Here is a 112,025-nt window from a genome sequence, read left to right as displayed (position 1 = left end):
GACCATTTCTTGTCAGAACAGTTCATGTTTACCCGCGGTTTCCTGAACATTTGACGACAAGCCCAGGCGTTCCGGGCCATCGACGAAATGCCGCAGGGATGAACGGCGGCTTTCACCCGCGTCTGCGGAAGCGTCCGACTCGCCCCCAGAAACCGCTTGCCAGCTTCGATACGGATCGGCAGTGCTGGGGCATGGGAAACATCATCGCATGGGCCATCGGCATCGTCTCGGCGGTCATCGCCATCCCCTCGGTCCTGCCGATCGTGGGCTGGCTGCTGGCGCTGATCCTGCTGCCGCTGCCGCTCATCGGTATCGTCATCGGCACCTTTTCGCGCCGCAAGAGCGGGCGGAACTTCTGCATCCTGGTATTCGTGCTCTGCTTCCTTAGGCTGCTGATCACTTTCTGAGCGGCCCCGCGGTATGAGCGACGATCCACCCGCCGCCCCGGTAGAGGCGGCCCGCGCCGATGTGCCGCCGACCGAGCAGGGCAATGGCCTTATTCAAGGGCTTGGCGCCTATGTGATTTGGGGCTTCATGCCCGTGTTTTTCAAACAGTTGACCACGGTGCCCGCGGTGGAGGTGGTGGCGCACCGCGTCATCTGGTCGGTGCCGCTGCTGCTGGCGATCCTTGCCTTCCGCAAGCAGCTTGCCGTCTTCTGGGGCGTGCTGAAGACGCCCAAGACGCGCTGGCTGATGCTGCTGTCCAGCTCGCTGATCGCGGCCAACTGGCTGATCTACGTCTTTGCCGTCTTCTCCGATCACATTCTGGCGGCGAGCCTCGGCTATTATCTCACACCGTTGCTCAATGTCCTGCTCGGCTATTTCTTCCTGAAGGAGGGGATGACGAAGGCCACTGCGGTCTCGGTCGTTCTGGCCTTCATTGGCGTGGCCATTCTGGCTGCCGGCGCGCTGGAGACCCTGTGGGTCAGCCTGGCGCTGGCAGTCAGCTTCGGCAGCTACGGCCTGGTGCGCAAGCTCGCGCCGGTCGGATCGATGCCGGGCCTTGCGGCGGAAACGGTGATCCTGTCTCCGGTGGCGCTGGGCGCGGTGGTCTGGTTCTGGCTCTATGGCGGGGCGGGCGGTTTCGGGAGCTCGCTGCGGACCGATCTGTTCCTCATCGCGGGCGGCGCGGTCACCGCCTTTCCGTTGTTGCTGTTCGCGGGCGCGGCGCGGCGCATGCGGCTCACCACTTTGGGCTTCATCAGCTATATCGGGCCGACCATCCAGTTCGCGCTCGGCGTGTTCCTCTATGACGAGCCGCTCACCACACCGCGCCTTGCCTGCTTCGCGCTGATCTGGGCGGCGCTCGTCATCTTCTCGGTCGACAGCTTTCGCCGGGCGCGGCGCGGGTTAGCGATCTAGGGCTGGCGATCTGAGCCAGCCGGTTCAGTCCAGCCGCCACTCCAGCGTTTCGCCCGCCAGGAACGGCACCAGCTCGCCCTCCAGCTGATCCGGCACGCTCTGTGCCTCGCGGCGAAGCGTCACCGTGCCCTCGTTCAGCGGCAGTCCGTAGAAGCGGGGGCCGTTTTCGCTGGCGAACGCTTCCAGCTTGTCCAGCGCGCCATCCTCATCGAACACGCGCGCATAGCTTTCCAGTGCATAAGGCGCGTTGAAAATTCCTGCGCAGCCGCAGGCGCTTTCCTTCGCATGGCGGGCATGCGGCGCGCTGTCGGTGCCAAGGAAGAATTTCGCCGATCCGGAGGTGGCCGCCGCGCGCACCGCTGCCCGGTGCCGCTCGCGCTTGGCCACCGGCAGGCAATAAGCGTGCGGGTTTATGCCGCCCTTGAACAGGGCGTTGCGGTTGATGATGCAGTGATGCGGCGTGATCGTCGCCGCCACCCTATCGCCCGCGCTTTCCACGAACTGCACGGCGTCCGCGCTGGTGATATGTTCCAGCACGATCTTCAGCGCCGGAAAATCGCGCGTCAGCGGCGCCAATATCCGATCGATAAACACCGCCTCGCGGTCGAAGATATCGACATCGCCATCGGTTACCTCGCCATGGATGCACAGCACCATGCCGATGCGCTCCATCCGCTCCAGCACGGGGCGGATGTTCGCGATATCGGTGACGCCTGCCGCGCTGTTGGTGGTGGCGCCGGCCGGATACAGCTTGGCCGCGGTGAACACGCCTTTCGCGTGCCCGCGCTCGATCTCGTCCGGCGCGATCTCGTCGGTCAGATAGGCGGTCATCAACGGCTCGAAATCGGCACCCTCGGGCAGCGCCAGGCGGATGCGGTTGCGATAGCTCTCCGCCGCGGCCACGCTGGTGATGGGCGGTGAGAGGTTCGGCATCACGATCGCGCGGCCGAACTGGCGCGCGGTGTAAGGCACCACCGCCTGCAGCATGTCCCCGTCGCGCAGATGCAGGTGCCAGTCGTCCGGGCGGCGGATGGTGAGGAAATTTTTGCTATCAGCCATTCTGGTTCCGTAAGCCTTACGCCTATCGAAGGACGTTTCTCGCCGGAGAGCCGTGCTTCGACAAGCTCGGCACTCACGGGTTTGTTTCAAGGTCGAGCGTGCCTACCTAAGGCCCATGGCTTCCCCAAGACTTTTCGACCGCTTGCTCATCCGCGTTTCCGCCACCGACGGACAGGAGGATGTACGCGGCTTCCTGCAGGGGCTCGTCACCAACGACACGCGGCGGCTGGAGCCCGATGCCGCAGACGGCCCGATATGGGCAGCATTGCTCACCGCGCAGGGCAAGGTGCTGTTCGATTTCCTGCTCTGGGCGGACGGCGACGATGTGCTGATCGATTGTGAGGCAGCCCATGCAGACGGCCTGATCCGCCGCCTCTCGATCTACCGCCTCCGGCGCAAGATCGCGTTCGAACGGGACGAGGACCGGGGCGTATTCTGGAGCGCCGATGGCGGCGAAGGCAGCCCCGATCCGCGCCTTCCCGAACTCGGCCGCCGCTGGATCGCGCCGATCGCCGATGACGATGCGGACGTCTCCGCCGGTTTCCGCGCCCACCGGCTGGCGTGTGGCGTAACGGAGGGCGAGGCAGAGTTGGGCCAGGAAGCCACCTTATGGCTCGAATGCAACGCGATCGAACTGAACGGCGTCGCCTTCGACAAGGGCTGCTATGTCGGGCAGGAAAACACCGCGCGCATGAATTGGCGGCAGAAGGTCAACCGACGACTGGCCGTGGTGCCGCTGGATCAGGCGGACGAGAAGCGCCAGCGCATCGCCTATCCGGAACTCGGTTACTCGGTGGAGCATCGCCGCGTCGAGGATATGGAAGCGCTCGATCTGCCGGATTGGCAGCGCGCCGGCATCGAGGCGATGGACCCCAAGGTCGCCGACGGCGCACCGCTTTCCTGAGCGGCGCTTCAACCACGCGCTTGCAATCCCGCGCGCTCTCTGGCATTGGCGCGCCCTTCGGATCGCCGATCCGGGCGCGTAGCTCAGTGGTAGAGCACACCCTTCACACGGGTGGGGTCGCAAGTTCAATCCTTGCCGCGCCCACCATTTCGGCAATCGTGAGCGATCCGGGGGATTGCTCCAGCCGATAATCCTACCGAAATTACCGTAGCTTAAAGCTTAGCGCTGTCCATGATGGCGCGGGCGTCTTCGATCGAGCGATCGAAATAATGCAGACGCGGCGCATCGAAGGTGGCCATATAAAGCTGGCCGTCCACGATCGCGGCTCGTGCTTCTCCCTTGCGGGTGAGCCCGTCATCATCGGTATATTCATAGGTGCACCGCACGCCGTCTTTCCGCAGGAACGGGGCCGGCTCGGCCGAGAGCAACTGAAAGGTGCCAAGCGTCTTGTACGTCCGATAGGTCCCTTCGAGCAGCTCGGGCACTTCGATAAGGAGTGTGCTTTTCTTAAACTTGGGTAGGGGATCGCGCTTCTTGCTGCGCTCTTTCACCAGAGGCTGGCCCGGTTTGATGCCGCCGTAGAAGGTAAGGTCGTCCAGCTGCTCGCCATTCAGCGTCCAGCTTTCAGCAAATTTGCCCGGCGATCCGCTCAGCCTGTTCCAGTCGCGCGCGGGCGTCACCGTCATCGCCGAATTGGCTACGGTCACGCTCGCGCCCTTTTCGCGCAGCTTGTGCGCCGAAAGGGGCGCGGCGGCGAGCAGCAGCGCGGTGGCTGCGAGGGTCCATTTGGCGGGCAGGGAAGGGGTCATGATCCGGTGTCCTGGGGCAGCATGAGCGCGATCATCTTCGCGTCGGAGGCGTCGGGCTTCAGGTTGAGATACTCTTTCAGCGCCGTCATGCCTTCCTCGCGCCGCCCGGTTTTGAACAGGGCAAGGCCGAGGCCGCGATGCGCCTCCGCCAGGGAAGGATCGAGCGCGATGGCCCGGGCGTAGAAATCTGCGGCGTTTACGAAATCGCGCTGCGCGCCGCGCAGGCGATACAGTTCGCCGCGGGAAAACCAGAGCGGAGCGGACCAGCCGCCGCTTTCGGCCATGTTCTCGATCAGGAAATCGCTGGCACCGAAATCGTTCAGCTTGATCTGATCGTCCAGGAATTGCGGCATGAAGGGTGCCAGCGCTTCGCGGTAGCGCAACGCGCCGTCGTCCCGCGCGGCGCCGTCGGGCACCGCCAGCGCCGCGAGATTGTCGGCGCGCTCCGCTTCGGGCGGGTGCGAGGCGAAAAAGGCAATGGCCTTGAAATTCGGTTTTTTGAGGCCGCGCGACCGCGCCGAGGATTCAGCTTCGGTCATGACGGTCTTCCAAACCTCTGAGGCGGCCTGCGGTCTGAGCCGTCCCTGATTCAGATAGCTCACGCCCAGCCGGTCCGCCTCGCGCTCCTGATCGCGGCCGTGGCGAAAGATTTGGCCGTAGACCGCCATCTCCAGGCTCCGCTGGCTGCTCGCCGCGCCATAGCTGGGGGCCATGCTGACGAGCAGCGACGTCCAGGCGAGAAGATCCGTCCCGCTGCGTGCCCGGCGGAACCCTGCGAGCGAGTGGCGCCGTTCGAAATGGCCGAACTCATGCCCCAGCACCGCGCCCAGCTCCGCTTCGCTGCGCACCCGCAGGAACAGGCCGCTGAACACGCGCATGGTGCCGTTGGGCGACATGCTGGCGTTGAAGGTCGGCTCGCGCAAGATATAGACGCGCACGGCGTTGCACCGATCCGGGCCGACCGTGTCGCACAGCACGCCTTTGACATAGCTGTTGAGCGCCGCATCGCGAATAACGAGCGGGGAGGCGGCAAGGGCACGCTCGCTTTCGTCATCCTCCCGCCAGAAACCGATCTCATCCACCCCTTGCGGCTGGTAGACGCCCTCATAGGGCGGCGGCAGGGGGCTCTCCTCAGCGGATAGCGGCTGGGCGATGGCAAGCGCGCCCAGCACGCCACCAAGCCATGGGCGCATCACGCGGCCGGTTCCTCGGCAGCGATGCTGCTGCCCGGAAAATCCTCCAGCAGCTGGCGCACGCGCTTATCGGAGCCGTCTTCCTTTCGCACATCGCCGCCCATCGCGCCGTCGGCGTTCAGCCAGAGAAGATCGCCGGTCTTCAGATCGACCAGGCCGGCATAGCCCCGATGCTCGCCCGATTTCACGGCGACGCCGGGGCCGAGCAGCGCCAGCACCTGCAGCACCTTGCGCCCTGTGGAGCCATAGGCATCGCGGTTCCAGATGAAGAGGCCGTAATCGGCATCCTTCGCGCCGGGAAGGTCGGCCACGCCGCTGCCGAGCGACCAGTCGAACACGTCCTCTTTGTTGTCTTTCTTCTTCGTGGGCAGGCGGTTGCCGACGAAGAACTGATATTCGATCACCGCCTGAGACACCGCGGCAAACAGCGCCAAATGTTCCTGCAGGTTCTGCGCATCCTCGCCATAGGCTTCGGGCGCCGCGATCACCTGATTGCCGAGCTGCGCCTGGAGCCGCGCGAGCGATGCTTCGATGTTACGCCGCGCGGCTTCGGTCCATTCGCCATTGGGTTCGAACATTCCGGCGGTGGATTGGCCGCCAACGCTGACGGCGGGGCGGAAGACGAGGATCTTCTTGCCCTCGCCGGGCGCCAGTTCGAACCCTTGCCTGGTTGCCGAGCGCTCCTGCGCCATGGCGGGCACGCTGAGCGACAGCGCAAGACAGATCGCCAAGGCTATGCGACGTATGAACATCATCTTTTTCGATTTCCCCCCAATGCTGTCCCCCCAGACAGCAGAGCGCAAATATCTATCGCTTCGCCGCCCCTTGGCAATAGTAATATGCGAGCGGCAACTGTCTGGCGGGCAAAAGCTGTCAACAGGGGATGTTAACGTGGGGGCGCGCGGTTGTCGCATTACGGGGCAGGGCAAAAGCGGTCTCCGCCGCGCCCTTCTCTAAAGACATTTTTAATCATATGTGAAGCCGCGACGAGGGTCGGCAGCGTAGTCGCTCCAGTCAGAAGCGGGGCAGTGTCATGCACAGATTTGGTCACGGAATCGGCCTGGAAATTCAAGAACTGGAGAGCGTAGCTGCCGGCAAACCGGCGGTTACGACGGCTCGGCCCCAGGCGGAGCGCCGGCAGGATTGGCAACGCCGCGTGCGCTTCGAATGCGACATGCGCGGCGTTCCGCTGCCTCTGGAATATCGGCAGGCTTTCTATGCGCGCCGTGTGAAGCCGATGGTCGAGCGATTTGTGGCTGCTATGCTGCTGGTGCTTCTGGCTCCGGTCTTCCTGGCTGCGGCGATTGCGATCCGGCTGGACGGCAAGGGCCCCATCTTCTTCCGCCAGAACCGCACGGGCTATCTCGGCCGCCCGTTTCGGCTGGTGAAGTTTCGCACCATGGTGCCTGAAGCGGAGGCGCTGAAGGCATCGCTTCGCGCCCAAAATCATCATGCAGCCGACTCGCCCGATTTCAAACTTATCGAAGATCCGCGCATCACCCGCGTCGGCAAGTTTCTGCGCAAGACCAGCATCGATGAACTGCCGAACCTGATCAACGTACTGCGCGGGGAGATGGCGCTGGTCGGTCCGCGGCCGACCTCCTTCGATGTCGGTACCTACAAGATGCACCATCTGCCGCGCCTGGCCGCGCGCCCCGGCATCACCGGGCTGTGGCAGGTTTCGGGCCGTGCGAATGTGGATTTCGACGAGCGGACCGAGCTGGATGTGGACTATATCCGCTCCATGTCCTTCGCCAACGATACGCGTCTGATGTTCCGCACAGTCGGCGCGGTGCGGCGCGGAGACGGCGCGCACTGAAGCGCATATCGGCGGGGGAAACGCGCGGCTCTAACGCAGCGTCCGCGCGCTGAAATTGTCGAAAAGGGCTGCTGCAGGCACGTCGTTGCTCGTCGCCGTGATGCCGAGCTGGATGCGGTCGATCCCCGCATCGCGGCGCGGCAGCAGCGTGCGTCCGCTTGCCTCCAGCACCGGCCGCCCATCCAACAGCACCCGCGCGCCGCCGCGATCATCGGGTGCCAGGTCGACCACCGCTTCGATCCGGTGCCAGCGGCCCTGCTCCAATTGCGGTGCGGCGTCATCGGTCCAGGCATGTTCAATGCCGATCTTGGCGCGGTCGATCCGCAGTCGCCCGCGGCGCAGATAAAGGCGAATGCCGGGATTGCCACGCATGCCGCAGTCCGCGCATTCCAGATCGAGCAGATGAACCGAATTCAGCGGTCTGCCGCGCGGGATCATGACATCGAATGCGATCGCGAGTTTCTGGCCGTCGCCGATCCGCGGGAAGCGCGCCACCAGCGCCGCCTTCGGGACGCGGCCCGTGCGCGGCCCTGCCTCTGCCAGCAGCACGCCGCCGCGCGCGCGCGGATCGGGCACCACAGACAGGTGCCCCTCCACCTCCTGCCGGAAATACCATATCGCGCCGGGGCAATCGCCGGTGCACAGGCCTTCATCGAAATTATCGGAGAGAGCGAGCGGGCGCGGGCGTTCGGCGGCCTCAGCGGTCCAGCCGGACATATCAGGCTCGGGCGAGGAACAGCCGGCTATGGCGCAAGCGAGCAGAGGGAGGGCGGCTCTTAGGATCATGAGAGGCTCTTTTGCGGGGTCCATTGCGCATAACGCGTGCCCCAGCAGAACAGCGCCACGCCCGCGATCAGTCCGGTCAGATGCAGGCCGAGCAAATAGGGCACGCGCAAGATTTTCGGCAGGCGACGTTCGGCGAACCAGCCGATGAAGCCGAGCGCTGCGGCGGCTAGGATGGCGAGGCTGGCGAGCGTCCAGAACGCGCTGCCCGTGAGCGCGAGCGCGAAGGCGCACAAAGCCAGCGGCAGGACGAGCACGGGCGCGAAGCGGCGGGCGAATTTGTGGAAGAACAGGCCGAGCGCATAGCCGCCGGTGCGCGCGGGGTTCATCAGCCCGCGCCGCCGCCAGAGCGCGGTGAGGCCGCGCACGGTAATGCGAACGCGCCGCCGCATGGTTTTCCTGCCGCCCGCAATCGGCTGCTCGATCGCCACAGCATGACGTGCAAAGGCGATGCGCTTGCCCGCGGCAACGGCGGCGGTGCTAATGTGGAAATCGTCGGTGCCGTCGGGCGGGACATGCGGCATAAGCTCGCGGCGGATGGCGAGCAGGCCGCCATCGGCGGAAACGCAGCCGAACAACCGGTCCTCGGCTTCGCGCAGGCCGCTTTCATAGGCGCGGTAGAGCCGGTCGAACCGCCCGCCGCCGGCGCCTTTCGCGCTTTCGACCTCGCCCGCGACCGCACCGACGCGCGGATCGTCGAACGGCGCGATCAAGGCGTTAAGGCTGCCGGGTGCGAGCAGCGGATCGGCATCGCTCAGCACCAGGATGTCGCCCTCCACGCGCGCGCTGAGCGCGTTCAGCGCCGCCGCCTTTCCGCCGCGCGGCAGGCGCAGCACATGCACGCCGAACCCTTCGGCAATGGCGGCGGTAGCATCGCTCGATCCGTCGTCGGCCACCCAGATCGCCGCTTTGCGGGGCCAGCGCGCGGTTTCGGCGAGCACGCTTTCCAGCTTCGCGCCCAGATGTGCGGCCTCATTATAGGCGCAGATCAGGACTGCGATATCGGGTACATGGGCCGGGGCAGTGCCGGCATGGTGCCAAGGCCTTGCCGGAGCGAAGCGGGAAAGCGCCAGCACCGCGAGCGGATAGCCCGCAAAGGTGATCGCAATCAGCGCAATCAGCGTCCAGGCCAAACCCTCGATCACGCGAATGGTTTGCCGAAACGCCTGCGCCAGGCGAAGACCAGCTTGCGGCACAGGTTCATCGGCGCGATGAGCGCGTAATAATAATGATTGCCTTGGGCGAGGCGCACCGCGGCGCGGAAATGCAGCCGCTCGGCGGCCAGCCAGCGGAATCCCAGCGCGCGGTCTCCCATGTGCAGGCGGGAGATGACGTCCGCCGGCTCATCCGCGCGGTTGCGGCCCTTGCCCCCGGTGGTGGCCGCGAAACCAAGCTCGCGTGCGATGCGGCGGCCCTCGGCCCCGACCTTGTTTTCCGGCCAACAGAAGATGCGCGGCATCTTGCCTAGCCGCTGCGCGAACACCGTCTGGCATAGCGTCAGCTGTTCGCGCAGGCGCTCTTCCAGTTCGGATACGTCCTCGCGCCGTCCGTTCACCCAGCCGCGCACAGCCAGCGCGAGGCCCGATTCAGGGACAGGCGATCCGATCGGCACGGCGGGCGGGGCGTCGCTGCGATACCAGTCATGTTTGGGGCCGTTCGTGCCGTGCCATTGCAGCCAGGCATGTTTGCGCCAGTTCGCCTCGGTCAGCCGGTCGATGGCGCGCTCGCTCACCGGAATGCGGGCATGGTCCACACCGTGCGGCTCGATCTCCAGCCCGCGGACCTTTTGCATCGCCGCGATCTCGGCCCAGTTCATATAGCCGGAGACGTCGCGCGCATCAGGGGCGGTGCGGATGAGCGCGCCCGGCTCGACGAAATCGAGCGAAACGAAGAAGCTAGCAGGAATGCCGTGGCGCTCCAGGATCGGCGCGGCGTAGAGCCAATTGTCGAGATAGCCGTCGTCGAAATGCAGCACGATCTCGTCGCCGCGCGGTTGTTCTCCAGCGGCGCGCATGCGCACCAGCTCATCGGTCGTGATCGCCAGAAGCCCCGGCGCACCGATCATGCTGCAATGCGCGGCGAAGGTTTCGGGCGAAACGGCGGTTTCCTGCGACCAGGGGAGCCAGCCCGGATCTGGGCTGACCGAATGATAGGTGAGCACGGCAACGCCCGGCGGCCCGATCATCGCCTTATGCATCAGGATCAGCGCTGCGGCCACTCCGGCCAGCCACCACAGCGCAGCGCCGCCCGCGCTCGCCGCCCACAGACAGCCGAGCGCGGCCAGCAGCGCGAGGATTCCGGCACCGAAGCGCCGCTTTCGTTCCTGCTTGCGCGTCACCGTGCCCGCCTCAGCCGTGCTTTCAGTCCGCTCAGTCGCTGCCGCGCGGTGTGGCAGGCATAGAGCAACGTTCCGCGCGGACCGGGACGGTACAGGCGAACCCGCCAAAGATCTTCCCGCAAATCCCCGAAGCGCGCCTTGTTCTCGCTGATATGCGCGCTGTTGCCGAGCATATCGATCAGCCGGATATCCGGTTCCGCGCACGCCCAGCATATCGTCCGTAGCGCCAGCCAACTGCCCGGCTGCAATGCGGCATATTCCTCATCATATCCCACCTTGGCGCTGAGGAGACGGCCCTGAAGCAGGACATCATATTCGAAGGCGACAAGCTGCGCACCGTCATGAATCGTGATGATGCGCAACGCGCCCTCTCGCTCCGCGGCGCGCGCGAGTTCGGTGTAGAACACAAGATCGGCGCGGTTCTGGCTGATGGCCGTGCCGCCGCGGCCCTTCCAGCCCTTCGCCTCCAGTGCGAAAATCGCTTCGAGCAGCGCGTCGTCCGCACGGGCGTGGACGGTGAAGCTTGCGGCAATCGCACCGGGCATGCCGCGATCGAGCGCGCGGAGCCGCTTGCGGCGTTTGGTGGGGCGGCCCGCGAGCCATTCCTCATAGGGCCGCGACGTATCGGTCAGCGCGCGCGAGGCATGGCGTCGCTCCAGCCGGTGAAAATCCTTCACCTTCCGCAACAAGGCAAGCGCACGCGAATGCTCCGACAGATAATCGAGCGAAACCATCGCCGTTGCCGGATCGGCGAAGAGCGCCTGCGCCAGCGCATCGGCATCGCTGACGCCGGGTTCCACATCCAGATAGCTTGATTGCAGGTTCGTCTGTGTTTGCAGACGGGCCGCGCCCTTGGCGCCGTGGAGCGGTAGGCCGGCTACAGGAGCCCGCGCCTTCGCCTCATCGCAATAGGCCATGCGCCACGCATCCATCCACCAGTCCGGCGCACGCGACGCGGCCAGCTCGGGCGACTGTTGGAGCGTTGTGGACAAGGCATGCTTCTCCGAGGACGGAATTTAAATGATCCTAAGCACCTTTCCCTACCGAATTGTCAAAGTTTCGGTAGTAAAGCGCCTCAAACGGGGACAAGCGCCTGATTTTAAGGTGAACGCGCTTGGATGAGGGTGTCCCGCTGCCTTATCAAAAGCATGCCCTATATGTGCGTAGCAACCGAAGGAGTAACGGGTGACCGTTGCTGAAATCATCGATGAGTTTGATGGGGGGACGCGCCAGTCGTTCGCCGCCTTCGTGGATAGCTGCCCGTTCTGGTCCTATCAGCAGACGCCCGGCTGGCTGGCAGCGGTGCCCGCGCATCCGCGCCATCATTATCTGGCAGTAATCTGCCGCCGCGACGATGCCATCATCGGCAGCGCGGTTGTGCGCCGCTCCAAGCTGGCGGGCCCTTACTGGCTGGCAAGTTCCGCGCGCGGGCCGCTGGTACGCGATCCCGCCGATCTGGGTGAGGTGATTCGCGCGATCGGCGATGTCCTGCGCGATGCGGGGGCCGCCACGTGGCAGCTGGCACCGCGCGTGCGTGGCCGCGATCTTCCAGTGAAGGCGGAGGCGATGCGCGCCGCCGGAGCCACCCCGCTGCCCGCATCACAGCAATCGCTCCACGTCGCGACCGGTATCGTCTGGCTGGACAAGCCGGAGGACGACATTCTTGCAGGCTTCGGCCAGAGCGGACGGCGCAAGCTGAAGGCGGCCGCCAAGGCCGGGGTTCAGGTGCGTGCGGTGGAAAGCGAGGCCGATATCGCCGCTTTCCAGCGCGCGCTCGATATCTTTGATGCAAATCGCCCGGCTTATGAAATGTCGTCGACGCCGGATGCAAAGGCGCAGGCGGGGCTGATCGAGGAGCTTGGCGGGGCCATGCTGCTGGCCGAAAAGGACGGCGTGCTTCTGGGCGCGGCATCCTATGTCCATCAGGGCGGCGAGGCGATCTGGTTGACCCTGGCGAGCACCGATGCCGAACCGAAGATCCCCAGCAATTACCTCCTCCTGTGGGAAGCGATGCGGCGTGCGCGGGCATCGGGATGCGTGGGATATGATCTGGCCGGCGTGCCGATCGACGAGCCGTCCGATCCGGGCGAAAAGGGCCGGATGCAGTTCAAGAATGCGTTCCGCCCGCACCGGCGGGTAATGCTGCCGATGCACAGCATCGCGCTGAAGCCGGTGGCACACAGTCTGCTCTTTACATCGCGCCAGCTCGTCCGCTCGGTCCTGAAATGAGCGAGAACGGCGCCTTGCCCGAACGGAGCGGCCGGTTGCAGCATATGGCCGCCAATCTGCGCAAGCTGGGTCTGCGCGGTATGGCGGCAAAGGCAATTCGCGACCATGTTTTCCGGCAGGAGCTGTCGTTCATCCTGGCCCGCCGCACCGACGATCTGCCGCCTGCCGACGCAACGCCGGTGCCGGACGGCGTGAAGCTGGTCGAGCTGACGCGCGGTGATGCCGTTCCTCCCCTCAGCGGATGGCTGGCTCATCGATGTGCCGATTTCGCAGGCCTGCTGGAAGACGGACGAATTGGGATGTTCGCGCTGGCGGATGGACAGGCAATCGCCTGCATCTGGGCCTCTACCGAAGATTTTCATGATCCGAACAGCAGGCTGTTCGTCACGGTGCCCGAAGGCGAAGCCTATGCTTTCGGCATGATGGTAGACCATCAGCACCGTGACCGCAGCGTGGCTCGGCTGCTGGCGGCATTCGGTTTGCGCCAGATGAACGCGCGCGCTGTGACCCGTGTCTTCAACTATTGCGATATTGGCAATGAAACGAGCTACCGCGCACAGGCTGGCATCGGTTTCGAAGAGACCGGGGAGTTGATGGTGGAAACGCGGCTGTTCGGCCTCAATCTGCAATCGCGTCGGCGCTATCGCGGATCGCGCGTTCCGCCGGCGTGGAACCGGCCCCGCCTTCGCCGCGGATGAGCGAACCCGTTACAGCAGCGCCGCGCCCGTCATCCGGTCGCAGGGCGATGGCGCGTTCGACCATCGGCATCTTCCTGGTGCGCGGGTTCGACACCGCGCTCAGCTTCCTGGTCGCGATCCTGCTCGCGAACCGCTTCGGCGCGGGCGCGCAGCTCGATGCCTTTTTCATGGCGCGGCGGGCGACGGTAGGCATGACGGAGCTGGTGAAGCAGTTGGTGCAGCAGCTCGCAATGCCATCCATCGCACTTAGCATCGATCGCGGGCAGCGGCCGAGCTGGCGTACCCTGCCGCGCCCCGTGCTCTGGGTGATCGGCGCGATGCTGCTGGTGCCGCTGGTGGCGATCCTGTTTCCGGCCCCGATCATCGGCTTGTTCGCGCCGGGTTTCGCGGGCGAGCGGTTGGCGATCGGATCGACCATTCTCGCCATCCTGATCCCGCTGCTGCCCATCGCGGTTCTCTCCGCGTTGCTGCTCACTTATCTGGCGGCGCGCGGCGTATTCTTCTTCGGCGAATCGGCCCGCGCCTTTCAGCGGCTGTTGCTGATCCTTTTTCTCTTTTTCCTCGTGCCGCCCTTCGCCATTCTGGCGGTGGGCTGGACGATGCTGGGCGCCGGGCTGGTCTCTCTCTCGCTATTGGCGGGCGGCGCGCTGGTGATGCATCGGCGGCTGGCGAACCTCGAAACCCCTGATGAGCCTGCTGCACCCGTCAAAGCCTCGCCGCGCGGCCGTATCGGTTCGGCGCTGGCCATGTTCGCCTTCTTTCAGGTGACGGTGATGATCGATTTCGCCTTTGCCACGCAGCTGCCCACCGGCACCGTCGCGGCGATGGAATATGGCACGCGCCTCGTCTCCCTCCTCCCCGGTCTGGTCACCGCAAGCCTGACGACCGTGCTCTATCCCAAGATCGTGCGCATGATGGCAAGCGAGGATCGCGCGGCGGCGGCTGGCGCGCTCGGCAAGATGCTGCGCGGTACCTTGTTCCTGCAACTGCCCTTTTCGATCGCGCTGGCGATGGCTGCGCCCGCCGTCGTCGCGGTGCTGTTCGGCCATGGCGGGTTCGATGAGGCGGCGCAGGCGGAAACCGCGCTCGTGACCTCCGCCTATTCGATCGCGGCGATCTTTCTGATGCCGGGCAATATCGCGCTGAACGCGATCTTCAGCGATGCGCACCGATCGCCGCTCGTCCATATCCTGTTTCTCTGCACCTCTGGCCTGGCGCTGCGCTTCGTGGCGGTCTGGGCGGTGGTGCCGCAATATGGGCTGATCGGATTGAGCCTGGCGGTGATCGGCGCGACCATCTTCACAAGCATCCTGTGCCTTATCGTCTGCAAGCATCGCTTCCCCGATTTCCGGCTGCGCCGCTCGCTGGGTGAGAGCCTGGGCGCGCTGGCCTGCGCGGGCGTGGCGGCGCTGGCAGGCTGGGGCGCGGCGCAAATTTTCCCGACGCCGCAGGGCGTTTTCCTGTGGATCGCGGACGGTATCGTGATCGGCGGCGCGGTGATCCTGGCCTATGCGCTATCCGCGCTCGCAATCCGCCAGCAGGAGATGATGACGCTGGTGGTTGCCGCGCGGCCACTCTTGAAGCGGATCGGCTTCGCATGAGCGCGCAGCGGGTCGCTTTCCTGCTGCCGCACATGCGCCCCGGCGGGGCCGAGCGGGCAGTGCTGAACTGGTGCAAAGCGCTGGACCGAAGCCGTTTTGCGCCGATGCTGATGCTGAAGCGCGTCGAGGGAGCGTTTCTGGAGGAGGTGCCGGACGATGTGCCGGTGATCGATCTCGGCGGCGCACGCGCGGCGCGTCTGCCGAGTCGCATCCGCACGATGCTGCGCGGCCACGGCGTCGAGATTGCCTATAGCGCGACCAGCGCGATGAATTTGGCGCTCTGTGCAGCCGCGCGCGGCACGAGAACAAAGGTCGTCATCAGCGAGCATACAAGTCCGCGCGCTTATCTGGCGCAGGCGAAATGGCCTTTCCTGCGCCGCGCCGCGATGCGCCGCCTGCTGCCGCGCGCCGACGCCCTGTTCGTGCCGACCGAGGCGATCGGTGCGGAGCTATCCCATGTCGTACCGAAACTGCCGCCCACCACGGTGATCGCCAACCCCGTGGTCGATCGCATCGACTTTCGTCGTCCACGCGAACGCACGGCGGACGCGCCGCTGCGCCTCGTTTCGGCGGGCCGCCTGGTCCCTGCAAAGGCGTTCGATATCCTGATCGATGCCTGCGCGCTGCTGCGCGATCGCGGGCTCGCCTTTTCGCTCATCATTCATGGCGAAGGCCCAGAGGAAGCGCCGCTGCGCGCCCGGATCGCATCGCTCGGGCTTAGCCATCAGGTGCGCCTCGCCGGCCACGCCGCCGATCTTTCGCAGCGTCTCGCCGAAGCCGATCTGTTTGTGCTCGCGTCGCGCCGGGAGGGGTTCGGCAATGTGCTGGTGGAGGCGATGGCGGCAGGCACCCCGGTGCTCGCGGCGGCCAGCGACGGGCCGCGCGGACTGATCGAGGACGGGCGCACAGGGTGCCTCGTGCCGGTGGACGATGCCCCCGCGCTCGCCGCCGCCATCATCGCCATTGCCGCCGCGCCGGATGCAGTGGCAGCCCGCGCGGCCGCGGCGCAGGAAACGGCCGCGCGCTACGATATCGCCGCCTCCGCCAATGCACTTGCGGACGCTTTCGCGCGGTTATGATTAAACCAATGTTCAACATATCGTGGCAGGCGCAACGTGCCGGTCGTGGCTTTTTCATCGCTACGACCCGCTGAAAGGCGAATCGAATGCGCGCGATGACGAATGAAGTGAGGCAAATGCCCGTGCGGCGGCTGATGGCCGGCCTGCTGGCGACGAGCGCGCTCGCCTCCTGCGCGCCGCAGCTGCAATATGATGTGCCCGCCAGCATCGCGGTCGATCCCGGCACGCGCGATGTCGCGCGCCAGGCCAACGCCATGCTGGAGACCTATTATGCCAGCCGCGGCGATTTCTCGCCCAATGATGTGGTGCGGCTGACTTTCCCCTATTTCCCCGTTCTGAACACCGATCAGCGTGTGCAGCTATCGGGCTTTCTCACCCCGCCGCTGCTCGACCCGGTCCAGACGCGCGGCGTGTCCGTCGGCGAATTGCAGGCGCGCCTCGAAAAGCTCTACCAGCCCAAGCTGGAGAAGCCCGTCGTATCGGTCTCGGTGGTCGAATATGCCAATCCGCCGCCACTGCCGCAGATTTTTGTGATGGGCGAAGTCACCAACCCCGGCGCCTTCGCATACCGCGACGGCGTGACCATGCTGGAAGGGCTTGCGCGTTCGGGCGGGCCTAATCAGCGCGCCGATCTCAGTCAGGTCGTGGTGCTGACGCCCAATGGAGACCGCGTCGACGCGCGGCTCGTCAACCTGCAGGCGATCCTCGATGGTGCCCCCGGTTCGATCGGCTATCTCGCGCCCTACAGCATCGTCATCGTGCCTTCCAGCCGGCTGGCGCGCACCGCTGACAAGGCGGAGACGATCCGCAACATCATCGGCCTGAACGGCATCACCATCGCGCCCCGGTTCAGCTTCCTCCAATGAGCAGCACCGTCGCCCCGCCGGAAGAGAACATCTTCCTCTATTATGGCCGCGCCGCCGTGTCGCGCTGGCCGCTTCTGCTGGCCCTTATCCTGGTCTGCACCGTTGGCGCCTGGGCGTTCAGCGTGTTCGTGCTCGCCGATGATCCGGTGTATGAAGCAAGCACCAGCCTCAATGTCGTGCCGACATCGGAGGAGCTGGGCTATGCCAATCAGTTCGCGCGGGGGCAGACCACCGAGGGCGGGCTGATCCTCCTGCAGACCTATGCCGAATATGCGCGCGCCCGCGAAACGCGCATTCAGGTGGTGAACGAATATATCGCCATGCGCGCCAAGGCGGCGGGGATGAGCGAGAAGGCATGGCTCGCCAGTCAGCAGGGGCCGCCCGGATTCTCGCCCGGCCGCATCCTGTCGATCCTGAACTATGGCAGCGCGCCCGAACTGCCGCCGCGCGCAAAGATGGTGGCGGAGCTGGGCGAGGCGACGGTGATCGAATCGCTGGACGGTACCTATATGATGCAGCTGACGGTGGGCTGGGACGATCCGCGTTCCGCCGCCTGGTTCGCCAATGCGCTGGCCGATGCAGTGGTGGCCCGTGCGCAGAGCCTATCGCGCCAGTCCGGACAGCAACTGTCTGACGTCCTGCAGGCGGAGCTGGACCGGAAGATGCAGCAGCTGTCCGATCTCAAGAACCAGTCGCGCGAGCTGAAGATCGGGCTCGGCGTGGTCGATATCGACCGGCAGAAGCAGGCGCTGCTCGATGCGCAGCTGGCCGAGCAGGCTGCGCTTACCACCGATCGATCCGATGCCTCCGCCGCGCAGGCGCGTGTCGATGCGCTGCAGGCGCAGCGGACCGGCAAGCTCGGCACCACGCAGAACGAGATCGAACAGCAGCTGGCCTTGCAGAAGCCGCAGGCCGCCGCCGCGCGCCAGTCCAGCGCCGCGCGAGAGCGCCGGGTGAACTCGATCCAGGCGCAGCTCGAACGGCTGTCGCGCCAGGAACTGCGGATCAAGAACATCGACGATCAGATCTCGGCGCTCACTGATGAAGTGACCGAACTGACGCGCCGCACCCAGTTCAGCGAGACCGAGAACCTCACCAACATTCCGCGCATCCGCATCGTCGACCGCGCCGAGCCGCCGGCCGTGCGCAGTTCGCCCAAGGTGCTGCTGAACACCATCCTGGGCTTCATTCTGGGCTGCGCGTTGGCGGGCATGGCGCTGCTGCTGCTTGGCCCGAAACAAAAGCGCGTGCGCACGGTGAAGGCGGAGCCGGATGAGGATATCGCGGCCGCCCCCGTAACTCCGGCTTTCGTGACCGCAGCCGATCCCTTGCACGAGCTAAAGGAGCCTGAAGCGGAGTCCGAGCCCAAACCGGAAGCCTATGATGTGCCGGTAAAACCTTCGGAGGAGACGAAGGAGCAAGAGCATGCGATGGCTGAGGATGAGACGCCGTTCACCGCGCCGATCGTTGCCGCCGTGTCCGAACCGGACGTCAGCCCGGTGGCAGCGCCGGTTGCCGAGGCGCAGGATAATGATTTCTCGCAGGCCGCGCTCGCCAGTCTCGCGGTTGCCGGAGGTGGCGGACTGATCGCGGCAAGCGCAGCGGCCACGCCTTCGCGCCCACGTCCCTCACTGGTCGCGCCGCCCCCGCGCTCCAATCAGGAGGCGGCTGCGCTGGAACCTTCTTCGGATGCCGAAGCGCGTAACGATATGGCCGAAGCCGATACGGCGGACAGCCCCGCCACGGCCCTGGAAGAGCGCGATCTTGCCTCTCCGCATTACGACCACCGCCTGCTGCCGCGCCCGGAGGAGCCGCCGCATTACAGCCCCGCGCAGCTGTCAGAACTCGGCGATATGCTCATGCAATGGCTGTCGCCTGCCATCGCCAACGGCATGCCGATTTCGGTCGCCAGCCTGGACGATCCGGAAGATTCACGCATCGCGGCGCAGGCGATCGGCGATATGCTGTCCCGCCGCGGCATCGACACGCAGATCCTGGCGGGCGTCAACGACAACCGCGTAGGCGAAAGCGGGCTGACCGCGCGGCGTGTCAGCCTGATCGTGCGCGGCGCGCTGACCGAGCCGGGCCGCTTCAATGCGCTCGTGGCAAGGGCCGGTAACATCGTGCTCGCCACCCGCACCGAAATGCGGAACGAGGCCGAAGCGCTGGCGCGAAGTCTGGAAACCCTGACCGGCCAGCGTCCGCATGTCGCCTTTTTCGACGACTGAGATCGACGCGCCTGCGGCGCCGTCCGCCCGTCCGCGCGTGGACGACCGTGGGATTTTGGCGCTCGGCACGCTGGCGCTGACGCTGGTCGCGATTTTTGGTCAGCTCGATGCGGTCGCCAAGAAATTCATAGGCTTCCTGCCGCTCTCCCCGTTCGAGCTTCTGCTCGCGCTGCTGGTCGGGCTGGCTGCGCTGCTGATCGCATTGCCGGTGAAGCAGCGCCCGGTGATGGTCGATCCGCTGGGCGCAAAATTGATTGCGCTGCTGATCTGCTGGATCGGCGTGTGCACGGTGTTCGCGCAATATCACGCGCTCGCCTTCGAATATGCGATCCGCGCCATCGCGGTGATGCTGCTGCCGTTTCTGGTCGGTATTTTCCTGCGGGAGCCCAAGCTGCTGCAACCGGTGCTCTGGGGCATCATGGGGGCGGGGATCGTGACCGCGCTGATCATCATCTACGAAACGAAGACGGGCGCGCGGCTGTTTTCCACCTCGGTCGCCGCGGTGGAGGCGGACTTCGAGGGCAATATCCGCTCCGCCGGCGGATCGGACCTGAACCCCACCAGCGTGGCGCAGATGCTGATGGTCGCGGTGCTGCTGGCCGCCGGCCTGCTCGCCAGCGGATATAAACGCTTTCGGCCCGTGCTGATCGGCCTGATTCTGATCGGCAGCGCCGCGATCGTGATGACATCGGCGCGCAGCGCGGTCATTGGCCTTGGCATCGGCGGCATCATCATCCTGTTCCGCTTCTACCGCAGCCGCTGGTTTCCGCTTATCCTGCTCGGCGGCATTGCGCTGGCTGCTATAGGCCTTCTCTTCGTGCCCGCCACCACGCTGGCCCGGTTCGAGGCGGTGGCGAATTTCGCCGCGGACCGCTCCCTCTATCGCCGCATCACCTATCTGCGGATCGGCTGGGACCTGCTCCAGCAATCGCCGATCTGGGGTGTCGGGCCGGGTAATTTTCCGTCGCATTATGTGGAGGCGGAATATCGCTTCCTGCCGGGCCGCACGCTGAACCCAAGGGAGCTGCACAACACCTATCTGGATGCCGCGGTGGAATATGGCTTGATCGGTTTCGCGCTGTTCATGGGCGTGCTCGGCACGGCCTTCCTCGCGGTGGCACGGGCGGCACGCCGCGCGGTCGATCCGCTGCTGGCGCGCATGGCGCACGCGATCATGGCAGCGCTGGTGGCGCTCTATGCCGGAAGTTTCTTCATGCCGCACAAGGATTTCCGCTATCTCTGGCTGATGATCGGGCTTGCCATGGCCTGCGGCGCGATGCAGCGCTTCGAGGCGCGCCGCGCGGGGGAAGGGCCATGAAACTCGCCATCATCGTCACCGAATTTCCGAAGGCGACCGAGACCTTCATCTACCGCGATCTGATGGAGTTCCGGCGGCAGGGGGCCGATCTGCGGCTCTATCATGTCGCCCCGTTTCGTGCCGATCAGCAGCTTCACAGCTTCGCCGAGCCCTTGATGGCGGCGCGGCAGGAGATCGCGATGGCTGGCGGCAAGGCGCTGGGCGCGCTCGCCGCCGCGATGGTGCGGCATCCGTGGCGGCTCGCCAGGACGGTCGGCCAGATCGTGCGCGCCTACAAGCGGCAACCGAAGATTCTGGCCAAATCGCTTGCGCTGCTGCCCAAGGCGCTCGCCATCGCAGCAGACGCGCGGAAATGGGGCGCGGCGCATGTTCATGCCGAGTTCGCCGGACACCCCGCAACCGCCGCCTGGATTGGCCGACGCTTCGGGGGCCCGGAATATTCGGTGAGCTGCCGCGCGCACGACATTTTTCGCACGCAAAAGCTTCTGCCCGAAAAGCTGGGTGAGGCAAACGGCGTGCGCACGGTGAGCGATTTCGGGTGGGATTTCCTGCGCGAGAAACTGCCGAATGGCCGCGCGCTGGATATTGAGGTGATCCACAGCAGCATCGATACCGGCGCCATCACGGCCGCGCCCGTGCCGATCGATCCCGCCGCGCCGCGTCTGCTCTATGTCGGTGCACTGGAGCCGAAAAAAGGCGTGGAATATCTGATCGACGCGCTCGCCCGGATCAATGCCGAACTTGGCGATTGGAACTGCGTTCTGATCGGCACCGGGCCGAGCGCCGAAGCGCTGCAACGCCGCGCGCGGGAGGCAGGCATCGCGGAGCGCATGGACTTTCGCGGGCGGCAGGATTTCGCGGCGGTGGCCGAGGCTTATGCCGGGGCGCAGATCTGCCTGTGCCCCAGCATCATCGGCCCGGACGGGCGGATGGAGGGCATCCCCAATGTCATGATCGAGGCGCTGGCCTATCGCCGCCCCGCGATCGCCACCGCCATCTCCGGCATTCCGGAGCTGATTACCGATGGCGAGCACGGCCTGCTCGTGCCGCAAAAGGACGCAGGCGCGCTGGGCGCGGCGATTCTGCGGCTGGTGAGCGACCCGGCAGAGGCCGCCGAAATGGCGGAGCGCGGGCGCGCCAAGGTGGTGGACGAGTTCGATCTTTCCCGCAACGCCGCGCGGCAGCTGGCGCTGTTCGCCGGGCGGAAGGGCTGATCATGGGTAAGCGCGGCGCCTCCGCGCGCGATCGATTTGCCCGAGCCGAGTTTAGCTGGCGCGCACCGGACGATATTGATGCGGCGCTGCTGGAGCGCTGGCAGGCCCTCGCCGACATGGCGGGCGAGCCCAATATCTTCTACGAACCCGCGCTTTTAATGCCCGCCATCCACCATTGCCGGGGCGAGGACGATCTGTCGCTGTTCCTGCTCTGGAAGGGCGCGCCCGACGCATCCGAACTGATCGGGCTGATGCCGATGACGCGCAGCTGGCGCTATCGCCGCTGGCCGTTCCGCCACATTGCCAATTGGCGCCATGCCAACGCCTTTCTCGGCAGCCCGCTGGTGGTGCCGGGGGCGGAAGAGGTCTTCTGGACTGCGCTCATCCGCGCGGTCGAGGCGCGCTTCTGGGGCGGATTTTTGCATATTCAGGGCCTGCCGCTCGACGGACCGCTCGCCAAGGGATTGCGCCGCGCGGGCTATGCGATGGGGCGTCGGCACGATGTGGTGCAGGTGCGCCCGCGCGCCTTCATCTTTGCGCAAGGGCGCGATGCGGACGATTATTATAAAGGCGCGGTTCGGCCGAAGAAACGCAAGGAACTACGTCGCCAACGCGCGCGGCTGGAGGAGCTCGGCGCGCTGACCGAGCATCGCTGGACCGACGACGAAGGGCTGGACCGCTGGGTGGAAGAGTTCCTGACGCTGGAGGCGGCGGGCTGGAAAGGCGGGGAGGGAACCGCGCTCGCCTCTTCACCGGAAACCGCCGCATTCTTCCGGGAGGCGATGGCGGGTGCCGCGGCGCGCGGACAACTGTTGCGGCAGGGCCTGCGGCTCGACGGCCGGCCTATCGCGATGCTGGTCACGCTGCGATCGGGCGCGGGAGCGTTCTCCTTCAAGACCGCGTTCGACGAGGAACTGGCGCGTTATTCGCCCGGTGTGCAGTTGCAGCTGATGAACCTGCAGAATCTGGCCGATCCTAGCCTTGCCTGGATCGACAGCTGCGCGGCGCAGGACCATCCGATGATCGACCATCTGTGGCGCGCGCGGCGGCCCATCGGCAGCGTCTCGATCGCGCTGAACGGACGCGGGCGGGGCGCTTATTTTCGCGCCGTGCGCGCCGCTGAAGAATTGCACAAGCGCCTGAAACAGGCACGGGGGAAATAGGGGAGCAGCACATGACGATTTTCAGCGAGACCGCGCGCGCCGAATTTTCCGCGCTCTATCCGGAGGTGCCGGGGCGGCTCCACCACGGCCTGCGCGATCACGACCTGCTGACGCTGCCCGCCTTGGCCGATCTGGCAGAGCGGCTCGATCCGGCGCGCGTCGAATATAATCTGGGCGATCTGCCCGTCGGCATCGCCCCAGAGGACGTGCCTGCCAACGGCCTGAGCATCGGCGACACCATCCGCAACATCGACGGTGCGAACAGCTGGGCGGTGCTGAAAAATGTGGAGAGCGATCCGGCCTATGCCGCGCTGCTGCACGAATTGCTGGGGGAGCTGGAGGGCGATATCGTGCCCAAGACCGGCGCGATGAAGAAGCTGCAGGCCTATATCTTCATCTCCTCGCCGCGCTCGATGACGCCCTATCATTTCGATCCCGAACACAACATTCTGCTGCAATTGCGCGGCACCAAGACGATGCGCGTCTACCCGCCCGGCGATCCGCGGTTCGCGCCGCAGGAGGCGCATGAAAGCTATCATCGCGGGGGCAACCGCAACCTCGTCTGGCAGGACGGTTTTTCGGACGGCGGCATGGATGTGACGCTGGAGCCGGGGCAGGCGATCTACGTCCCCGTCATGGCGCCGCATTATGTGCGCAACGGGCCGGAGCCCAGCATCTCGCTGTCGATCACCTGGCGTTCCGCCTGGAGCGTGGCGGAGGCGAACGCGCATGCTTTCAACGGCACGCTGCGCAAGCTGGGGATGCGCCCCAAACCCCCGGGCCGCTTCCCCGCGAGCAACCGCGGCAAGGCACTGGCCTGGGGCGTGGCGCGGCGGCTGGGGATGTAGTTTCCGCGCCACCCAATTACAGCGGCATTCGTGACCGATGGTTCGCTAACAGAACCACGTCATTGCGAGCGTAGCGAAGCAATCCAGGGCCGTTGCAGCGCTGCGGGGCTCTGGATTGCCGCGTCGCCTTCTGCTCCTCGCAATGACGTCGGGCTGAAGCGCGGGAGCCGCTTACTCTTCGCCCGCCCCGTCATATTTCAGCTCCAGAAACCGCCCGCGCGTCGCCAGCTTGTCGAGCTCGCCTCGCGCGATCTGGCCGGTCATCGTCTCGATTTCGCGGTCGATGGTGCGCAGGCCGCCGATCAGCTGTTCTTCGGGCGTGGAGCCGCCATTGTCCTTGCGCCGCAACGGTTCGGGGATCGATTTGTAGCCGTTGATCATGTCCGGCAGATATTCGCCCAACAGCTTGCGCACCTCCTGCGCCGCCGGATCGTTCTCGCCCAAAGTCGCGAGCTGCGGGGAGAGCTGGTCCAGCCGCGTGCCGATGCCGTCGATCAGCGTCACGGCGGGCGCGGGGAGGGCGGGGCGCTGACGCTCCAGCCAGATTTCGGTCTTGCCGGCGAGCGTCTTGAGGTCGGCCTTCTGGATCGTCTCCGGCGTCGGCTCGGGCAGGCCCGGCAGCATCGCGGCGATCACGAAGGCGAGCAGGATCAGGCCGATGGCGATCATCACGCCGGTAAAGCCGATGCCGTTCAGGATCAGCCCCGCGATCATCGCGGCGATGACCACCGCGGCCGCGCCGCCCGCGCCGATGGCGAGCTTCTGCAGCGCCTTCTTGCGCTTCAACTCCTTGGAGCGCTGGCCGATCGAGCCTTCGCGCCGCGCCCGCTGATCGGGGATCACGCGGGCGGCGCTGCGCATCACGGCGTCATGATCGGAGGCGGTGACCATCGGCTTCAGCCCCTCACTCCGCGCCCAGCGCGCTGAGCAGCTCCGGCTCGGCCCCGCGCGCGTCCTTCAGCGCGGCGGCCTGCCCCTCGGCGCGGGCGATATAGCCCTTGGACTTCTCCACCTCGCCTTCCAGCGCATCGACCGTCTGCTTCATGGAGCCGAGCGCCTGCAGCTTGAACTGATCGATCGTGTCCATCGTGTCGTAGATATCCTGGAACGCTTTGCTGAGCGTTTCGAGCGGAATGGTGCTGCCCGCCGCCTGCTCGTGGATCAGCGCGGTATTCTCGCGCATCATCTTGCCGGTGCCTTCGATGATGTTTGCAGTGGTAGTGTTGAGCGCCGTGATTTGGTCGAGGACCAGTTTCTGGTTGGTCATCGCCTGCGCCACCGTGACGGCGGTGCGCAGCGCGCCGACGGTGGTCGTGCTGGCCCGGTCCACGCCCTTCACCAGCTCGACATTGTTCTTTTTGACCAGATCGAGCGCGAGATAACCCTGCACCGTCACCGCCATTTGCGTCAGCAGGTCCTGCGTGCGTTGGCGCACATAGAATAGCGCCGTCTCGCGGATCGCCTTGGCCTTGGCCGGATCGCTATGATCCAGTTCGTCCGCCTTTTCCTCCAGCCGCGCGTCCATGGTCTTGGAGATGTGGATCATCTGTTCCAGATCGCCCATCGCCGCCCACAGCTTGGTGCGCTCCACATCGATGGCGGCATTGTCCATCAACAGCTCGTCCTTGCCGTTCTTCAGCCGGTCGAGGATCGACGAGATGTGCCCCTGCGCGCTCTTGTAGCCGTCGAAATAGTCGCGCAGCTTGTTGCCGAAGGGGATGACGCCGAACAGCTTCTTCTTCTGCAGCAGCTTGCCGCGCTTGCTGGGATCGAGATCCTCCACCGTCCGGCGCAGTTCGGCCAGGTCCGCGCCGACGCCGCTGGTTTCGTCCATCGCGCGCACGGGCCGGTCCAGGAAGCGGTTGGACTGGCCGGCGGCGGCCTGCAATTCCTTGCGGCCCATATTGGTGATCTGATCGACCCGCTTGCCGAATTCGGGCGAGTTCACGTCCTGCGCGACGAGATCGGCCAGGAACTGCTCGACCTTTTCGTCGAGCTTGGATTTCTTCTCCTCGCTCACCGGAACAAGGCCCGCGGCTCGCTCCGCACTGACGGTCGGCACCGGATCGGGCGGGGTCAGTTCCAGCTTGCTGTCGGTGGCGGTCTGGGTGGCTTCGGCCATGGTCGTGTCTGCTCCTTTGGCGGGAAAGATGGACGGCGCGGGGCCGGTCATCAAGCCCGTTCGTCTTACACTGTATTGTATTGGCAGAACAGTGCAATCCTTGGAGCCATCTGCTCCTCGCAATCATGTTGCGTTTATCCGCGCTTCTCACCCAATCTTGCCGCCAGCGGCGCGCTCAGCACCAATTGGGAGAGGTGGTAGATCAGCACCGGCAGGAGGATGATACCTGCCCGGTCCGCGCTGAACAGGATCGCGGCGAGCGGGGCGCCGATGGCGATCGATTTCTGCGCGCCGGAAAACAGCATCGTGCGCCGGTCCGGCCCGTCCAGCCGCAGAAGCCCGCCGACGAGCCACGCCCCGCCAAAGCCGAAGGCCAGGAAAGCGGCGATCGCGGCGCCCATCACGGCAAACTCGCTCGCGCTCACCTGCCCCAGCGCGCCGTCCACCACCGCGCCCGAAAAGGCGACATAGACCGCGATGGCGATGGCCGTGCGGTCCATCCAGGTCACCAGCGCCTTGCGTTCGGCCACCAGCGGACGCAGCCATTTCTGCAGGATCTGGCCGAGCGCGAAGGGCAGGAGCAGGATGGTCATGATGCGGATCACCGCATCGCCCGTCACGCTGACGCCTGCCGTGCTGGCCAGCGCGGCGAAGAGGATCGGCGTCAGCACCACGCCGACGAGGTTGAGCAGCGCCGCGGCCACCACGGAAGCGGCGACATTGCCGCCCGCAAGGCTGGAATAAGCGGTGGCCGATTGCACGGTGGAGGGCAGGGTGCCGAGGAACAACAGGCCGAGCGCCAGATCGGTGGGCAGCCAGATCATGGCAAGGTGCGACAGGCCGTAGCCCGCGCCCGCCATCACCGCGAAAACGAAGACGAACAGCGCCGCCTGCAGCTTCCAGTTCTTCAGCGCGCGGCCCAGCTCCTCGCGCGGCAGACGCAGGCCGTGGAGCAGGAACAGCAGAAAGATCGCCGCCGAGCTGACGATGCTGGCAATCTCCGCGGAGCGCCCGCTCACCGGCAGCACGCTCGCCAACAGCACGGTGGCGAACAGCAGCAGCACGAAGCGATCGGTAAAGGCGCGCAGGAGCATCATGGATTAGCGCGCTGTGGCGGTGGGGCGGAGGGAGCGCAAGGGCGCAGCGCGAGGTTTGGGGGTTAGCGACGTTTTTCGACGTGCTCTGAAACCTTCGGCGCGGGGCGGGGGCGGGACAGGGGACAGGGCAGCGGAAAAGCCCGTAGCCCTGAGCCTGTCGGAGTCGCAGACGGCCCGCAGGGCCAACGGCGCTTCTCCTAGACGCGCGGCGCTCGCCCGATAGACGTCCTTCGACAAGCTCAGGACTTACGGGGTGGGGCGACGGGCTCCTCTCCCGCAACATCCACCCCAACGCCCCTTGTCGCAGCGCAGCATAGGCGCTATGGGCGCCGTGCGTGCGAGATGCGGGCGATGCGCGCCCGCCGCACCCCTCTCATTTCCAAGGCCCGCCCCCATGTCCCTTCGCAACATTGCGATCATCGCGCACGTTGACCACGGCAAGACCACCCTCGTCGACCAGCTCTTCCGTCAGTCCGGTACCTTCCGCGACAACCAGCGCGTCGAGGAGCGCGCGATGGATTCGAACGATCTGGAAAAGGAACGCGGGATCACCATCCTCGCCAAGCCGACGTCGATCGAGTGGGAAGGCCTGCGCATCAACATCGTCGATACGCCCGGCCACGCCGATTTCGGCGCCGAGGTGGAGCGCATCCTCTCCATGGTCGACGGCGTGATCCTGCTGGTCGACAGCGCCGAGGGCGCGATGCCGCAGACCAAGTTCGTCACCGGCAAGGCGCTGGCGCTGGGCCTGAAGCCCATCGTCGTCGTCAACAAGATCGACCGTCCCGATGGCCGCCCCTCCGAAGTGCTGGACGAGGTGTTCGATCTGTTCGTGAACCTGGGCGCCAATGATGAGCAGCTGGAATTCCCGGTGCTCTACGCCTCGGGCCGCAACGGCTATGCCAGCGAAGATATCGACGCACGCGAAGGCACGCTGGACCCGATGTTCCAGCTGATCCGCGATCATGTGCCGGCCCCCGGCCTGGACGAGAATGCGCCGTTCAAGTTCCTCGCCACCCTGCTGGACCGCGACAACTTCATGGGCCGCGTGCTGACCGGCCGCGTCCAGTCCGGCACCATCCGCGTCAACGATCCGATCAAGGCGATCGACCGCGACGGCAAGCTGATCGAGAGCGGCCGCGCGACGAAGCTGATGAGCTTCCGCGGCCTGGAACGCGTTCCCGTCGAAGAAGCGCGCGCCGGAGACATCATCGCGCTTGCCGGCCTGGAAGACGCGACCGTCGCCAACACCATCTGCCAGCCCGACGTCACCGATCCGATCGCCGCGCAGCCGATCGATCCGCCGACGCTCGCCATGCGCTTCGCCGTCAACGACAGCCCCTTTGCGGGCCGCGAGGGCGACAAGGTGACCAGCCGCATGATCCGCGATCGCCTGATGCGCGAAGCGGAAACCAACGTCGCGATCCGCGTGACCGAAGCCGCCGACAAGGACAGCTTCGAAGTCGCGGGCCGCGGCGAACTGCAGCTCGGCGTTGTCATTGAAACCATGCGCCGCGAAGGCTTCGAGCTCGGCATCAGCCGTCCACGTGTGCTGTTCCGCGATGGGCCCGAGGGCCGCGAGGAGCCTTATGAAACCGTCGTAATCGACGTGGACGACGAACATTCCGGCACGGTTGTGGAGAAGATGCAGCGCCGCAAGGCGGAGATGACCGAGATGCGTCCCTCCGGCGTCGGCAAGACGCGCATCACCTTCTCCGCCCCCAGCCGCGGCCTCATCGGCTATCATGGCGAATTTCTGTCCGACACGCGCGGCACGGGCATCATGAACCGCCTGTTCGAGAAATACGGGCCCTATAAGGGCGCCGTCGGCGGCCGTCAGAACGGCGTGCTGATCTCCAACTCCACGGGCGAAGCGGTCGGCTATGCGCTGAACGCGCTGGAAGAGCGCGGCATCCTGTTCGTCAGCCCGCAGGAAAAGGTTTACGAAGGCATGGTGATCGGCGAGAACGCCAAGCCGGACGATCTGGAAGTGAACCCGCTGAAATCCAAGCAGCTCACCAACTTCCGTTCCACCGGCAAGGACGACGCCATCCGCCTGACCCCGCCCACGCGCATGACGCTGGAACAGGCCATCGCCTATATCGACGATGACGAGATGGTCGAGGTAACCCCCCAGAGCATCCGCCTGCGCAAGGCGATCCTCGACCCCAACGAGCGCAAGAAAGCGAGCCGCAAGAAAGCGGCCTGACTCGAGGCTCTGGGCCCCTTCCCGCCTATGCGGGAAGGGGCAAAGGACGAAACCGGTCAGTCCGCTGAACGGTTTCACGGCGATCGTTTGCCGAACTTGCAGGTAAAACTATTCGATAGACTTGATCGACAAAGATATCGTCCGACGTTAGTCGTCGAGTATGAAGAACAGACTACATTGGCTTCGTGCCATGCCCCTGGCGCTTACCGTGCTCCTTGCCGCCTGTGGCGGAAGCGACAGCAGTTCAACTCCGCCACCGCCGCCCCCGGCCGCTAATGTCGCTCCGACGATTGCATCGGGCAGCACTGCGAAAGTGGTGGAGAACAATGCGACTGCCTATCGGATCGACGGGCGCGATCAGAATGGCGACAGCCTGACCTATTCGGTCTCGGGCGGGGCGGATGCCAGCCTCTTTTCGATTAACGGCTCAGACCTCGTGTTCAAGGTCGCGCCGAACTACGAGCGACCGCGCGATTCCAACCTCGACAATATTTACGTGGTGGAGGTAAGCGTCAGCGATGGACAGGAAACCGCCCGTAAGACCGTCGAGATTACCGTAACCAATGACAAGGAGGGCATCGCGGTCACGCGGGTGGCCACCGGCTTCAACCAGCCTACTTTCGTTACGCCGGTTCCGGGATCGAACCGGCTTTTCGTGAGCGAGAAAGGCGGCCGCATCTATTCTGTCGATATGTCGGGTGTTAAAACGCTGGCAACCACCGTCACGGACATCAGTACCGCTGGCGAAGGGGGGCTTCTCGGCATGGCACCTACGCCGGATTTCGCCAATTTTAGCGGCATGATCGTGTTCGCTGTGGCGCAAAATGGCGATATCGAACTGCGAACGATCTACGCAACCGGCGGGACCAGCCGGGACGGCGTAACGAACTACGCCATCCCTCACCCGACCTATACCAATCATTATGGTGGCTGGATGACGTTCGGTCCCGATGGCAACCTGTATGTCGCCACCGGCGATGGTGGCGGAGCCGGGGACCCGGAAGGCAATGCGCAGAACCCGCAGTCCAAACTGGGTAAGATCCTTCGCTTCCGTTACGACGCCGATCCTTATGCGGGCGCCTCGGTACCCAGGAATTTTCAACTCTCTCCTGCGGCCGGCAATCCCTACACCGTGCGATCGGGCGGCGATCCCACCGTTTATGCGCTGGGCCTGCGTAATCCCTTCCGCGCTACCTTCGATGGCAATAATCTGCTCATCGGTGATGTGGGGCAGGACAAAGTCGAAGAGATCGACTGGTTGAGCACCACCGATGGCGCGCTGACCAATTTCGGCTGGCCGGTGCGCGAAGGGACGCTGCCCTATCAAGGTTCCACCACGAGCATGCTGACAAACCCGGTGCTGCAATATCGCCATGGCTCGGGCTGGTTCGAGGGCAATTCGATCATCATGGGCGTGCGCGCCAGTGGCTATCCTGGCCTCAAATATCTGTTCGCCGATTTCGCCAATGGCAATATCTGGAATTATTCGGGCGACTTCGTCAGCGGCACTACGCTGGATATGAACAATGTCGAAAACCGCAGCGACGATTTACAGCCGGAAGTGGGGACGATCGACAATCCGGTGGCCTTCACGGTCGGCGGCGACGGCCTGGTCTACATCCTGGATTTTGACGGTGAACTGTTCCGAGTGGGCAAGGCGAACTGAGTTCGATCGGCGCGCCATCGGGCGGCGCGCCGATCGACCAGCCAAGACACCTGGCGTTGTGGCCTGAATCTCTACCCTCTCAAGCCAGCTCCACCCGTGCCTGGTCGGCGATGCGGCGGGCGATTTCGGCGTAGACGTCCGCATAGGCGGCGTTCTTGCGCCACACCGCGGCGATGGAGCGGCGTTCGCTCCAGCGTTCGATGTTGAGGCGCCGCACCATGTCCTTGCCGCTCGCTTCGGAGCGCAGATAGAGCTCGGGCAGCAGCGCAAGGCCCACGCCCGATCCCACCATCTGGCGCAGGCTGTCGAGGCTCGTGCCCTCATAATCGCCCATCAGCACCGCCCCGCTGCGTTCGCACAACCGCTCGATCGCGCGGTGATAATTGTGCCGCCGGTCGATGGTGACGAAGGTGGCCCCCGCTAGCTCCCCCAGCGCGATGGAGTCGCGCTTCACGAAGGGGTGTTCCGGCGGGGCGATCACCGCCAGCGGCTCGTCGAACAGATGTTCGACATGCAGATGCTCCCCGCGCACCGGCATCGGCGCCAGGATCATGTCGATCCCGCCATGCGCAATCTCGCCGATCTGCCGGTCCGGAATGCCTTCGCGGATCAGGAGCTTCAGGTCCGGCACGTCGCGGTGCAGCGATGCGATCACCTGCGGCATCAGATAGGGGCCGAGCGTGGGGCTGACGCCGAAACGTACGCGCCCCAGCGGCCCGCTGGCGGCAAGGGCTGCGACATGCTTTAGCTCCTGCACCTCGCGCAACACGGCGCGCGCGCGGTCCACGATCTCGCGCCCTGCGGGGGTGACGGAGACGCCGCGCCCGGCGCGGTCCAGCAGCGCGGTGCCCAGCCGCTCCTCCAACGCCTTCAGCTGGTGGCTGAGCGTGGGCTGCGAGACGTTGAGCCGCTCCGCCGCGCGGCCGAAATGCCCCTCCTCCGCCACACCGATGAGATATTCGAGCTGCCGGATGGATACCATGCCCACACGATAGATAAATTCTATCGTTTGGCCAGCGCTGTTTCGATTGGTCTTATGACGCGCCAGCCGCCATCTGTTGGGGGAACGAGGAGCAGATCGAAACCGGGGGACGGGCAGCCCCCGATACCGTCGGACCTCAAACGAAAAAGCGCGCTAGGACGGCGCACCGCTTCCCACCCCTTCTCCCTGCGGGGTGCCGTCCGACAAATTGGGGCATGGCTTTTAGTCTTTAACGGACGGCTTTGGGTGGCCCGCCATGCCCCAAACCACCCCCCTAGTGCATGAGGCAATCGCAGCGGAAGGGCCAAGCCCCGCCCCGCTGCGATTGCCCGCCGAGCGTTGCCGAGTTGCATCGCCGGACCTCCCGAAACTACAGAGGCCTTGAGCCTAGCGCGGCAGGAAATAGCCTTCGTCGGTGTGCCGCGCCGCGCCCGTCGCCACCAGCGTCTCCAAAACGTCGGCGACGCGTGCCTTGCGCTTGGGCGTCGTGCGCCCCTTGAACAGGGTGGCGAGCGCATCGGCGGGCAGCGGCGCTTCGGCTTCGTGCAGCAGATCGCGCAGCGCGCGAATCTGGTCGAGATCCTTGGCGGGCCAGGCACGCTCTTCGACAACGCCCGCTTCCACCAGTTCGATGTCGAGCGCGTCCTGCCCCTTCACCTTATGGGCGAGGCGTGGGCGCTGATATTCGGGGCGAAGCCAGCGCACTTGCCCACGCTTCTCCTCCGCCGCGCGCTCCTGATTGAGCGCGACCAGCCGCACGAGCAGTTCCTCCTCGGCGGCTTCCTGGTCTGCGGACTTGTGCGGGCTGGGCGTGGTCGCGCCGGGCTTGCCCACCAGCCGCTTGCCGAGGTCTTCCCAGCCATAGGCCGCGAAGACTTGTGCGTCGATATCGTCATGAATTTCCTTGAGCACCGTGATCTGGGCCGCCTTGGCGATGTCCAGTTCCTTCTCGCTCAGCGGAACGACATCGGCCTTGGCATCGAGTTCGCGATAGCGTTCGAGGACATTGTACATGTCCGTCATGGTGAGGAAATCGTGCGCCGCCAGCCGCTCCTTGCGGAACGCATCGAGCCGCTCGCCGAGCTGGTCGAGATAGGCGGATTGGGCGTCGGCGAGGGCGGGGAAGGGGAAGGGATTAAAACAACCGGTGTGGTTATATGTTGCGTCATTGCCAACGCCAAGCCAGCCACCCGTTGCAAATGCAAAACAGGTATGCGCCGTTGAGCTCAGGATTGCGAGGTTTGCGCTGCCTTCGATGGCCAGTCCAACGACCTTGCTTTCGATGGTGATATCATTTGGAAGTGTCAGAAATAGCCGATGCCTTGCAGTTCGCGCCGTCGCGAAAAAGAAGTCTAGATCGGCAATCGCCTCTCTCCATTCGGATCGAGGTTCGCCCCAAATCCACCACTTCTTGCGATATATTTCGCGATTGTTCTGATCTCGCTCTGGTTTAACTTGCTCCAAGACGCGCTGGTAAATTTGCGGATGGTCTCGTTGTATTTCAATGTCAGTTAACCCGTAGAGATCGATGACTGAGGCACCGCGAGAACGTTGGGCAATATCGCGACCATTCACGAACTTTTTAATAAGGGGCGAATCGGGAAATTTGGACTGGTCTTGGCTGTCGATAATGAAACCAGCGCCGTGCAGCTTCACACCCATGTGAGCCAAACCTTCGTTAGAGATAAGCTCGCTGAGCTTGGAAAGATCGGCTCCGATCCGAAGCGCACTCGTAATCTTCCCCTCATCCGTCTCCAGCTTCACCTCGGGCGTATCGCTGTTCAGCCCGCTCTCGCGCACCACTTCCGCCAGTTTGCCCTGCCGCTCACCGCGCACGGCGACGGTCATCGCAATGCGCACCGCCGCCTTGTCGCTCGCCTTCAGCCAGGGGTGATCGGGGATCGCATAGACCAAAGATAGCGGCAGCTTGGCATTCATGTGCCGCTCCACCACGCGGCGGCTGAAGGTCTGGGTGATCGAATTGGTGGTGATGAAGCCGAAACGGCGCAGCGGATTCTCGCCCTGCGCACCCTTTGGTGGCTTGGCGAGGAGGCGGGTTGCCGCCTCGTCCCAGAAATGCATCACGAAATCCGCGCCGCCGGGCACACCTTCACGCACCTTCCATGCCGCCTCGGCATAGCCGTCGCCCAGTTCGGCGCGCATGTCTTTGCCCCCGATGAAGGGCGGGTTGCCGACGATGAATTCGACCTGCGGCCACTCGGCGCGGCGCGGGTTCACATATCGGTACAGCTCCATCGTCGCATCGGGATCGGGAACCTCCTCGCCCGTAATCGGATGGCGCTTCATCGTCTCGCCGTCCCAGCGGCTCAGCGGCGTGCCGTCTGCATCGCGCAGCATCTCCATGCTGTCATAGGCGATCAGGGCGTCCTGATGCTTGATGGTGCCATAAGCGTGCAGGATCGGTTCGGGCAGGTCCTTCACCTCCACCGTGCGCAGCTGCCATTTGAGGAAGCCGATCCACAGCACCAGGTCTGCGATCGGCACGGCGCGCGGATTGATTTCCAGCCCGTAGAACTGGCGTGGATTGACGGTCTCGCCATCGAGCAGCAGGCGCGCCTCGTCATCGCCCAGCGCTTCCAGCGTTTCGAGGATTTCGCCTTCGAGCCGCTTCATCAGTTCCAAACTGACATAGAGGAAGTTGCCCGTGCCGCAGGCCGGATCGAGCACGCGGGTGGTGCACAGGCGATGGTGGAAATCGCGCACGGCGGCGATGGCCGCATCGTCCTTACCCTGCTTCTGCAGATCGGTGACGAGGGCCTGCACCTCCTGCCAATCGCTGCGCAGCGGCTCGATAATGGTGGGGACCACCAGCCGCTCCACATAGACGCGCGGGGTGAAGTGCGCGCCCAGCTTGCCGCGCTCCTTGGTATCGAGCGCGCGTTCCAGCAGCGTGCCGAAGATTGCGGGTTCGACATCGCACCAATCCTTGCGGCTGGCGAGCCAGAGTTCGCGGATATCGTCCGCGTCCAGCTGCAATGCCGTGCGCGTCTTGAACAGCGAACCGTTGAACCGTTTGAGCGTGGCGTTGAGATGCGGGGCGTAGCCGCCTTCGTCCATCACGCGCCACAGGCTCTCCAGCGCAGGCGCGAAATTCTCCGGCGTCTCCACCATCTGTTCCAGCAGCTTTTCGAAACCCGTATCGGGCAGCAGGCCGACATCCTCGGCGAACATCGTGAACAGGCAGCGCATCAGGAATTCGGCGATGTCCTTGGGTGCGTGCCGTCTTTCCAGGCTGCGCGCGATCTTGGCGAGACGCGCGGCAATGTCCTCCGTCACCTCGGCGCTGATCTTCGCGGGATCGAGGCTGTGCGGATCGGTCCAGATCGCGCGCAGGCGATCCTGCACCTTGGTATCCAGCAAATCGTCCAGCGAGATGCGGTAGGACTGGCGATCGGGGAAATGCGCGTAGTTGCGGCCCTGCCCGCTGAAATCGGCATAGACCTCGATCACATTGCCGATGTCCGCGACCAGGATGAAGGGCGGGTAAGGGTGATCGTCCGGCAGGGAGCGGGCGTAATCCTCCGCCTGCCGCTTGGCCGCGATCATCACATTGTCCCAGCTCTTGGTGCCGCGCTTGGCATGGCCCAGCTTCTGCTTGGTCTCCACGCCCGCCAGTTCCAGCTGCTCGGTCGCGCGCGCCTTTTCGCGCTTGGCGGATTGCTTCGCTTCCCAGATGAAGCAGTCGCGCTTGTAACAGTCGATGCGGCCCGTGGTGGTGCCGCCGCCGGGATGGCGGAAGGTGACGTTGCGTTCGAAGACGTAATCGTTCTGGCGCGTGTCTTCGCGCGCGGGCGACGGTTGTTCCACGCCCAGCGCGCCGGTCAGCCGCTCCACAAACAGCTGCGCGTTCGCCATTTCCGAACCGCCGGACGCTTCGAAGTCCGCGATCAACTGCGCGAGCTTCGCGCTATCTACTCCCCCACTCATGCACGCAACTTTATGGGGCGGGCCGGGGGTTGTCCATGCGGTTTGATAGGGGTGACGGCGCAGAGAAAGCGCTGTCCTACAGCGTACCGGATCGGTTATATCGCGGGCTGACTATGAACCGATCGCCCCGCCTCGTCATGCGCCACGCCTGCGCGTCCGTTCTCCGTCATTGCGGGACTCGCAATCAAGCGGAACGGAACGGGCAAGACATTCCGCCTCTGGACAGTGTGAAGCAGTGTGAAGCTGGCGCGGGTCAGACCCGGCGTGTCAGTCCAGCGGGTCAGACCCGCATGGGCATCAGCACGTACAGCGCGCGGGCCTTGTCGCCTTCGCGGATCAGCGTGGGGGCGCTGGCGTCGGCCAGATGCAGCTCCACGCTGTCGCCCTCGATCTCGCCCAGGATGTCCAGCAGGTACCGCGCGTTGAAGCCGATCTCGAACCCGTCCGCGCTGTACGCGCCGGGCACTTCCTCGGCCGCGGTGCCGTTCTCCGGGCTGGTGACGGACAGGGTGATCTTGTCCGCGCCCAGCGCCATCTTGACGGCGCGCGTCTTCTCCGTGGCGATGGTGGCCACGCGGTCCACGCCCTCGGCAAAGCTCTTGGGGTCGATCTTCAGGAGCTTGTCGTTGCCGGTGGGAATCACGCGGTTGTAGTCCGGGAAGGTGCCGTCGATGAGCTTGCTGGTCAGCACCGCATTGCCCAGGGTGAAGCGGATCTTGGAGGCGCTGAGGTCCACCTGCACGCGGGCCTCGCCATTCTCGTCGAGCAGCTTCCTGAGCTCGCCCACGCATTTGCGCGGCACGATGACGTCGGGCATGCCCTCCGCGCCGTCCGGGCGGGGCAGGGTGACGCGGGCCAAGCGGTGGCCATCGGTGGCCGCGGCCTTCAGCACGGGCTCGCCGTCCTCGGCCACGTGCAGGAAGATGCCGTTGAGGTAGTAGCGCGTCTCCTCGGTGGAGATCGCAAAGCGCGTCTTGTCGATGATGGCGACGAGGTCTTGGGCGCTAAGCTCGAAGCTGGTCGGCAGCTCACCCTCGGCGATCACCGGGAAGTCGTCGCGCGGCAGGGTGGCGAGGGAGAAGCGCGCGCGGCCGGCGTGCACGGCCATGCGCCCGTCGGACGCCTCGAAGCGCACCTGGCTGCCGTCGGGCAGCTTGCGGGCGATGTCGAACAGCGTGTGCGCGCTCACCGTGATGGTGCCGGGCGTCTCCACCTGCGCCTCTGCGGTCTCGACGATCTGCAGGTCGAGGTCGGTCGCCATCAGCTTCAGGCCGCCGCCTTCGCGCGCCTCGATCAGGACGTTGGACAGGATGGGGATGGTGTTGCGGCGCTCGACCACCGACTGGACGTGGCCCAGGCTCTTCAGCAGGCTGGCGCGCTCGATCGTGGCTTTCATGGATCCCTCTTCTACCCCGGTACGTCGTTGACGCGCGCGGAAGTGCGAGTCCCCCGCGCAAGATTGCCGGGGTGTCCTAACATGAAAAAAGGCCGGGGCAAGCGCCCCGGCCTCCGTTCACGCGCCGAAACGCGTGGATAAGGCTTTAGATAAAGCCTGAGTTAGAAGCGATAGCCGACGCTCACCGCAACCTGGTGCCGGTCCGTATCGACCTTGAAGTCGTCCACTAGGGTCGACTGGCCGGTGCCGAAATCGGCCGAGCTATAGTTCGAGTAGCGATACTCGATCTTGCCGAAGGTGTTCGGCGTGAAGGCGCGTTCCACACCCGCACCGACGCGGAAGCCGTCGAGCTCATAGTTGCGATCGAGTTCGGTTTCGCCGTCGTTCGCCAGCAGGTTCAGGCGGGCATTGGTGTAGCCGCCCTTCACGTAGACGAGCGTCTGCGGGTCGGCGAGCACACCGGCGCGCGCACCGACATACAGGTCACGGCCCGCATCGACGCGGCCGAAGCCGAAGGTGTTCGGATCGGGGTTGTTGTAGTCCACCTTCGCGGTGCTGTCGGTATATTCACCCTCGACGCCCAGGACGACGCCGCCGACGTTGAAGTCGTACCCGACGCCGGCACCGTAGAGCAGGCCGTCGATCGACTGGTCGTCATTCTCGAAATTGCTGTCGACATCGCTACCGGCGGTGACATTGTCATAGCCAAGCGTGGCTTCGACGCGCGGACCGGTGAACGGGCCGGCGGTCGCGCTCTGGGCAAGAGCAGGCGTGGCAGCCGCACCGGCGGCGAGAATGAGGGGGAGATAGATCTTACGCATTTTGTTACTCCGTTATTATTCGTGCTGCCCTTTGTGGGCGTGTCACGGACGGGAAAACGGAGGGGTTGGCCGGTTTGTTTCATGAACCTGATACAACGAAACCCTGTTGCATAATGATCACAAAGTCGGGTGAAACAATTGATTAAAAAAGGATTAAAGCTGTTTATCGCCCGGCATGGCGAGACGGTGTTCAACGCTGCCGGGCGTCTTCAGGGAACCCATGCGCATACGCCGCTCACCGCGCGCGGGTTTGCCCAAGCGCTGGCGATGGGGGACGGGCTGGCCCGCTGGCTCGGCGAGTGGAACGGGCCGCTCGATCTGGTGGCTTCGGATACCGGCCGCGCGCTCCAGACGCTCGCCATCGTGGCCGAAGCGATCGGGCGGGACTGGCATGAGGCGACGACAGACCCGCGGCTCGCCGAGATCGATGTGGGCAGATGGGGTGGGCGTTATTATCGCGATCTGATGGCCGAGGGACCGGTGATCGATGTGCAGCAACGGCTGTTCGTGCGGCTGCCCGAGGATGCGGAAAACTATGGTGATATCGCTGCGCGGCTCAATGCATGGATCGCGGAACAGGCATTCGAAAATGATATGCTGATTATCAGCCACGGCATGACCAGCCGCGTGCTGCGCGGCATCCTGTGCGGCCTGCCCGATCTGGACGGTTTCGACGCGCCGATCGCGCCGGGCCTGCCGCAAGGCAGCATGGTGATGGTCCGGGATGGCGTGGAAGAGGTGATCGTAATGGGGAAAGGTGAGGGCGAAAAGGGATGAGGCGTGCCATGTTCGCCCTCCTGCCGCTCCTGATGGCCACGCCGCTGGCTGCGCAGGAAGCTCTCGGCGTGTTCGAAGGGTGGGGGGCATTCGCGCAGGAACAGGAATGCTATGCGATCGCCCGCCCCGAACGCGTCGCGGGTAGCGAGACGGCGCGCGCTTATGCGGGGTTCGCGTTCGCTAGAGGCGGGCTACCTCGCTTCTATGCCCGCCTCAGCCGGGAACGGCGCGCCGGAACCAGCCTGACGGTGACGCTGGGGGGACGCCGGTTCCGGCTGACCGGCAAGGGGCGTGAGGCGTTGGCCGCAAAGGCGGCAACCGACCGCGCGATCCTCTCCGCACTGCGCATGGCCAATGCAATGAGCTTGGAGGGCACGGATGTGCAAGGGCGCCCGATCGTCGATGCTTATGCGCTCGCCGGCGCGCCTAGCGCGATCGACGCCGCGCGGCTCAGCTGCCTTTCGCGATAAAAGCCTCACGAGGCCACCGCTTCCCAAACGCTGCCGGAACACGTATATTGACGGTCATGTCCGACAGTATGACCACCGCCATGCCCATCGCAGGGCATTTCGATCCCGTGCCCGTTCCCCGCAACGTCACCGCACGCGAGGATGGGCGTGTGGACCTGCTGGGCCTGAGCCGTGCGGAAATTCGCGACACCTTTTCCGCCGCCGGGCTGGATGAGCGGCAGGCCAAGCTGCGCTCCAAGCAGGTGTTCCACTGGATCTACCATCGCGGCGCAACCGACTTCGACGGCATGACCGATATCGCCAAGACCATGCGCCCCTGGCTGGCGCAGCGCTTCGTGATCGGCCGCCCGGACGTGGTCGAGGCGCAGGTGTCCACCGACGGCACGCGCAAGTGGCTGCTGAAGTCGGTCGATGGGCACGAATTCGAGATGGTGTTCATCCCGGATGCGGACCGCGGCACTCTGTGCGTTTCCAGCCAGGTCGGCTGCACGCTCAACTGCCGTTTCTGCCATACGGGCACGATGCGGCTGGTGCGCAACCTGACGCCGGGCGAGATCGTGGGCCAGGTCATGCTGGCGCGCGATGCGCTGGGCGAATGGCCGCGCGGCAACATGGCCGTGGGCGATATGGACGAAGAGAGCGACCAGGCGGCCTACACCGCCGATGGCCGCATGCTCACCAACATCGTGATGATGGGCATGGGCGAGCCGCTTTATAATTTCGATCATGTGCGCGATGCACTGAAAGTGGTGATGGATGGCGACGGTCTGGCGCTGTCCAAGCGGCGCATCACGCTTTCGACGAGCGGCGTTGTGCCGATGATGGAGCGCTGCGGGCAGGAAATCGGCGTGAACCTGGCCGTCTCGCTCCATGCGGTGACGAAGGACATCCGCGACGAGATCGTGCCCATCAACAAGAAATACGGCATCGAGGAGCTGCTGCAGGCCTGCGCCGACTATCCCGGCGCGAACAATGCCCGCCGCATCACGTTCGAATATGTGATGCTGAAGGACAAGAACGACAGCGATGATGACGCGCGCGAGCTGGTGCGCCTGCTGAAGCATTACCGTCTGCCGGCCAAGGTGAACCTCATCCCGTTCAATCCTTGGGAAGGCGCACCCTACGAATGCTCCACGCCGGAACGCATCCGTGCATTTAGCAACATCATCTTCGAAGGCGGCATCAGCGCGCCGGTGCGTACCCCGCGTGGCCGTGATATCGACGCCGCCTGCGGCCAGCTGAAAACGCAGGCGACGAAGAAGAGCCGGGCCGAGCGGGACCGCGAGGCTGCGGAAGCTGCAACCGCCGCTTGAAACGGTCGTGCATAAGTGTAATGCCTTCCTAATACACTAAGGGAGGTATAGTTTGCGCACGTTTCTGACAATTCTCGCGGCTTGCGGTCTGGGGCTTTCGGTGCCGGCGTCGGCCGATCCCGGCCTGCCCGTCGCCCCGACCGAGATCATGGTCGGAGACGAACTGCCCTATGCCTATTTCGCGACGCCCGAGGGCGACGGCCCCTTCCCGGTGCTGATCGTGCTCGGCGGTAGCGAAGGCGGCGACACGGGGTCGCGCGGCTCGGCCCCGCGCTTCATCGAACAGGGCTATGCGGTGCTCGGCCTGCCCTATTATTCGCCTGCCTATCTCCCCCCGGCCAAGCAGTTGCCGGACTTGCCCGAGGCGTTCGATTCTATCCCGCTCGAAAAGCTTGCCATCGCGCAAAACTGGTTGCGCAAACGTGATGATGTGAAAGCAGATGCGATCGGACTGTACGGCGTGTCGAAGGGAGCGGAGTTCGTTCTTGCCGGGGCCAGCCGGATCGACGGGTTCGCCGCCGTCGTCGCGATCGTGCCGAGCGATGTGATCTGGGAGGGCTGGGGCCCGCAGGCAAAGCCCGGCGAGGTCAGCAGTTTCTCCTGGCAGGGCGAGCCGCTGCCCTTCGTGCCCTATCTCGGCATGGAAGAGGAGTTCGCGAAATATGCGATCCCCGGTGCAGTCGTGCGCCTGCGCACCCCGCAGGATTCCGGACGCCGGGCCAATCCCGATCGGGTGCCCGCCGCGCGCATCCAGGTGGAGGATATCGACGAGCCGGTGCTGGTGGCGGGCGGCGATGCAGACAACACCTGGAATTCGGGCGGAATGGCGCAGAACATTGCCGAACGCCGCGCCGAGGCAGGCGGGCTGGAAACGGTCGCGCTGATCTATCCGGGCGCGGGCCACGCATTGTCCGGCACCGGCGTTCAGCGAACCGAAGGCGAATTTCGCTCCGACGAAGCGACGCTCGCTGCGCAGCAGGAGATCTGGCCTGCGACGCTCGCTTTCCTGGCCGAGCATCTGAAGGGCCGATGAGCTTCGACGCGGAGACCATCGCTTATTATCAGGCGGCGGCTCCGCGCTACACCGCGAGCACGGCGCAGGACCGTCACCGGCACCTCGATCCTTTCCTGGATCGCCTTGCGCCGGGTGCGCAGGTGCTGGAACTGGGCTGCGGTGTGGGGCTCGATGCCGCGCACATCGTCCGGCGCGGGTTCGCGCTGGATGCGACCGACGGCACCGAAGCGATGGTGCGCAAGGCGAACGAGCGCTTCGGCGTCGGCGCACGGATGATGCGCTTCGATCAATTGGACGCCGTGGAGAAGTATGATGCCGTCTGGGCTCACGCATCGCTGTTGCACGTGCCGCGCGCGGCGCTGCCCGCTATTCTCGCCCGCATCCACGCCGCGCTGAAGCCCGGCGGACTGCATTTCGCCAATTACAAGCTGGCGGATGAATGCCATCCGGATGAGGGGCGCGATCCCTTGGGGCGTTGGACGAACCTACCTACCGCCGCATGGCTGCAGGAGCGATATGCCGCGGCAGGTTTCAGAGTTCTCGATACCGATCGCTATACCGCGAAGGGCAGCGATGGCGTGAGGCGCGAATGGCTCGCGCTCACCTTGCGCAAGGCCGACTGATCATCGCGCCGCGCGGCGGAAACACCAAGCCGAGGCCAGCCAGCCGACGGACAGGACGATCAGGAATATGATCACGCGCTGATCCCACAGGATGGCAGTGGGAACGGTGAGCAATTGAAGCAGAGCAGCCACGCCCATCACTTTGGCCATGCCGTCCGCCCGTCCCCGAACGAACGCCGTACCGATGATCGCTGCCAGCGGGATCAGGAAGAAGATCTGATTGACGGCATTGTCCTCGCTACCGACGATACCGACCGCAAGGTTGCTCCAGACGGTGAACAGGCCGATCAGCAGCGCCAGCCCCGCGCCCAGCCGATACCAGCCATTGGGCGCGGCGCGTGCGGCAAGCTCATATCCGGTCGCCACCGCGCCGAAGATCAGGCCTGCGAAGACGAAGTCTCCGGCGGTCCAGTCCACTTCTCCGGTCAATTGCATCGCAATCAGCGGGATGCAGAGGAGGGCGGTGATGATCGCGATCCAGATGATCGCACGGCGAAAGTTGTAGGGCGGGCGCCGTAGCGCGTCGTCGGTCATTGCAGTACGTCTCCTCATCGAAAGGGGAGCCGCTATTTGGCCGCGGCAGGTCATGAGCGTCATGAGGAAGGGCTGAGCAATTGGTGAAATCGAACGGAAGTCCCGTGCAATTCGGCCGGTTCGTTCTCGAACCGGCAGATCGCACGCTGACCGAAGATGGCGTGCCGCTCGATTGCTCCAACCGCTATTTCGATGCGCTCGCCCTATTGGTGGCGGAGGCCGGATCGCTCGTGACGAAGGACCGCTTTCATGAAGAGGTCTGGCGCGGCGTGCCCGTCACCGACGAGGCGTTGACCCAATGCATCCGCACCCTCCGCCGCCTGCTCGGCGACAGCGCGAGCGATCCAAGTTTTATCGAGACGGTGCCGAAGCATGGCTATCGCTTCATCGCGTCGGTCGAGCCTGCCGCGCCGGAAGCGCTGCGAGCAGGAGAGAGTTGGGCCGCGCCAGAAAGCGGGCGCGATTGGACCGCTTTGTTGCAGCTCTGGGGAGCGGGAACGCTCGGCGGAGCACTGGCCGGATTGGTGGGCGGCTTATTCTACGGCTTCGGCGCGACGGTAACGCCGGGCATGGGTTCGCTCTCGGTGTTGGTGGTGATCGCCAGCGTGACGCTGATGGTCGCGGCGCTGGGCGCGGCGGCGGTGTGTTTCGGTATCGCGGTGGCGGAAGGGCGCGGGCGCGGCGCGCAGTGGATGCGGCTGACGCTCGGCGGCGCGCTGGGCGGGCTCGTGATCGGCGGCTTGACGCGTCTGCTCGGCCTCGACGCCTTTCAACTGATGCTGGGCCGATCGCCCGGCAATATCACCGGCGCACCGGAGGGAGCGCTGCTCGGCGCTGCGGTGGGGCTGGGTGTCTGGCTGGCGCTCCATCACCTCGCGCGTAAACCGGTGGAAGTCGGCGTCGCCGCGGCAGGCGCGGTGGGCGCATCGGCAGGCCTCGCGATCGCGCTGGCGGGAGGACGGTTGATGGGCGGCAGCCTCGATCTGTTCGCCGATCGCATCACCGGATCGAAGCTGTCGCTGGATGCCATCGGCGGGTTGTTCGGGGAAAACGGCTTCGGCGTCTTCACGCGGATCGCCACCAGTATGCTGGAGGGCGCGCTGTTCGCTGCCACCATCGCCGCCGCAATGTTGCTGATCGCCCGCCGCCGCGTCTGAAGTGCTGTCCTACAGAAGGCGTGAGGCGCTAAACTGCGGTTATGCCCCGCTTGCCCCGCCGCCCTGCTTCGCTTTGCCGCTCAGCTTGCGGCCGGAGGAAAAGGGGCCCCCCGTATCGGAACATTCGCGACCTTAGGATCACAAACTGCTGTATCAATCGAACGAATCGATCAGTCGGGGCGGGGCATGAAAAACTTGTCGTTGTCGGTGATGGTGAAATAGTCCCCGGGGCCGCCGCCACGCAGGATCGGGCGCGCGCGGGCGGTCTGGTAGATGCCGTCTTCCAGCATCGTTTCGTCGATATGGACGCCCACGACTTCGCCCAGGATCAGCCAGCTGGGCACGTCGTCCCCGCTCGCGGTCTTGAGCTGCTCGATCTGGGTCACGCGGCATTCGAATTTGACGGGCGCATCAGCGACGAGCTTGGGGCGGATCAATTTCGGCTCCGCCACATCGATCTTCGCCGCTTCGAATTCGCTAGTGCCGTGGTCCAGCCCGGCCGAACTCGCGTTCATCTGCTCGCGCTGCGCCCAGGTGGCGAGGTTCCAGCTGAATTCCGGCACCTCGCGCACATTTTTGAGCGAATCCTTGTCGCCCACGCTGCAGAAGCCGACGATCGGGGGCACGTAGTTGAACGCGTTGAAGAAGCTGTAAGGTGCCAGGTTGTGGACACCCGCCTCGCTTACCGTGCCCACCCAGCCGATCGGGCGCGGCGCGACGATGGCGTTGAACGGGTTGTGGGGCAGGCCGTGACCGGCGGCGGGCTCATAGAAATGCGTGCTCATGCTGGCGCGCATAAAGATGTGCCCGTCGCTTGGCCAGTGCGGCCCCGCCGCGTTTCAGGCGTAGCTCACCACCTCGAACTCGATGTCGTCGGGGCCAAGAAAGTAGAAGCGCCGTCCGGGTTCGTAATCGCCATGGTTGAATGGTCGATAGCCCGCCGCGGATACGCGGGACTCGGCCGCGTCCAGATCGTCCACCACCACGCCGATATGCTGCAATGGCGCGCCCTTGGGGAAGCGCACGGCGGGGGCGTCCTTGGGGCTATAGAGCGCAAGATAGTGATCGCTGCTGCCCAGATGGATCGTGCGTCCACCGTTCAGCGCGGGGCCGCGCCAGCGTTCCGCCCAGCCGAAGATCTGCCTAAGCTTTTCGGCGGCTTCATCCGGATCGGTGACGGTGATGTTGATATGTTCGATGAAAGCGTCGGTCATGATCGCTCCTCCCTTCACGCCTTCAGGCTGAACAAATGCGCCAGAATGGCGGCGTCGTCCGCTTCGAGCCGAATGCGCCGCCGATCCCGTGCGGGCGTTGCTTTCGCTCGTTCGTCCCTGATCGCCAGCCCGTCCCAGATCCTGTCGATTGCCGTTTCCATGTGCCTGTCTCCTGTTCGTTACGGCCGCCCGATGCGAACCGCTTGGCAACATGTGCGACCTCAAGCTAAGTTGAGGTCAAACGATTTGGCGAACGGAAAAATCGATGAGAGCAAGCGACTTACTTGGTATAAGCGATCTGGCCCGGCGCACCGGCCTCTCGGTTTCGGCGATCCGCTTTTACGAGGAGCGGGGGCTGGTGCATCCGCAGCGCGATGGCGGCAACCGCCGCCGCTTCCGCCGCGCGGATACCCGGCGGCTCAGCTTCGTGCTGATCGCGCAGCGGCTGGGCCTGACGATCGAAGAGATTGGCGCCGAACTCGCCAAGCTTCCGCAAGATCGGGCACCGACGGCGCGGGACTGGGAACGCAGCAGCCGCCGGATTGCGCAGGTGCTCGACCGGCGCATCGCGGCGCTGGAAAAAATGCGCGCGGACCTCACCGGCTGCATCGGCTGCGGCTGCCTCAGCCTGAAGAAATGCGCGCTCTACAATCCAGGCGACGCATGGGCGGCCAAGGGTGCCGGTCCGCGCGTTCTGCTGGAAGGAGAAAGCGAGGCTTAGGCGGCGGCGCGCTCCATTTCCTTCAGCGCCTTGCCCGCGCGCCAATAGTGCCACACCGCCCAGGGTGTGAACGCGGCGCCGGTCAGCAGGGCGTAGCGCAGCGACTCCTCACCGAAAGCACCGCGATACACATCGGACAATATCCCGATCGCGGTCGGCCCGGCACCGAGCCCGATCAGGTTGATGACGAGCAGCGTGATCGCCGCCCAGACGGCCCGCATCTTAAGCGGTGCAAGCCCCTGGATCAGCGCGAAGGTGGGGCCGAGATAACAGCTCTGGAACAGCAGCGCGATGAAGTAGCTCGCCATGGCCCACCAGGCGTCCTGCAGCAGATAGAGCGCGAAGAGAAAGGGCAGGGCCGCGGTTTTGCCCACTGCAATCATCATGCTTTGGCTGTGCAAGCCATGGCGTTCGGCCAGCCGGTCGGCCAGTTTGCCGCCGCCGACGGTCCCGGCGACGCCCGCGACCGCCAGAATGGGCGCGATGTAGAGCGCGATCTCCAGCTTATCGAAGCCGAAGCTGCGGATATAATAAGCCGGGCCCCAGGAGGTGAGCGCGTAGCCGATCATCGAGGTGATGGTGACGCCCGCTACCAGATGGCGCGCGGCGCGGTTCTGCCAAAGGGCGCGGAAGCCGTCCCACAGGCTGGGGCTGCTATCGTCGGCCACCGTCTGCGCGGCGTCCGACATGCCGCGCGGGGGCTCGACTGCGAACAGGCGCACCGCGATGGCCAGCAGAATGCCGGGCAGGCCGATGACGAAGAACGCCATGCGCCAGCCGTAAAAATGCGCGATCGTGCCGCCCAGAATGGTACCCATTGCCGCGCCCAGCGTAACGCCGAGCGAGTAGATGGCGAGGGCGCCCGCGCGCTTCTTGGGCCCGTAAAGATCGGCGATCATTGAATGGCTGGGCGGGCTGGACCCGGCTTCGCCGATCCCCACCCCGATCCGGGCGAGGAGCAGATGGACGAAATTGTTCGCGAATCCGCACAGTGCGGTAGCTCCGCTCCACAACGCCAAAGCCACAGAGATGATATTGCGGCGATTCTTGCGATCGGCCAGCCATGCAACCGGTATGCCGAGCGTCGCGTAGAATACGGCAAAGGCAAGGCCGGCGACAATGCCGATCTGCGTGTCCGTGAGGACGAGATCGGCCTTGATATCCTCGATCAGGATCGAGAGGATCTGCCGGTCCATATAGCTGAAAAAATATGTAATCGTGAGCAGGGCGAGCGTGATCTTGCGCGCCCGCGGGCTGACGCCCGGCATCACTGTTTCGGCGAAATCCGCCGCCTTGCTTGCCATTCGGCCTCTCCTTTATCGGCCATAGAGCTAACAGCGATGGGGGCTGCGTCAAAGCATTTCGAAAGACCGGTATGGCGGGGCGGTGCGCGCTCGCGTCAAGCGGTGGTAAAATGGGAGGGGAACGCTAAATGCCCTGACATGAGTTTGCTTGGACGGATCATCGGCTCGCGCATCGAACGCGGCACTCTTGCGTTTTTCTGGCCCGACGGCAGCGTCGAACGCTTCGGCATACGGACCGCCGGCTGGCCCGACGTCGCCTTGCGCTTTCACGACAAGAAAGCGGAGCGGCGGATCGTCACCAATCCCAATCTCGGCATGCCCGAAGCCTATATGGACGGCAGCGTCACCGTCGAAGAGGGCGATATCTGGGATCTGATCATGCTGGTGCGCCGCAACGCGCCCTGGGAGGCCGGGGCCGAGGTGGGCGCGCGCAAGCCGCTGGCGCGTGCGGGCGAGTGGCTGCTGAGCCGCGCGGATCAGGTCAACGGCATCGGCCGATCGCGCCAGAACGTCGCGCATCATTACGATCTCAGCAATGATTTCTACCGGCTCTGGCTGGATGAGGACATGCAGTATAGCTGCGCCTATTGGCCCGAAGAGGGCATGACGCTGGAAGAGGCGCAGACCGCCAAAAAGGCGCATATCGCGGCCAAGCTGGCGCTGGAGCCGGGGCAGCGGGTGCTCGATATCGGCTGCGGCTGGGGCGGCACGGCGCTGTATCTTGCCTCGCTAATGGACATCCGCGTCCACGGCATCACATTGAGCACCGAGCAGCTGGCCTTGGCCCAGGAGCGCGCCGAGAAGGCGGGCGTGGCAGACCGGGTGACGTTCGAGCTGGTCGATTATCGCGATTTGGCAGCGCGTGAGCCGGAGAGCTTCGACCGGGTGGTCTCGATCGGCATGTTCGAACATGTGGGCCAGCCCAATTTCGAAACCTATTTCGCCTGCCTGCGCAAGCTGATGAAGGCGGACGGTGTGGCGCTGATCCACACCATCGGGCGTTTTGGCGGGCCGGGTGCAACTGATGCATTCACGCGCAAATATATCTTCCCTGGCGGTTATATCCCCGCGCTGTCGGAAACGCTGGTGGCGAGCGAGAAGACCAAGCTGATCCACAGCGATATCGAGACGCTGCGGCTTCACTACGGATATACGCTGCGCGCTTGGTATGAGCGGGTGGTGGCGCAGAAGGACAAGGTCGTCGCCATGTATGACGAGCGCTTCTACCGGATGTGGATTTTCTATCTGGCAGGTGCCGCCGCGGCCTTCGAAGGCGGGGGCATGTGCAATTATCAGATCCAGTTCGTCCGCGAACGGCGCGCATTGCCGCTTTCGCGCGATTATATGCTGGAAGCGGAAAGGCGCTATCTGGGCAAATGAAGGGTGGGGGCGCCGGTCAGACGAAAATCGCGACCGACTGCATCCCCATCATCACCGGCCGGCCGTCGGCATTGCGCAGCGACATATATTGGCTGCTCGATCCATCGACGGCCTGATGGCCCTCGGCATCGACCCACCACCAGCCGTCCGTGGTTTCGGGGGCATCGGTGAGGAGGTTGAACTGCCAGTTCATGCTGCTGACCGGCCCGGGCTTTTCCATCGCGCCCATAGCCGCGGGAGGCAGCGCGTCGCCGATCGCCATCAGCTCGACCATTGGATCGAGCCCCTCGCGCTCTTTCAAACGGTGCCAATTGGCTAGATGCACATTGCCCTTGCCCAGCTCCAGCCGCTTGTCGGGATAATCGAGTTGGGAGGTGAAGAATTCCGGCGGGCCGCTGCGCGTTTCCTCGTCGGACGGAAGCGGTGGCAGCTCGATGTTCGGAACGAGGTCGAAAGCGATCGAACTTTCACGGCCGTTCATGAAGATGAAGCTGGCGATCATCCCGATCCCGCCTTGGCTTTCCAGCTCGACTTGGACGAAGGCCGTGTTCTTGCCGCGGCGGAGCAGGCGGCGCTTGGCGGTCACTGTCTCGGCGATAGGGCCGACGAACGCGATCTGCCCGCTCTTCAGAGGCGGCAAATCGTCCTCGATCGTTCGTGCCGCTTCCAGCGCGATGGCGCTGGAGAGGCCGCCATAAGCGGTGCGACCCTGCATCCAGCCTGAAGGGACGGCTACGGAAAGGTCATTCGCACGAAATGTGTTCAGAAGTTCGGATAGGCTCATGAAAGCCGGTGTAATGGGGGCGCGGGATGCCGCAACCCCCGATTGCATCAGTCCAGCGCTTCGTTCTTCTCGCCCTTCTCGGCGCGCTCCTTCTCGGCGGGCTTGCGCTCCTCGAACTTGGCGGCGAGGTCTTCGGGCACGCCCTTGTCGAGCTCTTTCTTCGCCACCGGGAAGATATCCTCTTCCTCCTCATCGATATGATGCTCGTACCGGTGACGCATCTTCTTGAACGTGGCGATCCAGCCGGGGCTGGACATGTCGGTTTCCTGGAGCTCCTCTAGAAAATCGTCGATCTCCTTATGCTCGGACACGGAGTGCGTGCCTTCTTCGCGCATATCAGGATCCTGCAGCATCACGGCATAGAGCGACTCTTCCTCGGCTGCCGCATGGGCAGTCACTTCGATCCGAAACTTCTTGAACAGCTCTTCACGGTCGGCGCTGTCGCCGCTGGTGTCGCCGATTTTTTCGAGCATCTCGCGATGGCGGTCGTGGTCCTGTTTCAGGCGTTCGAAAATATCGGTCATGAGAGCTCCGTCGGTGCTTTGAATGTTCACGTCGATCAATGGCGGGCGGGGATTTCGGTTCCCGTTACGGGGCCGGAACGCTTGGGGCTGCGGACGGTTGGTTCCGCATGATCGATCACACGATGCTTGCCGCCGCCGCCCCGACCCGCAACGCCCTCGATCCCAATGCGGCGGTGGATAAGGTCAGTGGATGGCTGGACTGGATCGATCTCAACTGGCCCAATTTCGTGGCCGCGGGCATCACGTTCCTGCTGTTCCTGCTGTTGGCCTATGCACTGGGGCAGATCGTCCGTCGCAGCCTGGCGGCGCGGCAGCGCAGCGATCTGGGGGCAGTGCTGGGCTCGCTCGTGAAATGGGCGCTGATCCTTTGGGGTCTCCTCATCGCGCTCACCATCGTGATGCCCAGCCTCAATCCGGGCGATCTGGTGGCGGGGCTCGGCGTCAGCTCCATCGCGATCGGCTTTGCCTTCAAGGATATTCTGCAGAACTGGCTGGCTGGCCTCCTCATCCTGCTGCGTCAGCCCTTCCGCGTGGGCGACCAGATCGAGGTCGATACGCATGTCGGCACGGTGGAATCGATCAAGACCCGCGCCACCAACATCCGCACCTATGACGGCCAGCGCATCGTGATCCCCAACAGCACGGTCTATACCAACAGCGTGGTGGTGAAGACCGCTTATGCCACGCGGCGCGCGGAATATGATGTCGGCATCGGCTATGGCGACGATCTTGATGCCGCGCGCGATGTGATTCGCCGCGCGGTCGATGCCTGCGAACATGTCGACAGCGAACATGGCATCGACGTGCTGACCTGGGACCTGGCGGCAAGCTGGGTCACCATCCGCGTGCGCTGGTGGACCAAGAGCCTCCGCGAAGATTTGGTGGCAACGCGCGCCGAGGTGATCCGCGCGATCAAATATGCGCTCGACGAGGCGGGGATCGACATGCCTTATGAAACGCACGTCCATCTGTTCCACGATCAGACAGAAGATATCGACGGCGTGCGCGGCGAGCAGCGAGAAGGCTGGCCGGGTGGCGGAGACGTGCCGGAGCCGCGCTGGCGCAAGCAGATCAAAGAGGAAATCATGAAGGGCGCGACGGAGTAGGCGCGACGGTTCCAGATAGTGCCGCGCGTGCTAGCGAGCCTGGGAGTGCCGAAGTCTCCGGGGGCACTCCCCCGGATCAACCTTCAGTTCCGGAAAATGGTGGGCGTAGGAAGGATTGAACTTCCGACCCCCGCGATGTCAACACGGTGCTCTACCACTGAGCTATACGCCCATTTTCCGGTGGCCACGCCCCTGGCGGGGCGCGATCGAAGGCCGCTCCTCTAACGACAGGAGGGCCGGCGTTCAAGTGCCTAAATCAGGCCGCTCTTGCTCTCGCCCTGAAACATGCGGTCCACTTCCAGCACCAGATCGCGCAAGTGGAATGGCTTTGACAGAAGCTTCGCGCGAGGAACGGCCTCGCCGGCGCGCAAGGTGACGCCGGAAAAACCAGTGATGAACATCACTTGCGTATCGGGGGAAACCTTGCCGCAATGCTGGGCAAGCTCGATCCCGTCCATTTCCGGCATGACGATGTCGGTGAGGAGCAGGTCGAACCGCTGCTCCTTGAGCAACGGCAGTGCTTCCGTACCGCGATCGACGGCCACCACTTCATAGCCCGACTTTTCCAGGGCGCGCGTCAGATAGCCCCGCATCGCCTCTTCGTCTTCGGCCAGCAGAATACGGATCGGGTCGGGCATAAGGGAGGCTCGGTCTGTTCGGGATGGGATCGATGATGTGAGCTTGTCATAACCGATAGAAGTTTATTTTCTATGGCCGAAACGGCGGCCGGGCGTGATTGCGCGTAGGCGCCGGGCGGACTATCTCGGCTCATGATGGCCGAATGCGAACCCGATCGCCTGCCAAGTTTTACCGGCTATGGACTGGACGACCCCGCCCGCCCGCTGCTGATATCGATACCACATTCAGGCCGCGTCTATCCGCCCGGCCTGCTAGCCCGGTCCCGGGTGTCGTCATCCATCCTGCAGCGGCTTGAGGACCGCTATGTCGATCTGCTCGCAAAGGCCGCGATCGATGCCGGCTTTCCCTGTATCGTCGCGCATCGCCCACGCGCATGGATCGACCTCAATCGATCGGAGCGCGAAGTGGACGCTGCCATGATCGAAGGGCTGAACGCGCATGAGGTCGATCCGCCTAATGCCAAGGTGCGCGGAGGGCTGGGGCTGGTCCCGCGCTGGTTGGGTACGGCCGGGGAATTGTGGACCGGTCGTCTGGACCGGAGCGAGCTCGACCGGCGCATTGCGGAGGATCACCGCCCCTATCATCGCCGGATCGCAGACGTGCTGCGCGCGATGCGAAGCCGCTTCGGTTGCGCGCTATTGCTCGATCTGCACAGTATGCCAAGCTTGCGTTATCCCGCGGGAGCCGCTCCCCGGATCGTCGTAGGCGACCGGTTCGGGCGCAGCGCCTCGAGCTGCTTGACATCGCTCCTTGTCGAGCAGGCACGCCAGGAGGGGTGGGAAGCGGCGCTGAACCATCCCTATGCGGGCGGCTATGTGCTGGAACGTCATGGCAATCCGGCAGGGCATATCCAGGCGCTGCAACTGGAAGTGGATCGGGGGCTCTATCTTGATGCCCTTGCGCGCGAGCCTGTGGCCGAGGCGGTGAACGGCATGGCGGAGTGGCTGCTCCGCGCAGTCGCCACATTGGAGCTGGAATTGACCGAGCATAGCTGGCCGAATGCTGCCGAATAGACCCTGAAACAAAAAGACCACCCCTTTCGGGGTGGCCAAGGCTCAGGGAGATGACGCCCCAAGGGCGCCCGACGGACAAGAGGGGGAATGTCCGTCCAATCCTAAATGGCCTGCGCGTCCTTTGGTTTCAATATTCAGACACAATAAAATGCAAAGTCCGTGCCGAAAAAAGCTCGGCACAACTCAGCCGGGCCACATCCGGTGGAAATAGGGCATTTTGTCGATAAACTGATGCTTTAATGCACCAAGCACGTGGAGCGCGATCAGATAGATGAACGCGCCGCCCAGGTTCTTGTGGACCGTGTCGATCAATTCATGGCCCTGCTTATCCGCAGAAACCGGGAGATCGGGAACGGTGAATAGGCCGAAGAAGTCGATACCCTTGGATTCGCCATGGCTGGATACCAGAAGCCAGCCGGCAAGCGGTGCGGCAATGATCAGGATATAGAACAGGACGTGCACGATCTTGGAGAGGACGCGTTCCCACCCTGCCAGTTCGGCTGGCAAAGGCGGGCGCGGATGCGTGATTCGCCAGAGCACCATGATGATGCTGAAAAACAGGACCGAAATCCCGATGGCCATATGCGGCCCCATCAACGAACTACGAGCCGAACCGCTGGCGCCCTCTGCCAATTTCGCCAGAACGAGATTGGTGATGATCAGCGCGGCAATCAGCCAGTGAAGGATGATCGCCACCGTGGAGTAGCGATCGCGGCCGTTGCTCGTAGTCGTTGCCATAAGATTTAGACCTGTGGTGCTTCGGTCACCTGCGGCATTTTACCGAGCTGGACCTGACGTGAAAAAAGCTCCCGCATCAACTGGAGTGAGAAGAGGTGGGCATGGATCAACGGAAGCATGCCGTTTTGGTTCATCTTGCGAAGTTCGTCGCCGCGCAGATCCTTCAGCTTCTGCTCGTCGATCATGCCGAAGCCGCGGTAGATGAAGGGCTGTTCCACACCGTTCTGCTGGATCGACACCTCGCCATCCATGATGAGGCCGCTCTTCTTGAGGTCCTCCATAAAGGCCTGGGTGCGCGCGCCGGACTGCTCGAAATCCTCGCAGAACTTCAGGATATTCTTGGTCGCTTCGCTGGGCTGGCCGTCCTCGAACAGCTTTTCGCCTTCATCGAACGGGCCGATCGCGCCGGCTTCGGGATCGAAGCAAAGCGACAGCTCATCGCTATCCTGCTGGAGACGCGCGAGGAGGAAGGGATAGCGGCGGATATAGGCCGGCAGATAGACCGGCTGGTCGAGCTTGCCTTCATCGTTGATGAAGGTGTTGACGCCCTCGTTCATGCCCATCAGCGCCAGCGGCACCGGCTGGTCGCCCGACGAGAAGATGATCGGATAGCTGCGCGAGCAGGGCACAAACTCATCGACCGTGATGGGAATGGCATGCTGGTTCGAAAGGAACTTGGCATCGTCCAGACCGCGCGTGCGCCAGTCGCCATGCTGTTCGCTGTTGAGCGGAACGAGGTCCTTGTAAAACATCGGAAGGTTATTGGGGGTCGGCGCACTCGCCATCACTTCTGCTCCATTACACTTGGCGGGCCGCGGACGGCCTCGAATATTGCTGGCAAGGCCTTAGGTTGCGCCGCGGAGCCGCGCAAGAGCAAGCGCAGGAACGGGACACCCGCGATGGCGGGGTTGACGTGTCAGTTCACTCCACGTTCAATGGCACAGCATATAGCAGCGGCATCGCAGCCGATCGTTTCGAATTGCTTGGGGAATATGCGTGATCTGGCAATGGCTCGCCATTCTGACTGCCAGTGCGGCCGCCGGCGGAGACATGATTCCGGCAGACCCAGTAGCCATGCCGATGGTGGACACCATGTCCCCGGCACCGGAGCCCGTGTTTCAGGTTCGGATCGAGCAGCGCATCATCATCCGCATCCCGCGCCGCTCGTCTGATCGCGTGCAGCTTTCGGCCACCGGGCCAGCGCGCGCGCCGGCCGCTGCTCCGCCGCCCCGGCTGGTCGAGAAGAAGATGAAACAGTGCCTCGCGTCCGATCAGATCGTCGGCATGACGCCCTCGCGCAGCCGCGCACTTGATTTCATCACGCGCGACCGCCAGCGCATTCGCGCCTATCTGGACGGTGGCTGCCTCGCGATGGACTTCCACGCCGGGCTCTACATGGAGCGAAGTAAAGACGGGAAGGTTTGCGCAGGCCGCGATGTGTTGATGGCGCGTTCGGGCATGCGGTGTGAGATTGATCGCCTACGCCGCGTTGTTGCGGAACCGAAAAACTGAACATTCTGTCGGGGCGGCGGCGCTTGTAGCCGCGGGGCCTAGCTTCGGATCGCTTGACTAAGGCGCCACTTTACAGCATTGGCAGCGGGTCTCGCGCGGGCCCTTTCCCGCAGCGACGCATGCGCATGTGCAAGACCGGATGGATGACGACGACTTCTCCCGGCAAATATCAGGAACATGGATGACCTTCGCCGATCTCGGCCTTTCCGATGAACTTCTAAAAGCGGTCGATGAGGCCGGCTATACAGAGCCGACCCCGATCCAGGCGAGCGCCATCCCTTCGGTGCTGATGATGCGCAATCTGATTGGTGTTGCGCAGACCGGAACGGGCAAAACGGCCAGCTTCGTCCTGCCGATGATCGACATTCTTGCCCATGGGCGCAGCCGCGCACGGATGCCGCGCTCGCTCATCCTTGAGCCTACGCGCGAACTGGCCGCGCAGGTTGCCGAAAATTTCGAAAAATACGGCAAGAATCACAAGCTCACCATGGCCCTGCTGATCGGCGGCGTTTCGATGGGTGATCAGGTCAAGGCGCTCGAAAAAGGCGTCGACGTGCTGATTGCCACGCCCGGCCGGCTGATGGATCTGTTCGATCGCGGCAACATCCTCCTCAACGGATGCGAGCTGCTGGTGATCGACGAGGCGGACCGGATGCTCGACATGGGCTTCATTCCGGACATCGAGAGCATCTGTTCCAAGCTTCCCGCGACGCGGCAGACCCTTTTGTTTTCGGCAACCATGCCGGGGCCGATCAAGAAGCTTGCGGACAAGTTCCTCTCCAATCCCAAGCATATAGAGGTTGCGCGCCCAGCGACGGCGGCGAAAAATATCGATCAGCGTCTGGTGAAGCTGAGCGCGCGTTCCAAGAAGGCGAAGCTGCGCGAACTGCTCGAAAGCGAAAATGTGCAGAACGGTATCGTCTTCTGCAATCGCAAGACGACTGTCCGCGATCTCAACAAGGAGCTGAAGCGCCGCGGATTTGCCAGCGGTGAAATCCATGGCGACATGGACCAGCCCGCGCGCATCGCCGAGTTGAACCTCTTCAAATCGGGCGAGGTCAATATCCTGGTCGCCTCCGACGTTGCCGCGCGCGGCATCGACGTAAAGGGCGTCAGTCATGTCTTCAACTATGATTGTCCGTGGCATCCGGACGATTATGTCCATCGCATCGGCCGCACCGGCCGGGCGGGAGCCACGGGTGTCGCCTACACGTTCGTAACGCCGGACGATGAAGAAGCGCTCGAGAATATCGAGAAGCTGATCGGTACCAAGATCCAGCGCCAGGACAGCGATGCGGCGACGAAGGACACCTCCTCATCCGAGAAAGCAGCTGAGCCGAAGCAGTCGGCAATATCCGATGAGCGCGAAGAGAAGCCAGCGCGTTCCAACCGTTCGCGTAGCCGTGGTGGCCGCGCGAAGGATACGTCCACGCCGTCCGAAGATCGGACATCGCCATCGCGCAAGACGCAGAGCGACACGCGGGCTGATGGACATGCGCGCAAGTCAGATGTGGCTGGAGACTGGAACGGGCCGGTCCCAGACTTCCTCAGCGTCGGCATCTGAAAACCGGCGTCTGCAACGCATCCTGAAGCAAGACACAAAAAAGGGCGCCGCGGCGCCCTTTCTCATATCAGTCTGATCGAACGATCAGGGGCTGACCGGCTCATCATTATTGTCGTCGGCGACAACGATGATCGCGCCGATGATGGCTGCGACAACGATGATGCCGATAAGCACGTTGCTGCCGGCAAGATCGCTATCCTGATCGACGGAAGCGCCAAGACGCTCAGCACCGGCGACCGAAAGCGCGCTTGCGGACTGGGTTGCCTGCGCTATGGCCGGAGCGGCCGTCAGCGAAAGCATGGCAGCGGCTGCTGCAATCTTTCCGAGTTTCATAATTGTCTCCCTCACTTTTGATCTTTGAAAAATCGCTCGGTCCATACACCGATCATTCCATCGAGGCAATGTTTGCAGTGCAGCAAATTCCTGAGCGTGACTTATTTATCCTTGGCTTGATAGACCGGACGGCCATTGACCCAGGTTTCCAACAGCTTCGTCGCGCGGATATCCGAGGGGCTGGCAAGCATGATGTCCCGGTCCACCAGAATGAAATCGGCGCGATGTCCGGGCGTCAGGCTGCCGAGGCTCTTTTCAGCAAATTCTGCAAATGCTGCGCCGGTGGTGTACGCGGCGAGGGCCTGTATGCGACTGACCGCGTCCTGCGGGCGCCACCCGCCAAAGGGTTGTCCGTCAGGGCCGGTGCGCGAAATCGCGGCCGCGAACCCGGCAAACGGATCGGGCGCCTCTACCGGAAAATCGGAGCCGAAGGCCAGTTTCCCGCCGTCGCTCAGGATCGTTCGCCAGGCATAGGCACCTTCCAGTCGATCCGGTCCCAACCGCGCTTCGGCCATCTGGCGATCGCTGGTCTGGTGGGTCGGCTGCATGGAAGAGATGATGCCGTTGCGGCCAAGGCGCGGCAGATCGACGGGATCGACGATCTGCACATGTTCGATGCGCCAGCGGCGGTCCCCATCATAGGTTTCCGCCAGCTCGTCGATCGCGCCGAGCACTTCTGCATTCGCCGCATCGCCGATCGCATGCACCGCGGTCTGAAAGCCGTCCATTGACGCACGGCTCATCAGATTACGCAATTCCGCGCTGCCGAGCATGGGAAGCCCGGTTTGGCCGGGCGCGTCGGCATAAGGCTGCTTCAGCCACGCCCCGCGGCTGCCCAGTGCCCCGTCGAGATAAAGCTTCACGCCGACGAGCTTCAGTTTGTCATCGTACAGCCAGGGGGTCGGGCGCGGCCCGGCGATGGCGATCATCTGATCGATACCGGCGGCATAGGCTGCGATATGCATGTTCAGCCACCCGGCATCGCCTGCGCGCCTGTAAGTCTGCCAGTCTTCGATCGTGGTGCCCATATCGGCCGCGCCGGTAACGCCGTGGGACAGGAGCACGTCCTGCGCTTTGGAGAACGCCAGATCGCGTTCGGCAGGGCGGGGGACGGGCACGAATTTTTGTATGAGATCGCCGGCCTTGTCGACGAACACCCCGCTGGGCTTGCCGTTCGCCATTTCGATCCGGCCGCCGCTGGGCACTTCGGTCTTCGCGGTAATTCCCGCCGCCTCGATCGCCGCGCTGTTAGCCCAGCCGGCATGTCCATCGACGCGTGACAGCCAGACCGGACGATCGGAAACCACCACGTCGAGATCGGCTGCGGTGGGGAAGCGGCCAAGGCCCCATTTTTCCTGATTCCAGCCTGTCCCGATGATCCAGCGCCGTTCTGGATATTCGCGCGCATACGCCGCGATCGCGGCCTGCGCCTCGGCCAGCGAATTGGTCTGCGAGAGGTCCAGCGTCAGCTGCTTGAAACCCAGCTCCATGATATGGCCGTGCGCATCGATGAAACCGGGCATGAGCGTGCGGCCATCGCCGTCCTTGCGCCAGTCAAGCTCGCGCGGGCGCTTGTCCTTGCGATCGAGCAGTTTTGCGACCTTGCCGTCACGGTCGATCAGGATGCCGGTGAAGCGGACAAGCTGGCCATCATCATTCAGCGTGAAGCCGTTGACATTGTCGTACAGCCCATCGGCCATCGCCGGAGCTGAGAGAAGCGACGATGCGAGCAGCAACGCGCCCGCAAAACGGCCCAGTAATTTCAATCTTTGTCTCCGCCCTTGCGCAGCCGCCGGATCATGGCGCTGGTATCCTGCCGGTTGCCGCCCATCGCCTGAACCTCGGCATAATATTGATCGACCAGCGCTGCGTTGGGCAGGCTGGAGCCGTTGCGCCGCGCCTCATCCAGCGCCAACCCGAGGTCCTTGCGCATCCAGTCGATCGCGAAACCGAAGTCGAACTCGCCCGCAGCCATCGTGTCCCAGCGATTGTCCATCTGCCAGCTTTGTGCTGCACCGCCCGATATAGCTTCTCTCACCTTGGCCAGATCGACATCCGCGGCCTGCGCGAACCGCACCGCTTCCGAAAGCCCCGACAGCACGCCGGCGATGCAGATCTGGTTCACCATCTTGGTGGTCTGCCCCGCCCCCGGCCCGCCGACATGGACGATGCGTGCGGCATAGGCGTCCATCACCGGCCGCGCGCGGTCCATCGCCGTGTCCGAGCCGCCGCACATGATGGCAAGCTTGCCGTTTTCCGCACCCGCCTGCCCGCCGGAGACCGGCGCGTCGATGCCGCGACAACCTTGCTCTTCCAGTTTTTCCGCCAATTCGCGGGCGATATGCGCGGACACGGTGGTATGATCGACGAACAATGTCCCTTCGGCCAATCCGGCAAAAGCGCCGTCCTGCCCAAGCGTTACGGAGCGCAGATCGTCGTCATTGCCGACGCAGGTGAAGACAATCTCGGCCCCCGCAGCCGCTTCACGCGGGCTCGCGGCCATAGCGCCTCCATGCTGTTCCACCCAGTCATCGGCTTTTGCGCTGGTGCGGTTATAGACGGTCACATCGTGTCCGGCGGCTGCGAGGTGCCCGGCCATGGGAAAGCCCATGACGCCGAGCCCGATAAATGCGATCTTGGTCATGGCGTCATGTCCTAACGGGCGTTGCGCGCTAGGGCCAGACAGGTTAGCCCGCGCATATGAACGAACAGTCGAAAATAGCGCCCGGGGCCGGCCGTAGCGATCTCACCATCGATGATATCCGCGCGGCGTGTGAGCGTCTGCGCGGTGCGGTGGTCGAGACGGTGATGAGCCACAGCAAGACGCTGAGCAACATCACCGGCGCGAATATCTATCTGAAGTTCGAAAACCACCAGTTCACCGCCAGCTTCAAGGAGCGCGGCGCGCTGAATGCGCTTCTGCTGCTGAGCGAAGAGCGGCGTTCCAAGGGTGTTATCGCGGCCTCCGCCGGCAACCACGCTCAGGGCCTTAGCTACCACGCCACGCGCCTTGGTATTCCTGCAACCATCGTGATGCCGGTGACCACCCCTGTGGTCAAAGTGATGCAGACCGAAAGCGTGGGCGGCAAGGTGGTGCTGTTCGGCGAAAAGTTCGACGATGCCTACGCCCATGCCCGTGAGCTGGAGCAGGAACAGGGCCTCACCTTCGTCCATCCCTTCGACGATCCCGACGTCGCTGCGGGGCAGGGGACCATCGGCATCGAAATGCTGGAGGCCCAGCCTGATCTGGACACCCTGGTCGTACCCATCGGTGGCGGCGGCCTGATGTCCGGTATCGCCACCGCGGCGCGCGCGCTGAAGCCCGATATCGAGCTTATCGGTGTGGAAGCCGAACTGTACCCGTCCATGTACGGCGCGGTGAAGGGTGGATCGGGCGAATGCGCTGGCGACACGCTGGCAGAAGGCATTGCCGTCAAGGAGCCGGGCGCGCTCACGCGGCAATGGATATCCGAGCTGGTCGACGACATCCTGCTCGTCAGCGAGGCGGATCTGGAGCGCGCCGTCAGCCTGCTGCTGCAGATCGAGAAGACAGTCGTCGAGGGCGCGGGCGCTGCCGGCCTCGCCGCCGTGCTGGCCAACCCGGAGAAGTTTTCCGGCAAGAATGTCGGCCTCGTCCTATGTGGCGGCAATATCGATACACGTCTGCTGGCGAACGTCCTTATTCGCGATCTTGCCCGCTCGGGCCGCTTATCGCGCCTGCGCATCACGTTGCAGGACCGGCCCGGTGCGCTGTTCAAGGTGATGCGCACCTTCGACAAGCACCGCGTCAACATCATCGAAATCTATCATCAGCGGATTTTCACCAATCTGCCCGCCAAGGGACTGATCACCGACATCGAGTGCGAGGCGCGCGATAAGGAACAGCTCGATGCTCTGATCGAGGATTTGCGGAGCCAGGGTTATGCGCTCCACCGAGTCGAAATGGACTAAGCGTTACCGGTGAACGTCGAAATGTGGTAAATCGGCTTTCCTTGATGGGCCGCGCTGCATAGGTTGAGCGCTCCTCATTCATTCGGCAGGACAGTCCCCACCCGTGAGCGCACCGGTACGCTTTCCCCGCTTTTTCCTGACCAATCCGGCGCCTTGCCCTTATTTGCCGGGGCGTACGGAGCGCAAGGTCTTCACCGAACTCAACGGCGAGCATGCCGATGAGCTGAACGATGCGCTTGGCCGCATCGGTTTTCGTCGCAGCCAGAATGTCGCGTACCGGCCGAGCTGCGCGGACTGCCGCGCCTGCGTTTCGGTGCGGGTGATCGCGAACGAATTCGAGCCGGGTGCGACGCAGCGCAAGCTTTTGCGCCGCAACGAAGATTTGCAGGTTTCGGCCTGCCGCCCCTGGTCCACGTCCGAGCAATATGATCTGCTGCGTCGGTATCTGAACGCCCGCCATCCGGATGGCGGCATGAATGATATGGACGACATGGACTATGCGGACATGGTCGAGCAGACGCCGGTCAACAGCTATGTCATTGAATATCGCGAGCCGGGCGTGGACGGTTTGCCCGGTAAGCTTGTGGGTGCCTGCCTCACCGATCAGCAATCGGACGGGCTGTCGATGATCTACAGCTTCTTCGATCCCGATCTGGAGGACCGCAAGGGGCTGGGAAATTACATTATCCTCGATCACATCATGCGCGCGCGCAAGGCCGGGCTGCCTTATGTGTATCTCGGCTATTGGGTCGAGGGATCGGCGCGGATGCAGTACAAGGTCCGCTATCGCCCGCTCGAACGGCTCGGGCCGGAGGGCTGGGAAAAGTTCGAGCCCGGCGGCGCGTGATCCTGGCGTAAGATCGAGATTTCAGACAATAAAAAACCCCGCCGGTCCGACGGGGTTTTTTTAGATAATCAGCTTGTAAACGACGCGTGCCTTAGCGGCGCAGACGCTTGTCCTTGCGGATCACGCGCTTGTCATGCCCGGTGCTGACATATTCCTCGGTCACGGTCGTCGTGGTCGTGGTGGTCGTCTGGCCGGGAACGACAACGACCGTCGTGGTGCCGCCATTGTAAGCTTGCGGCTGGGCATAGCCGCGATACCAATAGCGGTGGCCCTGCCAGCCATAGCCGGTCGGCATCGCATATCCGCGCGCGCCTTGCGCATAAGCGCCGCCATAGGCCGGGGCGGGGCCGCGATAGACGGGAGCGGAGCCTCCATATACGCGGCGATCGTCGCGATAATAGCGACGCTGGCCGCGGTCTTCCGCTTTGTCGATTGCATAACCGGCCGCGGCGCCAAGGCCTCCGCCGATCAACGTGCCGGCCAGGCGGTTGCCGCGCCCGGCGATCAAATTGCCCGCAACGCCGCCTGCAACGCCGCCGATGACCGCGCCGCCGACGCCATTGTCCTGACGCTGCTCATAGCCGTAACCGGGTGCCTGCGCCACATAGCCGCCCTGATAGGCGGGTGTGCCCTGATAAGCAGGCGCGCCCTGATAGGATGTTCCAGCCTGATATTCGGTGCCGGCATAAGGAGCCGTCGCTACGCCATTGGTCTCATATCCGTAGCGCGGCGCGCCGATGGAGGTGCCGCGATAGCTGCCCTGAAAAGCCTGGCCGTTTTCGTCGACATAGGTGCCCTGCCATTCGCCCTGATAGACGCGGCCCTGATCATCGACATAATTGCCGGACCAGGTGCCGTCATAGGTGCCGCTCTGCTGATCTTCCTGCGAATAGACGCGGTCATCCCAGTTATATGCGCCGTCGTCATAGGTAGCGGTGGGGCCGTATTCAGCGCCGTAAGGCACGCTATCGGGTGAGTCGTGTCCGGCGATCGCAGGCGTAGCCGCCAGCAATGCGGGGGCTGCAACCGTCCACAAACAAAGATTTTTATTCATCAAGTCACTCCTCGGCCTTACCACGCTCGAGGATGCGAACGTGCGGTTTTGGTTAAGAGTTCCTTAACATTTCTAGAGGCTTGCCGCTACTGACCGCCGCAAGCCGGCCGTTTCATGTCCCGTTTTGGCGCGGTTCCCGATCAGCCTGCCAAAGCGGGCGCGATTAGCGCTGCCAGCTTCTCGCAACCCGCGGCATCATCCGCCGTGAAGCGCGCGGGCGTAGGGCTGTCGAGATCGATCACGCCCAGAAGCTGTCCATCGTGCAGGATCGGCACGACCAGTTCGGATCGGCTGTCCGCATCGCAGGCGATATGCCCTTCGAACGCATGGACGTCTTCCACGAGCTGCGTTGCCCGCGTCGCGGCGGCCGCGCCACAAACGCCTTGGCCGAGTGGGATACGGATGCAGGCGGCTTTCCCCTGAAACGGACCGAGCACAAGCTCGTCGCCGACCATCCGATAGAAGCCAGTCCAGTTCACGTCGGGTAGAAATTGCCACAGCACCGCGGCGACATTGGCCATGTTGGCTATTCTATCGGGTTCACCGTCCACCATGGCTTGCGCGGCGCGGCCGATCTCGTCCCAGCGCTCTGCGGCGGGCGTGTCGGCAGGAATGTCGAATGCGAACATGGAATTTCCTTCAATCGAACCGGACGCGGCCGCGCTTTTCCTTCACGGCGCTGCGTTTCTTTTTCGTATCGACCCGGCGGGCCTTCGCGGCGCGGCTGGGTTTGGTCTTGCGGCGCTTGGCATCGCGCTGATGTGCCTTGGTCAAAAGCGTGTCCAACCGCCGGCGTGCCTCTTCGCGGTTGGCTTCGCGCGTCCGATGGGTGCGCGCGGTGATCACGAGCACGCCGTCCTTGGTCAGCTTGCTGCCCGCCAGGTCCTTGAGCTGGCGATAGGCATAAGGCTGAAGGCCGAGGGCGAAGATGTTCACGCGCAGCTGGGCTGCTGTCTCCACCTTGTTGACATTCTGTCCGCCAGGTCCCGACCCGGCGAGGAAGCTTTCATCGATATGCTCTTCAGGAACGCGCATCGTCTTCGACGGGCTCGGCGGCGAACGCGATCTCGGGTTCCGTGAAGCCGCGCTCGGTAAAGACGCGGGGCAGGGGGGATAAAGCTTCCACCGCGGGTTTGCCCTCGCGCGGCATGCGGATGGCGGCGGCGTGCAGCAGGGTCTGCTCTCCCCGGCCGTAGATCGGATCGCCCGCGAGCGGGATGCCAAGGCCGTAGAGCGCATGGGCGCGCAGTTGGTGTGTGCGGCCGGTATCGGGCCGGAATTCGACGAGCGCCTTGCCGTCTTTCCGATCGATCAGGCGCCAATGGGTGACGGCCGCCTTGCCCTTCTTCGCGGCGATCATCCGCCAGCCTTTCTCGCGCGAGCTTTGCTTGGACAGCGACAACGCGATGGTAGCTTCGCTCTCCTCCGGCACGCCGTCCAGAATGCCGAGATAGATCTTTTCGACGATGCCTTCCTCGAAGGCCTTGGCGAAGCGCGCATGCGCCTTCGGATTGCGCGCAAGGAGCAGGCAGCCGCTTGTATCGCGGTCCAGCCGGTGCACCGCGCTCGGCTCCCGACGGAAACCGAAGCGCAATGCGCCGAGCATGGAAACGAGGCTGAAGCCGCCGCGCTTGGGCGTTTCGACATCGAGCCCGGCGGGCTTGTCGATGACGAGGGCTTCGCCATCGATGAACAGGGTTTCGGGAACTTCGATCACGCCTGGCGAGGTGGCAGCACCGCCGCCGCCTTTCAAGCGTGATCGATCATTCGTATCGTTTAGCCGTGCAGCTTCGCGGTAGTTTCGGCCACGCGCTTGCCGAGATAACGCGCACCGGCGAGGTCCTTGTCGCTCGGCTGACGGCTGCCGTCGCCGCCCGCGATGGTGCTGGCGCCATAAGGCGAATTGCCATGCACGGCGCTCAGGTCGAGCTGACCGTCAAAGCCGTAATCCAGGCCAACAATAGTCATGCCCATGTGGATGAGGTTTGTCAGAATGGAGAACTGCGTGGTTTCCTGCCCGCCATGCTGGCTCGCCGTGGAGGTGAAGGCTGCGCCAACCTTACCCACGAGCGTACCTTCCTGCCACAGCGCGCCCGTCTGATCCCAGAAGCTGGCCATCTGGCTGGTCATGCGGCCGTAGCGGGTGGGCGAGCCGACGATGATCGCGTCATAATCGCGCAGATGGTCGACTTCGGCCACGCCGTGACTTTCATCATGCTGGAAGCCGGCCTGCTTCACGACCTCGTCCGGTGCTGTTTCGGGCACGCGCTTGATATCGACATCGCCGCCGGCAGCGCGCGCGCCTTCGGCAATGGCCTCTGCCATCGTCGCGGTGTGACCATAAGAGGAGTAATAAAGGACGAGAATCTTGCTCATGAGGGTCAACCTTCTGTTCGTGGATGAAAAAAGGCCGCGCGCCATGGGGCCGCGGCGGTAACCGGCCCGTCATTCAGGGGGAGGGGTGGGGAGGGGGAATGACGGGCCGGAGCTCTAGATGCTGTCGATCATGACGATTTCGCACCCACTCAACGCGCGGATTTCGAAATCGGTGCCGCCGCGGATCGCCGCTCCGTCGCGTGGATCGAACGTTTCACCGTTGATCGTAATGCCGCCCTTTACCGGCACCAGATAAGCATGGCGGCCATCCTCGATCCGGTGCTGGATGGTCTGACCCTCTTCCAGCGTGGCGCAGAGCAGCTTGGCATCGGCGTTGATATAAAGCGCGTCGGTGTCGGCTTCATCGCCGCTGGCCAACGTGACGAAGGCACCTGAGCGATTCGCCTTGGGAAATGGCTTCGCATCCCAACGCGGCGCGATGTTGCGCTCACGCGGCATGATCCAGATCTGGAACAGCCGCGTCGTTTCATCATCGACATTGGCCTCGCTGTGCTGAACGCCGGTGCCTGCGCTCATCACCTGGATGTCGCCCGCTTCGGTGCGGCCTTCATTGCCCATGGAATCGCGGTGCGTGATCGCGCCTTCGCGGACATAGGTGATGATTTCCATATTATCATGCGGATGCGGCGGGAAGCCGGAACGCGGCGCGATCTCATCGTCGTTCCAGACGCGGATCGCACCCCAGTTCATGCGCTGCGGATCGTAATAGGATGCGAAGCTGAAGTGGTGGTTCGCGTTCAGCCAGCCATGATCGGCCTTGCCCAGAGAGGCGAAGGGGCGGCGCTCGATGGCCTGAGCACCGGACTGGGTGGCAGGGCGAAATGCAGTAACGGTGGGCATAATCGGTCTCCTTGCTTGCCACTGGATATAGTTGCGGCTTATCGTTTCCGAAATAAGCACTCATGAAACAGATCGTTTCCGATCATGGCATTACCGGATTTCGAAGGCTGGGCGATTTTCGCGGCGGTGGCGCGGGCGGGAAGCTTTACCGAGGCGGCGCGAGATCTCGGCATCGGCAAGGCGACGGTCTCCAAAGCAGTGTCTAGACTGGAGACGGCGCAGGGTATCAGCTTGTTCCATCGCACGTCGCGCAGGCTTTCGCTCACCGAGGCCGGGCGACGGCTCTCCAGCCCGGCGCGTCTGCTGACGGAGCAGGCGCAGGCGCTGGAAGAGATGGCGCGTGAGGATGCGGGGCAGGCAGGCGGCACGATCCGGCTCAGCGCTCCGATGAGTTTCGGTATCGCTTTCCTGGGGCCGCTGATCGCCCGGTTCATGGAGGCGCATCCATCCATCGCCATCGATCTGGAGCTGGACGACCGGCGCGTCGATATCGTGGCGCAGGGGTTCGATCTGGCGGTGCGCATCGCCAATCTGCCCGACAGCAGCCTGCGCACCCGCCGCGTCGGGCCGATCCGCGTGGTGCTGGCGGCCTCGCCCGGCTGGATCGAGCAGCATGGAGCGCCCGCGCACCCGTCGGACATTCCGGGCGATCGATGCTTCGCCTACACCAGCGCGCCGGGCCGACAGAGCTGGGTACTGGAAAAAGGCGGGGAGCGGGTTTCCGTCTATCCCGACGGGCGCCTCCATGTGAACAATGGCGCGATGATGGTGGAGGCGCTGGAGGCGGGGCTCGGTATCGCCTTCCTGCCGGAATTCATCGTCCGCGATTCGCTAGCCGAAGGACGACTAGTGCCGCTGCTGACGGACTGGTCCGCGCCAAGGCTGGATCTGCAAATCGTCCTGCCGCCATCACCGCTACGGCCCAAACGGGTCGATCTTCTCGTAGACTTTCTTGCCGCAAACCTCGCCGAACGGTGCAAGGTGGAACAGTCGTCGGATTGAACGCGGTCAAAAGAAAAGGGCGCCCCCGCGGGGACGCCCTTCGCTGTTTCGATCGCGCTGGGGATCAGGCGCTGTAGTACATGTCGAATTCGACCGGGCTCGGCGTCATTTCCCAACGCTCGACCTCGGGCCATTTCAGTTCGATATAGGCCTCAATCTGGTCCTTGGTGAACACATCGCCTTCCAGCAGGAAGTCGTGGTCCGCCTGGAGCGACTCGAGGGCTTCGCGCAGCGAGGCGCAGACAGTGGGGACATTCTCCAGCTCTGCCGGCGGCAGATCGTAGAGATTCTTGTCCATCGCATCGCCCGGATGGATCTTGTTCCGGATGCCGTCGAGGCCCGCCATCATCAGTGCCGCATAAGCGAGATAGGGGTTCGCCAGCGGATCGGGGAAGCGGAATTCCACGCGCTTCGCCTTCTCGCCCGCACCATAGGGAATACGGCAGGATGCGGAGCGGTTGCGGCTGGAATAAGCGAGCAGCACCGGTGCTTCGTAACCCGGCACCAGGCGCTTGTAGCTATTGGTGGTGGGGTTGGTGAACGCGTTCAGCGCCTTCGCGTGCTTGATGACACCGCCGATATAATGGAGGCACATTTCGCTGAGGCCGGCATATTGGTCGCCCGCAAACAGCGGCTTGCTCTCGTTCCAGATCGACATGTGGGTGTGCATGCCGGAGCCGTTATCCTTGGCGATGGGCTTGGGCATGAAGGTGGCCGACTTGCCATAGGCATGGGCAACCTGGTGCACGACGTACTTGTAGACCTGCATCTGGTCCGCGCAGGTGACGAGCGTGGAGAAGGTAAGGCCGAGCTCATGCTGCGCCGCGCCCACTTCATGATGGTGCTTGTCCATCTTGAGGCCCATCTCGAGCATCGTGGCGACCATCTCGCCGCGAATGTCGACGGCGCTGTCGACCGGCGCGACCGGGAAGTAGCCGCCCTTGGCGCGCGGGCGGTGGCCCATATTGCCGACATCATATTCGCGGCCCGAATTGGTCGGCAGTTCGATATCGTCGATCTTGTAATAGCTGCGATCGTAACCGTCCTCGAAACGCACGTCGTCGAACATGAAGAACTCGGCTTCGGGGCCGACATAGATCGTGTCGCCGATACCGGTCTGCTTCAGATACGCCTCGGCGCGCTTGGCGGTCGAGCGCGGATCGCGGGCATACAGTTCCCCAGTCGACGGCTCGACGATGTCGCAGAACACCACCAGCATGGGGGTGGCCGAGAAGGGATCGGCATAGATCGCATCCAGATCCGGGCGCAGGATCATGTCGCTTTCGTTGATCGTCTTCCAGCCCTCGATCGAGCTGCCGTCGAACATGAGGCCGTCTTCAAGCTCTTCCTCGCCGAGCACACCGGCGCACATGGTGAGGTGCTGCCACTTGCCCTTGGGATCGGTGAAGCGAAGATCGACCCACTCGATCTCTTCATCCTTGATCCGCTTCAAAATGTCCTTCGCGGAGGTCGCCATGTTCGATTGCCTTTCAGTCTAAGGTGTTTCGCGCAACTTCCCTACAGGGAGTCAGCATCCGCTGCAAATTTGTTTTGCGGCGCAGCAAAATTGGCCATCGCGCGGGATTCCGTTATCGGAATCGATTGCCCGGAGGCGTCAGAGCGCGTCCGAGTCGCGCTCTCCGGTGCGGATGCGAAGCGCGGCTTCGACGGGCATGACGAAAATCTTGCCGTCGCCGATGCGGCCCGTCTGCGCGGCGTTGGCGATGGCTTCCACCACGCGGTCTGCCAACGCATCTTCCACCACGATCTCCATTTTCACCTTGGGCAGGAAATCCACGACATATTCTGCGCCGCGGTACAGTTCGGTATGCCCTTTCTGGCGCCCGAAGCCTTTCGCCTCGGTCACGGTGATGCCAGAGACGCCCACTTCGTGAAGCGCCTCCTTCACCTCGTCCAGTTTGAACGGCTTGATGATCGCTTCGATCTTTTTCATCGCTTCCCCTGTCCCGGCCGCATCGGGTCCGTTTCGGTCCGGCGTGGCAGCAGCTTATCATAGTGCCGACGCCTCAACTGCACAGGAATGAAGCGCATCATCGGCGGCGCGGTTCCGTGGTCCCGGCGCCGGGCGCGGTCGTTGGTGTCGCTGCGACGTCAGGAGTGGGCTGGGGCGTGGGCGACGGCGCGGGGCCTGGGACCGCCGCGACCTGTCCGTTGGCACCAAGTTTCAGGAGCACAAGCCGCGGCTTCGAGGGAACGCGCAGCAGCCAGCCGGGCGTGTAGCCTGTCCGCTCGCCCTCCAGCATGGCGACGGGCTGGCTTTCAGGCGCCGCCCAGTCATATTCGCCGCCCAGGCCGGTCAGCACCGCGAAATATTGCTCGCCATCGATCAGGAAGGTGCTGGGCGCAGCCACAATGCCCGATCCAAGATCGCGATTGTAGAGCGTCTCACCGGTCATCGCATCGAGCGCGACGAAGCGGCCGATGCCTGTGCCGATGACCACAAGTCCGCCGGCAGTCGACAATGGTCCGCCGTTGCGCGGCGCTGACAGATCGCGCGACCAGCGAATTTCGCCTGCCACGGGATCGAACGCGACGATCTTCGCGCCTTCGGGCGTCCAGCGCGGCCCGATGGGGGCGGGGGTTGTCTGTTCGCCTTCGTCGTCCTGTGCGGGATCGGCATATCGCGGCAAGGTGAAATAGACGAGGCCGGTCATGGGATTGAAGCTCATCCAGCGCGGTGCCCGCTGCGGGTCGACCGGCGGGAAATTCGGGCGCGGGGTCTCGGCGGAGGCCAGGCTGCGCGCCGCCGAGGATTTCTCCGCGCCGCCCACGGAAGGGGCGCGCTTCAACGGGCGGCCGGTGGAAAGGTCATACCCTTCGGTCCAGCCCTGCCGGTCGAACAGCGGGGTAGCCGAAAGCAGTTTGCCGTTCTGACGGTCTAGCACGAAGAAGAAGCCGTTATCCGACGCCTGCATCAGCACCTTGCGCACGGGTTGTGGCGAAGGCTGCGTTGTCGGGCTGGGTGACGGGCTTGCCTGCGGACTGGCCGGAGGACTGGCCTGTTCGGTCGGCGTTGGCGCGGGCGTCGGAACCGGAAGATCGGCCAGAACGAAGGGCTGGCTTGCACCGAAGGATGGCCGCGCTCCGGGCGTTTCCTGGAACTGCCAGAGAAACTCGCCGTCCGAGGGATCGAGCGCGATGATCGAGGACAGGAACAGCCGGTCGCCGCCATTGCCGTCCGAACCGGGGCCAGCGCCGACGCCGACATAGAGCCGGTCCAGATCCGGATCATAGGTGATGGCGTCGGTCACGAAACCGCCCGCTGCGCCTGCCAGCGATGTGGGCGCCCATGTCTGCGCGGCAGTACCCAGTACGGCGTCGCTCGATGCCTTGTCCGGGGTGCCGCCGGGTGACGGCACGGTGTAGAAGCGCCAGCGCAGGGTGCCATCGGTTGTGTCGTAAGCCGACACATAGCCGCGTCCGCCCGAACCTGCGCGCCCGCTGCCGATGATCACCATGTTCTTCACGATGCGCGGCGTGGAGGTGATGCGATAGGTGCCCGCCTCACCGCCTGTCTGCACGCGCCAGAGCTGCGCACCCGTGATGGCATCGAGCGCGATCAGCTGCCCGTCAAGCGTGGCGAGGTAAAGCCGACCTTTCCAGATCGCGAGGCCCTGATTCCCAACATCGGACGTGTCTGCGCCCGCCTTGGGCTGGGCCAGACCGGGATTGAAGCTCCACAACTGTTTGCCGGAAGCCCCATCGAACGCGAACACGCGAGAGCGCGGCGTGGTAATGTAAATCTTGCCATCGGCTGCGATAGGCGTGGAGTGGGGCACCTCGCCTTCCGGCAGGTCGGCGGTCCAGGCGATGCCGAGATTGGAGACGTTGCCGCGGTTTACTGCATCGAGCGGCGAATAACGCTGCTCATAATAATTGAAGCCGATCGCAGCCCAATTGGTGCCATCACCGCCGGTGGCAAGATAATCGCCATCGATCTGGGTCGCCGCGACAGCCTGCGACGTCGGCGCGGACGCGCCGCTCTTTTCTTCATTCGAATTGCAGCCGGCCAGCAGTGCCAGCGGAGCAAGCAGACCCCAGAATCTCAATCGCATTGTCGCACGTACCTCACGCCTTAACGCTAACGGGCACAATGGCTTGCGACAAGGATGGATCGCGCAAAATCAATAAGGCGGCTTGTGCAGGCCCTTGGGGCTCTCGGTGAATATCTCGCAGCCGTCGGCGGTGATGCCGATCGAATGTTCGAACTGGGCGGAAAGCTTGCGATCGCGCGTTACGGCGGTCCATCCGTCGTCCAGGATCTTCACGCCCGCCTTGCCCAGATTGATCATCGGCTCGATCGTGAAGAACATGCCTTCGCGCAGCTCCGTGCCGGTGCCGGGCTTGCCCGCATGGACCACCTCCGGCGCGTCGTGGAACAGACGCCCGAGACCATGGCCGCAGAATTCGCGGACCACACCAAAACGGTGGCTTTCCGCATGACGCTGAATCGCCGCGCCGATATCGCCGAGACGAACGCCAGGCTTCGCCATGTCGACGCCGATCATCAGGCATTCATAAGTGACATCGACCAGGCGCTTGGCTTTGAGCGGCACATCGCCGACCAGGAACATGCGGCTCGTATCGCCGTGCCAGCCGTCGATGATGATGGTGACATCGATATTGATGATGTCCCCATCCTTCAGCGGCTTATCGTTGGGGATGCCGTGACACACCACATGGTTGATCGAGGTGCAGCAGCTGTGCGTGAAACCGCGATAGCCGAGCGTGGCGGGCACGCCGCCCAGGCTCAGCATATGTTTGCGCACGATATCGTCCAGCTCCGCGGTCGTAACGCCGGGCACCACATGAGGTACGAGCGCGTCCAACACTTCGGCGGCGGCGCGGCCTGCGCGGCGCATGCCGGCAAAGCCTTCTTCTCCATGCAGCTTGATCGTGCCGTCGCGCGGGACGGCGGCCTGTTCGGGGTCGACGGTAATATATTGGTCCATGCCCACCCATATAGCGTCCAAAGCACCGCTTTGCGAGACGCGATGGTACGGCTAGGGTGCGCGCCATGACCGCTTCCCGCATATGGACCGCCGCGCTGATCGTGATCGGCGATGAAATTCTCTCCGGCCGCACGCAGGACAAGAACATTGCGCAGATCGCCACCTGGCTGCAAGTGCAGGGCATCCGGCTGGCCGAAGTGCGCGTGATTGCCGACGATATGGACGCGATCGCAGAGGCGGTGAACATTCTGCGCGCGCGCAACGATTATCTGTTCACGACCGGCGGTATCGGCCCGACGCATGACGATATCACGGTGGACGCGATCGCCGCGGCACTGGGCGTGGAGGTGGTGATCCATCCCGAAGCACGCGCGACGCTGGAGCGCTATTATGAGACGAAGGGCGGCATCAACGAAGGCCGCCTGCGCATCGCGCGCGTGCCGGACGGCGGCGAACTGATCCCGAACAAGATGAGCGGCGCGCCCGGTATCAAGCTGGGCAATATCTTCATCATGGCCGGCGTGCCGCACATCACCGCGGGCATGCTCGATGCGTTGACCGGCACGCTGGAAGGCGGCGCGCCGCTGATCGCCGAGCAGATCGGCTGCTGGACGGCTGAAAGCGAGGTGGCCGAACTTCTGCGCGAGACCGAGAAGGCGCATGAAGATTGCCAGATCGGCAGCTATCCGTTCTTTCGCGAAGGACGCACCGGTGCCAATTTCGTCGTTCGCTCCACCGAGCAGGCTTCACTCGATGCCTGTATGGAAGCGCTGAAGGCAGGTCTGCGCGAACTTGGCTTCGATCCCGTGGACGGCGGCATCTGATTTCTTTGTAAGAGCGGGAAGTCGCTATTCTCGCAACGCTCTCAGGGCCGCTCCCGCCGCAAACGGGGCCAGCACGGTCAGTCCCAAACTCACCGCCGCCAGCAACGGCAAGGCTCCGGCTGCGGTGGGATCGAGGCTTCCAGCTCCGAAGATGAGAACGGGGATGGCGAGCGGCAGTAGCATCAGCCCCGCCGCTCCGCCGCCTGCGCGCGCCGTGAGCGCGGCAATCGTGACCGACAAGGCGGCGAGCGCGGGCGTGGCGATGGCAAGGCCAGCCAGCAGCGTGCCGAGAGTATCTCCGTCAAGATCGAACAGCGCCCCGCCGATCACGGTGGCCACCAGCAGCGGCGGGCCGAAGCCCAGCCAGTGCGCGGCGATCTTGAGCGCGGCGATGGTCTCGTCCGCCCAGCCGCGTAGCGCCAGTTGATCGAGATGACCGCTTTCCAGGTCCGGACGCACCAGCCGTTCGATCGGCAGCAGCGCGGCGAGCAGGGCCGCGATCCACAGCATCGCGCCGCCGGTGGCGCGCAGCAGCTTCAGATCCGGGCCGACGGCGAAGGGATAAAGGATGGCGACACCCAAGAAGAACAGCACCGGCAGCCACAAGCCGCCCCCGCGCCAGGCGAGACGAAGATCGCGCGCGATCAGGCGCACGGCGTTCATGCGGGCGGGCTCATGTTCAGGGTCGTCGCCGGCTCGAGGCCAATCGGAATATGCGAGGCAATGATGATCGTCTGGCCCCCCGCGATCCGCCGTGCGAGCGCGGTGGCCATCCGTTCGGCGCTCGGCTGATCGAGCCCGTTCATCGGTTCGTCCATCAACAATATGTCCGCGCCCGATTGCAGGGCGCGCGCGGCCACCGCGCGTTTGGTCTGCCCGGTGGACAGCATCCGCACTGGCACCTCCGCGAGCGTGTCCAGACCCAATTCTGCCAGAACCCCGGCTGTATCGGAGGCGCTGCGTCCGTCGATCGCGCCCCAGAAACGCAATGCCTTTTCGACGCTCGATTCCGGGTCGAAGGCGCGGCGCTCATCCGCCAGCGCGACGCTGCCTGTGATGTCGGCCCGGCCCGCGGCAGGTTTCAACAGCCCGGCGAGGATGCGCAACAGGCTGGATTTTCCGGCACCGTTCGGTCCGGTCAGCAAGCCCAAGGTGCCGCGTTCCACCCGCCAGTCCAGGCCGGAAAAGACCAGCCGCTGGCCGCGCAGGCAGGCAAGCTTCTCGATGCTGATCGCAGGCCCTGCTTGACGCTCCTCCATCGCGCGATTTACGCATGGACGCACCCCCATGCCAAGCCGGAGAGATGACCGATGGTCCAGAAATTGAGCGACAGCCAGCGCGAGACCGCCCTTTCCGAGCTAGCGGACTGGACGCACGATGCCGAGCGCGATGCGATCACGAAGTCCTTTCAGTTCGACGATTTCGTGGGTTCCTTCGGCTTCATGAGCCGCGTGGCGCTGCATGCCGAAAAGATGGACCACCATCCCGAATGGTCGAACGTTTACGACAAGGTGGAGATCACGCTGACGACGCATGATTGCGATGGTCTCAGCGAAAAGGACGTGAGGCTGGCAAAGACGATCGACGCCCTCGCCGAAGGCTGATCGGATCAGCCGTCGGCGGGCGCGGGCGGCCCCTCGCGGTCCTGCGCCTGCGCCTTTGCCAGCCGTTCGATAATCTCCGCCGGTGGATTGCGCAGATTAATGTCGCGCTGCGGGAACGGGATTTCGATGCCGTTGTCCTTGAACAGGAACCAGAGGCGCCTCAGCACATCCGAACGCACATTGCCAACGCCCTCTTCAGGGTCCCTGATCCACACCAGAATCTCGAAATCGACACTGCTGTCGCCATAGCCGATCCACCAGATATTAGGCTTGGGAAGATCGAGCACCCGCGGGCTTTCCTCAGCAGCCTGGCCCATCAGCTTTACGACGAGTTCCATGTCCGAATTGTAGGACACGCCAACCGGAATGCGGACGCGGACATTCTTGCTGGAATAGCTCCAGTTCTCCACCTCTTCCGTCATCAGGATCTCGTTCGGGATCAGATGCTCCTTGCCGTCCCGCGTGACGATCGAAACCGCGCGCACGCCGATCTTGTTCACCCAGCCGAAGCTGTCGCCCACCGCGATGACGTCTCCCGGCTTGATCGAGCGGTCCATCAGGAGGATGATGCCCGAGATCAGGTTGCCGAAGGTCTTCTGGAAGCCGAAACCGATGGCGAGGCCGAAGGCGCCGGAGAAGACCGCGAGCGCGGTAAGATCGATCCCCAGAAAGTCGATGCCTGCAAAGAAGGCGACGATTATGACGGCGATGCCGGCTAGCTTTTCAATCAGCAGTTTCTGCGCAGGATCGAAGCGGTTGGCGCCTTCGATAAAGTGGCGCGTCAGACGATTGACGAAGCGCACCATGGCAAACAGCAGGATACCGGTGATGGCCCATTGCAGCACCGTGAGCACGGACACGCGCGTCTTGCCGGCATCGAAGCCGATCCGGTCAAGCTCGTGACTGAGCGGCTCAATCCCCTGTAACCCCTCGATCAGGCCGTTGACGACGAATAGGAAGACCGCGCCGGACAAGAGCAGCGCGGCCCATTGCGGCATGTGGAGAAAGCGGATCGCCCGGTTGATGACCAGGGTGGACGCAGCGGCAAGGTTGAGGCCGATCAGCGCGATCGACAGCTGGCCCCAATTGCGAGACTGGAACAGAATGAACAGAAGGATCGCGGCAATCAGGAAACGGGCCACGCGCTCGATCCGCTTGCAGCGCTGCGGATGTTCATCCTGCTTCAGCCGATTTTGGACGAAGTTTTCAATGCGCGGCGCCAAAGCGGCGCCCGCAACCCAACCGATGATCCAGGCGGCGACGATGAACCCAAGGGCGATCAGCGCGGTGCTGACATCCAGATTGACGCTGATACCGAGATCAGCCAGCCATTGTTCGAAGTCCTTCATGCCCGGCGATCATGCAACGCGGCGAAACCGCGTTCAAGATCGGCGATCAGGTCTTCGGGATCTTCCAGACCGATGTTGAGCCGGATCAGCGGTCCGCCGGCGGACCAGCGCGTCGCCGTCCGGTCCGGCGCGGGATCGACCGGCAAGGCAAGGCTCTCAAACCCGCCCCAGCTATAGCCGATGCCGAAAAGATGCAGCGCGTCGATAAAGGCGTCGGCGGTTTCGGTCGGTACATCGTGCAGTACGAAGGAGAATAGCCCCGACGATCCGGCGAAGTCGCGATTCCAGGTCTCATGGCCCGGGCAGCCGGGCAGCGCGGGGTGGAAAACGGCATCGACTTCCGGACGATCGGCGAGCCAGCGCGCCACGGCGAGCGCGTTCGCTTCATGCCGCCGCAGGCGCACATCCAGCGTGTGCAGTCCGCGATGGGCCAGATAGGCGTCATCCGGGCTGATGACTTGGCCGAACTGGAACGCGGTACGGCGCAGGGCAGGCCACCAGCGTTTCGTTGCGGAGACGGTGCCCAGCATGACGTCGCTGTGCCCGCCGATATATTTGGTGCCGGCCAGGATCGTGAGATCGATACCTTTTTCGATCGCCGGGAAAAACAGCGGCGTCGCCCAGGTGTTGTCGAGCAGTGTGACCATGCCGCGTTCCTTCGCGGCGGCGCAGATGCCGGGCACGTCCTGTACCTCGAAGGTCAGGCTCCCGGGGCTTTCGAGCAGGATTGCGGCGGCCGGGCCTTCATCCCCCTCACCGTCCATCAGCGCCGCGATCTCCTCCACGCTGGCGAGCGGATCGAACCAGCGCGTCGTGACGCCCCAGGGTTTTAGAAACTGAGCGGCGAAACTGCGCGACGGATCATAGGCATTGTCCGTCATCAGCAGCGTATCGCCGGGTTTCAGAACGGCGAGAAGCGCGCAGGAAATGGCGGCCACGCCGGAGGGGAACAGATAAGTTCCCGCCGCACCCGGCTCCAGCTCGGTTAGCGCTTCGGCGAGCGCCCAGTGCGTCGGGCCGCCGCGGCGGCCGTAGAAGAACTTGCCTTCCTGCACCGGGCCTTTGGCGGCGCGCAGATCCGCTGTGCTGTCATAAAGATGCGTGCTGCCGCGCCAGACCGGCGGATTAACCACCGCCCCGCCCGTCCACTCGCGCCGACGACCGCCGGTTACAAGCTGCGTGGCCGGTTTTTTCGACGAGCCGCTATCTGCCAATTTTTTGAACTCCGTTCGCCCTGAGCCTGTCGAGCAGCTGCCTCGCTCCCTCTTGGCCTTGGCTTAGAGGGAAGGACAACGATTCGACAAGCTCAGCCCGAACGGATTTCGTATTCTTGATGCGCTTATGCGGTCGCCTTGGGAGCGTCCTTGTCCGCGCCATATTCGGACCATGCGCCATCATAGAGGCGCACATCCTGTTTGCCGAGCAGATGCGCGGCGAACAGCGGGACGGCGGCCGTCATGCCGCTGCCGCAGCTGGTGATCATCGGCTTGTCGAGATCGACGCCGGCGTCTTTGAACACCGTCTTCAGCTCGTCACCGGTCTTCCAGGTTCCGTCTTCGTGGAAGAACTGGCCATGCGGCGTGCTGTGCGAGCCGGGGATGTGGCCGCTCGGCAGGTCTTCACGCGGCTCCGGCTCGGTGCCGTCGAAGCGACCCTTGGGGCGGGCATCGACCACTTCGGCGCCCTTGTCGTGCAGGTTTGCCAGCACGTCGGACTTCTTGGCGACCTGCTTTTCATCCTTCCAGACGGTGAAATGGCGATGGCGAAGATCGGGCTTGCCGGTTTCCAGCGGGCGATCTTCCGCCTTCCATTTGGCAAGGCCGCCGTCGAGGATGGCGACGGAGTGCGCGCCGAACATGTTCAGCATCCACCAGGCGCGCGCTGAGCTCTTGAGCGGCGAATCGTCATACAGCACGATGCGGCTGCCGTCGCCAAGCCCCAGCGACTGCATGCGGCTGGCAAACTTTTCCGCGCTGGGCAGCATGTTGGGAAGATCGCCCGACGGATCGGCCAGTTCGGCGAGGTCCATGAACACCGCGCCGGGGATGTGGCCGCCCTCATATTCAGCGCGCGGATTGCGTCCGGCGTCGGGCAGGAAATAGGTTGCGTCGACCACGCGCAGATCGCTCGCGCCCATTTCGCCTGCCAGCCATTCGGTCGAAACTAATTGGTCCATCGATTCGCGTTCCTGCTTTGGAGTGGGCCGGCAGGACTAGCGCCATACCGGAGCGGTGAAAACCCTTGGCTTGCCTCAGAGTTCATTGAGCGAGTCCAGCACTGCGCGGGCTTTTGCGCGCAGCGAGATTTTTTCGCCGGTCTCCTTGTTGTCCCAGTTGCGATAGGCGAGCGCCATCCGGCTGTTGCCGCTCAGCTTGTCCTCGTTCCGCGCCAGGAAATCCCAGTAAAGCGAATTGAACGGGCAGCTATCGTCCTCGGTCTTGGTTTTCACATTGTAACGGCAGGCCCCGCAATAATCGGACATCTTGTCGATATAATTGCCCGACGAGGCATAAGGCTTCGACGCGAGAAGCCCGCCATCGCCAAACTGGCTCATGCCCAGAACATTGGGCAGTTCCACCCATTCATAGGCGTCCGCATAGACTTCGAGATACCAGGCATGGACCTGTTTAGGGTCGATCCCCGCCAGCATCGCGAAATTGCCGGTGATCATCAGCCGCTGGATGTGATGCGCATAGGCATAATCCAGCGTCTGGCCGATAGCCTGGGACAGGCATTCCATGTCCGTTTCGCCATCATAATAGAAACGCGGTAGATCGCGGTCCGCCTCAAAGAAATTGCGCTCCACATAATCGGGGCCTTCGCGCCAGTAGATGCCGCGCATAAATTCGCGCCAGCCGATGATCTGGCGGATAAAGCCTTCCGCGCTGTTCAGCGGCACCTTGCCATCGCGGTACAGCGAATCGACATCGCGGCAGAGATTGACCGGATCGAGCAGGCCGGAGTTGATGTAGGGGCTCAGCACCGAATGCCACAGGAACGGCTCTCCGCGCAGCATTGCGTCCTGATAATCGCCGAAGCAGGGGAGCGCTTCGTCCAGAAACTGGCGGCGTGCGCGCATCGCCTCTTCATGCGTGACGGCGAAATGGAAATTCTCGGTGGTGCCCGGATGATCCCCGAACCGCTCGTTCACCATCGCGATCACGTCTTGCGTGACGTTATCGGGCCGGAACCGGATAGGCCGGGGCATCAGCAAATCGCCGCCGGGCGCAGGTTTGCGGTTTTCCTGATCGTAATTCCACTGGCCGCCGGCAGGCTCTCCGTCTTCCTCCATCAGGATGCCGGTCTTGCGGCGCATCTCCCGATAGAAGAATTCCATGCGTAGTTGTTTCTTGCCCTCCGCCCATTCCTCGAATTCTTGGTGGGTGGCGAGGAAGCGGGTGTCGGTACAGATGGTGACCGGCAGGCCGAACTGGTCTTCCCAATTTTCCAGCATTTCGCGCACGCGCCATTCGGCCGCTTCGGTGACCCGGATGCTCTCCGGCTCGTGCCGCTCGATCGCGCGCGCAAGCTCCCCTGAAAAGCTGCCATTGTTATCGGGATCGTCGAGCTTGATGTAATCGACCGTCCAGCCCTTATCCTCCAGCCGCGCGGCATGATGACGCATGGCCGAGAGGATGTAGGCGATCTTGGCCTTGTGATGGCGGACATATTCGGTTTCGTCCGCCACCTCCATCATCAGGAGGACGCAATCCTTAGTCTTCATGCCATCCAACGAGGGCAGGTTGAGCGAAAGCTGATCGCCCAGAATAGGAATGAGTGTTTTGATGGCCATGCCGATCAAAAGCGCGGCAGGCGCATGCAGGTTCCCCGCGCAACCGTGCCGTCAGACAGGCTTGGCGGCGACTTCCTGGATGATGCGGGGGCCGGGATCGATCGGGATGGGGCCGAGCCTGTCCTGACCGGCAGCCCCGGCGCGGCCGATCACGAAACTGTTTTGCAGACGATCCTGGCCGTCATGCCAGCGATAATCGCAATCGATGGCGACGAGTGGGATGATCACGGTGCGATCGTTCATGCGGAAGGCGGACGAGCTGTCCAGCGGCACGCGCATTTCGCCCTCTACCGGCATGCGGCTGCCCGCGCCGATGGGTGGGATGGTGACGCTTTGCCCGGTAAATGCCTCGCGCAAGAAGAAGCGATCGACCTGTCCTTGCGTATCCTGTCCGCCGGGCAGTGCGTCGAGCCGCAGGACCGCGCCGTCGACCGGCGCAGGCCCGGTGTTGGCCAGCCAGAGCCGGTAGTGAAGCTCGAAATGCGTTGCCGTCTGTTCGGCCCGCAGGATTTCCAGCCGCGCTTGCAGCGTCGGGCGGGCGGCGGCCGGTTGCGACAAACGCGTCGTGACAAGGCCGGCCGGTGCAGCCGCGGGGGCCGCAGGTGGCGGCGCTCCGGTAAGGCCAGAGAAGGCGCGGACCGTCCCGCCCGCTGATCTGGCCGCGGCGCCTGCGCTGGACGTGACCGTTCCGCTGGGCGGTGAAGCGCGTTCCGGTGCGGGCGCTGCCGGCGGCGGGGGCGGGGCGGGGGCCGGTTCTGGAGGTGTGGGGAGACGCGCGGGCGGCCCGGTCTGGCTGGGCGGGGCAGGGGGCGGCGCAGCAGCAGGAGCAGTAGCGGCTTCATACGCAGCCCCCGGCTTCTCCTTTCGCCTGGCGAAAAGCCATATCAGGCCGACGCCCAGAATTAGCAGCAGCGGCACCAGCCAAGGCAGCATGTTCAAAATGTCGGTGCTGCCCTGTTCTTCCTGCACCGGCACGGCATCGGCAGATGTATCCGGGGCGATTTGCGGCGGTGTGATCACCGGCGCGGGCGGGCCTGCCGCGGGCATCGTTTCCGGCGTCGCCTGGGCCGTCGGTTCAGCCTGCGGTGCGGTTTCTATCTGAGCCGGCTGTGCGGCAGGGGCAGGCGCGGGACGCGCGGCCGGGCTCGGTGCAGGGCGCGGCGGAGGTGGAGGCGCAGGTCGGGGTGGAGGCGTGGGGGCCGGACGCATACGTGCAGGAGACGGCGCGGGAGCAGGGCGCGCCGGTGTCGGTGTTGCGCGCGGCGCCTTGTCCAGAATGGGAACGTTCAGTGGGGCGGGACGGGGCGAAGGGCTGGGCAGAGGTGCAATGATCGGCGCCGGTGTGGGTGCAGGCGTCGGATCGAGCCGGAAGCCGCCGCTGGCATCGTTGGTCTGCCCGCTATTCTGCTGCGCGACGGCTGGCGCCAGCGGATACACGATTAGCGCCAGCGGCAGCATAACCGCCGGTGCGCGTGATTTTCGAGAATGACAGATGGGCCTGCCCGCCTTTATGGATGCCGCCATGGCCGAAAATTCAAAACCCCGTTTCCTGGGACAGGATAGCCCGCTTCCCTCGTCGCCTGACGAAGCGGAGCTGGATTATGTCCCCAATCCGCGCGCCGGGCAACTCTACTGCGTCCGATTTACCGCGCCTGAATTTACCTCGCTCTGCCCGGTTACCGGCCAGCCCGATTTCGCGCATCTGATCATCGATTACGCGCCTGGCAAGACGATTGTCGAATCGAAGTCGCTGAAACTGTTCCTGGGCAGCTTCCGCAACCATTGTGCCTTCCACGAAGACTGTACCGTCGGTATCGGCGTTCGCCTGTTCGAGGAAATGCAGCCCGAATGGCTGCGAATCGGCGGATACTGGTATCCGCGCGGCGGCATACCCATCGATGTGTTCTGGCAGAGCGGAGAGGCCCCGCGCGGCTTGTGGGTGCCGGACACCGGCGTTGCCTCTTACCGAGGGCGCGGATAAGTTTTTTCGCAGATTTCTTGCGTCCTTCATCTATCTTTCATGTGCGACTGACATTATTGTCAGTATCATGACCGCAAGCCACAGCCACGCCATCGACATCACACCTGAAGATATCGACTTCATGGGGCACGTGAACAACGCCAACTACCTGTCCTGGGTGCAGGACGCGGTGGTTGCGCATTGGCAGAAGATTGCGCCTTCCCAGGCGGTTGCCGAGCATCTCTGGGTCGCGCTGAAGCATGAGATCACCTATCGCAAGCCCGCCTTCCTGAATGACGAGGTGTTTGCCGAGGTGATCTTGCAAAAGGTGCACGGCGCGCGCGCTTTCTACGATACGGTGATCAAGCGCGGCGAAGAGGTGCTGGCCGAGGTGAAGTCGAGCTGGTGCTGCCTGGATGCCGAGACGCTGCGCCCCACCCGGATCGCGCAGGATATTTCGGAATATTTCTTCCCAAAGACGGACGACTGACGCGTTTCGACCAGCGACATTTCGGTAAGTGATCCCGCCTTGTGAGACGGCGGGGGTAGGCATAGGGTTCGCCGCAATTGCCTGCCCACCCCGGAGCCGTTTCCCATGTCCATGATCCGCCCCGCTGGCCGCCTACTGGCCGCCGCTTCCCTGCTGTCGCTGGCCGTTCCCGCCGCGGCCCAAATGGCGCAAGGTTCCGCCGCAGACGCGCGGCCCGCGCCCCAGGCGGATAGCGTCGATCCCAGCCTGCCCACGCAGCTGCCGCGCACCGCCGTGCCGCACCGTTACAGCATCCAGGTGGTGCCCAATGCCGAGGCGCTGACTTTCGGCGGAGCGGTGCGCATTGCACTCGATATCGTGAAGCCCACCGATACATTGGTACTGAACGCGGCCGATCTCGCGATCGACGGCGCGACGCTCTACGGCGCCGACGGCAAGCCGCACCGGGCGAAGGCTGTGCTGGACGCCGGCGCACAGACCGCAAGCTTCGATTTCGGCGAGACCCTGCCCACGGGCGCCTATTATCTCGACATTCCCTACACCGGTAAGATCAACACGCAGGCGAACGGATTGTTTGCTCTGGACTACAAGGACCCGGACGGCACCCAGCGCCGCGGCCTGTTCACGCAGTTCGAAGCGCCCGATGCGCGGCGTTTCGTGCCCAGCTGGGACGAACCCGATTACAAGGCGGTGTTCGATCTGACGGCGACCGTGCCGAGCGACCAGATGCCGCTCAGCAATATGCCGATCAAGGCCAGCGAGGATGTCGGCAACGGCATGTCGAAGGTTACCTTCGGCACCACGCCGCCCATGTCCAGCTATCTGCTGTTCTTCGGTCTTGGCGACTTCGAGCGCATCCACCGCGAGGCGGGCGGCACCGATGTCGGCATCGTGATGAGCAAGGGCAAGGCGGACCAGGGACAATACGCGTTGGATGCGGCCTCTGCGATCCTGCCCTTCTACAATGATTATTTCGGCACGCCCTATCCGCTGCCCAAGCTGGATAACATTGCCGGGCCGGGCCAGTCGCAGTTCTTCGGTGCGATGGAAAATTGGGGCGCGATCTTCACCTTCGAGCGCATTCTGCTGAACGATCCGACGATCACGTCGGAGGGCAACCGCCAGTCGATCTTCTCGGTCGCGGCGCATGAAATGGCGCATCAGTGGTTCGGCGATCTCGTCACCATGGCGTGGTGGGACGATCTCTGGCTGAACGAAGGCTTCGCCAGCTGGATGGAGAACAAGACCACCGCCACGCTGCATCCCGAATGGAATGCGGATATCGACCGCGTCAGCGCGCGAGAGGCGGCGATGGGGCTGGACAGCTATGCCGCCACGCATCCGATCGTGCAGAAGATTCGAACGGTGGAGCAGACCAACCAGGCATTCGACACCATCACCTATTCCAAGGGCGAGGCGGTGATCGCAATGCTGGAGGGCTATGCCGGCGCCGAGGTGTGGCGCAAGGGCGTGCAGGATTACATCAAGGCGCATCAATATCAGAACACCCGCACCGACGATCTGTGGAACGCGGTGGAAGCTGCCGGGGCGACGGACCTCACGCGCATCGCGCATCAGTTCACGCTGCAGCCGGGCGTGCCGCTGATCCAGGTGACGGACGCGCAGTGCACGGGCGGCAACACCTTGGTCACACTGCGCCAGAGCGAGTTTTCATCGGATCGGCGCGCAGAAGTGACCGCCAATCCGCAGAGCTGGAACGTGCCGGTCAACGCGGCGACGGCGGGCGGTGCCCTGGTGCGCGCCGTGACCGAGGGGCCGTCCACGCAGATGACGGTGCCGGGCTGCGGTCCGCTGCTGCTCAACGCCGGGCAGACGGGCTATTATCGCTCGCTCTATCAGGCGCCACAGCTCGCCACGCTGGCGCAGAACTTCGCCAGCCTGCAGCCGATCGACCAATATGGCCTGCTGAACGACAATATCGCGCTGGCCTATACCGGTTATCAGCCGCTTGCCCCCGCGCTGGATCTTACGGCGGCCATCCCTTCCGATGCCAATCCCAAGGTACTCGGAGAGGGGCTGGGCACCTGGTCCGGCCTCTATGGCATGTTCGACGGCGAGCCGGGCGTGCAGGCGCAGATCGGCAAGCTGATCCAGACGCAATATGCGCCCGAACTCGATCGCATCGGATTTGCGGTGCGCGATGGCGAGGCGGCAGGCGAGACGTTGCTACGGCCCGCGCTGATCTCGGTGCTCGGCTCCACCGGGCTGGAGTCGGTCAAGGCGGAGCGAGTGCGCCTGCTTGGCGAATTGTCGAAGAATTCCACCGCGCTGGACGGGCCGCTGAAGACCACATGGCTCAGCCTGATCGCCCGCGATGCCGATGCGGCGGATTGGGACACTCTGCATCAGCTTGCGCAGAATGCAGGCGGTTATACCGAACGCTCGGCACTTTACGGCGCCCTGGGCGGCGTGAAGGATCCGGCGCTGGCGCAAAAAGCGCTGGACCTTGCCATCACCGACGAACCCGGCGCGACCATCGGCGCGTCGATCATCTCGGCCGTGGCGGCGAACAATCCGGAGCTGGCGCTCGACTTCGCGCTGGCGCACCCGGTCGAGATCGATCGCATCGTCGATAATAGCGCTCAGTCCCGCTTCGTCGCGCGCATCGCACAGGGCTCGGACGACCCGGCAACGATCGACAAGCTGGACGCCTATGCAAAGGCCAATCTGGGCGAGGAGGCCCGCAAGCCGGTCGACCAGACGATCTCGATCATCAAGGCGCGGCTCGATCGCCGCCAGCGCATCATGGATCAGACGCGCCAGTGGCTGGCCGCGAACGCAGGCTAAGGCTGGCAGTTTTAACTAAAAGGCGGGGCTTCGGTGCAAACCGGGGTCCCGTTTTTTTTTTTAGCGCTAGCGCATCAGTCCACCGAGCAGACCGCGCGCAAACCGGCCAAGGCCGGGAAAGCCGATCGCCTTGCCCAGCTCGGTCCCGATCGTTCCGGCTGCGGCACCCGCGGCGCTTTTGGTGGGCGCAGCGCGGCTGGTGCGGCCGGACAGCTTCCGCCCGATCATTCCGCCAGCGGAAGCCGCCGCCGCATCGACTGCGGCCTTGCCCGCTTTTTCCCAGATGGACGACGTTCGGCGCGGCTCCTTGCGAACTTCTTCCACGCCTTTTTGCTCCACCGCCTCGGCGGTTTTCGCGGCGTCGGCAGCTTTGGCGGCGAGCACTTCGGACGCGCTTTCCCGGTCCACCTCGTGATCATATTTGTCGCCGAAAGGCGATATCGAGCGGATGATGGCGCGCTCCTTCGCCGTCAGCGGCCCCGCGCGCGAACGGGGAGGCTTCACCAGCGTGCGCTGCACGACGGACGGCGCGCCGTCTTCCATCAGCGTGGAAACCAGCGCCTCACCCACTTTCAGCTGCGTGATCGCGGTCTCGACGTCGAGGTCCGGGTTCTCGCGGAAGGTCTCCGCCGCGGCCCGGATCGCCTTCTTATCGCGCGGCGTGAACGCCCGCAGCGCATGCTGCACGCGGTTGCCTAGCTGGCCTGCCACCTCTTCCGGAATGTCGACAGGGTTCTGCGTGACGAAATAGACGCCGACGCCCTTGGAGCGAATGAGGCGCACCACCTGCTCCACCTTGTCGAGCAAGACCTTGGGTGCATCGTCGAACAGCAGATGCGCCTCATCGAAGAAAAAGACGAGTTTGGGTTTGTCGGGGTCGCCCACTTCGGGAAGCGCCTCGAACAGTTCGGACAGCAGCCAGAGCAAGAAGGTGGAATAGAGCCGCGGGCTCTGCATCAGCTTGTCCGCGGCGAGGATATTGACCTGCCCGCGCCCGTCTTCCTCCACGCGCATCAGGTCAGCGATTTCCATGGCCGGTTCGCCGAAGAAGCGCGCGCCGCCCTGCGCATCGAGCTGGAGCAGGGCGCGCTGGATCGCTCCGACGCTGGCGGAGGAGACCTGGCCGTATTTCTTCGAAAGATCGGCGCGGTTTTCTGCGGTCCACTGCAGAAGCGATTGCAGATCGGCCAGATTGAGCAGCAGCAGGCCTTCGTCGTCTGCCGCGCGGAACGCGATTTCGAGCACGCCTGCCTGCGTATCGTTGAGTTGCAGCAGCCGCCCGAGCAGCAGCGGACCCATTTCGGAGATGGTGGTGCGGACGGGATGGCCCTGTTCGCCGAACAAATCCCAGAAGACGACCGGATTGTCGGCGTAGGAGAAGTCGTCATAGCCGATTTCGGCGGCGCGCTTCGTGAAGGGTTCGTGCAGCTTGCCATCGGGTGAGCCTGCCATCGCCATACCGGCCAGATCGCCCTTCACATCGGCAAGAAAGACCGGAACGCCCTGCTGCGAAAAGCTTTCGGCAAGGCCCTGTAGCGTGATGGTCTTGCCGGTACCGGTCGCGCCCGCGATCAGCCCGTGGCGATTGGCGCGCTTCAGATTCAGGAACTGCGGATGCCCGCCATCCGGTTCTTCGCTCTGGCCAATGAAGATCGCTTCGTTGCTATCGCTTGCCATGCGCCGGGCCTTTCATCGCCGATGATGGCCGGGAATTGGCAGATGGCGCGCCATAAGAAAAGGCCCCGGCGGATCGCTATCCGTCGGGGCCTTGCTGTCACTGTTTCGTCTGCGGGCTCAGTCGCCCTGGATGCGCACCGGAATGAACACCGGCTGTTGTCCGCCCGGCGCTTGCACGCGAAGCAGCACGGCTGCCTTGCCCGAACGCTGTGCCGCATTCACCGCATTGGAGAACGCCTCGGCCGATGTCACCGGGCGTCCGTCAACCGACAGGATGACGATGCCGCGCTGGATACCCTTGCGGGCCGCATCGCTGCTGGGATCAACCCCGTTCACAACCACGCCCTGCGTGTCCGCACCCAGCCGCAGCTGGCGGCGCAGGTTCGGCGTCAGATCGAGCACAGCGATGCCCATATCGGCCTCGGCAGCCTGCTCGTTCACCGATTCGTCGGGCTCGGAGAAGTCCTGCTCGTCACCGCCCGCAAGCTTCGCAAGTTCCTCATCGGATGGACGCTGGCTAATTGTGACGTTCAGGCGCTTGCGTTGCCCATTGCGGATCACATCCACGGGGACGGTCCGGCCGACCGGGATGTTCGCCACGATGTAAGCCAGCGTATTGTCCCGCGTAACCTGCTGGCCGTTGATTGCGGTGATGACGTCGCCGGCTTCGACACCGCCCTTGTCAGCGGATGCCCCGGGCACGACGCTCTGAACGAATGCACCTTCGTTCTTGTTGTCGATACCGCGAATGGAAGCGGCAAAGTCTTCGGACAAAGGCTGGAACTGGATGCCCAGATAGCCGTGCTCGACTTCCTTGCCTTCCTTGAGCTGCGCAATGATCGGCGCAGCCACTTCGGACGGCGTCGCGAAACCAAGGCCTACGCTGCCGCCTGTGGGCGACAGGATCGCGCGGTTGATCCCGATAACCTCGCCATTGAGGTTGAACATCGGTCCGCCGCTATTGCCCTGGTTGATCGCAGCGTCCGTCTGGATGAAGCGATCATAGGCGCCGCCCGTGTCCACGCCGCCCTGACCGACATTGCGGTAGAGCGCGGACACGATGCCGCTCGTGACGGTGCCGCCAAGGCCCAGCGGATTGCCGATGGCCATCACCCAGTCGCCCACACGGGTTTTGGTGCTGTCGCCCAGTTTCACGAAGGGAAGAGTCTTGCCCGCGTCGATCTTGAGGACGGCAATGTCCGATGCCTCGTCACGGCCCACGAGCTTCGCAGGATATTCGGTGCGATCGGGCATGATGACGGTGATCGAATCCACCGTCGCATTCTCGTTGCCCGGTGCCACCACATGGTTGTTGGTGACGATATAGCCATCCGAGGACACGATGAAACCGGAGCCGAGCGACTGCGCTTCCTGCGTGCTGGGCTGCTGCGGCTGCTGTCCGCGTCGGCCGAAGAACTGGCCGAACAGGCCTGCCATCGGGTTCTGCTCCACCTTCACGGTCTGCTTGGTGGAAATGTTGACGACGGCGGGGGAAACCTGCGCGGCGAGATCGGCGAAGCTGACGGGAGCGCCAGCGGGCGCCAGGGCGCGCATCACATGATCCTCGTTTTGCGCGGTCTGCGCGGTTACGGGCGTGCCGTTCACCAGCGCGATCGTGCTTCCGCCGAGTAGAAGTGCTGCGGTGAAGGCATAAGCGTAGCGCACTTTGGAATGTCCTCTCAAAATTGGGTCCTCATGAAAAGCTGCGGTCGACTGCCCCCAACGGGAGACGAATGGATGCACGCACAACGCTGAACATCGATTGAATATCCCTCGCCACCTCGCCGATTTTCAGGCTTTCGGGCGCGACAGTTCGATGAACGACATCAGCGGCCGCCACCATTTTCAAAGTTGCGCAGATACTCGTTCTTGGGGGACATCACGATGTTGGTGTTGCCTTTGCCCTGTTCGAACGTGCGGGCGTAGGATTCCATCGAGCGATAGAAATCGTAGAATTCCGGGTCCTTGCCGAAGCTCTCGGCATAGGTGCGCGCGGCCTGCGCTTCGGCATCGGCACGGATGATCTGCGCCTGCTTCTCGCCTTCGGCCCGGATCGCGACCGCTTCCTGCTGACGCGCGGTGCGCATCCGCTCATAGGCCGATTGCAGGGGCGTGCCTTCGGGCAGATCGGCGCGCTTGATCCGCACATCGATTACCTGCGCACCATATTTGTTGGCCTCGATATTCAGCGCGTCCTGGATGTTCTCCATCACCTGACCGCGCTCCGGGCTGAGCAGCGTCGCAAAGGCGCGCTTACCCAGCTCGTTGCGTAAAGAGGAGCCTAGGATGGTACGCAGCTGGTCGCCCAAGGCGTCCTCGGTGCGAATGGTGGTGTACATGCGCAGCGGATCGGTGATGCGATAACGCGCATAGGCGTCCACCTGCAGGCGCAGCTGATCGGTCGAAAGCACTTCCTGCCGCGCCATTTCCACGCGGCGGATACGCTTGTCGATGAACTGGATCTGCTCGATGAACGGAATGCGCGCGACCAGATTGCCCGGCGTTTCACCGAATTCCTCGTTTGTGCGATAGGGATTCACGATCCGGTCCGGCTTGCCGTAGGCGGTGATGATCGCCTGCTTGGTTTCCGGTACGATCGAGACCGTCATCACCAACAGGATGATCGCGGCCAGGACGAACAGGGCGATCGCCAGCGGACTTGTCAGATTGTTGCGGTTCATGGGTTGCTCGCCTCCGCACCAGCCGCGGGCTGTTCGGCGCGTTTCCTGATTTCGGGAAGGGGCAGATAGGGCGTCACCGATCCATCGGTATCGACGATCGTCTTGTCGACATCGCCCAGCACGCCTTCCATGGTTTCATAATAGATGCGGCGGCGGGTCACCTCGGGCGCGAGCCGATATTCGGCATAAACCTTGTCGAACCGTGCGGTGTCGCCGAGCGCGCGCTCGATCACCCGTTGCGCAAAGGCGCGGCTGTTGTTGATCGCCGATTCGCGTTCCTGCTTGGCCGCGTTCACTTCCTTGAAGGCCTCGTTCACCTCGGCCGGCGGATCGGACTGCAGGATCGAGATCGCCTCGATCGTTATGCCCGCGCCGTAGCTGTCCAGAATCTGCTGCATGCGCTCGCGTACCTGCGCTTCGATCTCACCGCGACCGGGGCCGATCGCAGAGATGAGGTCGAAGTTCGCAACGGCGGCGCGCATGGCGCTTTCGCCCACTTCGGCAACGGTCTGCGCAGGATCTTCCAACTGGAAGAGATAGCGTGCGGGATTGCGGACCGACCAGCGGACTTCATAGGCCATGTCGATGATGTTCTGATCGCTCGTCAGGATCAGATTTTCCTGGGATGCGCCGGTGGAGCCGATCTGCGTGGTGCGGATGGCCTGCGTGTCCACCTTCTGCAGCTTCTCGATCGGGGCGGGCAGAGTGAACTGAACGCCGGGGCCAACCGTGCGATCATATGCGCCGAGGCGGGTGATAACGCCTTCTTCTTCGGCGCCGAGCACGTGAATGCTCGAAAAGGCGAGCCAAAGCGCCACCAGCGCCACAACCGCCAGCAGCCAGATGGATTTGTTTGCCGGGCCGCCGGGTACGTTAAACCTGCCGCGACTTTTCAACAGATCTTCCAACGAAGGGCCGCGGCCCTTGCGCGGACCGCCGCCGCCAGGTCCCTGCGGCGGGGGGCTCCACGGATTGCGCGGACCGTCGCCGCCGCCATCGCCGCTGCCGTCACCTCCGCCGCTGCCGCCTTTGCGCGGACCGCCCCACGGGCCTTGATCGTTCATATTGCTGCCTGTTCCGGCCCCAACCGAGCCGGACGTGCTGGAAATTTCCCTCATGCCCCATGCTATAGGAAGCGTGCGGCCAGAAAAACAGTGCCAAGCACGAAATTGGTCCCTATGCCACGCGCCCATGGCGACCTCTGAAGCAATTGAGACCGCGCTGCGCGATGCGGCCGCCGAACGGGCGCGGCTCGTGCGGCTGGATGACGACGCGATTACGGTGACCGTCGATGTCGCCGGGGTGAAGGCCTCAGATCATGACGCGATCGAACAGGCCGTGCGCGGCGCGGTCGAGCCGCTGCGGGGCGAGCGAAAGCTGCGCATCGCGCTGACGGCTGAGCGCTCCAAACCGCGGCTGATCGCGGTCGGCAGCGGAAAGGGCGGCGTCGGCAAATCCACGCTTGCGGCCAATCTGGCGGTGGCCCTTGCGCGGCGTGGCCGTTCCGCAGGGCTGGTGGATGCCGATATCTACGGCCCTTCCGTGCCGACATTGCTGGGCCGTGAGGGTGTGAAGCCCGAGGCGGAAAATCAGAAGCTCCATCCGGTCGACAGCGATTACGGCGTGCCGTTTCTTTCGATGGGCCAATTGGTGGATGCAGGGCAGGCGGTGGCCTGGCGCGGGCCGATGGCGGGCAAGGCGCTCACCCAGTTGATCGATGCGCACTGGCAGGCGAAGGAGCTGGTGGTCGATCTCCCGCCCGGTACCGGCGATATCCAGCTGTCTATGGTGCAGAGCCATAAACCGGCCGCCGCCGTGATCGTCTCCACCCCGCAAGATCTTGCTCTCATTGATGCGACCCGCGCGATCACCTTTTTTGACAAAGCGGGCGTGCCGGTGATCGGGCTGGTCGAGAATATGGCGGGCTATGTCTGCCCGCATTGCGGTGAACTGAGCGATCCCTTCGGTTCGGGCGGAGCGGAAGCCGCGGCTAAGGCGCTGGACTTGCCCTTCTTGGGCCGCGTGCCGCTGGACATTGCGATCCGGACGGCTAGCGATGCCGGTATTCCACCCGCTGCGGGAGACAGCGTGCAGGGACGTGCGTTCCTGTCCATTGCCGATAAGGTGATCGACTGGATGGAAGGACATGGACATGCCGCTTGAGAGCGCAGACGAAATCAAGAGCCTGCTCGAACGTACAAACCGGATCGCGATGGTGGGCGCATCGCCCAAGGCGAATCGCGCCAGCAACGGCGTGCTCAAATTCCTGCTGGATCAGGGGTATGAGGTAATACCGGTTAATCCCGGTCACGCCGGGTCAGCAATCCACGGAGCCGAGGTGGTGGCATCGCTTGCCGATATCGAGGGAAAGGTCGATCTGGTCGACATCTTTCGCAACAGCGAGGATGCGGCCAATGCGGTGGATCAGGCGATATCGATCGGTGCCGGCGCGGTCTGGATGCAGCTGGGCGTGATCAATGAGGACGCGGCGGCCCGCGCAGAGGAGGCCGGACTGGACGTCGTGATGGACCGTTGTCCCAAGATCGAGATTCCGCGCCTCGGTGTCCGCAAAGCCTGACCGCACGAAAGAGGGCCTCAGCCGCCGCTCGCTGCTGATCGGCGGGCTCGCTGCGGGCGGGCTCGTCGTCGGCTGGTCGCTATGGCCACGACAGTATCGGCCGGGGCTCGCCGCGACGGAGGATGAACGGGTATTCGATGCCTGGCTCAAGATCGCGCGCGATGGGCAGGTGACGGTCGCCGTGCCACAGGCGGAACTGGGGCAGGGCGTCTATACGCAGCTCGCGCAGATCGTCGCGGGAGAACTCGGCGCGGACTGGCGCACGGTGGCGGTGCAGCCGGCCGCGATCAATCCGCTGTTCGCCAACGATCTGCTGGCACGGCAGTGGGCGCCTGCGGTGTTGCCGGTGGGCGCAGACCGTGCGGGCGAGGAGCCGATAATCGCCGATGCCATCGACAAGCTGGCGACGCGCAGCACATTCATGGTCACGGCAGGATCGACTTCGATCCGTATGTTCGAGGAGCCGGCGCGTAAGGCCGGTGCCGTAGCGCGCGCGATGCTGTGTCAGGCCGCCGCCGCGCAATGGGACGTGGCTTGGGAGAGCTGCCAGGCGCAGGACGGCTTCGTCGTCTTTCAACAGAAGCGCCTGCGGTTCGGAGTGCTGGTGGACGAAGCCGCCGCGCTGGACCCGCCCGATCCGGTGCCTTTGCTGCCTAGTCCGCGCAACATTTTGTCGGGAACGGACCAGCTGCGGCTCGACGTACCGGCCAAGCTGGACGGCAGCGCCACATTCGCGGGCGATGTCCGCCTGCCGGAGATGCTGTACGCCTCGATCCGGCACGGCCCGATCGGTGACAGCCGCCTGAAAGCGCTGCGCAGCGCCGGTGCGAAAGATATCATCGGGCTGGTCGATGTAGTGACAAATGATCGCTGGGTTGCTGCGGTGGCAACCAACTGGTGGGCGGCGAACAAGGCACTCGATCGGCTGGCGCCCGTGTTCGTGACAAGCGGTAGTCTGCCATCCGACGAATCCATCGAGACCGCGCTTGCCGAGGCGCTGAGAACCGGCAAGGGCTGGCAGATCGACAGTCGCGGTTCCTTGCTGAAATCGCTGGAAAAGAGCGCGGGCACGCGCGTTTTTGAGGCGCAGTATAATGTCGCGCCCGCGCTCCATGCCGGTATCGAGACGCGCTGCGCCACCGCATCGGTGCGCGGCGCCAAGGCGGAAATCTGGGTTGCGACGCAGGCGCCCGCCGCAGCGCGCGAGGCGGTGGCGAGCGCGCTGGGCTTTTCGGCCAGCGACGTGATCCTTTATCCGATGATGGCGGGCGGAGCGTTCGGGCGCGCGCTCAATCCCGCGGTTGCGGTGGAGGCGGCGCTGATCAGCCGCCAGATGGGCAGGCCGGTGCAACTTACATGGTCGCGCGCCGAAGAATGCCTGCAGGACCATTATCGCGCGCCCGCCAAGGCGCGCATGATCGGCGCGATCGACGGCGCGGGACAGCTTGCAGGTTTCGCCGCCAAGATCGCCGTGCCAGCAACGATGCGCGAACAGCTGCGCCGGATGATCCGCGGCGATCTGCCCTATCAGGCTTGGCAGGAAGCTGCCGATGAGCGTGATCCCTTGGCCGTCGAAGGGGCCATGCCGCCTTATGCGATCCCGAACATCGCGATCGATCACTATCCTGCAAATGTCGGCATCCCGACCGGGCGCTGGCGCGGCAACGCGGATAGCTACACGGCTTTCTTCGTGGAATCCTTTCTGGATGAGCTGGCGCGCGCTGCGGGGATCGAGCCACTGTCCTTCCGCATGCAGATGCTTACCGGACAGCCGCGCCTTGCCGCCTGTATCAACGGCGTCGCGGCGATGGCGAACTGGACCGGTGGCGCCGGAGGAGAGGGGCAGGGCATCGCCTGTCACGTAGCGCGCGGCTCCTATATCGCGGTGATCGCCAGCGCCCGCACCGGAGACCGCGGCGTCCGTGTCAGCCGCATCTCGGCGATGGTGGATGCCGGGCGCCTCATCAATCCGGACATCGCGCGGCAGCAGATTGAGGGCGGCATCGTCTGGGGACTTGCGCAGGCGCTGGGCGTTGCAACAGGATTCGAAGGCGGATTGGCGAATGTGCGGCGGCTGCGCGATGCCAATCTCCCGACGCTTGCCGATATGCCGGAGGTGCAAGTGGAGTTTGTGCGCAGCGACGCGGACCCTGGCGGTATCGGGGAAATTGGCGTGCCCGCGGTGGCCCCTGCGGTCTCCAACGCCCTGTTCTCCGCAGCCGGCGTGCGCATGCGCAATCTGCCGCTGCTTTCTGATGGGCTGTAGGCGGCGCTCGGTGCCGCTCACGGCTTTCGCTTTCGCGCCCGATGTGCCAACGGGTGAGCCGTGAAACCTGCCGACCATCTCCAGATCCCGCCGCCGCGTATCGGCGTGCTGCTCGTTAATCTCGGCACGCCCGAGGCTGCGGAGCCGAAGGCGGTGAAGCGTTATCTGGGGGAGTTTCTATCCGATCGCCGCGTTGTCGAAATCCCGCGGCTGCTCTGGCAGCCCATCCTGCGCGGGATCATCCTGCAAACCCGCCCGAAGAAATCTTCCGAAGCCTATGAACAGGTTTGGATGGAGGAAGGCAGCCCGCTGGCTCATTATACCAAGCGGCAGGCGGAGGAACTGGCCGCGCGCTTCGGCGCGGAAGTCGATATCCGCTGGGCCATGCGTTACGGCGAGCCTGCGGTGGGCGAGGTGCTGACGCAGATGAAGGCGGACGGGTGCGAACGCATTCTGGTGGCGCCGCTCTATCCGCAATATTGCGCGGCGACCACGGCGACGGTGATGGACGAGTGCTACCGCGCGCTTGCCGCCATGCGTTGGCAACCGGCGCTGCGCAGCCTGCCGCCCTATCATGACGATCCGGCCTATATCGATGCGCTGAAGACCTCGATCGGCGGAGCGCTGGAGACGCTGGACTTCAGCCCGGACGCGCTGCTTCTCAGCTTCCACGGCATGCCGCAGCGCACGCTGGAACTGGGCGATCCCTATCACTGCCACTGCCGCAAGACCGCGCGGCTGCTGGGCGAGGCGATGGGCCGCGATGTGCGCGTGGCCTTCCAGTCGCGTTTCGGCCGCGCCAAATGGCTGGAACCCGCCACCGACGCGGTGCTGGAAGCCATGCCGGGCGAGGGGATCAAACGCGTCGCCATCGCCGCGCCGGGCTTCGCGTCGGACTGCCTCGAGACGCTGGAAGAGCTCGCCATTCGCGGGCAGGAGCAGTTCTTCGAAGCGGGCGGGGAGCGTTTTGCGTATCTCCCTTGCCTTAACGACAGCGCGCCCGGCATTGCCATGCTGGAGACGCTGCTGCGGCGCGAGCTGATGGGCTGGACGCGCTGAAAAAGCGCGGCTTGTCGGCAACCCCGGCGCGCTTTAAGCCTTTCCCTAGAGGAAGCCGGTCGATTCCACGGGCGGCCTAGGAAGAGGAGCTTGAAGCATATGGCACGTATCGCAGTGGTCACCGGGGGAAGTCGCGGCATAGGCGAGGCGATCAGCTGCGCGCTGAAGGACAAGGGCATGACGGTCGTCGCAATCTATGCGGGCAACGACCAGGCGGCGCAGGAATTTACCGAGCGCACCGGCATCGAAACGCGCAAATGGGACGTGGGCGACCATCAGGCCTGCATGGACGGCTGCGCCGAGATCGAGCAGTCCGTCGGCCCGATCGACGTCCTGGTGAACAATGCCGGGATCACCCGCGACGGCACCATGCACAAGATGAGCTTCGAGGACTGGAACGAGGTGATGCGCGTCAACCTCGGCGGCTGCTTCAACATGGCCAAGGCGGTCTATCCCGGCATGCGCGAGCGCAAATGGGGCCGCATCGTCAACATCGGCTCGATCAACGGGCAGGCCGGGCAATATGGCCAAGTGAACTACGCCGCCGCCAAGTCCGGCATCCACGGCTTCACCAAGGCGCTCGCTCAGGAAGGCGCGCGCACGGGCGTCACCGTCAACGCCATCGCGCCGGGCTACATCGATACCGACATGGTCGCCGCGGTGCCCGAAGAGGTGCTGGAGAAGATCGTCGCCAAGATCCCGGTCGGCCGCCTCGGCCAGGCGGACGAGATCGCGCGCGGCGTGTGCTTCCTGACCTCCGAGGATGCGGGCTTCGTCACCGGCTCGACCATGAGCATTAATGGTGGTCAGCACATGTATTGAGCCTTCGCCGGCGGATGGAGGTAGGATGACCCCGGAGCGCTACCATCCGCCGGTCAAGCGATCGGTGACGATCGCGGGGCACCCCACGTCGATCAGCCTCGAACCGCTCTTCTGGCAGCTCCTGAAAAGGGCGGCGGAAGAGCGGGACGAGCCGCTCAGCGCGCTCATCGCCCGGATCGATGTCGAACGGCTGGAATCGGACACCCCGCCCGGCCTTGCCGGTGCCATCCGGCTATGGCTCGCAGATCGCTGGCTCGGCGGTGATGACGAGGCGGCATCCTCACGCCCCTGACGAAACCCTCCGTGCCGATCCAGCTCAGCTGGTCACGGGGGAGAGATGCTCGTGGCCGTGATGTTCGTGATCGCCCGGATGCTCGTGATCGTCGCCCGGCTGCACGGCGATCAGGTTCAGCTGAGCGAGCCGCACCCCGCGCTGGGTGACGATATGGTCCACCAGCTTTCGCAGCGCCTCGGTGCGCCCTTTCAGCATCACCGATACCAGGCTGTCCTGATGGTCGAGCCGCATCGCCGTGGACGAAACCACCAGATCGTGATGCGCATGCTCCAGTTCGGATAAGCGTTCGGGCAAAGCGCGCACGCGCCGATCATAGACATAGGACAGATTGCCGACCGAAAAGGCGGCGCTGCTGTCTTCCTGCCGCCAGCGCTCGGTCTGCGCGCGCAGCATGTCGCGCAGCGCCTCGGACCGGCTGTTATAGCCGCGTGCCCGCGCCATGGCGTCCATTTCCCCGGCGAGGCCGTCGTCGATCGATATGGTGATCCGCTGCATCGTGCGTGGCTCCCTTGCGGCCCACCTCATGCCACCGGGCAAAAAAAGCGTCAAACCGCTGCATCCGTCTCTCGGCCGCCGCGCGTATGCACAATGAGCAGAAAATGCATAAAGCGGGGGCAGGAATGGTGAAAGCGGTACGCGCACGGACGATCCTGTTTCTAGCGGCTCCGGTGGCGCTCGGCTGGACGCCGCCGCTGTTTGCCCATGACGATCCCTCGCCCGACGAGCAGCAGACAGCGGGCCCCCGCACACCCGCCGGTGCCGATCCGGCTGCCGAACGCGATCCCATCATCGTATATGGCCGCGCGATCGAACAGATCGGCATCGCCGTTTCGGGATCGCAGGGCACCGTCGGCTATGCCGATTTCGACAATGTGCCGATCAGCCGGACGGGTGAGCTGGTGGAGAATGTGCCTGGCGTCATCGCCACGCAGCATTCGGGATCGGGCAAGGCGAACCAGTATTTCCTGCGCGGCTTCAACCTCGATCACGGTACCGATTTCGCCGGTTTCGTCGACGGCGTGCCGATCAACATGCGCACGCATGGCCATGGCCAGGGTTATCTCGATTTCAACTTCGTGATTCCCGAAACGCTGGAGCGGATCGATTACCGCAAGGGGCCCTATTTCGCCGATGTCGGCGATTTTTCGGCCGCGGGCACGGTCTCCTTCGTAACGCGCGACACCATAGAGCCCTTCGTTCAGGGCGAAGTGGGCGCCTTCGGCTATGTCCGCGGCGTGGCCGCGGGCAGCACCCCTCTCGGCGGTGGCAACCTCCTCGCCGCCGCCGAGATACAGGGATATGACGGACCTTGGGAGCTGCCCGAAGACCTTTACCGCATCGCAGGTCTGGTGAAATATAGCGGCGGCGGCAGCGCTGCGGCGGGCGGCACCGAATATTCGGTGCAGCTCAACGGCTATGACAGCCGCTGGACCTCCACCGATCAGGTGCCCGAACGCGCCGTGGAAAGCGGACGGATCGGGCGCTTCGGCTTCGTCGATCCGGATCTGGGTGGCAGCACGACGCGCATCGGCGCGGTCGCCAACGCCGCGCTGGGGGACACCCGGCTGAATGCCTTCGCGACCTATTACGACTTCCAGCTGACCTCCAACTTCACCTATTTCCTCGACGATCCGGTGAACGGGGATGAATTCATCCAGCGTGACCGGCGCATGACCTATGGTGGTGCGGTAAGCCACGGCATCGCGCTCGGCCGATGGTTCAGCGTCACTTTGGGCGGCGATCTGCGCTATGATGCGATCGACCGCGTCGGGCTTTACGAAAGCGTGGGCGGCGTGGCGACCAACACCATCCGTCAGGATCAGGTCGATGAATTCGGCTTCGGTCTTTACGGCGAGGCGGAGGTGCGGCTTGCGCCGGGGCTGCGCGCGATCGGCGGGCTGCGCTACGACCGGATCAGTTATGATGTTTCCGCCGATCTCGCGGTCAATTCGGGCAGCGGCCATGGCGATCTGCTGGCCCCCAAGCTGGCGCTGGCCTGGCAGCCTGCCCGCGGGCTGGAACTGTATGCGAATTACGGGCGCGGTTTTCATTCGAATGACGTGCGCGGCGCGGCGATCAGCATCGATCCGGCGAGCGGCGATCCGGCCGATCCGGTTGGCGTGATTGCCCCGGCGGACGGCGTGGAACTGGGCGCGCGCGTCGAACGCGGCGGCCTTACGGCATCGCTTGTCGGCTATTATCTTTCGCTGGCGAGCGAACTCGTATTCGTGGGCGATGCCGGCAATACGGAAGCGAACGACGGATCGCGCCGCTACGGCGTGGAGGCCAGCCTGTTCTGGCGGCCGCTACCGAACCTGACCGTCGATGCCGACTATGCCTATACCGATGCGCGCTTCGTCGATGTGCCGGACGGCGAATTCTACATCCCGAACGCGGTGCCCGAGGTGATTTCGGGCGGCGTGACCTGGAGCCCGCTACGCGCGCTCAGCCTGACCGCACGGCTGCGCCATTTCGGCTCCGCTCCGCTGATCGAGGACAATAGCGTGCGCAGCGATCCGACGACGCTCGTCAATCTGGGCGGCTATTACAAGCTCGGGCGGCTGCGGCTGGGCGTCGACATCTTCAACGTCTTCGATGCCGAAGATGCCGACATTACCTATCTCTACCAATCGCGGCTGCGCGATGAACCGGCCCCGGTTGCGGACCGGCATTTCCATCCCGTCGAACCACGTCAGCTGCGCGCGAGCCTTCGCTACACCTTCTGACGACAGCGGCGGCGGGGCGGCGCTCAGGCCGCTTCGCGCTGTTCCTCCGGCGGGGCGAGGCGCATGAGATAATCGAACGCGCCGAGCGCTGCTTTGGAGCCTTCGCCCATGGCGATGACGATCTGCTTGAACGGCGTGGTCGTCGCATCGCCCCCGGCATAGACGCCGGGCACGCTGGTGCCGCCCTTGGCATCGACTTCGATCTCGCCATGCTGGGTGAGCGCGACGGTGCCCTGCAGCCATTCGGTGTTGGGCACGAGGCCGATCTGCACGAAAATCCCGTCCAGCGTCAGCTCATGGCTCTCGCCGCTGTCGCGGTCCTTATAGGTCAGGCCGGTCACCTTTTCGCCATTGCCATTGACCTCGGTCGTCATCGCGGAGGTGATGATGCGCACATTCTTCAGGCTGCGCAGCTTGCGCTGCAGCACCTCATCGGCGCGAAGGCTGCCGTCATACTCGATCAAGGTCACTTCCTTGACGATGCCGGCAAGGTCGATCGCCGCTTCGACGCCGCTATTGCCGCCGCCGATCACCGCGACCGGCTTGCCCTTGAACAGCGGGCCGTCGCAGTGCGGGCAATAGGCCACGCCCTTGTTACGATACTCTTCCTCGCCCGGCACGCCGAGCTGGCGCCAGCGCGCGCCGGTGGACAAGATGATCGCGCGGGCCTTCAGCGAAGCGCCGTTCTTCAGGCGCAGTTCGTGATAGCCGCCTTCCTCTGCCGCCGGAATCAGCTCCTCGGCGCGCTGCAGGTTCATCAGGTCCACCTCATTATGGCGGACATGCTCTTCCAGTTCGGCACCCAGCTTGGGGCCTTCGGTATATTTGATCGAGGTGAAGTTCTCGATGCCCATGGTGTCCAGCACCTGGCCGCCGAAACGCTCGGCGACGATGCCGGTGCGGATGCCCTTGCGCGCTGCGTACACGCCCGCCGCCGCGCCTGCGGGGCCGCCGCCGACGATCAGCACCTCATAGGGCTCCTTCGCGGACAGCTTCTCGGCGGCTTTCGCCTCCGATCCGGTGTCGAGCTTTGCCAGAATCTGCTCCAGCTCCATCCGGCCCTGACCGAAGGGTTCGCCGTTCAGATAGATGGAAGGCACGGCCATGACCTTGCGGTCCTCGACCTCCTGCTTGAAGCTGCCACCGTCGATCGCGGTATGGCGGATGCGCGGGTTGACCACGCTCATCAGGTTCAGCGCCTGCACCACGTCGGGGCAATTCTGGCAGCTGAGCGAGAAATAGGTTTCGAAATGGTAATCGCCGTCCAGCGCGCGGACCTGATCGAGCACGTCCTCGGGCGTCTTGGGCTTGTGGCCGCCGACATGGAGGAGGGCGAGCACCAGGGACGTGAACTCATGGCCCATCGGCAGGCCGGCGAAGCGCACCGCGATGTCGGTGCCGGTGCGGCGGATCGCGAAGCTCGGGCTGCGCTCGTTCGCTTCTTCGGCGGCAACACTGACCTTGTCGGACAGTGCGGCGATTTCGGCCAGAAGCTCGGCCATCTCGCGCGATTTTGCGCTATCGTCCGAGGACGGCACAAGCTCGATCGGCTCGCGCACATTTTCGAGATAGGTTTTCAGCTGGTTCTGGAGAGCGGCATCGAGCATCGCTTGGGTTCCGGATCAAGATTTGGGAGAGGGGGGCGGAGCGGGGCCGGTGGTCCGGCCTCTCGCTCCTTTGGGTGGGCCCGCCGCCGTGGCGGCGGCAGGCCCTGATAATCAGCGCGAAGGCTTAGAGCTTGCCGACGAGGTCGAGCGAGGGAGCGAGCGTGCTTTCGCCCTCTTCCCACTTGGCGGGGCAAACTTCGCCCGGATGCTCGCGGATGTACTGCGCGGCCTTCACCTTGCGCAGCAGCTCTGCCGCGTTCCGGCCGACGCCTTCGCAGGTCATTTCCATCACCTGCACCACGCCGTCGGGATCGACGACGAAGGTGGCGCGGTCGGCAAGGCCCTGGGCTTCACGCAGGCATTCGAAGTTGCGCGCGATTTCGTGGTTCTGGTCGCCCAGCATGTAGAAGTCGATCTTGCCGATCTTCTCGGAGCTGTCATGCCATGCCTTGTGGCTGAAATGCGTGTCGGTGGAGACGCTGTACACCTCGACGCCCATCTTCTGGAGCGTGGGGTAGATGTCGGCCAGGTCTTCCAGCTCGGTCGGGCACACGAAGGTGAAATCGGCCGGGTAGAAGAAGAAGACCGCCCATTTGCCCTTGGTGTCCTCGTCGGTGACGGTGACGAATTCGCCCTGCTTATAGGCCTGGGTGCTGAACGGTTTGATCGGTTTGTCGATGACGGACATGGATATTTCCTCTGTCGGTTGGGGTGGGAGAAACGCTGTGTGCAATGCAGCATATGACCCCGCCCGACAGATTTATAAAGGCGTTTTGTCCAGATTTAATGATTGAGTTTGTCGATCAGCACGTCCGATAAATATTCCGGAACCGTCGCCGCGCAGACGCTTTACTCACTCTCCGCCCACGCGCTCGATATCGGCGCCTACTGCCTCCAGCTTTTCCTCCAGCCGCTCATAGCCGCGATCGAGATGGTAGACGCGGTTGAGCTGCGTCTCTCCCTCGGCGGCGAGGCCAGCGATCACGAGGCTCATAGAGGCGCGCAGATCGGTGGCCATCACCGGCGCACCGGTCAGCCGCTCCACGCCGCGCACCACGGCGGTGTGCCCGTCGACATCGATATTCGCGCCCATGCGGGCCAGTTCGGGCACGTGCATGTAGCGGTTTTCGAAGATCGTTTCGGTCAGCACGCTGTTGCCGTCCGCCTTGCACAAGAGCGCCATCAGCTGCGCCTGCATGTCGGTGGCAAGACCGGGGTAGGGAGCAGTGGTCAGGCGCACAGGCTTCAGCACGCCGTTGGAGGCCACCTTCACGCCTCCCTTATAGGCGTCGACATGCAGGCCCATTTCGCGCAGCGCGTCGAGCGTGGTTTCCATCTCGTCCGCGCGCGCACCGACAAGGTCGACCTCGCCGCCGGTGATCGCGGCCGCACAAGCGTAGCTGCCCGCCTCGATCCGGTCCGGCATCACTTCGTAGGTGGCGCCGTGCAGGCGTTTGACGCCATGGATGGTGAGATCGGACGTGCCGATGCCTTCGATATCCGCGCCCATCGCGACCAGCAGCTTGCACAGATCGACGATTTCCGGCTCGCGCGCGGCATTGCGCAGGATGGTGGTGCCGCTGCCCAGCGACGCCGCCATCAGCGCATTCTCGGTCGCGCCGACGGAGACCACCGGGAAGCTGTATGTGCCGCCCGGAAGGCCGCCATCGGGCGCGCTCGCCCGGACATAGCCCGAGGCGATTTCGATCTCCGCGCCCATTGCTTCGAGCGCCTTCAGATGCAGGTCGATCGGCCGGTTGCCGATGGCGCAGCCGCCGGGCAGCGAGACGGTGGCCTCGCCCGAGCGCGCGAGCAGCGGGCCCAGCACCAGGATGGAGGCGCGCATCTTGCGCACGATGTCATAGGGCGCGACGGTGGAAGTGATCCGCGTCGCCTGCAGCGTCATCACGCGGCCGAAATCCTCGGGCCGCGAACCGGCGATGGCGGTGGAGACGCCGAACTGGTTCATCAGATGCTGGAAACTGTCGATATCCGCCAGCCGCGGCAGATTGCGTAGCGTCAGCGGTTCATCGGTCAGGAGCGCGCAGGGGATCAGCGTCAGCGCGCTGTTCTTGGCTCCGGAGATGGGAATGCGGCCCGAAAGGCGATTGCCGCCACGAATGAGAATTCTGTCCATCGAACGGGAATAGCGATTGCGCGGGCTGAAACAAGGTGGGGGAACGCCTTCTCCCCTCCGCCAATGGTTGAGACACGTCGGAAGCCCTGAGCTTGTCGAAGGTCGTCTATCGGCTTGGAGTGTGGAGCGTTGCCGAGAAACGTCCTTCGACAGGCTCAGGACTTACGGGTTTTTAGCCGGGCGTGCTCAACAGTTCCCGGGGACAAGCGAAGGTTACGCCTTCTCCAGCGTGCATTGCAGCGGGTGCTGGTTCTGCCGGGCGAAATCCATCACCTGGTTCACCTTGGTTTCCGCCACCTCATAACTGAAGATGCCGCACACGCCCACGCCGCGCTGGTGAACGTGCAGCATCACGCGCGTCGCCTCGTCCGTGTCCATCGTGAAGAAGCGCTTCAGACAGTGTACGACAAATTCCATCGGCGTGTAATCGTCGTTCAGCATCAGCACCTTGTACTGGCTCGGCTGCTTGGTCTTGGGCCGCGTGCGCGTGGCGAGGCCGACCGAGGGGCCGCCGGGATCCTGCTCGTCATCCTTGGCCATGCGGATCGAAAGTGGGCGGATCGAGAGAGGGGCTGGTTGAGTCATACAGCGTCAAAATATGGCATCGCGTGGCGCTGGGGCAAGCCCCGACATTGGTAAACCCGGACATGCCACGCTGAAATCCGGATGGCTGCGCTGGTGCGCACCATAAAAAAGGCCGCCCCCGTTTCCAGGAGCGGCCCTTGTACAATCGGTTGCCCGATCGGATGCGGTCAAAGCCTTAGGCTTCGATCTTCATCTTCTCGCCGGCTTCGGCCATGCGGCTCGAGATCGGCTGGAACATGTCGCCCCACAGCTTCACCATCTTCTCGGTGTTCTTGGAGCTCTGCTCGACCATCACGTCGAAGTTCTTGCGGGCATATTCGCCCTGCAGCTGGAACAGCTCGGTCGGCGACTTGACGGAGGTGAAGTCCTTCATCGCGCTCGAAGCGTCTTCGAAGTTCTTCTTGGCGAACTCCATGTTGTCGCGGCCGATTTCCTGCATGCCTTCGGCGCCGATCTTGCCGGCCTGGACGAACGCTTCCACGTTGCCACGGCCGAATTCGCCGGCCTGGCTCATCATCTGCGTGGTCTTTTCCGAAGCGGCCTTGGCGCGCTCGGACATGTTGTTGACCATGTCGGTGGTCTTGTCGGTCATCTTTTCGGTGGTGTTAGCCATGGTGTTTGATCCTTCTTGAATGGTCTTGGCGGCAGCATCTTGCGTGGCCGCCTGAGTTTTTTTCACTTCGGTAACGGCCGTCTCGCCAGCCTTTGCGGCGGTCTGGACGGGCTTCTCGGCTTCCGCTGCCTTGGCGGGAGCCGCTTTGGTTGCAGGCTCCGCGGCCTTGGGCGCCGGCTTGGCCGGGCTGGTGGGTGCGCTAGCCTTCCCCTTCGCGGGAGCTTTCGATTTCGGCGCTGTCTTACGATCAGTCATCGTCAATCCGTTCCTTCTTTGCTGCAATGCACAATAGCCCTTCGGACGACGATTGTCAAGGGATATTGTGCACTGCACAAAGATCGAAACGCCGCAGTTTCAGGGCGTTTCGACGGATCGATATCAAAATTATGCTGCAGCGGCGTTACCGGCTTTTCACGTAGCGGCCGGGCGCGTCCTCGATGGCTTTCAGCTTGCCTTTGCCGGGTTTGCGGCCGCCCTTCGCGGGCACTTCCTCGGGGGCCTGATCGCGCAGCCATTTGATCCAGTCCGGCCACCAGCTGCCCTTCGTCTCGCTTGCCCCGGCGATGAACTCGTCGAGCGTTTCCACGCCAGCGTCCTCGTTCGTCCAATGCTGGTATTTTTCGGCGGCGGGCGGATTGACGACGCCCGCGATGTGGCCGGAGCCTGCCAAAACGAAGCGCTTTTCGCCCGATAGATGGTCCATCAGCTTCCAGACGCTGGCGAGCGGGGCGATATGATCTTCCTTGCCAGCCTGAATATAGGCCGGGGTTTCGATCTTGCCGAGATCGATCGGCGTGCCGTCGATCCGGATGGCGCCGGGTTTCACCAGCTTGTTCTCGCGATAAAGATCGTCGAGATAGGAACGGTGCCATTTGCGCGGCAGGTTGGTGGTGTCCCCGTTCCAGTGCAGGAGATCGAACGCCGGATAGTCCTCACCCAGCAGATAGTTGGTGACGACATAATTCCAGATCAGGTCGCGCCCGCGCAGCATGTTGAACGTGGCGGCCATATAGCGCCCGTCGAGATAGCCCGGCTCGCTCAATTGCTCGACCAGCTGCATATGCTCGTCACCGGTGAAGAGCAGCAGGTCGCCTGCTTCTTCGAAATCCACCTGGGCGGTAAAAAAGGTGGCGCTGGCAACCTTGTCGGCCTCATCCCGCTCGGCCAGAAGGGCCAGGGTGGCGGCAAGCGTGGTGCCCGCGACGCAATAGCCGATGGTATGGACCTGCTCGACGCCCAGCGCATCGCGAATGGTGTCGATCGCATCGATCTGGGCGGCGACATAATCGTCCCATTCCACATCTGCCATGGAGGCATCGGCGGATTTCCAGCTGACCATGAACAGGCTCACGCCCTGATCGACCACCCATTTCACGAAACTCTTCTTTTCGTTGAGATCGAGGATGTAGAAGCGGTTGATCCAGGGCGGAAACACCACCAGCGGCGTTTTGAGCACCTTGTCGGTGGTCGGCGCGTAATGAATCAGCTGGTAAAGCGGTGTTTCGTGCACCACCTTGCCGGGCGTCGTCGCGATATTCTCGCCTAGTTCGAAAGCGTTCGGATCGGTATGGGTCAGCTGGCCCTTACGCAGATCGCTCAGCATATGCTCTAGGCCCTTGAGCAGGCTTTCGCCGCGCGTTTCATAGGCGCGTTCCAGCACCTGCGGATTGGTCATCGCGAAATTGGTGGGTGAGACGGCATCGAGCGCGTTGGAAAGATTGAAGCGCAACTTGGCTTTCATGTCCGGATTGAGCCCGTCGATATCATCCGCCCAGGCCAGCATGCGTTCGACGGTGAACTGATAGGCCTGCGCGATCGCGGCGAAAACCGGATGGTTATCCCACCCTTCATGCCGGAACCGCTTGTCGCGCGTTTCAACGGGCTGGTTCCAGCCGTCCAGGCCGGACGTCATCAGCTTGCCCCAATATTCGAAGCTGGAGGTGATCATTTCGGATTGCCGGCGCATCACGTCCATCGGGTCCTGCGCGCTCAGGCGATAGCGGGCCGGGGCGTCCGCGCCCTCCATCCAGCGGCGCATCATCGTTTCCGATTGTTCGGCAAGGCGTCCGTCAGCGAGTTGCTCGGCGGCGAATTCTCCCAACAGCTGCTGGGCGCGCAGCGTTACAAAGCCCCATTGCTGCATCTGCTCCAGAAGGTTCTGCGTGCCTTCCATCAGATCCTGCCCGGCCTGCTCCAGACCCGGGCCAACTGCATCCTCGCCGCTTTTGTCCGCCATCGTCATCCTCCTCCTGTGCGCCTGCTTTGTTACAAGCTTTCGTGCCGTCATAACATGAAGTTCCACATGACGCGCGCGGTTCCGCCCGATATGACGGCCTGGCTATGAACGACGATTTTTACCGCATCCGCCGCCTGCCGCCCTATGTGTTCGCGGAGGTGAACGCGATGAAGGCCGCCGCGCGCGCCCGCGGCGAGGATATTATCGACCTCGGCATGGGCAATCCCGACGGCGCGCCCGCCCCGCATATTATCGAGAAGCTGTGCGAGGTTGCACGCGATCCCGGCGCGCATGGCTACAGCGCGTCAAAGGGCATCAAGGGGCTGCGAAAAGCGCAGGCGGCTTATTATCAGCGCCGCTTCGGCGTCGATCTGGATCCCGAAAGCGAAGTGGTGGTCACGCTGGGCTCGAAGGAAGGGCTCGCCAATCTGGCGCAGGCGATCACCGCGCCGGGCGATGTCGTGCTGGCACCCAATCCCAGCTATCCGATCCACACCTTCGGTTTCATCATCACCGGCGCCGCGATCCGATCGATCCCTGCCGCGCCGGGGCCGGATTTCTTCAAGCGCCTGGAATATTCCATGGCCTATTCGGTGCCCAAACCAAAGGTTCTGGTGATCGGCTATCCGTCCAATCCCACCGCATACACCGCGGACCTCGCTTTCTACCGGGAGGTCGTGGCCTTTGCGAAGGAGCATGGGCTCTGGGTCATCTCGGATCTCGCTTATGCGGAGATCTATTATGGGGACGAGCCGACGCCATCGATCCTGCAGGTGCCGGGCGGCAAGGATGTGGCGGTGGAATTCACCAGCATGTCCAAAACCTATTCGATGGCCGGCTGGCGGATCGGGTTCGCGGTCGGCAATCCCACGCTGATCGGCGCGCTTGCGCGGGTGAAGAGCTATCTCGATTACGGCGCGTTCACGCCGATCCAGGCTGCTGCCGTGGCGGCGCTCAACGGGCCGCAGGACGTCGTCGAGCAGAACCGCCAGCTCTACAAGGCGCGGCGCGATGTGATGGTGGAAAGCTTCGGGCGCGCGGGCTGGGACATCCCGCCGCCCGATGCCAGCATGTTCGCCTGGGCCCCGATCCCGCCCGCGCTGGCGCATCTCGGCTCGGTCGAATTTTCCAAGCGATTGCTCAGCGAGGCGAAAGTCGCCGTTGCGCCGGGCGCGGGCTTCGGTTCGGAAGGGGAGGGCTATGTGCGCCTCGCGCTGGTCGAGAATGAGCAGCGCATTCGTCAGGCCGCGCGCGGCGTGAAGAAGTTCATGACCGCGCACGGCGTCAATGTGCCGAGCGGCCAAAAAGACTAAAAAGACAGGAGAGGAACGCCGCCATGAACGATCGCGTCAGCATCACCATTCAGGATCACGTCGCCGATGTGCGGCTGAACCGACCCGACAAGATGAACGCGCTCGACCCCGCGATGTTCGAAGGGATCGTGGCGGCCGGCGAGCGGCTGCGCGAGGAGAAGGGCGTACGCGCCGTCGTGCTGTCCGGCGAGGGCCGTGCTTTCTGCGCGGGCCTCGACATGGCCAGCATGGCGAGCGGCGGCACCGGCGCGCCGCTGATCGAGCGCACGCACGGCACCGCGAACCTCTACCAGAAGGTAGCGATGATCTGGCGCGAACTGCCGATGCCGGTGATCGCGGCGGTGCACGGCATCTGCTTCGGCGGCGGGCTGCAGATCGCCAGCGGCGCGGACATGCGCATCGTCTCGCCCGAAACGCTGCTGTCGATCATGGAGATGAAATGGGGGCTGGTGCCGGACATGGGCGGCTATGCCCTGTGGCGGCGCAATGTGCGCGAAGATGTGCTGCGACGCCTGACCTTCACAAACGCCGAATTCAATGGCCGCGAGGCGGTGGAATGGGGTTTCGCGACCGAGGTGCAGGACGCGCCGCTGGAACGCGCGAAAGCCATCGCCGCGACCATCGCGGACAGGAACCCCCAGGCGATGCGGGAGGCGAAGACGCTGTTCAACGGTTCGGTCGATCTGGATGAAGCCGAAATCCTGCAAGCCGAAAGCGACGCGCAGGCCCGCGTGATCCGCCAGCCCAACCAGATCGAGGCGGTGATGAGCCAGATGGAAAAGCGCGCCGCGAACTGGACGGATTGAACACCATGCCCGCGCAAGGACGGTTCGATGTCGATCTGAAACCCGCCTCCGAAGCCGGCGATCCGGTTTCGCGGATGACCATCGCCAAGACGTTCGAGGGCGATCTGACCGGCACCAGCCGCGGCGCAATGCTGGCGGTGCGGACCGATACCGAAGGCTCCGCCGGCTATGTCGCGATCGAGCGGTTCGAAGGCTCGCTGAACGGCAAGAGCGGCGGGTTCGCACTTCAGCATTATGGCATCATGGACCGCGGCGCGCCGTCACTGAGTGTGCAGGTGATCCCGGATTCCGGATCGGGCGAGCTGGAGGGGATTGCCGGGACCATGACGATCGACCAGTCTTCCGGCGATCATCGCTACAGCTTCGAATACCGACTGCCCTGATCGCCCCTTAACTGTCCGCCCAACCCTTCACCCGCGCGCGTCCCAGCACAGCGCGCATGGTATCGTCCATCGGCATCGAGCCGTTCTTGTCGGTCAGCACCAAGGTCGTCACGCTGGTCGCAACGCATCCGGATTTCTGGAACGCGGCGCTCAGAATCTGCCAGCTCGAATTGCCGATCCGGCCGATGCCGCTGGCGATCTCCATGGCTTCCGGGAAAAATCCTTCCGCCACATAATCGATCTCGACGCGCGCGATCAGCCAGCGCGTGCCGCGGGGGTGCTCCAGGCCCAGCGAATGGTTGAACCGCACGCGGCCATTCTCGAACAGCGCGGCATAGGCAACATTGTTGATATGGCCGAGCGGATCAAGATCCTGAAATCGCGTCTCGGTGTGCGTGGCGAAGGGATAGGCCGCGATATCGCGGGGTGGTTTTTGCATTCAATTATCTCCGTAGCCCTGAGCCGGTGGCGCCATGCGCCGTCTACGACTCCGAAGGGCGCTTCTTGTTCGAGAGCCGTCCTTCGACATGCTCAGGACTTCGGACTTCGGGGTCAGAGCGAACGCCCGATCAGCTCCTTCATGATCTCGTTGGTGCCGCCGAAGATGCGCGTCACACGCGCGCTGCGCCACATGCGGGCGATGGGATATTCGTTCATATAGCCCGCGCCGCCATGCAGCTGCAGGCACTTGTCCATCATCTCCCACTGCAGATCGGTATGCCACAGCTTGGCCGCGGCGCCTTCCTCGGGCGTCAGCGTGCGCTTGGCGTGAAGCGTCAGGCAATGGTCGAGATGCGCCCAGCCGACCTGCAGCTTGGCCTTCAGGTCCGCGAGCGTGAAGCGCGTGTTCTGGAAATCGAATACCGGTTTGCCGAACGCCTTGCGCTCCTTCACGAACGCCACCGTATCGTCGAACGCTTTCTGCGCGCTGGCCTGCGCGCTGACCGCGATCGACAGGCGTTCCTGGCCAAGCTGACTCATCAGATAGATGAAGCCCTTGCCCTCTTCGCCCAGGCAATTGGTGATCGGCACGCGCACATCGTCGAAGAACAGTTCCGACGTGTCGGCGGCATCCTGCCCGATCTTGTCGAGATTGCGCCCGCGCTTGAAGCCCTCCCGGTCCGCTTCCACCAGGATGATCGAGACGCCCTGCCACTTCTTTTCCGCATCCGGATTGGTGACCGCGCAGACGAGCACCAGATCGGCGTTCTGGCCGTTGGTAATATATGTCTTGGAGCCGTTGACGACATAATGGTTGCCGTCCTTCTTGGCGCTGGTCTGGATCGATTGCAGATCGCTGCCGACGCCCGGCTCGGTCATCGCGATGGCGGTGACGACCTCACCCGAGACCATCTTCGGCAGCCATTCCTTCTTCTGCTCTTCCGATCCGTAATTGATGATGTAATCGGCCACGATGTCGGATTGCAGCGAGAAGCCGAGCGTGGTGCCCGCGCCATAGGCCGCTTCCTCGTCGACGATGGCGTTGTACCGGAAATCGAGCCCCAGGCCGCCATATTCTTCCGGCACGGTGGGGCAGAGCATGCCGAGCTCGCCCGCTTCGCGCCAGATCGATTTGGGCACGATCTTGTCCGCATCCCACTGGTCCGCATTGGGCAGGACCCGGTCCCGCATAAAAGCGCGCACGGTATCGCGGAACGCCTCCATATCCTCGTCATAAGCAGTGCGGGTAGCGGTCTCGATCGGCATGGTCTCTCTCCTCGGTCTCTTTTCGCGCGATTGGACCGAAGGTTTACGCGAACGTCAAGTGTAACAGTTTCTATCTCGAACCCAAATCCGTTCGGGCTGAGCTTGTCGAAGCCCCGTCCTTGTTCTTATGCGTTCTCGCCAGAGAAGAGCGGTCCTTCGACAAGCTCAGGACGAACGGGAGTTGAGCTATGTCTGACCAATGGACCATCGGCATCATCGGGGGCTCCGGCCTCTACGCGATCGACGGGCTGGAGGATCAGGAATGGCGGCGCGTCGAATCGCCCTGGGGGGAGCCGTCGGACGAGATCCTGTTCGGCTGCATCGGCGATGTGCGACTGCGCTTCCTGCCGCGGCATGGACGGGGCCACCGGATCGCGCCGTCCGATCTGAACGCCCGCGCCAACATCGATGCGCTGAAGCGGGCAGGGTGCACCGATCTGCTGTCGATCAGCTCGATCGGTAGCTTGCGCGAGGAGCTTCCGCCCGGTGATTTCGTGGTGGTGGATCAATTCATCGACCGGACCAAGGGCCGTCCGTCCAGCTTCTTCGGCAGCGGCATGGTGGCCCATGTGTCGATGGCTGAGCCGGTGTGCGAGAGATTGTCCGCCTTTGCCGCGGAGGCAATCGACAAAGCGGGCGGCAATGTGGCCAAGGGCGGCACCTATCTGGCAATGGAAGGGCCGCAATTTTCCACCCGCGCCGAGAGCCATCTCTACCGCCAATGGGGCGCCGACGTGATCGGCATGACGGCGATGCCCGAGGCAAAATTGGCGCGCGAGGCGGAGCTGCCCTACGCGCTCATCGGCATGGTCACCGATTATGATTGCTGGCGCGAAGAAACCGCGTTCGTCGAAGTGAGCGAGGTAATCGCGCAGATGACCGCCAACGGCGCCGTTGCGCGCAAGGCGGTGGAAGCCTTCGTCTCCGCCCTGCCGGCGCAGCGTGAGGCCAGCCCGCTCGACAGCGTACTCGATTTCGCGCTCATCACCGATCCCGCGCACCGCGATCCGGCGCTTCTGACGAAGCTGGACGCGGTTGCGGGACGGGTGCTCGGCTGACAGCGTCAACCAAAGGCCGTCCGATTAACCTACATCGCTTGCCCATCGCTTTGCCGCGCGGCTAGGCTGCCCGCTTCGGCAGAAGGGACGGCGACATCGATGGACGTGACCCGCTTCATTCCGGACAAGCCCGCCTGGCTGCAGGAATATAAGCCGTCCTTCCTGGCCGACGATGCGATCGCCGGGCTCGTCCTCTCGGTCCTGCTGATCCCGCAGGCGATGGCCTATGCGCTGCTTGCCGGACTGCCGCCGCAGGCCGGGCTTTATGCCGCGCTGGCCCCGCCGCTCCTCTATCTGCTGTTCGGCACCAGTCCCTATGTTTCGGTCGGCCCCGTGGCGCTGGTCTCATTGATCGTGGGCGATGCCATTGCGGCAAGCGGTTTCGCGCCGATGACGGCGGCCATGGTGATCGCGCTGGAGGCGGGCGCGATGCTGGTGCTCGTCGGTCTGTTTCGGCTCGGCCGCCTCGTCAATTTCGTCAGCGAGCCGGTGATGCTGGGCTTTACCGCCGCCGCGGCGGTGCTGATCGCGGCGAGCCAGCTGCCGACCTTGCTGGGTCTTGACGTGCCGCGCAGCAGCGAGCTGATCGGAACGCTCGTGGGGCTGATCGAAGCGCTGCCGGATTTGCACGCGGATGTCGTCCTCATCGGTCTCGGCGCCCTCCTGCTGCTCCTGCTGGGGGATCGCTATGCCGGGCCGATGCTCTGGAAGGCGGGCGTGCGGCCGCCCTGGCGCGGGCTGATCGTGAAGGCCATTCCCTTGCTCGTGCTGGTCGGCGCGGCGGCGATGGTCGGTGGATCGGATCTGCCGGTGCCGCGTGTCGGCGCGGTCGAAGGCGGGCTCGCCTCCCTGCGCATGCCGCCATATGGTCTGGACCCGTGGATCGCGCTGGCCCCCTCGGCGCTGATCGCGGCGTTGATCGTGTTCGTGATCGGCAGCGGCGTCGCCAAATCGCTGGCGGGCCGCAACCGGCGCAAGGTGCGCAGCGACCGCGAGGCGCTGGCGCTCGGCATGGCGAACATCGCCGCGGCGCTCACCGGCGGCTATGCGGTCGGCGTCAGTCTCAGCCGCTCGGCCCTGACCGCGGACAGCGGCAGCCGCTCGCCGATCA

The 112,025-nt window shown here is 64.0% G+C and carries 106 protein-coding genes and 2 tRNA genes (1 of these 108 only partly in view); 49 read left to right on the top strand and 59 right to left on the bottom strand.

Annotation, left to right across the window (positions count from 1 at the left end; translation table 11 throughout):
- Nucleotides 1-191 precede the first annotated feature (191 nt).
- Nucleotides 192-407, top strand: a complete 216-nt coding sequence (locus H7X45_RS09315; RefSeq protein ID WP_187334625.1) for a hypothetical protein — start codon at nucleotides 192-194, stop codon at nucleotides 405-407.
- A 13-nt stretch (nucleotides 408-420) separates the two neighbouring features.
- Nucleotides 421-1,362, top strand: a complete 942-nt coding sequence (gene rarD / locus H7X45_RS09310; protein WP_187334624.1) for an EamA family transporter RarD — start codon at nucleotides 421-423, stop codon at nucleotides 1,360-1,362.
- A gap of 24 nt (nucleotides 1,363-1,386) precedes the next feature.
- Here rarD and pyrC read toward each other — a convergent pair whose 3' ends face one another.
- Entirely contained in the window at nucleotides 1,387-2,421 is a 1,035-nt protein-coding gene (gene pyrC, locus H7X45_RS09305; RefSeq protein ID WP_187334623.1) for a dihydroorotase, read from the bottom strand.
- 115 nt (nucleotides 2,422-2,536) lie between these two features.
- On the opposite strand from pyrC, the gene ygfZ reads away from it, so the two are divergent.
- Nucleotides 2,537-3,325, top strand: coding sequence for a CAF17-like 4Fe-4S cluster assembly/insertion protein YgfZ (ygfZ, locus tag H7X45_RS09300; RefSeq protein ID WP_187334622.1), 789 nt, complete (start codon nucleotides 2,537-2,539; stop codon nucleotides 3,323-3,325).
- 72 nt (nucleotides 3,326-3,397) lie between these two features.
- A tRNA-Val gene (locus tag H7X45_RS09295) sits at nucleotides 3,398-3,472 on the top strand.
- 65 nt (nucleotides 3,473-3,537) lie between these two features.
- On the opposite strand, the gene H7X45_RS09290 is transcribed toward H7X45_RS09295, so the two are convergent.
- From H7X45_RS09290 to H7X45_RS09280, 3 genes are read right to left on the bottom strand one after another with little or no spacing between them, the layout of a single operon-like run.
- Nucleotides 3,538-4,134, bottom strand: a complete 597-nt coding sequence (locus H7X45_RS09290; protein WP_187334621.1) for a hypothetical protein — start codon at nucleotides 4,132-4,134, stop codon at nucleotides 3,538-3,540.
- On the bottom strand, nucleotides 4,131-5,327 hold the full coding sequence (locus H7X45_RS09285; protein ID WP_187337082.1) for a M48 family metallopeptidase: 1,197 nt from the start codon (nucleotides 5,325-5,327) through the stop codon (nucleotides 4,131-4,133). The genes H7X45_RS09290 and H7X45_RS09285 overlap by 4 nt, the downstream gene beginning before the upstream one ends.
- Entirely contained in the window at nucleotides 5,327-6,082 is a 756-nt protein-coding gene (locus H7X45_RS09280; RefSeq protein ID WP_187334620.1) for a hypothetical protein, read from the bottom strand. The genes H7X45_RS09285 and H7X45_RS09280 overlap by 1 nt, the downstream gene beginning before the upstream one ends.
- 278 nt (nucleotides 6,083-6,360) lie before the next feature.
- On the opposite strand from H7X45_RS09280, the gene H7X45_RS09275 reads away from it, so the two are divergent.
- Nucleotides 6,361-7,146 (top strand): sugar transferase, encoded by a 786-nt coding sequence (locus tag H7X45_RS09275; RefSeq protein ID WP_214645483.1) that lies wholly within the window; start codon nucleotides 6,361-6,363, stop codon nucleotides 7,144-7,146.
- A 30-nt stretch (nucleotides 7,147-7,176) separates the two neighbouring features.
- On the opposite strand, the gene H7X45_RS09270 is transcribed toward H7X45_RS09275, so the two are convergent.
- The 4 genes from H7X45_RS09270 to H7X45_RS09255 are packed head-to-tail and all read right to left on the bottom strand — an operon-like array spanning nucleotide 7,177 to nucleotide 11,259.
- Nucleotides 7,177-7,932, bottom strand: coding sequence for a hypothetical protein (locus H7X45_RS09270; protein ID WP_187334619.1), 756 nt, complete (start codon nucleotides 7,930-7,932; stop codon nucleotides 7,177-7,179).
- Nucleotides 7,929-9,074, bottom strand: a complete 1,146-nt coding sequence (locus H7X45_RS09265; protein WP_187334618.1) for a glycosyltransferase — start codon at nucleotides 9,072-9,074, stop codon at nucleotides 7,929-7,931. The genes H7X45_RS09270 and H7X45_RS09265 overlap by 4 nt, the downstream gene beginning before the upstream one ends.
- Nucleotides 9,071-10,267 carry a polysaccharide deacetylase family protein gene (locus tag H7X45_RS09260; RefSeq protein WP_187334617.1) on the bottom strand — a complete coding sequence of 399 codons (1,197 nt, stop codon included), beginning with the start codon at nucleotides 10,265-10,267 and terminating at the stop codon, nucleotides 9,071-9,073. Before H7X45_RS09260 ends, H7X45_RS09265 begins: the two co-directional genes overlap by 4 nt.
- The gene (locus tag H7X45_RS09255; RefSeq protein WP_187334616.1) at nucleotides 10,264-11,259 is read right to left on the bottom strand and encodes a GNAT family N-acetyltransferase; all 996 of its coding nucleotides are present in this window, start codon (nucleotides 11,257-11,259) and stop codon (nucleotides 10,264-10,266) included. The genes H7X45_RS09260 and H7X45_RS09255 overlap by 4 nt, the downstream gene beginning before the upstream one ends.
- 193 nt (nucleotides 11,260-11,452) lie before the next feature.
- Here H7X45_RS09255 and H7X45_RS09250 point away from each other — a divergent pair, with 193 nt between their 5' ends.
- From H7X45_RS09250 to H7X45_RS09205, 10 genes are all read left to right on the top strand, one after another.
- Nucleotides 11,453-12,496 carry a lipid II:glycine glycyltransferase FemX gene (locus tag H7X45_RS09250; RefSeq protein WP_187334615.1) on the top strand — a complete coding sequence of 348 codons (1,044 nt, stop codon included), beginning with the start codon at nucleotides 11,453-11,455 and terminating at the stop codon, nucleotides 12,494-12,496.
- On the top strand, nucleotides 12,493-13,194 hold the full coding sequence (locus H7X45_RS09245) for a GNAT family N-acetyltransferase (RefSeq protein ID WP_187334614.1): 702 nt from the start codon (nucleotides 12,493-12,495) through the stop codon (nucleotides 13,192-13,194). The genes H7X45_RS09250 and H7X45_RS09245 overlap by 4 nt, the downstream gene beginning before the upstream one ends.
- A gap of 47 nt (nucleotides 13,195-13,241) precedes the next feature.
- Nucleotides 13,242-14,795 carry a lipid II flippase MurJ gene (locus H7X45_RS09240; protein WP_187334613.1) on the top strand — a complete coding sequence of 518 codons (1,554 nt, stop codon included), beginning with the start codon at nucleotides 13,242-13,244 and terminating at the stop codon, nucleotides 14,793-14,795.
- Entirely contained in the window at nucleotides 14,792-15,874 is a 1,083-nt protein-coding gene (locus H7X45_RS09235) for a glycosyltransferase (protein WP_187334612.1), read from the top strand. Before H7X45_RS09240 ends, H7X45_RS09235 begins: the two co-directional genes overlap by 4 nt.
- A gap of 86 nt (nucleotides 15,875-15,960) precedes the next feature.
- Nucleotides 15,961-16,740, top strand: a complete 780-nt coding sequence (locus H7X45_RS09230) for a polysaccharide biosynthesis/export family protein (protein ID WP_187334611.1) — start codon at nucleotides 15,961-15,963, stop codon at nucleotides 16,738-16,740.
- The gene (locus H7X45_RS09225; protein ID WP_187334610.1) at nucleotides 16,737-18,968 is read left to right on the top strand and encodes a hypothetical protein; all 2,232 of its coding nucleotides are present in this window, start codon (nucleotides 16,737-16,739) and stop codon (nucleotides 18,966-18,968) included. Before H7X45_RS09230 ends, H7X45_RS09225 begins: the two co-directional genes overlap by 4 nt.
- Entirely contained in the window at nucleotides 18,946-20,286 is a 1,341-nt protein-coding gene (locus H7X45_RS09220) for an O-antigen ligase family protein (protein ID WP_187334609.1), read from the top strand. Before H7X45_RS09225 ends, H7X45_RS09220 begins: the two co-directional genes overlap by 23 nt.
- The gene (locus H7X45_RS09215; protein WP_187334608.1) at nucleotides 20,283-21,500 is read left to right on the top strand and encodes a glycosyltransferase family 4 protein; all 1,218 of its coding nucleotides are present in this window, start codon (nucleotides 20,283-20,285) and stop codon (nucleotides 21,498-21,500) included. The genes H7X45_RS09220 and H7X45_RS09215 overlap by 4 nt, the downstream gene beginning before the upstream one ends.
- A 2-nt stretch (nucleotides 21,501-21,502) precedes the next feature.
- Nucleotides 21,503-22,663 (top strand): GNAT family N-acetyltransferase, encoded by a 1,161-nt coding sequence (locus H7X45_RS09210; protein WP_187334607.1) that lies wholly within the window; start codon nucleotides 21,503-21,505, stop codon nucleotides 22,661-22,663.
- 11 nt (nucleotides 22,664-22,674) lie between these two features.
- Nucleotides 22,675-23,511, top strand: a complete 837-nt coding sequence (locus tag H7X45_RS09205) for a cupin-like domain-containing protein (RefSeq protein ID WP_187334606.1) — start codon at nucleotides 22,675-22,677, stop codon at nucleotides 23,509-23,511.
- Between the two features lie 171 nt (nucleotides 23,512-23,682).
- On the opposite strand, the gene H7X45_RS09200 is transcribed toward H7X45_RS09205, so the two are convergent.
- From H7X45_RS09200 to H7X45_RS09190, 3 genes are all read right to left on the bottom strand, one after another.
- Nucleotides 23,683-24,402, bottom strand: a complete 720-nt coding sequence (locus H7X45_RS09200; RefSeq protein ID WP_187334605.1) for a hypothetical protein — start codon at nucleotides 24,400-24,402, stop codon at nucleotides 23,683-23,685.
- Between the two features lie 13 nt (nucleotides 24,403-24,415).
- On the bottom strand, nucleotides 24,416-25,633 hold the full coding sequence (locus H7X45_RS09195) for a toxic anion resistance protein (protein WP_187334604.1): 1,218 nt from the start codon (nucleotides 25,631-25,633) through the stop codon (nucleotides 24,416-24,418).
- Between the two features lie 134 nt (nucleotides 25,634-25,767).
- A complete protein-coding gene (locus H7X45_RS09190) occupies nucleotides 25,768-26,730 on the bottom strand; it encodes a bile acid:sodium symporter family protein (protein WP_246449416.1) in 963 nt (320 codons plus the stop codon).
- A gap of 394 nt (nucleotides 26,731-27,124) precedes the next feature.
- Here H7X45_RS09190 and typA point away from each other — a divergent pair, with 394 nt between their 5' ends.
- Both typA and H7X45_RS09180 read left to right on the top strand, forming a co-directional pair.
- Entirely contained in the window at nucleotides 27,125-28,939 is a 1,815-nt protein-coding gene (gene typA / locus H7X45_RS09185; protein ID WP_187334603.1) for a translational GTPase TypA, read from the top strand.
- A gap of 190 nt (nucleotides 28,940-29,129) precedes the next feature.
- Entirely contained in the window at nucleotides 29,130-30,605 is a 1,476-nt protein-coding gene (locus tag H7X45_RS09180; protein ID WP_187334602.1) for a PQQ-dependent sugar dehydrogenase, read from the top strand.
- Between the two features lie 79 nt (nucleotides 30,606-30,684).
- Here the strand turns inward: H7X45_RS09180 and H7X45_RS09175 are convergent, their stop codons facing one another.
- The 4 genes from H7X45_RS09175 to H7X45_RS09160 all read right to left on the bottom strand — a co-directional run bounded on the left by H7X45_RS09175 (nucleotide 30,685) and on the right by H7X45_RS09160 (nucleotide 37,752).
- On the bottom strand, nucleotides 30,685-31,587 hold the full coding sequence (locus H7X45_RS09175; protein WP_187334601.1) for a LysR substrate-binding domain-containing protein: 903 nt from the start codon (nucleotides 31,585-31,587) through the stop codon (nucleotides 30,685-30,687).
- Between the two features lie 387 nt (nucleotides 31,588-31,974).
- Entirely contained in the window at nucleotides 31,975-35,535 is a 3,561-nt protein-coding gene (locus tag H7X45_RS09170; protein ID WP_187334600.1) for a class I SAM-dependent DNA methyltransferase, read from the bottom strand.
- 280 nt (nucleotides 35,536-35,815) lie between these two features.
- Nucleotides 35,816-36,931 carry a DNA polymerase III subunit beta gene (gene dnaN / locus H7X45_RS09165; RefSeq protein ID WP_187334599.1) on the bottom strand — a complete coding sequence of 372 codons (1,116 nt, stop codon included), beginning with the start codon at nucleotides 36,929-36,931 and terminating at the stop codon, nucleotides 35,816-35,818.
- A 161-nt stretch (nucleotides 36,932-37,092) separates the two neighbouring features.
- Nucleotides 37,093-37,752, bottom strand: coding sequence for an outer membrane protein (locus H7X45_RS09160; protein ID WP_187334598.1), 660 nt, complete (start codon nucleotides 37,750-37,752; stop codon nucleotides 37,093-37,095).
- A 129-nt stretch (nucleotides 37,753-37,881) separates the two neighbouring features.
- Here H7X45_RS09160 and H7X45_RS09155 point away from each other — a divergent pair, with 129 nt between their 5' ends.
- From H7X45_RS09155 to H7X45_RS09135, 5 genes are read left to right on the top strand one after another with little or no spacing between them, the layout of a single operon-like run.
- Nucleotides 37,882-38,529: a histidine phosphatase family protein gene (locus tag H7X45_RS09155; protein WP_187334597.1), complete on the top strand. Its 648-nt coding sequence runs from the start codon at nucleotides 37,882-37,884 to the stop codon at nucleotides 38,527-38,529.
- Between the two features lie 8 nt (nucleotides 38,530-38,537).
- A complete protein-coding gene (locus tag H7X45_RS09150) occupies nucleotides 38,538-38,999 on the top strand; it encodes an invasion associated locus B family protein (protein ID WP_214645482.1) in 462 nt (153 codons plus the stop codon).
- Between the two features lie 56 nt (nucleotides 39,000-39,055).
- Entirely contained in the window at nucleotides 39,056-40,312 is a 1,257-nt protein-coding gene (gene rlmN / locus H7X45_RS09145) for a dual-specificity RNA methyltransferase RlmN (protein WP_187334595.1), read from the top strand.
- Between the two features lie 52 nt (nucleotides 40,313-40,364).
- A complete protein-coding gene (locus H7X45_RS09140) occupies nucleotides 40,365-41,345 on the top strand; it encodes an acyl-CoA thioester hydrolase/BAAT C-terminal domain-containing protein (RefSeq protein ID WP_187334594.1) in 981 nt (326 codons plus the stop codon).
- Nucleotides 41,342-41,950, top strand: coding sequence for a class I SAM-dependent DNA methyltransferase (locus tag H7X45_RS09135; protein WP_187334593.1), 609 nt, complete (start codon nucleotides 41,342-41,344; stop codon nucleotides 41,948-41,950). Before H7X45_RS09140 ends, H7X45_RS09135 begins: the two co-directional genes overlap by 4 nt.
- Here the strand turns inward: H7X45_RS09135 and H7X45_RS09130 are convergent, their stop codons facing one another.
- Nucleotides 41,951-42,484: a hypothetical protein gene (locus H7X45_RS09130; RefSeq protein ID WP_187334592.1), complete on the bottom strand. Its 534-nt coding sequence runs from the start codon at nucleotides 42,482-42,484 to the stop codon at nucleotides 41,951-41,953.
- 83 nt (nucleotides 42,485-42,567) lie between these two features.
- On the opposite strand from H7X45_RS09130, the gene H7X45_RS09125 reads away from it, so the two are divergent.
- A complete protein-coding gene (locus H7X45_RS09125; RefSeq protein ID WP_246449867.1) occupies nucleotides 42,568-43,641 on the top strand; it encodes a winged helix-turn-helix domain-containing protein in 1,074 nt (357 codons plus the stop codon).
- A gap of 170 nt (nucleotides 43,642-43,811) precedes the next feature.
- Here H7X45_RS09125 and H7X45_RS09120 read toward each other — a convergent pair whose 3' ends face one another.
- The 3 genes from H7X45_RS09120 to H7X45_RS09110 are packed head-to-tail and all read right to left on the bottom strand — an operon-like array spanning nucleotide 43,812 to nucleotide 45,016.
- Nucleotides 43,812-44,426 carry a flavin reductase family protein gene (locus tag H7X45_RS09120; RefSeq protein ID WP_246449415.1) on the bottom strand — a complete coding sequence of 205 codons (615 nt, stop codon included), beginning with the start codon at nucleotides 44,424-44,426 and terminating at the stop codon, nucleotides 43,812-43,814.
- A 54-nt stretch (nucleotides 44,427-44,480) separates the two neighbouring features.
- Nucleotides 44,481-44,855 (bottom strand): VOC family protein, encoded by a 375-nt coding sequence (locus H7X45_RS09115; RefSeq protein ID WP_187334589.1) that lies wholly within the window; start codon nucleotides 44,853-44,855, stop codon nucleotides 44,481-44,483.
- A 14-nt stretch (nucleotides 44,856-44,869) separates the two neighbouring features.
- On the bottom strand, nucleotides 44,870-45,016 hold the full coding sequence (locus H7X45_RS09110; RefSeq protein WP_187334588.1) for a hypothetical protein: 147 nt from the start codon (nucleotides 45,014-45,016) through the stop codon (nucleotides 44,870-44,872).
- A gap of 104 nt (nucleotides 45,017-45,120) precedes the next feature.
- On the opposite strand from H7X45_RS09110, the gene soxR reads away from it, so the two are divergent.
- A complete protein-coding gene (soxR, locus tag H7X45_RS09105) occupies nucleotides 45,121-45,576 on the top strand; it encodes a redox-sensitive transcriptional activator SoxR (RefSeq protein WP_187334587.1) in 456 nt (151 codons plus the stop codon).
- Here the strand turns inward: soxR and H7X45_RS09100 are convergent.
- Entirely contained in the window at nucleotides 45,573-46,880 is a 1,308-nt protein-coding gene (locus tag H7X45_RS09100; RefSeq protein ID WP_187334586.1) for a spinster family MFS transporter, read from the bottom strand. The two genes, soxR and H7X45_RS09100, sit on opposite strands and share 4 nt — an antisense overlap.
- A 138-nt stretch (nucleotides 46,881-47,018) precedes the next feature.
- On the opposite strand from H7X45_RS09100, the gene H7X45_RS09095 reads away from it, so the two are divergent.
- Entirely contained in the window at nucleotides 47,019-48,260 is a 1,242-nt protein-coding gene (locus tag H7X45_RS09095) for an SAM-dependent methyltransferase (RefSeq protein ID WP_187334585.1), read from the top strand.
- 16 nt (nucleotides 48,261-48,276) lie between these two features.
- On the opposite strand, the gene H7X45_RS09090 is transcribed toward H7X45_RS09095, so the two are convergent.
- Together H7X45_RS09090 and H7X45_RS09085 are read right to left on the bottom strand one after the other, a co-directional pair.
- Entirely contained in the window at nucleotides 48,277-49,044 is a 768-nt protein-coding gene (locus H7X45_RS09090) for a thioesterase family protein (RefSeq protein ID WP_187334584.1), read from the bottom strand.
- Nucleotides 49,045-49,091: 47 nt separating this feature from the next.
- Entirely contained in the window at nucleotides 49,092-49,568 is a 477-nt protein-coding gene (locus H7X45_RS09085; RefSeq protein ID WP_187334583.1) for a hemerythrin domain-containing protein, read from the bottom strand.
- A gap of 107 nt (nucleotides 49,569-49,675) precedes the next feature.
- Here H7X45_RS09085 and H7X45_RS09080 point away from each other — a divergent pair, with 107 nt between their 5' ends.
- Complete coding sequence (locus tag H7X45_RS09080) at nucleotides 49,676-50,674, top strand: mechanosensitive ion channel family protein (RefSeq protein ID WP_187334582.1); 999 nt, start codon at nucleotides 49,676-49,678, stop codon at nucleotides 50,672-50,674.
- Between the two features lie 97 nt (nucleotides 50,675-50,771).
- On the opposite strand, the gene H7X45_RS09075 is transcribed toward H7X45_RS09080, so the two are convergent.
- Together H7X45_RS09075 and cpdR are read right to left on the bottom strand one after the other, a co-directional pair.
- Nucleotides 50,772-50,846, bottom strand: a tRNA-Val gene (locus tag H7X45_RS09075).
- Nucleotides 50,847-50,925: 79 nt separating this feature from the next.
- Entirely contained in the window at nucleotides 50,926-51,312 is a 387-nt protein-coding gene (gene cpdR, locus H7X45_RS09070) for a cell cycle two-component system response regulator CpdR (RefSeq protein WP_187334581.1), read from the bottom strand.
- Between the two features lie 132 nt (nucleotides 51,313-51,444).
- On the opposite strand from cpdR, the gene H7X45_RS09065 reads away from it, so the two are divergent.
- Nucleotides 51,445-52,326 (top strand): N-formylglutamate amidohydrolase, encoded by an 882-nt coding sequence (locus tag H7X45_RS09065; RefSeq protein WP_187334580.1) that lies wholly within the window; start codon nucleotides 51,445-51,447, stop codon nucleotides 52,324-52,326.
- 183 nt (nucleotides 52,327-52,509) lie between these two features.
- Here H7X45_RS09065 and H7X45_RS09060 read toward each other — a convergent pair whose 3' ends face one another.
- Both H7X45_RS09060 and H7X45_RS09055 read right to left on the bottom strand, forming a co-directional pair.
- Nucleotides 52,510-53,064: a cytochrome b gene (locus tag H7X45_RS09060; protein WP_187334579.1), complete on the bottom strand. Its 555-nt coding sequence runs from the start codon at nucleotides 53,062-53,064 to the stop codon at nucleotides 52,510-52,512.
- Nucleotides 53,065-53,069: 5 nt separating this feature from the next.
- Nucleotides 53,070-53,849, bottom strand: coding sequence for a SapC family protein (locus H7X45_RS09055; protein WP_187334578.1), 780 nt, complete (start codon nucleotides 53,847-53,849; stop codon nucleotides 53,070-53,072).
- A 211-nt stretch (nucleotides 53,850-54,060) separates the two neighbouring features.
- Here H7X45_RS09055 and H7X45_RS09050 point away from each other — a divergent pair, with 211 nt between their 5' ends.
- Nucleotides 54,061-54,576 (top strand): hypothetical protein, encoded by a 516-nt coding sequence (locus H7X45_RS09050; RefSeq protein WP_187334577.1) that lies wholly within the window; start codon nucleotides 54,061-54,063, stop codon nucleotides 54,574-54,576.
- A 181-nt stretch (nucleotides 54,577-54,757) separates the two neighbouring features.
- Complete coding sequence (locus H7X45_RS09045; RefSeq protein WP_187334576.1) at nucleotides 54,758-56,140, top strand: DEAD/DEAH box helicase; 1,383 nt, start codon at nucleotides 54,758-54,760, stop codon at nucleotides 56,138-56,140.
- A gap of 84 nt (nucleotides 56,141-56,224) precedes the next feature.
- Here the strand turns inward: H7X45_RS09045 and H7X45_RS09040 are convergent, their stop codons facing one another.
- From H7X45_RS09040 to H7X45_RS09030, 3 genes are all read right to left on the bottom strand, one after another.
- The gene (locus tag H7X45_RS09040; RefSeq protein ID WP_187334575.1) at nucleotides 56,225-56,473 is read right to left on the bottom strand and encodes a hypothetical protein; all 249 of its coding nucleotides are present in this window, start codon (nucleotides 56,471-56,473) and stop codon (nucleotides 56,225-56,227) included.
- A 101-nt stretch (nucleotides 56,474-56,574) separates the two neighbouring features.
- Nucleotides 56,575-58,173, bottom strand: a complete 1,599-nt coding sequence (locus tag H7X45_RS09035) for an amidohydrolase (RefSeq protein ID WP_187337079.1) — start codon at nucleotides 58,171-58,173, stop codon at nucleotides 56,575-56,577.
- A 62-nt stretch (nucleotides 58,174-58,235) separates the two neighbouring features.
- Nucleotides 58,236-59,117 carry an NAD(P)-dependent oxidoreductase gene (locus H7X45_RS09030; RefSeq protein ID WP_187334574.1) on the bottom strand — a complete coding sequence of 294 codons (882 nt, stop codon included), beginning with the start codon at nucleotides 59,115-59,117 and terminating at the stop codon, nucleotides 58,236-58,238.
- A 56-nt stretch (nucleotides 59,118-59,173) separates the two neighbouring features.
- Between H7X45_RS09030 and H7X45_RS09025 the strand changes: the two genes are divergently transcribed.
- Nucleotides 59,174-60,424: a threonine ammonia-lyase gene (locus H7X45_RS09025; protein ID WP_187334573.1), complete on the top strand. Its 1,251-nt coding sequence runs from the start codon at nucleotides 59,174-59,176 to the stop codon at nucleotides 60,422-60,424.
- A gap of 103 nt (nucleotides 60,425-60,527) precedes the next feature.
- On the top strand, nucleotides 60,528-61,271 hold the full coding sequence (locus H7X45_RS09020) for an arginyltransferase (protein WP_187334572.1): 744 nt from the start codon (nucleotides 60,528-60,530) through the stop codon (nucleotides 61,269-61,271).
- Nucleotides 61,272-61,362: 91 nt separating this feature from the next.
- Here the strand turns inward: H7X45_RS09020 and H7X45_RS09015 are convergent, their stop codons facing one another.
- From H7X45_RS09015 to H7X45_RS08990, 6 genes are all read right to left on the bottom strand, one after another.
- The gene (locus H7X45_RS09015; RefSeq protein ID WP_187334571.1) at nucleotides 61,363-62,325 is read right to left on the bottom strand and encodes a glycine zipper 2TM domain-containing protein; all 963 of its coding nucleotides are present in this window, start codon (nucleotides 62,323-62,325) and stop codon (nucleotides 61,363-61,365) included.
- Between the two features lie 140 nt (nucleotides 62,326-62,465).
- Nucleotides 62,466-62,954, bottom strand: a complete 489-nt coding sequence (locus H7X45_RS09010; RefSeq protein WP_187334570.1) for a GAF domain-containing protein — start codon at nucleotides 62,952-62,954, stop codon at nucleotides 62,466-62,468.
- A gap of 10 nt (nucleotides 62,955-62,964) precedes the next feature.
- A complete protein-coding gene (gene arfB / locus H7X45_RS09005) occupies nucleotides 62,965-63,360 on the bottom strand; it encodes an alternative ribosome rescue aminoacyl-tRNA hydrolase ArfB (RefSeq protein WP_187334569.1) in 396 nt (131 codons plus the stop codon).
- Entirely contained in the window at nucleotides 63,347-64,078 is a 732-nt protein-coding gene (locus tag H7X45_RS09000; RefSeq protein WP_246449414.1) for an RluA family pseudouridine synthase, read from the bottom strand. Before H7X45_RS09000 ends, arfB begins: the two co-directional genes overlap by 14 nt.
- Before the next feature lie 23 nt (nucleotides 64,079-64,101).
- Nucleotides 64,102-64,701: an NAD(P)H:quinone oxidoreductase gene (gene wrbA, locus H7X45_RS08995; protein WP_187334568.1), complete on the bottom strand. Its 600-nt coding sequence runs from the start codon at nucleotides 64,699-64,701 to the stop codon at nucleotides 64,102-64,104.
- 114 nt (nucleotides 64,702-64,815) lie between these two features.
- Entirely contained in the window at nucleotides 64,816-65,562 is a 747-nt protein-coding gene (locus H7X45_RS08990) for a pirin family protein (protein WP_187334567.1), read from the bottom strand.
- A gap of 84 nt (nucleotides 65,563-65,646) precedes the next feature.
- On the opposite strand from H7X45_RS08990, the gene H7X45_RS08985 reads away from it, so the two are divergent.
- Nucleotides 65,647-66,564 carry a LysR family transcriptional regulator gene (locus H7X45_RS08985; RefSeq protein ID WP_187334566.1) on the top strand — a complete coding sequence of 306 codons (918 nt, stop codon included), beginning with the start codon at nucleotides 65,647-65,649 and terminating at the stop codon, nucleotides 66,562-66,564.
- 64 nt (nucleotides 66,565-66,628) lie between these two features.
- Here H7X45_RS08985 and glnA read toward each other — a convergent pair whose 3' ends face one another.
- The 4 genes from glnA to map form a co-directional block, all read right to left on the bottom strand.
- Nucleotides 66,629-68,041 (bottom strand): type I glutamate--ammonia ligase, encoded by a 1,413-nt coding sequence (gene glnA / locus H7X45_RS08980; protein WP_187334565.1) that lies wholly within the window; start codon nucleotides 68,039-68,041, stop codon nucleotides 66,629-66,631.
- A 138-nt stretch (nucleotides 68,042-68,179) separates the two neighbouring features.
- Entirely contained in the window at nucleotides 68,180-68,518 is a 339-nt protein-coding gene (locus H7X45_RS08975) for a P-II family nitrogen regulator (RefSeq protein WP_187334564.1), read from the bottom strand.
- 97 nt (nucleotides 68,519-68,615) lie between these two features.
- Complete coding sequence (locus tag H7X45_RS08970; protein ID WP_187334563.1) at nucleotides 68,616-70,640, bottom strand: outer membrane protein assembly factor BamB family protein; 2,025 nt, start codon at nucleotides 70,638-70,640, stop codon at nucleotides 68,616-68,618.
- 69 nt (nucleotides 70,641-70,709) lie between these two features.
- Nucleotides 70,710-71,537, bottom strand: coding sequence for a type I methionyl aminopeptidase (gene map, locus H7X45_RS08965; RefSeq protein ID WP_187334562.1), 828 nt, complete (start codon nucleotides 71,535-71,537; stop codon nucleotides 70,710-70,712).
- Nucleotides 71,538-71,602: 65 nt separating this feature from the next.
- Here map and H7X45_RS08960 point away from each other — a divergent pair, with 65 nt between their 5' ends.
- Nucleotides 71,603-72,361 carry a competence/damage-inducible protein A gene (locus H7X45_RS08960; RefSeq protein WP_187334561.1) on the top strand — a complete coding sequence of 253 codons (759 nt, stop codon included), beginning with the start codon at nucleotides 71,603-71,605 and terminating at the stop codon, nucleotides 72,359-72,361.
- 24 nt (nucleotides 72,362-72,385) lie between these two features.
- Here the strand turns inward: H7X45_RS08960 and H7X45_RS08955 are convergent, their stop codons facing one another.
- Nucleotides 72,386-73,024: a heme exporter protein CcmB gene (locus tag H7X45_RS08955; protein ID WP_187334560.1), complete on the bottom strand. Its 639-nt coding sequence runs from the start codon at nucleotides 73,022-73,024 to the stop codon at nucleotides 72,386-72,388.
- Complete coding sequence (locus H7X45_RS08950) at nucleotides 73,021-73,620, bottom strand: ABC transporter ATP-binding protein (RefSeq protein WP_187334559.1); 600 nt, start codon at nucleotides 73,618-73,620, stop codon at nucleotides 73,021-73,023. The genes H7X45_RS08955 and H7X45_RS08950 overlap by 4 nt, the downstream gene beginning before the upstream one ends.
- 51 nt (nucleotides 73,621-73,671) lie before the next feature.
- Here H7X45_RS08950 and H7X45_RS08945 point away from each other — a divergent pair, with 51 nt between their 5' ends.
- Nucleotides 73,672-73,965, top strand: coding sequence for a 4a-hydroxytetrahydrobiopterin dehydratase (locus tag H7X45_RS08945; protein WP_187334558.1), 294 nt, complete (start codon nucleotides 73,672-73,674; stop codon nucleotides 73,963-73,965).
- 5 nt (nucleotides 73,966-73,970) lie between these two features.
- Here H7X45_RS08945 and H7X45_RS08940 read toward each other — a convergent pair whose 3' ends face one another.
- From H7X45_RS08940 to H7X45_RS08920, 5 genes are all read right to left on the bottom strand, one after another.
- Nucleotides 73,971-75,314, bottom strand: a complete 1,344-nt coding sequence (locus H7X45_RS08940) for a mechanosensitive ion channel family protein (RefSeq protein ID WP_187334557.1) — start codon at nucleotides 75,312-75,314, stop codon at nucleotides 73,971-73,973.
- Entirely contained in the window at nucleotides 75,311-76,528 is a 1,218-nt protein-coding gene (gene metC / locus H7X45_RS08935; protein WP_187334556.1) for a cystathionine beta-lyase, read from the bottom strand. The genes H7X45_RS08940 and metC overlap by 4 nt, the downstream gene beginning before the upstream one ends.
- A gap of 125 nt (nucleotides 76,529-76,653) precedes the next feature.
- Entirely contained in the window at nucleotides 76,654-77,490 is an 837-nt protein-coding gene (gene sseA, locus H7X45_RS08930; protein ID WP_187334555.1) for a 3-mercaptopyruvate sulfurtransferase, read from the bottom strand.
- Between the two features lie 75 nt (nucleotides 77,491-77,565).
- Entirely contained in the window at nucleotides 77,566-79,107 is a 1,542-nt protein-coding gene (locus tag H7X45_RS08925) for a cryptochrome/photolyase family protein (protein ID WP_187334554.1), read from the bottom strand.
- A gap of 51 nt (nucleotides 79,108-79,158) precedes the next feature.
- Nucleotides 79,159-80,154 carry a hypothetical protein gene (locus H7X45_RS08920; RefSeq protein ID WP_187334553.1) on the bottom strand — a complete coding sequence of 332 codons (996 nt, stop codon included), beginning with the start codon at nucleotides 80,152-80,154 and terminating at the stop codon, nucleotides 79,159-79,161.
- Nucleotides 80,155-80,629: 475 nt separating this feature from the next.
- Between H7X45_RS08920 and queF the strand changes: the two genes are divergently transcribed.
- From queF to H7X45_RS08905, 3 genes are all read left to right on the top strand, one after another.
- Nucleotides 80,630-81,088, top strand: coding sequence for a preQ(1) synthase (gene queF, locus H7X45_RS08915; protein ID WP_187334552.1), 459 nt, complete (start codon nucleotides 80,630-80,632; stop codon nucleotides 81,086-81,088).
- A 67-nt stretch (nucleotides 81,089-81,155) separates the two neighbouring features.
- Nucleotides 81,156-81,557 (top strand): acyl-CoA thioesterase, encoded by a 402-nt coding sequence (locus tag H7X45_RS08910; protein WP_187334551.1) that lies wholly within the window; start codon nucleotides 81,156-81,158, stop codon nucleotides 81,555-81,557.
- Between the two features lie 105 nt (nucleotides 81,558-81,662).
- Nucleotides 81,663-84,365, top strand: coding sequence for a M1 family metallopeptidase (locus tag H7X45_RS08905; protein ID WP_246449413.1), 2,703 nt, complete (start codon nucleotides 81,663-81,665; stop codon nucleotides 84,363-84,365).
- A gap of 66 nt (nucleotides 84,366-84,431) precedes the next feature.
- Here H7X45_RS08905 and H7X45_RS08900 read toward each other — a convergent pair whose 3' ends face one another.
- The 4 genes from H7X45_RS08900 to hflK all read right to left on the bottom strand — a co-directional run bounded on the left by H7X45_RS08900 (nucleotide 84,432) and on the right by hflK (nucleotide 89,787).
- Entirely contained in the window at nucleotides 84,432-86,042 is a 1,611-nt protein-coding gene (locus H7X45_RS08900) for a helicase HerA-like domain-containing protein (protein WP_187334550.1), read from the bottom strand.
- A gap of 117 nt (nucleotides 86,043-86,159) precedes the next feature.
- Nucleotides 86,160-87,707, bottom strand: a complete 1,548-nt coding sequence (locus tag H7X45_RS08895) for a Do family serine endopeptidase (RefSeq protein WP_187334549.1) — start codon at nucleotides 87,705-87,707, stop codon at nucleotides 86,160-86,162.
- 161 nt (nucleotides 87,708-87,868) lie between these two features.
- Entirely contained in the window at nucleotides 87,869-88,723 is an 855-nt protein-coding gene (hflC, locus tag H7X45_RS08890) for a protease modulator HflC (protein WP_187334548.1), read from the bottom strand.
- Nucleotides 88,720-89,787 (bottom strand): protease modulator HflK, encoded by a 1,068-nt coding sequence (gene hflK, locus H7X45_RS08885; RefSeq protein WP_187334547.1) that lies wholly within the window; start codon nucleotides 89,785-89,787, stop codon nucleotides 88,720-88,722. The genes hflC and hflK overlap by 4 nt, the downstream gene beginning before the upstream one ends.
- Before the next feature lie 127 nt (nucleotides 89,788-89,914).
- On the opposite strand from hflK, the gene H7X45_RS08880 reads away from it, so the two are divergent.
- The 6 genes from H7X45_RS08880 (at nucleotide 89,915) to H7X45_RS08855 (ending at nucleotide 95,740) form a co-directional block, all read left to right on the top strand.
- Nucleotides 89,915-90,886 carry an Mrp/NBP35 family ATP-binding protein gene (locus H7X45_RS08880; protein WP_187334546.1) on the top strand — a complete coding sequence of 324 codons (972 nt, stop codon included), beginning with the start codon at nucleotides 89,915-89,917 and terminating at the stop codon, nucleotides 90,884-90,886.
- Nucleotides 90,876-91,301 (top strand): CoA-binding protein, encoded by a 426-nt coding sequence (locus H7X45_RS08875; RefSeq protein ID WP_187334545.1) that lies wholly within the window; start codon nucleotides 90,876-90,878, stop codon nucleotides 91,299-91,301. Before H7X45_RS08880 ends, H7X45_RS08875 begins: the two co-directional genes overlap by 11 nt.
- Entirely contained in the window at nucleotides 91,285-93,567 is a 2,283-nt protein-coding gene (locus H7X45_RS08870; RefSeq protein WP_187334544.1) for a xanthine dehydrogenase family protein molybdopterin-binding subunit, read from the top strand. Before H7X45_RS08875 ends, H7X45_RS08870 begins: the two co-directional genes overlap by 17 nt.
- A gap of 60 nt (nucleotides 93,568-93,627) precedes the next feature.
- Nucleotides 93,628-94,626 carry a ferrochelatase gene (hemH, locus tag H7X45_RS08865; protein WP_187334543.1) on the top strand — a complete coding sequence of 333 codons (999 nt, stop codon included), beginning with the start codon at nucleotides 93,628-93,630 and terminating at the stop codon, nucleotides 94,624-94,626.
- Nucleotides 94,627-94,725: 99 nt separating this feature from the next.
- Nucleotides 94,726-95,448: an acetoacetyl-CoA reductase gene (gene phbB / locus H7X45_RS08860; protein ID WP_187334542.1), complete on the top strand. Its 723-nt coding sequence runs from the start codon at nucleotides 94,726-94,728 to the stop codon at nucleotides 95,446-95,448.
- 25 nt (nucleotides 95,449-95,473) lie between these two features.
- Complete coding sequence (locus H7X45_RS08855) at nucleotides 95,474-95,740, top strand: ribbon-helix-helix domain-containing protein (RefSeq protein WP_187334541.1); 267 nt, start codon at nucleotides 95,474-95,476, stop codon at nucleotides 95,738-95,740.
- 24 nt (nucleotides 95,741-95,764) lie between these two features.
- Here the strand turns inward: H7X45_RS08855 and nikR are convergent, their stop codons facing one another.
- A complete protein-coding gene (gene nikR, locus H7X45_RS08850) occupies nucleotides 95,765-96,238 on the bottom strand; it encodes a nickel-responsive transcriptional regulator NikR (RefSeq protein WP_187334540.1) in 474 nt (157 codons plus the stop codon).
- A 125-nt stretch (nucleotides 96,239-96,363) separates the two neighbouring features.
- Here nikR and H7X45_RS08845 point away from each other — a divergent pair, with 125 nt between their 5' ends.
- Nucleotides 96,364-98,469, top strand: coding sequence for a TonB-dependent receptor (locus H7X45_RS08845; protein WP_246449412.1), 2,106 nt, complete (start codon nucleotides 96,364-96,366; stop codon nucleotides 98,467-98,469).
- Nucleotides 98,470-98,492: 23 nt separating this feature from the next.
- Here the strand turns inward: H7X45_RS08845 and ahpF are convergent, their stop codons facing one another.
- The 6 genes from ahpF to H7X45_RS08815 form a co-directional block, all read right to left on the bottom strand.
- Nucleotides 98,493-100,076 carry an alkyl hydroperoxide reductase subunit F gene (gene ahpF / locus H7X45_RS08840; RefSeq protein WP_187334538.1) on the bottom strand — a complete coding sequence of 528 codons (1,584 nt, stop codon included), beginning with the start codon at nucleotides 100,074-100,076 and terminating at the stop codon, nucleotides 98,493-98,495.
- A 124-nt stretch (nucleotides 100,077-100,200) separates the two neighbouring features.
- Complete coding sequence (ahpC, locus tag H7X45_RS08835) at nucleotides 100,201-100,764, bottom strand: alkyl hydroperoxide reductase subunit C (RefSeq protein ID WP_187334537.1); 564 nt, start codon at nucleotides 100,762-100,764, stop codon at nucleotides 100,201-100,203.
- Nucleotides 100,765-100,929: 165 nt separating this feature from the next.
- Nucleotides 100,930-102,213 (bottom strand): UDP-N-acetylglucosamine 1-carboxyvinyltransferase, encoded by a 1,284-nt coding sequence (gene murA, locus H7X45_RS08830; RefSeq protein WP_187334536.1) that lies wholly within the window; start codon nucleotides 102,211-102,213, stop codon nucleotides 100,930-100,932.
- Nucleotides 102,214-102,426: 213 nt separating this feature from the next.
- Nucleotides 102,427-102,753 carry an ATP-dependent Clp protease adapter ClpS gene (gene clpS, locus H7X45_RS08825; protein WP_246449864.1) on the bottom strand — a complete coding sequence of 109 codons (327 nt, stop codon included), beginning with the start codon at nucleotides 102,751-102,753 and terminating at the stop codon, nucleotides 102,427-102,429.
- A 220-nt stretch (nucleotides 102,754-102,973) separates the two neighbouring features.
- A complete protein-coding gene (locus H7X45_RS08820) occupies nucleotides 102,974-103,666 on the bottom strand; it encodes a phasin family protein (RefSeq protein WP_187334534.1) in 693 nt (230 codons plus the stop codon).
- Nucleotides 103,667-103,811: 145 nt separating this feature from the next.
- Nucleotides 103,812-105,647, bottom strand: coding sequence for a PHA/PHB synthase family protein (locus tag H7X45_RS08815; RefSeq protein WP_187334533.1), 1,836 nt, complete (start codon nucleotides 105,645-105,647; stop codon nucleotides 103,812-103,814).
- Nucleotides 105,648-105,751: 104 nt separating this feature from the next.
- Between H7X45_RS08815 and H7X45_RS08810 the strand changes: the two genes are divergently transcribed.
- The 3 genes from H7X45_RS08810 to H7X45_RS08800 are packed head-to-tail and all read left to right on the top strand — an operon-like array spanning nucleotide 105,752 to nucleotide 108,149.
- Nucleotides 105,752-106,960 (top strand): LL-diaminopimelate aminotransferase, encoded by a 1,209-nt coding sequence (locus H7X45_RS08810; protein WP_187334532.1) that lies wholly within the window; start codon nucleotides 105,752-105,754, stop codon nucleotides 106,958-106,960.
- A gap of 23 nt (nucleotides 106,961-106,983) precedes the next feature.
- Nucleotides 106,984-107,766, top strand: a complete 783-nt coding sequence (locus H7X45_RS08805; RefSeq protein WP_187334531.1) for a crotonase/enoyl-CoA hydratase family protein — start codon at nucleotides 106,984-106,986, stop codon at nucleotides 107,764-107,766.
- Nucleotides 107,767-107,771: 5 nt separating this feature from the next.
- Complete coding sequence (locus H7X45_RS08800; protein ID WP_187334530.1) at nucleotides 107,772-108,149, top strand: DUF3224 domain-containing protein; 378 nt, start codon at nucleotides 107,772-107,774, stop codon at nucleotides 108,147-108,149.
- Between the two features lie 7 nt (nucleotides 108,150-108,156).
- On the opposite strand, the gene H7X45_RS08795 is transcribed toward H7X45_RS08800, so the two are convergent.
- Both H7X45_RS08795 and H7X45_RS08790 read right to left on the bottom strand, forming a co-directional pair.
- The gene (locus tag H7X45_RS08795; RefSeq protein ID WP_187334529.1) at nucleotides 108,157-108,588 is read right to left on the bottom strand and encodes an acyl-CoA thioesterase; all 432 of its coding nucleotides are present in this window, start codon (nucleotides 108,586-108,588) and stop codon (nucleotides 108,157-108,159) included.
- Between the two features lie 113 nt (nucleotides 108,589-108,701).
- Nucleotides 108,702-109,856: an acyl-CoA dehydrogenase family protein gene (locus tag H7X45_RS08790; protein ID WP_187334528.1), complete on the bottom strand. Its 1,155-nt coding sequence runs from the start codon at nucleotides 109,854-109,856 to the stop codon at nucleotides 108,702-108,704.
- A 188-nt stretch (nucleotides 109,857-110,044) separates the two neighbouring features.
- On the opposite strand from H7X45_RS08790, the gene H7X45_RS08785 reads away from it, so the two are divergent.
- Together H7X45_RS08785 and H7X45_RS08780 are read left to right on the top strand one after the other, a co-directional pair.
- Complete coding sequence (locus tag H7X45_RS08785) at nucleotides 110,045-110,914, top strand: S-methyl-5'-thioadenosine phosphorylase (protein WP_187334527.1); 870 nt, start codon at nucleotides 110,045-110,047, stop codon at nucleotides 110,912-110,914.
- Between the two features lie 99 nt (nucleotides 110,915-111,013).
- Nucleotides 111,014-112,025: the 5' portion of a SulP family inorganic anion transporter gene (locus tag H7X45_RS08780; protein ID WP_187334526.1), read on the top strand. It continues 716 nt past the right edge of the window; 1,012 of the gene's 1,728 nt are visible here — the first part of the coding sequence; the start codon lies at nucleotides 111,014-111,016; its stop codon lies off the right edge, out of view.

Origin of the sequence: Novosphingopyxis iocasae, from assembly GCF_014334095.1 — a bacterium.
Classification (GTDB): domain Bacteria; phylum Pseudomonadota; class Alphaproteobacteria; order Sphingomonadales; family Sphingomonadaceae; genus Novosphingopyxis; species Novosphingopyxis iocasae.
This window is presented reverse-complemented; position numbering and strand designations above follow the sequence as displayed.

Bases quoted from the DNA above. Each gene is read 5' to 3' on its own strand.
- H7X45_RS09315 (WP_187334625.1), top strand. From the start codon at position 192: ATGGGAAACATCATCGCATGGGCCATCGGCATCGTCTCGGCGGTCATC.
- rarD (WP_187334624.1), top strand. From the start codon at position 421: ATGAGCGACGATCCACCCGCCGCCCCGGTAGAGGCGGCCCGCGCCGAT.
- pyrC (WP_187334623.1), bottom strand. From the start codon at position 2,421: ATGGCTGATAGCAAAAATTTCCTCACCATCCGCCGCCCGGACGACTGG.
- ygfZ (WP_187334622.1), top strand. From the start codon at position 2,537: ATGGCTTCCCCAAGACTTTTCGACCGCTTGCTCATCCGCGTTTCCGCC.
- H7X45_RS09290 (WP_187334621.1), bottom strand. From the start codon at position 4,134: ATGACCCCTTCCCTGCCCGCCAAATGGACCCTCGCAGCCACCGCGCTG.
- H7X45_RS09285 (WP_187337082.1), bottom strand. From the start codon at position 5,327: ATGCGCCCATGGCTTGGTGGCGTGCTGGGCGCGCTTGCCATCGCCCAG.
- H7X45_RS09280 (WP_187334620.1), bottom strand. From the start codon at position 6,082: ATGATGTTCATACGTCGCATAGCCTTGGCGATCTGTCTTGCGCTGTCG.
- H7X45_RS09275 (WP_214645483.1), top strand. From the start codon at position 6,361: ATGCACAGATTTGGTCACGGAATCGGCCTGGAAATTCAAGAACTGGAG.
- H7X45_RS09270 (WP_187334619.1), bottom strand. From the start codon at position 7,932: ATGATCCTAAGAGCCGCCCTCCCTCTGCTCGCTTGCGCCATAGCCGGC.
- H7X45_RS09245 (WP_187334614.1), top strand. From the start codon at position 12,493: ATGAGCGAGAACGGCGCCTTGCCCGAACGGAGCGGCCGGTTGCAGCAT.
- H7X45_RS09240 (WP_187334613.1), top strand. From the start codon at position 13,242: ATGGCGCGTTCGACCATCGGCATCTTCCTGGTGCGCGGGTTCGACACC.
- H7X45_RS09235 (WP_187334612.1), top strand. From the start codon at position 14,792: ATGAGCGCGCAGCGGGTCGCTTTCCTGCTGCCGCACATGCGCCCCGGC.
- H7X45_RS09230 (WP_187334611.1), top strand. From the start codon at position 15,961: ATGCGCGCGATGACGAATGAAGTGAGGCAAATGCCCGTGCGGCGGCTG.
- H7X45_RS09225 (WP_187334610.1), top strand. From the start codon at position 16,737: ATGAGCAGCACCGTCGCCCCGCCGGAAGAGAACATCTTCCTCTATTAT.
- H7X45_RS09220 (WP_187334609.1), top strand. From the start codon at position 18,946: ATGTCGCCTTTTTCGACGACTGAGATCGACGCGCCTGCGGCGCCGTCC.
- H7X45_RS09215 (WP_187334608.1), top strand. From the start codon at position 20,283: ATGAAACTCGCCATCATCGTCACCGAATTTCCGAAGGCGACCGAGACC.
- H7X45_RS09210 (WP_187334607.1), top strand. From the start codon at position 21,503: ATGGGTAAGCGCGGCGCCTCCGCGCGCGATCGATTTGCCCGAGCCGAG.
- H7X45_RS09205 (WP_187334606.1), top strand. From the start codon at position 22,675: ATGACGATTTTCAGCGAGACCGCGCGCGCCGAATTTTCCGCGCTCTAT.
- H7X45_RS09200 (WP_187334605.1), bottom strand. From the start codon at position 24,402: ATGGTCACCGCCTCCGATCATGACGCCGTGATGCGCAGCGCCGCCCGC.
- H7X45_RS09195 (WP_187334604.1), bottom strand. From the start codon at position 25,633: ATGGCCGAAGCCACCCAGACCGCCACCGACAGCAAGCTGGAACTGACC.
- H7X45_RS09190 (WP_246449416.1), bottom strand. From the start codon at position 26,730: ATGATGCTCCTGCGCGCCTTTACCGATCGCTTCGTGCTGCTGCTGTTC.
- typA (WP_187334603.1), top strand. From the start codon at position 27,125: ATGTCCCTTCGCAACATTGCGATCATCGCGCACGTTGACCACGGCAAG.
- H7X45_RS09180 (WP_187334602.1), top strand. From the start codon at position 29,130: ATGCCCCTGGCGCTTACCGTGCTCCTTGCCGCCTGTGGCGGAAGCGAC.
- H7X45_RS09175 (WP_187334601.1), bottom strand. From the start codon at position 31,587: ATGGTATCCATCCGGCAGCTCGAATATCTCATCGGTGTGGCGGAGGAG.
- H7X45_RS09170 (WP_187334600.1), bottom strand. From the start codon at position 35,535: ATGAGTGGGGGAGTAGATAGCGCGAAGCTCGCGCAGTTGATCGCGGAC.
- dnaN (WP_187334599.1), bottom strand. From the start codon at position 36,931: ATGAAAGCCACGATCGAGCGCGCCAGCCTGCTGAAGAGCCTGGGCCAC.
- H7X45_RS09160 (WP_187334598.1), bottom strand. From the start codon at position 37,752: ATGCGTAAGATCTATCTCCCCCTCATTCTCGCCGCCGGTGCGGCTGCC.
- H7X45_RS09150 (WP_214645482.1), top strand. From the start codon at position 38,538: ATGTTCGCCCTCCTGCCGCTCCTGATGGCCACGCCGCTGGCTGCGCAG.
- rlmN (WP_187334595.1), top strand. From the start codon at position 39,056: ATGTCCGACAGTATGACCACCGCCATGCCCATCGCAGGGCATTTCGAT.
- H7X45_RS09135 (WP_187334593.1), top strand. From the start codon at position 41,342: ATGAGCTTCGACGCGGAGACCATCGCTTATTATCAGGCGGCGGCTCCG.
- H7X45_RS09130 (WP_187334592.1), bottom strand. From the start codon at position 42,484: ATGACCGACGACGCGCTACGGCGCCCGCCCTACAACTTTCGCCGTGCG.
- H7X45_RS09120 (WP_246449415.1), bottom strand. From the start codon at position 44,426: ATGAGCACGCATTTCTATGAGCCCGCCGCCGGTCACGGCCTGCCCCAC.
- H7X45_RS09115 (WP_187334589.1), bottom strand. From the start codon at position 44,855: ATGACCGACGCTTTCATCGAACATATCAACATCACCGTCACCGATCCG.
- H7X45_RS09110 (WP_187334588.1), bottom strand. From the start codon at position 45,016: ATGGAAACGGCAATCGACAGGATCTGGGACGGGCTGGCGATCAGGGAC.
- soxR (WP_187334587.1), top strand. From the start codon at position 45,121: ATGAGAGCAAGCGACTTACTTGGTATAAGCGATCTGGCCCGGCGCACC.
- H7X45_RS09100 (WP_187334586.1), bottom strand. From the start codon at position 46,880: ATGGCAAGCAAGGCGGCGGATTTCGCCGAAACAGTGATGCCGGGCGTC.
- H7X45_RS09095 (WP_187334585.1), top strand. From the start codon at position 47,019: ATGAGTTTGCTTGGACGGATCATCGGCTCGCGCATCGAACGCGGCACT.
- H7X45_RS09090 (WP_187334584.1), bottom strand. From the start codon at position 49,044: ATGAGCCTATCCGAACTTCTGAACACATTTCGTGCGAATGACCTTTCC.
- H7X45_RS09085 (WP_187334583.1), bottom strand. From the start codon at position 49,568: ATGACCGATATTTTCGAACGCCTGAAACAGGACCACGACCGCCATCGC.
- H7X45_RS09080 (WP_187334582.1), top strand. From the start codon at position 49,676: ATGATCGATCACACGATGCTTGCCGCCGCCGCCCCGACCCGCAACGCC.
- cpdR (WP_187334581.1), bottom strand. From the start codon at position 51,312: ATGCCCGACCCGATCCGTATTCTGCTGGCCGAAGACGAAGAGGCGATG.
- H7X45_RS09065 (WP_187334580.1), top strand. From the start codon at position 51,445: ATGATGGCCGAATGCGAACCCGATCGCCTGCCAAGTTTTACCGGCTAT.
- H7X45_RS09060 (WP_187334579.1), bottom strand. From the start codon at position 53,064: ATGGCAACGACTACGAGCAACGGCCGCGATCGCTACTCCACGGTGGCG.
- H7X45_RS09055 (WP_187334578.1), bottom strand. From the start codon at position 53,849: ATGGCGAGTGCGCCGACCCCCAATAACCTTCCGATGTTTTACAAGGAC.
- H7X45_RS09045 (WP_187334576.1), top strand. From the start codon at position 54,758: ATGACCTTCGCCGATCTCGGCCTTTCCGATGAACTTCTAAAAGCGGTC.
- H7X45_RS09040 (WP_187334575.1), bottom strand. From the start codon at position 56,473: ATGAAACTCGGAAAGATTGCAGCAGCCGCTGCCATGCTTTCGCTGACG.
- H7X45_RS09035 (WP_187337079.1), bottom strand. From the start codon at position 58,173: ATGGCCGATGGGCTGTACGACAATGTCAACGGCTTCACGCTGAATGAT.
- H7X45_RS09030 (WP_187334574.1), bottom strand. From the start codon at position 59,117: ATGACCAAGATCGCATTTATCGGGCTCGGCGTCATGGGCTTTCCCATG.
- H7X45_RS09025 (WP_187334573.1), top strand. From the start codon at position 59,174: ATGAACGAACAGTCGAAAATAGCGCCCGGGGCCGGCCGTAGCGATCTC.
- H7X45_RS09015 (WP_187334571.1), bottom strand. From the start codon at position 62,325: ATGAATAAAAATCTTTGTTTGTGGACGGTTGCAGCCCCCGCATTGCTG.
- H7X45_RS09010 (WP_187334570.1), bottom strand. From the start codon at position 62,954: ATGTTCGCATTCGACATTCCTGCCGACACGCCCGCCGCAGAGCGCTGG.
- arfB (WP_187334569.1), bottom strand. From the start codon at position 63,360: ATGCGCGTTCCTGAAGAGCATATCGATGAAAGCTTCCTCGCCGGGTCG.
- wrbA (WP_187334568.1), bottom strand. From the start codon at position 64,701: ATGAGCAAGATTCTCGTCCTTTATTACTCCTCTTATGGTCACACCGCG.
- H7X45_RS08990 (WP_187334567.1), bottom strand. From the start codon at position 65,562: ATGCCCACCGTTACTGCATTTCGCCCTGCCACCCAGTCCGGTGCTCAG.
- H7X45_RS08985 (WP_187334566.1), top strand. From the start codon at position 65,647: ATGGCATTACCGGATTTCGAAGGCTGGGCGATTTTCGCGGCGGTGGCG.
- glnA (WP_187334565.1), bottom strand. From the start codon at position 68,041: ATGGCGACCTCCGCGAAGGACATTTTGAAGCGGATCAAGGATGAAGAG.
- H7X45_RS08975 (WP_187334564.1), bottom strand. From the start codon at position 68,518: ATGAAAAAGATCGAAGCGATCATCAAGCCGTTCAAACTGGACGAGGTG.
- H7X45_RS08970 (WP_187334563.1), bottom strand. From the start codon at position 70,640: ATGCGATTGAGATTCTGGGGTCTGCTTGCTCCGCTGGCACTGCTGGCC.
- map (WP_187334562.1), bottom strand. From the start codon at position 71,537: ATGGACCAATATATTACCGTCGACCCCGAACAGGCCGCCGTCCCGCGC.
- H7X45_RS08960 (WP_187334561.1), top strand. From the start codon at position 71,603: ATGACCGCTTCCCGCATATGGACCGCCGCGCTGATCGTGATCGGCGAT.
- H7X45_RS08955 (WP_187334560.1), bottom strand. From the start codon at position 73,024: ATGAACGCCGTGCGCCTGATCGCGCGCGATCTTCGTCTCGCCTGGCGC.
- H7X45_RS08950 (WP_187334559.1), bottom strand. From the start codon at position 73,620: ATGGAGGAGCGTCAAGCAGGGCCTGCGATCAGCATCGAGAAGCTTGCC.
- H7X45_RS08945 (WP_187334558.1), top strand. From the start codon at position 73,672: ATGGTCCAGAAATTGAGCGACAGCCAGCGCGAGACCGCCCTTTCCGAG.
- H7X45_RS08940 (WP_187334557.1), bottom strand. From the start codon at position 75,314: ATGAAGGACTTCGAACAATGGCTGGCTGATCTCGGTATCAGCGTCAAT.
- sseA (WP_187334555.1), bottom strand. From the start codon at position 77,490: ATGGACCAATTAGTTTCGACCGAATGGCTGGCAGGCGAAATGGGCGCG.
- H7X45_RS08925 (WP_187334554.1), bottom strand. From the start codon at position 79,107: ATGGCCATCAAAACACTCATTCCTATTCTGGGCGATCAGCTTTCGCTC.
- H7X45_RS08920 (WP_187334553.1), bottom strand. From the start codon at position 80,154: ATGCCCGCGGCAGGCCCGCCCGCGCCGGTGATCACACCGCCGCAAATC.
- queF (WP_187334552.1), top strand. From the start codon at position 80,630: ATGGCCGAAAATTCAAAACCCCGTTTCCTGGGACAGGATAGCCCGCTT.
- H7X45_RS08910 (WP_187334551.1), top strand. From the start codon at position 81,156: ATGACCGCAAGCCACAGCCACGCCATCGACATCACACCTGAAGATATC.
- H7X45_RS08905 (WP_246449413.1), top strand. From the start codon at position 81,663: ATGTCCATGATCCGCCCCGCTGGCCGCCTACTGGCCGCCGCTTCCCTG.
- H7X45_RS08900 (WP_187334550.1), bottom strand. From the start codon at position 86,042: ATGGCAAGCGATAGCAACGAAGCGATCTTCATTGGCCAGAGCGAAGAA.
- hflC (WP_187334548.1), bottom strand. From the start codon at position 88,723: ATGAACCGCAACAATCTGACAAGTCCGCTGGCGATCGCCCTGTTCGTC.
- hflK (WP_187334547.1), bottom strand. From the start codon at position 89,787: ATGAACGATCAAGGCCCGTGGGGCGGTCCGCGCAAAGGCGGCAGCGGC.
- H7X45_RS08880 (WP_187334546.1), top strand. From the start codon at position 89,915: ATGGCGACCTCTGAAGCAATTGAGACCGCGCTGCGCGATGCGGCCGCC.
- H7X45_RS08875 (WP_187334545.1), top strand. From the start codon at position 90,876: ATGCCGCTTGAGAGCGCAGACGAAATCAAGAGCCTGCTCGAACGTACA.
- phbB (WP_187334542.1), top strand. From the start codon at position 94,726: ATGGCACGTATCGCAGTGGTCACCGGGGGAAGTCGCGGCATAGGCGAG.
- H7X45_RS08855 (WP_187334541.1), top strand. From the start codon at position 95,474: ATGACCCCGGAGCGCTACCATCCGCCGGTCAAGCGATCGGTGACGATC.
- nikR (WP_187334540.1), bottom strand. From the start codon at position 96,238: ATGCAGCGGATCACCATATCGATCGACGACGGCCTCGCCGGGGAAATG.
- H7X45_RS08845 (WP_246449412.1), top strand. From the start codon at position 96,364: ATGGTGAAAGCGGTACGCGCACGGACGATCCTGTTTCTAGCGGCTCCG.
- ahpF (WP_187334538.1), bottom strand. From the start codon at position 100,076: ATGCTCGATGCCGCTCTCCAGAACCAGCTGAAAACCTATCTCGAAAAT.
- ahpC (WP_187334537.1), bottom strand. From the start codon at position 100,764: ATGTCCGTCATCGACAAACCGATCAAACCGTTCAGCACCCAGGCCTAT.
- murA (WP_187334536.1), bottom strand. From the start codon at position 102,213: ATGGACAGAATTCTCATTCGTGGCGGCAATCGCCTTTCGGGCCGCATT.
- clpS (WP_246449864.1), bottom strand. From the start codon at position 102,753: ATGGCCAAGGATGACGAGCAGGATCCCGGCGGCCCCTCGGTCGGCCTC.
- H7X45_RS08820 (WP_187334534.1), bottom strand. From the start codon at position 103,666: ATGACTGATCGTAAGACAGCGCCGAAATCGAAAGCTCCCGCGAAGGGG.
- H7X45_RS08815 (WP_187334533.1), bottom strand. From the start codon at position 105,647: ATGGCGGACAAAAGCGGCGAGGATGCAGTTGGCCCGGGTCTGGAGCAG.
- H7X45_RS08810 (WP_187334532.1), top strand. From the start codon at position 105,752: ATGAACGACGATTTTTACCGCATCCGCCGCCTGCCGCCCTATGTGTTC.
- H7X45_RS08805 (WP_187334531.1), top strand. From the start codon at position 106,984: ATGAACGATCGCGTCAGCATCACCATTCAGGATCACGTCGCCGATGTG.
- H7X45_RS08800 (WP_187334530.1), top strand. From the start codon at position 107,772: ATGCCCGCGCAAGGACGGTTCGATGTCGATCTGAAACCCGCCTCCGAA.
- H7X45_RS08795 (WP_187334529.1), bottom strand. From the start codon at position 108,588: ATGCAAAAACCACCCCGCGATATCGCGGCCTATCCCTTCGCCACGCAC.
- H7X45_RS08790 (WP_187334528.1), bottom strand. From the start codon at position 109,856: ATGCCGATCGAGACCGCTACCCGCACTGCTTATGACGAGGATATGGAG.
- H7X45_RS08785 (WP_187334527.1), top strand. From the start codon at position 110,045: ATGTCTGACCAATGGACCATCGGCATCATCGGGGGCTCCGGCCTCTAC.